This window comes from Pseudoalteromonas ardens (genome assembly GCF_030125445.1).
Taxonomy (GTDB): domain Bacteria; phylum Pseudomonadota; class Gammaproteobacteria; order Enterobacterales; family Alteromonadaceae; genus Pseudoalteromonas; species Pseudoalteromonas ardens.
The window spans coordinates 745,278-860,620 of sequence record NZ_JASJUV010000001.1 but is presented as its reverse complement, the minus strand read 5'-3'; the positions used below and the strand labels follow the sequence as shown (position 1 = coordinate 860,620).

Here is a 115,343-nt window from a genome sequence, read left to right as displayed (position 1 = left end):
GCAAACTCGGGGCACCCTCATCGCGGCGAGACGCAGCCTGCTCCTGCGCGGCATCATGTCCGGTATGACGGTAGTTGAGGATTGCGCTGAACAGCGGCGTATTACCGCTGATAGCACTGTGGCTTTGCGCTTCAGCCAGCGACACCTGCTCGTAAGGCAGCAATGCCTGCAGTGCGTCGTTAACTTCTCTCAGAGCAACCTGAGCACTTTGCTGTTCCAGCGAAACCCGCAGCGGCAAAGTATTGATCAACATGCCCATCATGTTTTCTATACCAGGCATACCATTCATGCGCCCTGACATCACAGTACCAAATACCACCTCATCACGGCCTGTGCTGGTGCTCAATACCTGTGCCCAGGCAAGGTGGAATAGCGCAGCCGGGCTGCATTGCAGGTGTCTCGATAATGCCCGGATCTGCTGCGACAACGCCATATCAAGCGTCGTGCTATATTCCGCTACCGCATTGCCGTCTCCGGTCACCTGGGACAAACCAAATGGCAAAGTTGGGGTATCAATGTCGCCGAGCTGCTCGGTGAAAAACGCCGCCGTATCCAGCTTAGTGCTTTGTGCCATTGAACGAGCGATAAATTCACGATAAGGCAGTGGTGCTGGTAATTCAGCCTTGTTTTGTGCACCCAGCTCTGAGAGCAAAATTTCCAAAGAGACGTGATCGGTGATCAGGTGATGGAACTTCAGCAATGCATAAATTCTGCCCTGCTCGTCCTGTGGTGAAACCATCAGTTGGATCAGCGGTGCAGATTCCAGCTCAAAGCCATGCGCAGCATTGGCCACATAGTCTTCAAACTGCGCTTTTATCTGTGTGCGCTCGAACGCTAGCTCAGAGACGGGCAGTTGTGCCTCACGCAGTACAACTTGCACTGCCTGCGCACGACCACGCCAGAAAATCGCGGTACGCAGCACATCATGGCGCTGGATCACAAAGTTCAGCTCAGCTTTGAGTTGTACCAGTTGCGACTCATCCGCCAGTTCAAACGCCATGGTACTGACATAAGGATCGTGCTGCTGGTTCAGCGTGTGCACAAACAGCACCCCTTCTTGCAGCGGTGCCAGTGGATACATATCCTGCACGTTTGCTGCGCCACCGGGCACCTGCGCAATCAGGCTGTCTATGCTGTCCTGTGTCAGTTCAATCAAAGGCAACATATCCGGGGTAATGGTGCTCGCCTGCTCGGGTATCAGGTTTTGAGGCACGCTGAATTCAAATTCAACCAGGGGTTGTGCGTCCAGATGCGCAGCCATCGCACTCAGGCTACCCGCCTTAAACAAGGCCTGCGCCTGGCACTGATAGCCCAGCTGTTTAACCCGGGACAGCAGCTGCATAACCAATAAAGAATGGCCACCCAGAGCAAAAAAGTTAGCATCACGGCTAATTTGCTCTACCGGCAGGTTCAGGACATCAGCCCAGATTGCTGCCAGCGTGCGCTCGGTATCGCTCTGTGGTGCCACATAATCACAGCTTAAATCCGCCTGTTCAGGCGCTGGCAGCGCCTTGCGGTCAATCTTACCGTTAGGGGTTTGTGGCCATTCGTCAATCAACACGAAACTGGCCGGGATCATATACTCAGCTAATGACTGACCCAGTGACTCAACAATCGACGCTATCAGCGTCTGCTGCGCCGCTTGCGCCTGCTCTGCAAGCGGTTTAACGTACGCAACCAAACGCTGGTTGCCCTGCGGATCTGACAACGCCATTACCAGTGCGGAATCAACTTCGTGATGCTCACCGATATGATATTCAATTTCACCCAGCTCAATGCGCAATCCGCGAATTTTTACCTGATGATCCATCCGGCCCATATATTCTATGGTGCCATCATCACGAAAACGCACCAGATCGCCGGTTTTATAGAGTCGCGAGCTTGGCAATGTATCCTCAAACGGATTATCAATAAACCGCTCGGCAGTCAGCTCGGAGCGGTTATGATAGCCGCGCGCCAAACCTTCACCACCAATATGCAACTCGCCGCAAGCACCTTGTGGCAGCAGGTTTAGGGCCTCATCCAGGATCACGAGCTGAATATTCTGGATTGGTTTCCCGATCGGCACGCTACTGCCGTGTGGCTGGCTGCAATCCCAGTAGCTGACATCAATGGCCGCTTCGGTCGGACCATATAAGTTGTGCAGTTGTGCCGAAGGTAAACTCGCTCTGAACTGTTCAACGTGGCTGATCTGCAGCGCTTCACCACTACAGAACACCTGATTAATAGACGTACAACGACCCAGGTCGCCGTGCTCCAGCATCACACCCAGCATAGAAGGAACAAAGTGTAGCTTGGTGATCCCCGCTGCAACGATCAGCTCGCTGAGGTATTCCGGTTCTTTATGACCGCCAGGTTTGGCAATCACCAGCTGCGCACCTTTGAGCATAGGCCAGACGAATTCCCATACAGATACATCGAAACTGTAAGGGGTCTTTTGCAAAATCCTGTCGTCCGGGCCACAGCCGTATTCGTTATCCATCCAGTCGATGCGGTTATGCAGCGCCTGATGCTCAACCAGCACACCTTTAGGTAGCCCGGTGGAGCCTGACGTGTAAATGGTATAGGCAAGATTGCGAGCATTCAGACCAATGTCACTCACAGCAATATTGGTATCCGGATAAGCGCTAAAATCGAACTCATCCAGTCGCGTAACGCTTGCTTCACCAAGGCTCACTCGCCCGGCAACCACTGCTGTGCTAAGTACCACAGCTGCATTGGCATCTTCAACCAGATAGCTAAGGCGTGCCGGAGGCAACTCGGGGTCCAGCGGCACATAGGCACCACCGGCTTTGAGAATACCCCAAATCCCAATCACCATTTCCAGCGAGCGCTCAACACACAAGCCCACTAACGAATCCGGTCCGATATTGTGCTCCGCGCGCAGATAGTGGGCCAATTGGTTGGCTCTGCTATTGAGCTCACCATAGCTCAGCGTCTGCTCACCAAAGCGCAGTGCAATCTGCTCCGGCATGGCAGCTGCCTGCTGTTCAAATAATTCGTGAATACACAGCTCACGGGGATAATCCAGCGCTGTGTCGTTCCAGTTATGCAGTTGTTGCGTACGCTCCGCATCATCCAGCACACACAAACTCTGCACCGCAGTGCTGCTCTGGCTGTCCAGTAAATCCAGCACCTGAGTCAGGGTCACTTGCAGATACTGTGCAATGCGTGCCGCCGGGGCGCGTTTGTCTACCTGAAGCTCAAACCCAAAACCATCGCCGAAATCATCTACCGAGAGGTTAAACGGATAGTTGGTGCGCTCTTCACTACTGATGACTCTAAATCCGGCATCCTGCTCCAGCTGAGACTCCTCTGTCGCCGAATGGCGGTAGTTCAGCATCGCGCTGAACAGGGGCAGCTGACCACTCACGCCGCTGCAACGCTGTGCCTCGGCCAGCGACACCTGCTCGTACGGCATCAAGGCACGCAGGTCATCATTAATGTGTGCCAGCAGGCTCATTGCATCCTGCTCACTCAGCGAGACTCGCAGTGGCAGGGTGTTGATCATCATCCCCATCAGCTGGCTGCTCAGGCCATCATCGCTCATACGACCGGATAAGACAGTACCGAACACCACCTCCGACTGACCGCTACACACCCCCAGCACTTTGGCCCAGACCAGATGGAACAGGGCAGCCGGACTGCTGTGATACTGACGAGTCAGGCGGCGAATACGCTGCGCCTGTGCGTCATCCAGCGTGACATGCACGGTTTCTATACCCGAGCCGTCGTTTAGTACGTCTGTCAGACCATAAGGCAATGTTGGTTCGCTGACATCCCCAAGCATCTGAGTGAAAAAGGCCTCAGTATCCAGACTCGCGGTGCGTGCCAGTGTGCGGCCGACAAATTCCCGGTATGGCACCGGCTCAGCCAGACTCGCTTCATTGCCCTGCAGCAGTGCCGTCAGCTCGTGCACCAGAATTTCCAGCGACACGTGATCTGAGATCAGGTGATGCTCACACAACAGCGCATAATGCTTGCCCTGCGCAGCGTCCTCACACACGCTCAGTTGCAGCAGCGGCGCGCTTTCCAGCTCAATCCACAGCGGCTGCTCAGCCACATGCGCACTGAACGCGGCCCGGACATCCGCTTCCTCGCTGAAGTCCAGCTCAGTCACGGGCAGCTCTACCTCACGCTGTACCACCTGAAGTGCAGTGGTGCGGTTGCGCCATAAAATGGCGGTGCGCAGCACATCGTGGCGGGCAATCAGCGTATTCAGTGCCCATTTAAAGCGCTCAAGAGACTCGCGGCTGTCGAACTCAAACGTGGTGCTGGTGACATACGGGTCCTGCCCTTCACTCATGGTGTGCACAAACAGCACACCTTCTTGCAGCGGTGCCAGCGGGTAGATGTCCTGAATGTTGGCCATGCCACCGGGGATAGTCTGTGCAATATCCGTGAGCTGTTGCTCATCCAGCTCAGTGAGCGTCACCATCTGTGGGGTGATTTTGCTGCAATCCGCCGGAATTAAATTGGCGGGCACACAACTTGATTCCTCACTCCCAAGTGCCCGAACCTGGCGTGCCATGTCCTGTAGCGTGTGTGCCCTGAACAAGGCCTGCACGTCCGCCTGATACTGACGTGCCCGCAGCTGACTGACCAGCTGCATAATCAGTAATGAGTGGCCCCCCAGCGCGAAGAAATTAGCATGGACACCCACCTTATCGACGTCCAGCGACAACAGCGACGCGACGATGTCGACCACCATTTTCTCGGCGTCGGTTTGCGGTGCCTGATAAGGCTGCTCCACCGTTTTAGCCGGCAGAGCCAGCAGTGCTCGCTTGTCCAGCTTGCCATTGGCCGTCAGCGGCCACTGACTGACAAAGCTGTAAGCCGACGGCACCATGTAATCCGGCAGGTTACCGCTCAGATGCTGTTGCAGTGCGTCAATTAAATCGTTGGTCTGCTCGCTCTCTGCCTTTACAAAAGCGCGAAGTACCTTGCCGCCTCTGTTCGTACCATCAAGAGTACCGGCCTCGGCCAGTACCACAGCCGACTCAACTCGTTCATAACTCATCAGCTGGGTTTCTATCTCACCCAGTTCAACCCGGAAACCACGGATCTTGACCTGATCGTCGCTGCGTCCGACAAACTCGATTTCACCGTCTGCGCCGATACGCACCAAATCACCGGTTTTATACAACCGCGCGCTCAGCGCCGGGTTGGCCGGATCAAAATACGGGTTATCAATAAAACGCTCGGCGGTGAGTTCGCTCTGATGCAGATAACCACTGGCCAGACACTGACCACTGACATACAGCTCGCCTACTACGCCCGGCGGGCATAACGTCAGTTGCTCGCTGAGTACCAGAGTCGCAGTATTGACGTTGGCGCGGCCAATGGGCACCGCACGCGGCTCATCGTACCCGCCGCTGATGGCATAGCCCGATGCGGTGACTGTGGTCTCGGTCGGACCATAGGTATTGAGCAGCACAAAGCCTGGTTTAAGCGAAGCCACCGACTGTTTGTCCAGCGCCTCACCGCCGACAATCACCAGTCGCAGTGCCAGAGATTCAAGCTCCGCTTCGTTCAGCGCCAGCATATGCCAGAACGCCGTGGGTAAGCTGGCCACGCTGATGGTATGGCTATCGCAGAAGGCGATAAAGGCCTCGCGGCTCAGCGACACGTCTTCATCGCGCAGCACCAGAGTAGCGCCCTGAGTCAGAGTCGCCAGCCATTCCTCGACGAAAATATCGAAGTTCATAGTCGAGAACTGCAACACATTGTCGGCTTCGGTGATTTCGTAGCGCTGCTCACAGTTCGCGGCAAAGTTAATCAGGTTATGATGACTTATCATCACGCCCTTCGGGTTACCGGTTGAGCCTGAGGTGTACATCACATAGGCCAGGTTATCCGGGCTCAGGGTCACATCCGGGTTGCTGACTGGATAGTTTGCAAACTGGCTGGCGTTATCCAGCAGCACAGCCGTGACGTTAAAGTCGTTCAGGATCCCGGCGACTTTTTGCTGGGTCAGCACCACAGACAAACCGGTGTCTTCGACCATGTACGCTAAACGTTCCTGCGGATAATCCGGGTCCAACGGCACATAGGCACCTCCGGCTTTAAGGATGGCCAGCACCGCCACCATCATTTCCAGCGAGCGGCCCACACACAGACCCACCAGGGTATCCGGGCCCACCTGATGCTCGGCGCGTAAATAATGCGCCAGCTGGTTAGCGCGTTCGTTCAACTGCTGATAACTCAGTGTGCCCTCATGGCTCTTGACGGCAATGCGCGCGTCGCTTTGTGCGGCGCGTGTTTCAATGAGCTGGTGTACCGGCACCGCAGACAAAGCCACGCTCGGCCCACATAAATCTGTCAGATAGGCCTGTTGCTCTTGTGTGTCCATCAATGTCAATTGAGCCAACGCCGTGCTGGCAAGGCTATTACTGAACAGATGAATTGCCCGGATCAGATGGCGATTCAGAGTTGCAATATAGTCGGCATCAAACAACGCCAGATCATAAGTCCAGCGCAGCACGTAACCTCCGTCCTGTGGGGTAATGTCGATATCTATGTCGTACTTCAGCGACACAATCTCGCGCTCGTATTGTCCAAAGCTCAGTCCGTCCAGTCCAACATCAGACTGATCGCTCACCCCAAAGTCACTGTCCATAGACAACATGATCTGAAACAGTGGATCGTGCGACAGGCTGCGCTCTACATTCAAACGCTCGACTAACTGCTCAAATGGTACATCCTGATTGTCCTGCGCGTCCCGGTGCACTTCACGCACGTGAGCAAAATAGTCACCGAGCGTAGCGTGTTGCGTTTGAGTTCTGAGTACCAGATTATTAACGAAAAAGCCGATCAGCGGCTCCAGTTCGCTTTGCAATCGGTTGGCAACCGGTGTGCCGATCAGAATATCCTGCTGATTACTGTGTTGTGCCAGCACCCAACTCAACGCACTGTGTACCAACATAAAGGGTGACATCTCATTACGCTGCGCCACGGTCGTGAGCTGCTGGCTTAGCGTACTGTTAAGACTGAAACTCTGACACCCGGCAGCACTTTGCTTTTCTTCCGGGCGCGGTTGTTTCAGCGGCAGGCTATGAACCGAGGGCGCGTCGGCTAATGTTTCCTGCCAGTACGATAACTGTGATTCCAGTACGTTTTCCTGCAACCAGGTTTGCTGCCACAGCGCATAATCAGCGTACTGAATCGCCAGCTCAGGTAAGGGGTTCTCTGCCCCTTGTGCAAACGCCCGATATAAAGTCAGAAACTCCTGACTGAGCAATTCAATTGACCAGCCATCAGACGCTATATGATGCATATTGAACAGCAACACCCCGTCTTGCTGCGCGCCCCCCGGATCCGCAAGCAAAATATAACGTGCCCGCATCATCACATCCTGCGTCAGATCAAACGGGGTATTCAGCTCCTCATCAATCAGGGCTTCGAGCTGCACCGCACGAGCACTTGCCTCCAGCGTGGTCAAATCGCTGTGGGCGATAGCAAACGTCACCTCGTCACGAATATGCTGCCGGGCGCCGTTTTCACCATCAACCACCACTGTGCGCAGTATTTCATGACGGCGGATAATGGCCTGACAGGCACGCTCAGCCACCGCCAGATCCAGCTCCCCGGTAACCGTCATCAGGGCAGGCATATTATATTGTGCCGAGCCCTGTTGCAGCTGGTCGATAAACCATAACCGGCGCTGTGAAAACGACAGCGGTGCTAAGGTCTGATATTGCTCAGCGCGCGGCGTAACGGCCTCACGCTTAGGTTGTGCTTCGCTGTCACTCAGATAAGCCAGCAATTGTGTTTTATTATCTCTGATCAGCTGCGCTATCTCTGCGGTGACTGCGCCCTTTTCAGCTTCGACTACGAGCGACCCGTCAGAGACACTCACCAAAATCAACTTGTCCTGAAGCAGACTTACTAACTGTTGCGGTTTCATTAAAACACAATCCTTTCTACATTATCTGATTGTTCTAACTTAGCTTTTAATGCTTTAGCGGCCAGCAGTTCATCGAGCTGCATGGCTTGCTCAGCCACCGAGGTGTACTTAAATAACTGTTTGATAGTCAGTGTGCAGTCAAACCGGCTTTCAATGTCTTTCATCAACTTAATCACCAGCAGAGACTGACCGCCCAGAGAGAAGAAGCTCGCCTGGGTACTGATTTGTCCTTCATCCAGGCCCAGCACCTGAGACCAGATGGCCACCAAAGCCAACTCAGTGTCGGTTTGTGGAGCAATGTACTCACCGCCCAATCCGGCATGCTCCGGGGCAGGTAACGCTTTGCGATCAATTTTGCCGTTTGGGGTTTGTGGCCATTCATCCAGCAATACAAAGCTGGTTGGGATCATATACTCAACCAGGGCGTCACCAAGTTGTGACTTGATAGCGTCGATCAGTACCTGCTGAGACGCTTCATCGCCCAGTGTATGCGGCTTCACATAGGCCACCAGGTGCTGATTACCCTGCGTGTCATCGAGCGCCATCACCAAGGCGGAGTCCACTTCACTGTGCTCACCGATGTGATACTCAATTTCACCCAGCTCGATACGCAACCCGCGGATCTTCACCTGATGGTCAATACGACCCATATACTCGATGACGCCGTCATTGCGATAACGCACCAGATCGCCCGTTTTGTAGAGTCGCTGGCTGCTACCCACTTCGCTGTCATCGTAGAATGGGTTAGCAATAAAGCGCTCTTCGGTCAGATCTGCGCGATTGTGGTAGCCACGCGCCAGACCCTCTCCGCCGATGTGTAATTCGCCGCATGCGCCCTGAGGTAACAGATTGAGTGCGTCATCCAGCACATAGAGTTGGATATTCTGAATTGGCTTACCAATGGGCACACTGCTGCCATAAGGCTGTGAACAATCCCAGTAGCTGACGTCGATGGCCGCTTCAGTTGGACCATAAAGATTGTGTAACTGCGCAGAAGGTAACACGGCCCGGAACTGCTCGACATGGCTTATCTGCAATGCTTCACCACTACAGAATACCTGTTTAATTGAAGTACAACGGCTCAGGTCACCATGCTCCAGCATCACGCCCAGCATAGAGGGCACAAAGTGCAGCTTAGTGATGCCTGTTTCGACGATCAGATCGCTCAGGTAATCCGGGTCTTTGTGGCCACCTGGCTTGGCAATCACCAATTCAGCCCCTTTGAGCATGGGCCAGACAAATTCCCATACCGACACATCAAAGCTGTAAGGCGTTTTTTGTAATATCTTGTCGTGGGGTCCACAGCCGTACTCTTTGTCCATCCAGTCGATGCGGTTATGCAGCGCCTGATGTTCTAGCAATACGCCTTTTGGCATGCCAGTGGAGCCTGAGGTGTAAATGGTATATGCCAGATTACTTGCACTGAGACCCATATCGCTCACCGCGATGTTTGTATCACTGTGGGCACCGAAGTCAAAGCCATCAAGCTCAACAACCTGCGCTTCGCCCAAAGCGACACGTGCAGCGACCTCCTGGGTACTCAGCACGACGCTGGCTCGGGCATCTTCCACTAGATATGCCAGTCTGGCACTGGGCAGCTCCGGATCCAGCGGCACATACGCACCGCCGGCTTTGAGAATACCCCAGATCCCGATGACCATTTCAAATGAGCGTTCCACACACAACCCGACCAGTGAATCCGCCCCCACGCCGTGTTCACTGCGCAAATAATGGGCCAGCTGATTGGCTTTGCTGTTGAGCGTTTCATAGCTCATTGTCTGTGTGCCAAAACGCAGTGCTGTCGCCTGAGGTGCGCGGGCAACTTGCTGCTCAAACAGCTCATGAACACACACCTCTCGGGTATAATCCCGGGCCGTGTCATTCCACTGCTGTAATTGCTCATAACGCTCCTGCTCTGACAACAGTGGCAGCGTATCCAGTGGATTGGCCAGCTGTGCCTGAGTGAGACGCGCCAGATACCTGAGTACGCCCTGGAGGTGTTTATCCAGCGCCACAATGTGCTGCTCGCTAAATAGTCCAGTGTCATACAACCAGTTAACGGTCAGTCCGGCATCATCCAGATCAATGTTAATTTCGATATCAAACTTGGTGGTACAGGCCTCTGGCAGCCTCGGGGTGAACTCCAGCCCAGCCAACTGTTGCCCAGAACTGTCTGCCAACGCAAATTCTGAATTGGTGGTCAGCATGATCTGAAACACCGGGCTATAGGCCGTAGAGCGTGGAATTTGTAAGGCATCTACCAGCTGTTCAAACGGCACATCCTGATGTGACTGGGCACCAATATGAGCCTCTTTGACGTGCTCAAGGTAATCGCCCAAATTATGATGACGAGTATTGACTCTCAGCACCAGGGTATTGGCAAAATAACCGATGAGGCCAGCCACTTCTGGTTGCGCACGATTCGCCACCGGTGTGCCAATCACAATATCGTGCTGATTACTGTGGCGCGACAACACATAAGCCAGTGCACTGTGCACCAGCATAAATGGCGTGATCCGGGCTGCTTCAGCAAAGCTTTTAAGTCCCTGGCTCAGCGTGCCTGGCAACAAGCTGGTGAAGCCTTTGGCACTGAACGCTTTTTCTTCCGGGCGCGGCTTATCCAGTTGCAGACCATGCACGGCCGGTGCATCGCTCAGGGTTTCGCGCCAGTAATTGAGTTGCGTTTCCAGTGCTTTGGCGCCGCCTTGCGCGTTATTCAGCCAGTCGCGCTGCCAGATTGCATAGTCGGCATATTGAATAGCCAAAGGTGGTAACGCAGCCTCAGTACCAGAGACAGCCGCTTCGTAGAGTGCCATAAACTCGTTAGACAGCAACTCCACCGACCACCCATCCGAAGCAATATGGTGCATATTAAAAGCCAGTACACCACGCTGAGGTTGGTTATGATCGGCATAATTAAGTAAGACATACTGAGCGCGTAGCATCAAATCGCTGTCCAGTTTAAACGGCGTCAGCGCGTCTTCGCTCAGCAGCTGGTTAAGCCGATCTGTTTTGGCGTGTTCGCTCAGCTCACTTAAATCCTGCAAAGTCAGGGTCAGCTCGCCGTGGCTGCGGATCAGCTGAACTGGCTCGGCGTCCTGCTCCAGATAGACCGTGCGCAACGCTTCATGGCGCGCCACCAGACTATTCAACGCAGCCTGGGCGGCATCCAGATCTAATACGCCATCCACATCAAAGGCCACCGGCATGTTGTACTCGGCACTGCTGCCATTGAGCTTGTCGATAAACCACAAACGTTGCTGAGCAAACGACAGTGACAGGTGTGCATTGTCTTCACGCGGCTGCGCCACAATAGGTGGTTGCACCACAACATCAGTTTGCTGTGCAACACGTTCAGCCTGCTGTGCAATGGTCGTTGCAGCAAAGATATCCTTAACACTCAGCTCGCATTCCAGCTGAGTTCGGATCCCGGCCAGCAGTTTCATCAGCAACAGAGAATGTCCGCCCAGCTCGAAGAAGTTGGCCTCTACGCTGACCTGACCATGCTCCAGTTTGAGTAATTCCGCCCAGATCCCAACCAGGGTGTATTCAGTGTCATTGCGCGGCGCAACGTACGTTTGCTCACCCAGTCCGGCGTCCGGCGCTGGCAGCGCACGTCTGTCGACTTTACCATTGGCTGTCAGTGGCCACTGAGTCACGGTAACAATAGCGCCTGGTAACATATAGGCAGGTAATTGCTCACCGAGCGCTGCTTTTAATTGGCTCAGCCAGGTATCATCGGTACTGGCTTCTGCGCCTTTTACATAGGCGACCAGTTGCAACGTGTCATCCGCCAGTGGCATAGCCTGCACCAACGCAGAGTCCACCATGGCCAGCTCAGCAATGCGATTTTCCACTTCGCCCAGCTCAATACGGTGACCGCGAATTTTAACCTGATCGTCCTGACGACCCAGATAATGTAGCTCGCCGTTTTCGTCATAACGGGCCAAATCGCCCGCACGATACAAACGCTCCCCAAGCCAGGGATAGCGCTGGATGTCGAATGGATTGTCAATAAATCGCTCGGCACTGAGTGCTTCGCGGTTAAGGTAGCCCAGGGCGAGACCTGCACCACCGACATAGATTTCGCCCGCGCACCCATCAGGTACCAGCTTAAGTGCATCATCGAGCAGTACGATATGCTGGTCGCGCAGCGGTCTGCCAATGTTGATCGGCGCATTTGGTTCTATACGTTTATAGGTCACATGCACCGTGGTTTCTGTGATCCCATACATGTTAATGAGCTCAGTCGGCTGCTGTGCAAAGTGCGTCCACCACTGGCTAACATGACTTGGCGTCAGTCCTTCACCACCAAATACGATGCTGCGCAATGAAGGTAAGGTCTGTTGTGCCGTCACCAGATATTCGGTGAGCTGTTTAAAGGCACTCGGCGTCTGATTGAGAATAGTCAGGGCGTTGCGCTGACATAAAGCCACAAACAATTGACTGTCCTTAACTTCATCCAGGCTTGGCATCAGCAGTTTGCCACCAAACAGCAGGGCTCCCCAGATCTCCCAGACACTGAAATCGAAGGCAAAAGAGTGGAACACACACCAGCAATCGTCTTCATTAAAGTTAAAATCGGGCTGAGTCACATCAAACAGACGACCGACATTGCGGTGCGTTTGCAACACCCCTTTTGGTTTACCCGTAGAACCCGAGGTGTAAATCACATAGGCCAGATTGTCCGATGTATGTGTCGCCAACTGCACGTTATCCGTGCTGTAACCCATCAATGCCAGCTGATTCAGGTCGATAATGGGCGTGTCTTGAAGTGCCAGCGCATCAGCCACCTGATCTTCGCTCAGCACCAGTGCCACGCCCGCATCCTGACAGATAAAGTCGAGGCGTTCTTGCGGATAGTTAGGATCAAGCGGAACGTACGCACCGCCGGCTTTAAGAATAGCCAGTATGCCCACAATCATGTTGACCCCGCGACCCACACAGAGGCCTACCAGCGTATCCGGGCGGATATCGTGTGCTTCGATTAGATAGTGTGCCAACGCATTGGCCCGTGCGTTCAATTCGCGATAAGTCAGCGACTCTTGCTGATACACCAGTGCAGTGCGCTCACCAAATTTGGCTGCCTGACTTTCAAACCGAGCCTGAATGCTGCTTGTTGTGTCTGTGTCGACGGCGTGTGATACGTTCGCGCGCATCAGCGCATCTTGTTGTGCCTCGTTCAGGACACTGAGTTTTGCCACCGGAGTGTCAGATTCGTCATTCAACGCACGCAGCAACTGTTCAATGGCGCACGTTACATACTCGTCTATTGCGTTTATGTCGACTGAGCTATCAACTTGCAGGTTGAAGGAAAACGCCTTGCCCCAGTCATCCACACATAAATTAAATGGATAGTTAGTACGCTCTTTAGCAGCGATGGCCTGTGCGCCCCCTTGCGCTGGCGCTTCTGCCAGGCGGGAGTGACGATAATTGAAAATGGCGCTAAATAAAGGCGTTTGTGCACTGACACCACTGCATGCCTGCGCTTCGGTTAGCGACGCCTGTTCATATGGCATCAGCCCGAGCAGGGCCTGATCGACCTGCTGCAATAAAGTATCCGCCGCTTCATCTGCCAGGTTAACACGCAGAGGCAGGGTATTAATCATCATCCCCATCATCTGCTCTATGCCTTGCTGGCCACTCATTCTGCCCGACAATACAGTACCAAATACCACATCCCGGCTCTGACTACAGGCCGACACCACCATGGCCCAGGCCAGATGGAAAAATGCCGCCGGACTCATACCACGCTGCTGCATCAGGGTGCGGATCTGCGAAGATTGTTGCTGACTCAGTTCACGGTGTAATTCATTGCAGTACAAATCATCAGCCCGGGTACTGTCCAGTCCAAACGGATGGCACGGTGTCTCAATATCACCCAGCTGATCGGTAAAGTACTTGCGACTATCCAGTTGCTCGGCATTGTGCAGCGTCTGAGCGATAAACTGTCGATAAGGCAAGGCATCAGGCAGCTGTGCAAAAGTTTGCTCATCCATGGCCAGCTCACCCATGATCATTTCAACAGAGATATGATCCAGCAAAATGTGATGCTCTTTGAGCACCCCGCAGTAGGTATCTGTGGCCGGATCATGAGCCAATTCCAGCTGCACTAAAGGTGCCAGCTCCAGATCCATACGATGTATGCCCTCGGCAACATAGGCATCGAGTTTTGCCCGAGCATCCGTCTGACCAGAGAACGACAACCAGGTTGGTAACAGCTCACAATGACGCAGTACCACCTGTAAAGGGGCTTGACACTCGCGCCAGGCCACCATAGTGCGCAGCACGTCGTAGCGTGCAATGATCTGATTAAAGCGCGCAACAAAACGGTCAATCTGAGTTTCGCTGTCAAACTCCAGCGTGATGGTGGTGACATAAGGGTCGGATTTTTCCGTCGCACTGTGAACCAGGAATATGCTTTCCTGTAAAGGTGCCAGCGGATAGATATCCGCAATATTAGCGGCCCCACCCGGAACACGCTCACTCAGTGTATCCAGCTCGTTCTGAGTCAAAGCGGTTAACGTCACCATATCTGGCGTGATCTGGGTGCATTGTGCCGGGATGCCATTTTGCGGTAATTCAGGCTCGCTGTGATGGGTGGCGTCTGTGATGGTTTTAGCCATCTCGCTCAACACTCGGGCGTTAAACAGTGCCTGTACGGACGTGCTCAGGCCTTGCTTTTTCAACCGACTGACCAGCTCCATCACCATCAGAGAGTGACCGCCCAATTCGAAGAAGTTGGCCGCCATGCTGACTTCGCCTGGTTCAAGATTTAACAGCTCAGCACATAGCGCTGCCAGGGCCAGCTCCTGCTCGGTAACCGGAGCCAGGTATTCAACTTCATAGCCCAAGCTTTGCGGTACCGGCAGTGCTTTACGGTCAATTTTGCCGTTTGGCGTTTGTGGCCATTCGTTAAGTACCACGAAACTTGATGGCACCATATAATCGGCCAGCGACTCACTCAGCTGATTTTGCACTGAGGCGGTCAGAGTCTGTTGTGCTTCATCCGTCAACTCACTGCTGGGCTTAACATAAGCCACCAGTCGCTGGTTACCTTTATCATCACTCAGTGCCATCACCTGCGCAGAATCAACCTGTTCATGCTCGCCAATGTGGTATTCGATTTCACCCAGCTCAATCCGCTGCCCCCGGATCTTGACCTGATGGTCCAGACGACCCATGTATTCGATGTTGCCATCTTCACGAAAACGCACCAGATCGCCGGTTTTATACAGGCGTTTACTGGCGCTTTGCGGATAAAACGGGTTATCAATAAAGCGCTCTTCGGTCAGCTCAGTACGATTGTGGTAACCTCTTGCCAAACCCTCACCGCCAATGTGCAACTCACCGCACGCGCCCTGTGGCAACAAATCAAGCGCATCGTCCAGTACGTATAACTGAATATTCTGGATAGGTTTGCCAATGGGGATGCTGCTGCCATGGGACATCGCGCAATCCCAGTAGCTAACGTCGATAGCCGCTTCTGTCGGGCCATAGAGATTATGCAACTGCGCGGTGGGTAATAGCGCCTTAAACTGCTCAACATGACTGATTTGTAAGGCTTCACCACTACAAAACACCTGTTCAATTGAACTGCATGTGGCCAGGTCACCATGTTCCAGCATCACGCCCAGCATGGAAGGCACAAAGTGCAGTTTGGTCACACCGGTTGCGACAATCAGCTCATTGAGGTAAGCCGGATCTTTGTGGCCACCCGGCTTGGCAATCACCAGCTCGGCGCCTTTAAGCATGGGCCAGACAAACTCCCATACCGAGACATCAAAGCTGTAGGGGGTTTTTTGTAAGATTTTATCCTGCGGCTTACATCCGTACTCATTGTCCATCCAGTCGATACGGTTATGCAACGCCTGATGTTCGAGTAACACGCCTTTGGGTTTACCCGTCGAGCCCGAGGTATAAATGGTGTACGCCAGATGCTTTGCCGTCAGGCCAATGTCGTTAACCGGAATATTCGAGCCCGAATAGGCTTCGAAGTCGAAGTTGTCCAGTGCAATGACCGCCGCATCGCCCAGCGATACTTGTTCAATGATCCCTTGTGTGCTCAGCACCACCCTGGCGCTGGCATCCTCCACCAAATAGTTCAACCGACCTGATGGCAATTCCGGATCCAGTGGCACGTAAGCGCCGCCGGCCTTGAGAATGCCCCAGATACCAATCACCATTTCAAATGATCGCTCTGTGCATAAGCCAACTAATGCGTCCGGGCCAATCGTATGCTCAGTGCGCAGATAGTGGGCTAACTGGTTGGCCTTAGTATTGAGCGTGTCATAACTCATGGTGCGCACGTCAAAGCGCAACGCGATGGCATCTGGCGTGGCTTTGGCCTGCTGCTCAAACAGTTCGTGCACACAGCGCTCGCGTGAGTAATCCAACGCTGTGTCGTTCCAATCCAGCAGTTGTTGTTGACGCTCAGTGTCAGACAGCAGTTTCAACGTATTGGGCTTGACTGATAACTCAGCTGGGGTCAATGCTGCCAGTTGCGAAAGTACGGTATTTAAGTGGTTAGCAATGGCGCTGACACGCTGCGCACTGAACAAAGCAGTGTCGTAAGTAATCTCTATCGCCACGCCCTGCTCGTTCAATGCCACTTCAATTTCTAAATCAAACTTAGTGGTAACACTGCTGGCCGGACGCTGCGCGATTTGCAGACCATCCAGCGCCAGTTGTTGTTCCCTGACACCATAATCCGTGTTTGTGGTCAGCATGATCTGAAACAGCGGTGCATGAGCGCCGCTGCGAGGTACATTGAGCTTTTCGACCAGCTGCTCAAAGGGCACATCCTGATTGGCCTGAGCGCCAAGGTGTACGGATTTTACATGGGCAAAGTAGTCTGTCAGGCTGGGCTGCTCTGTATTCAGCCGCAGCACCAGCGTATTGGCGAAGTAGCCAATCAAGCCTTCTAATTCTGCGTGGCCGCGGTTGGCGATGGGCGTGCCAATCACAATGTCATGGCTGTTGCTATGGCGTGACAGCACATAAGCCAGCGCACTGTGGATCAGCATAAAGGGGGTCAATTGCTGCTGGCGGGCTAAGTTTTGTAAAGCCTGCGCCTGACTCGCTGATAACTCGCTGCGTACCAGTGCACCATGCAGTTGCTTGGTTGCAGGACGCTCAAAGTCCGGGGTAATACCGTGAACAGCCGGGGCATCAGCCAATGTCTGTTGCCAGTAGGTAAGCTGCTCGGCAAGCGCCTCTTTAGTCAGGTGCTCACGCTGCCAGTGTGCATAATCGTTATATTGCAACGGCAATGGCGCAAGGCTTGCAACCTGTCCGGTGACTCTTGCCTGATAGGCCTGAACAAACTCACTGGTCAGTATTTCCATAGACCAGCCATCTGACACTATGTGATGCATATTCAGTAGTAATACGCCCTGCTGTGTGCCATCACTGTGTTTATGCGTACACAAATAGGTCACTCTGAACAACACATCAGCCGTCAGATCAAATGGTGTCAGGGTATCTCGCTCAATGTGTGCAGCCACGTCTGCCGCCAGATCGTCACTGTCACACAGGTCGATGCGGCGAATATTAAGCGCCGCATCATCTCGGATAGTCTGCCTTGGTCCATCCTCAGAATCATAGTATCCGGAGCGCAAAATAGTATGGCGCACCAAAATATCGTTGAATGCATCTTCTACGGCCGCCAAATCCACACGACCCTGCACATCCAGTGCAAGCGGGATATTGTACTCGGCCGAAGGCCCTCGTAGTTGCTCTAAAAACCACAATCGCGTCTGTGAGAAAGATAAAACGCTTTGTGTTAACCCCAGGGCAGGAATACTGCCTGTTGATTGGGTTAATGCATTTGCTTTTATCGCCTGCTGGCTCAACAGCTCAATAAGCTGAGTTTTGTTTTCCTTGAGTGCGCTTCTCAGCTCATCAGTCATACTGCCTTTTGCTGCTTTAAACTTGAGTTTGCCTTGCTCGACATACAGATGAACGCCCTGTGATATCGCTAACTCGAAAGCCTGATGTACATTCATTAAATCTCACCATCCTCAACTAAATCCTGATCGCAGATACTGTCTGCCGCCTGTGCATTGAGCTGTTGCATTCGCAGCAGATCGATGTGCTGGGCCAGCTGGGCCAGTGACTGCGCCGTAAAAATGTCCTGCATGTCTATCTGTTGTAGCTGTAATTCCGGGTCCGATGTGATCGCTCTGACCAGTTTACTGACCAGCAGAGAGTGACCACCCAGCGCAAAAAAGTTGGCTGAGGTGCTTATTTCACTTTCCTGCAAATGCAGTAATTGCGCCCAGATGTTAACCAGGCGTTGTTCGCTGTGTGTTTCAGGCGCAATATATTCACCTTCAACGGCGGCTAAATCTGGCTCCGGCAGTGCACGCTTATCAATTTTACCGTTACTGGTCAGTGGCCATTGAGATACCGGAACAAACATTCCGGGTACCATATAGTCTGGCAGTTTATCGGCCAGTTCCGTTTTGATGCGCTGGATAACCGCTTTATCATCATTAATATTTTCATGACCAGAGACACTATTTTTGGCATTTTTGTTGTTCAACTGAACATAGGCCACTAAGTGTTTGGCACCCGTTGCACTGGTCGCAACAGTCACCACTGCCGCATCGACATCAAGACACTCACTCAGCAAACCTTCAATTTCACTGATCTCAATCCTGAAGCCGCGGATCTTAACCTGTTGGTCGATCCGACCCAGATATTCCAGCTCCCCATCCGGCAGATAGCGAACCAGGTCACCTGTTTTATACAAGGTTTCGGTTACACATTTATTGTGCCCATCGAAATAAGGGTTAGAGACAAATCGCTCTGCGGTTTGCTCCGCTAACTGGTGATAACCACGTGCCAGCCCCACACCACTGATGTACAGCTCACCCACTACGCCCGGTGATAGCAAGGCCTGATTACTGTCCAGCACAAAGGCACTGGTGTTTTTCAACGGTTTACCTATGGTGACTTTCTGTCCGGGGCGTAACTCTGCCCAGGTCGCACAGATAGAGATCTCAGTCGGGCCGTAGGCGTTGACCATCCGATACGCACCGCCCCATTGCTCAACCACTTCCTGATCGCAGGCCTCTCCTCCTACTGCCAACGCTTTAAGCGCCAAATCGTCACGAAACTCCATCATGGCCAGGAAGGCCGGTGGCAATAACACATGGGTAATGGCTTCGCTATGCAACAGCTGACCTATGCTCTCCGGAGACAGACGCTGAACACTGTCGGCAATCACCAACGTAGCGCCGCTCAGCAGTGCCATTACGTACTCCCAGGTGCCAGCATCAAAACTCATAGATGCAAAGTGCAGTACTTTGCTTTGTCCGTCCACTTTCAGGTAATGGCGGTGGTTAAACGCGATATTCACTATCCCTTTGTGTTCAAGCAACACGCCCTTTGGCTTGCCGGTTGAACCCGAGGTGTAAATGGCATAGGCCAGGTTCGAAGATGTCAGGCCTGCTACCAGCTCACCTGGATTGTGAGTAGCATAATCAACAAATGTCTGCACCACTTGCTCATTACCCAGGCCATCAATGCAGATACTGTGGTAATCGGTTAAGTCCAGCTGCTCAATAATAAAATGTGTAGAGAGGATAATTTTAACGCCGGAGTTTTCCATCATGTAAGTTACGCGCTGACGCGGGTAAGCCGGATCCAACGGCACATAGGCTGCACCGGCTTTAAGAATGGCCAGTGTACCGATGATCATTTCCAGCGAGCGCTCAACACATAAGCCGATAAAGGTGTCCGGCGTTACCTGATATTCACGGATCAGGAAGTGTGCCAGCTGGTTGGCACGCTCATTCAGTTCGCGATAGGTCAGCTGTTTGTTGCCGAACTTAACGGCAAGCTTATCTGGGGTTTGCAGCGCTTGTTCTTCAAACACCTGATGAATGCACTTATCGACCGGATAATCCGCCGCATTGTTATTCAGGCCGTCGATCAAATAGGATTCCAGCTTGTCGCCCAGAATAGACAGTCGATTTAATGGTAAAGTACGACGCACCTGCGGCGACATATCCGCCAGTCCGATCAAGGCATTATTAAAGTGCTCACTGAGCTGCTCAACAAATTCAGCATCGAACAGGGCCACATCATAGTTCCAGATAGTCTCAATCTGGTTGTCGCTAATATTCAGCGCAATTTCCAGATCAAATTTAATCGCCGGATGGCTGCCTTCCAGCGGCGACAGACTCAAGTCAGGCAGTGCCATCAGGGCCGACTCATCGTTGCCGTCAGTAAACTTATCATTGGTGGTCAGCATGATCTGCACCAAAGGTGTGTATGATGAAGTGCGTGGCAAATTCAGTGCATCAATTAACTGCTCAAAAGGCACATCCTGATTCACCTGCGCGTTCATATGCACCTGACGAACATGGTTAAGATAGCCCTCCAATGTGCCATGGCGGGTATTCAGGCGCAAAGCCAGCGTATTGACGAAACACCCAATCAGCGGGCTGAGCGCCTCATCGGCACGGTTTGCCACCGGCGTGCCAATGACAATATCTGACTGGTTACTATGACGGCTAAGTACCACACCCAGGACTGCGTGCATCAACATAAACGGGCTTAACTGGGCCTGTCTGGCCACCTCGCCTAATTGCTGAGCCACATACGCAGGCAACGTGGCCGTGACATGTGCCCCCTGGGTCTGTTTTACTTCCGGGCGATGATGCTGGGTTGGCAGGCTGTGTGTCAGCGGTGCATCTTCCAGTGTCTGCTGCCAGAATGTCAGCTGTTTCTCAAACTCGCCGCCCTGCATTCTGTCTTTTTGCCAGACGGCAAAGTCAGCGTACTGTAGCTCCAGCTCAGGCAACGGGTTGACCTGATCGGCAGCAAAAGCCCGGTACAAGGTCACAAACTCATTGATCAGCACGTCCATTGACCAACCATCAGAAGCTATGTGATGCAGCGTTAGCAATAGCACGCCGCGCTGATCATGACCGGTTCCCTGCAGCTTCAGGTACTGTCCACGGATGGACAGCTGCTGAGTCAGATCAAATGGGCGCTGTGCTTCTTCAAGCAGACACTGAGACAATTGCGCCTGCTGCTGTTCACCCTCACTGTCACTGAGGTCAACAAACCCCAGCGAAAAATCGTACTCAGGCAAAACATGCTGGCGTACTTCATCGTCCTGTTCGCGATAGACAGTGCGCAAAATCTGATGACGCGACACTATGGTGCTCAGCACCTTTTCAACCAAAGTCAGCTCCAGTGCGCCTTCTACATTCAGCGCAACCGGCATGTTGTACTGACTCTGCCCGGATTGCATTTGTTCCAGCAACCAGAAACGCTGCTGAGTATAAGAGAGCACACAGCCATCCGGATACTGTCCGGGTTGTGGCCTATGCGCATTGCCAGACGTCCCTTCTGCATGAGACAGAAATGCAATGATCTCTGCCTTATTTGCGATGATGTCCTGCTTCAGTGTGGCCGGAAATTCGCTCACCGTCAGGTCAAAATGTAGCGCGCCCTCTTTGGCATACAGATAAACCCCTTGATCTGCTGCCGATTTAACTAATTGTGCAATCATTATAGTGTTCCACTCATCATTACCGATTCATTGGCTTTTTTGTCTTCGAGATATTTTTGTGCCTGCTTGCTCTCAATTACCTTCGAAAGGACCGCTAATTCTGCAGCGTCGTAAATTTCCCGTAATGTCAGCTCGATTTCGAACTGGGTTTTAATTGCACCCGCCAGTTTGATCAGATAGAGCGAATGACCGCCCAACTCGAAGAAGTTGGCACTGGTACTGATCTGCTCGCTGTTAAGGTCGAGTAGTTCCGCCCAAATTGCCACCAGGGCATGCTCTGTCTCACTTTGCGGTGCAATGTATTCCTGACCTGCCAACATACCTAGCGGTGCTGGCAGGGCTTTTTTATCTATTTTTCCGTTTGGCGTCAGCGGCCACTCGTCTATCAACACGAACTGGCCTGGGATCATGTGCGCCGGCAAGTCGCCTTCCAGCGCGCTTTTCACGTCGCTTAACCAGGCTTGTTGCCGTGTCACATTATCAATTTCCTCTCTTGTCTCACATGTGAGACAAGGCTGTAGGTAGGCCACCAGATAATGCCCCCCATCGCTGTGCTCGCGTGCCATCACCAGAGATGTCGCAACATCCGGGTGGGTGTTAAGGCGGTGCTCAATTTCACCCAGCTCAATCCTGAAGCCCCGGATCTTAACCTGGTCATCTATTCGTCCAATAAATTCAAAATGACCATCTTCGCGGTAACGTACCAAATCGCCAGTGCGATACAAACGCTTGCTGTTATTGACTCCCTCCGCTTCGTAGTAAGGGTTATCAATAAAACGTTCGGCCGTCAGCTCAGGGCGATTTAAATAACCCCGTGCAACACCGGCACCACCCAGATAGAGCTCACCCACACTGCCGGTCGGTAACAGCTCCTGAGCACTCCCCAGCACATACGCCTGGCTGTTGGCGATGACCCGGCCAATATCCGGCACCTGGTTCAATGCGGTGGTAAAACGTGCCGCAGTTGAATAAGTGGTGTCTTCCGACGGACCATATAAGTTGCATACCGCCACACCCGGACAAGCCTCTAAAATCTGATTCACCTGCTGTGCAGTCAGCGGCTCACCTGCGAGGTTAATGACTTTCACCCCGTCAGGTACCGCGCCCACTTCCAGCAATGCCTTCATCGCCGATGGCACGGTATTAATCATGCTGATGTCTAACTGCTGCTCAGCGAGCGCCATGGCATTTTGTACAATCACGCTCTGATAGCCAAAACACAGCGGCAAGAACAACTCGTAAATCGACAAGTCAAAGTTCAGTGACGTCGAGGCCAGCACTTTGCCCAGTTCAGCGTCGCTATAGGCTTGTTTCGCCCACTGCAACATTGCCACGGTATTGCCATGTTCAATCATCACGCCCTTCGGCTTGCCGGTCGACCCTGACGTGTAAATCAGGTAAGCCAGACTCTGAGCCGACACGCCGGTTTCTGCCCGCGTTAAATTGTGCGCAGGATAAGCTGAAAATATGTCGTGATTATGTGACTCTGGTGTGTCCAGTAAAACGACGTTAGCATACCCCAGTGTTATCCCTTCTGCAACATTCTGTTGACTTAACACCACTTCTAAACGTGCATCCTCAACCAGGTAAGCCAGACGCGATTGCGGGTAGTTGGGATCCAGCGGCACATAGGCACCACCGGCTTTAAGAATACCCCAAATCCCAATCACCATTTCCAGCGAGCGCTCAACACACAAGCCCACTAACGAATCCGGTCCGATATTGTGCTCCGCGCGCAGATAGTGGGCCAATTGGTTGGCTCTGCTATTGAGCTCACCATAGCTCAGCGTCTGCTCACCAAAGCGCAGTGCAATCTGCTCCGGCATGGCAGCTGCCTGCTGTTCAAATAATTCGTGAATACACAGCTCACGGGGATAATCCAGCGCTGTGTCGTTCCAGTTATGCAGTTGTTGCGTACGCTCCGCATTATCCAGCACACACAAACCCTGTACCGCAGTGCTGCTCTGGCTGTCCAGTAAATCCAGCACCTGAGTCAGGGTCACTTGCAGATACTGTGCAATGCGTGCCGCCGGGGCGCGTTTATCCACCTGAAGCTCAAACCCAAAACCATCGCCGAAATCATCCACCGAGAGATTAAACGGATAGTTGGTCCGCTCCTCGGTGGCCAGCACTTTAAACCCGGCATCCTGCTCCAGCTGTGAATCCGCTACCGCCGAGTGACGATAGTTCAGCATCGCGCTGAACAGGGGCAGTTGGCCACTCACTCCACTGCAACGCTGCGCCTCGGCCAGTGACACCTGCTCGTACGGCATCAAGGCACGCAGGTCATCATTAATGTGTGCCAGCAGGCTCATTGCATCCTGCTCACTCAGCGAGACTCGCAGTGGCAGGGTGTTGATCATCATCCCCATCAGCTGGCTGCTCAGGCCATCATCGCTCATACGACCGGATAAGACAGTACCGAACACCACCTCCGACTGACCGCTACACACCCCCAGCACTTTGGCCCAAACCAGATGGAACAGTGCCGCCGGGCTGCTGTGATACTGACGAGTCAGGCGGCGAATGCGCTGCGCCTGCGCGTCATCCAGCGTGACATGCACAGTTTCTATACCCGAGCCGTCGTTCAGCACATCCGTCAGACCATAAGGCAATGTTGGTTCGCTGACCTCACCCAGCATCTGAGTGAAAAAGGCCTCAGTATCCAGACTCGCGGTGCGTGCCAGTGTGCGACCGACAAATTCCCGGTAGGGCACCGGCTCTGCCAGACTCGCTTCATTGCCCTGCAGCAGTGCCGTCAGCTCGTGCACCAGAATTTCCAGCGACACGTGATCTGAGATCAGATGATGCTCACACAACAGCGCATAATGCTTGCCCTGCGCGGCGTCCTCACACACGCTCAGTTGCAGCAGCGGCGCATTTTCCAGCTCAATCCACAGCGGCTGTTCAGCCACATGTGCACTGAACGCGGCCCGGACATCCTCTTCCCCGCTGAAGTCCAGCTCAGTCACGGGCAGCTCTACCTCACGCTGTACCACCTGAAGTGCAGTGTTGCGGTTGCGCCATAGGATGGCGGTGCGCAGCACATCGTGGCGGGCAATCAGGGTATTCAGAGCCCATTTAAAGCGCTCAAGAGACTCGCGGCTGTCGAACTCAAACGTGGTGCTGGTGACATACGGGTCCTGCCCTTCACTCATGGTGTGTACAAACAGCACGCCTTCTTGCAGCGGTGCCAACGGGTAGATGTCCTGAATGTTGGCCATGCCACCGGGGATAGTCTGTGCAATATCCGTGAGCTGTTGCTCATCCAGCTCAGTGAGCGTCACCATCTGTGGGGTGATTTTGCTGCAATCCGCCGGAATTAAATTGGCGGGCACACAACTTGATTCCTCACTCCCAAGTGCCCGAACCTGGCGCGCCATGTCCTGTAGCGTGTGTGCCCTGAACAAGGCCTGCACATCAGCCTGATACTGACGTGCCCGCAGCTGACTGACCAGCTGCATAATCAGCAATGAGTGGCCCCCCAGCGCGAAGAAATTAGCATGGACACCCACCTTATCGACGTCCAGCGACAACAGCGATGCGACGATGTCGACCACCATTTTCTCGGCGTCGGTTTGCGGTGCCTGATAAGGCTGCTCCACCGTTTTAGCCGGCAGAGCCAGCAGTGCTCGCTTGTCCAGCTTGCCATTGGCCGTCAGCGGCCACTGATTAACGAAACTGTAAGCCGACGGCACCATGTAATCCGGCAGGTTGCCGCTCAGATGCTGTTGCAGTGCGTCAATCAGGCTGCTGTCTTGCTCACTTTGAATGAAAGCACGCAGCACCTTACCACCTTGCTTACCGGCCTCGGCCAGTACCACCGCAGACTCCACCTCAGCATGACTCATCAGCTGGGTTTCTATCTCACCCAGTTCAACCCGGAAACCTCGGATCTTGACCTGATCATCGCTGCGTCCGACAAACTCGATTTCACCGTCTGCGCCGATACGCACTAAGTCACCGGTTTTGTATAACCGCGCGCTCAGTGCCGGGTTGGCCGGATCAAAATACGGGTTTTCAATAAAACGCTCGGCGGTGAGTTCGCTCTGATGCAGATAACCACTGGCCAGACACTGACCACTGACATACAGCTCGCCCACTACGCCCGGCGGGCATAACGTCAGCTGCTCGCTGAGCACCAGAGTCGCAGTATTGACGTTGGCGCGGCCAATGGGCACCGCACGTGGCTCATCGTAACCACCGCTGATGGCATAGCCAGATGCGGTGACTGTGGTCTCGGTCGGACCGTAGGTATTAAGCAGCTCAAAGCCCGGTTTAAGAGAAGCCACCGACTGTTTGTCCAGTGCTTCACCGCCGACAATCACCAGTCGCAGCGCCAGAGATTCAAGCTCCGCTTCGCTCAGCGCCAGCATATGCCAGAACGCCGTGGGTAGACTGGCCACGCTGATGGCATGGCTGTCGCAGAAGGCGATAAAGGCCTCGCGGCTCAGCGACACGTCTTCGTCGCGCAGCACCAGGGTGGCGCCCTGAGTCAGAGTCGCCAGCCATTCCTCGACGAAAATATCGAAGTTCATAGTTGAGAACTGCAACACGTTGTCGGCTTCGGTGATTTCGTAGCGCTGCTCACAGTTAGCGGCAAAGTTAATCAGGTTATGATGACTTATCATCACGCCCTTAGGATTACCGGTTGAGCCTGACGTGTACATCACATAGGCCAGATTATCCGGGCTCTGGGTCACATCCGGGTTACTTACTGGATAGCTTGCAAACTGGCTGGCGTTATCCAGCAGCACAGCCGTGACGTTAAAGTCGTTCAGGATCCCGGCGACTTTTTGCTGGGTCAGCACCACAGATAAGCCGGTATCTTCGACCATGTACGCTAAACGTTCCTGCGGATAATCCGGGTCCAGCGGCACATAGGCACCACCGGCTTTAAGGATGGCCAGCACCGCCACCATCATTTCCAGCGAGCGGCCCACACACAGACCCACCAGAGTATCCGGGCCCACCTGATGCTCAGCGCGTAAATAATGCGCCAGCTGATTGGCGCGTTCGTTGAGCAGATGATAGGTCAGGAAATCATCGTCATAACTGACGGCAACACGACCCATAGTTTTAGCGGCCTGTTGCTCAAACAGCTGGTGTACCGAAGCTTGCGGTAAGGCCACAACCGGTCCTTGCTGTGCACTCAGTAACACCTGGCGCTGCTCGGCAGAGTAGGCTGTCCATTGAGCCGGTGATTCTTCGGAATCACGCATTGCGTGGTGCAATAAGTTATCGATGGCAGTATTCATCAAGTCAGCCACCAGCGCCAAAGGAACGCGTGCATCAGCCTGGAAGTCGAGGGTGAACTCATCACCGAAATCATTGACCGACAGATCCAGCGGATAGTTGCTGCGTTCACGTACCGCAGCAATGTCGTAAAGGCTGCTTTGTTGCTCATCGAGGTTTTCAGAGTGGCGGAAATTCAGCGTAGTGCTGAACAAAGGCGAACTGGCATCAACCTGCGAGTGACGCTGCGCCTCGGCCAGTGCCACCTGCTCGTAAGGGATCAGCCCCTGCAGCTGATCATGTACCTGAATCAGCAAGGCCCTGGCATCTAGATTGGCCAGCTGGACACGCACCGGCAAGGTGTTGATGAGCATACCCAACATACGTTCTACGCCCGCTTCACCGCTCATACGCCCGGACAATACAGTACCAAATACCACATCCTGCATATTACAGCAGTGACTCAGCACCTGTGCCCAGGCAGCATGGAACAACACCGCCGGACCCATTTGTAACTGCCGCGACAGCTGACGAATACGTTCACCCTGCTCTGGTGCCAGCGCATAGCTGAGTTCCTGCGAATTCGACCCATCGCCCAGCGTATCTGCCAGACCAAAAGGTAGAGTTGGCGTATCAACATCTCCCAGGCGCGCCGAGAAAAACGCTGCGCTATCAAGGGTATTGGCAATGTGCTGTGATTTGGCAACGAACTCACGATACGGTACCTGAGGCGGCAAACTGGCCTGCTCGCCCGCCACACACATAGCCAGCTCTTCGAGGATCAATTCAACCGACACATGGTCAGTGATCAGGTGATGATGCTTAAACAAAGCATGCACTTTGCCACTCGTCTCATCCCGAACAACCTGCATGCGCACCAGCGGTGCCTGCTCTACATCGATTTTGTGATTACCATGCTCAACAAACTCATTAAATGCTGCCAGCACATCTTGTTCAGCACCAAAGTCCAGCCACTCAACCAGGCTGCCCACCTCGCGTTGTACCACCTGCACCGCCTGTTCACGGCCGCGCCAGAGGATCACGCTGCGCAAAATATCATGACGGGCAACGACCTGCTCCAGGGCCGCAACGAAAGTCTCAAACTTACCCTCATCTGCAAAGGTCAGTGCCGCGGAAATCACGTACGGGTCAAACTCCTGCTGCAAGGAGTGCGCAAATAAAATGCCTTCCTGTAACGGTGCCAGCGGATAAATATCCTGAATGTTTGCCATGCCACCCGGCACCTGCTCAGACAAGGTATTGATATCGCTTTGGCTCAGGCTGATCAGAGGTAACATCTCTGGAGTAATGGATGTCGTGTCAGCCGGTATTCCATTTGCGGGCACTTGCCAGCTGTGCTGTGCGTCAAGCGTGCTCACCGTTGCGGCCATCTCGGCCAGCGTCTGGGCTTTAAAGATAGCCGCCGCTTCTGCCGTATAGCCAGCTTGTTTAAGGCGGGCATGGATCTTCATCACCAACAAGGAGTGGCCGCCCAGCTCAAAGAAGTTCGCTGTACGGCTTACTTTGCTCATTTCGACACCGAGTAGCTGTGACCAAATCTCACTCAGCAGACATTCAATATCGCCCTGTGGCGCCTCGTACTGACCCTGTCCAGCGGACATATCTGGCTCAGGCAGCGCACGCTTATCAATTTTACCATTCGCATTCAAAGGCCACTGCGTCATTGCTACAAACGCGCCAGGGACCATGTACGGCGGTAAACTATCACCCAGCGCTTCACTTAACCAGTGACTAAGCGTCTGACCTTCAGGCACCTGAACCGCAGGCTCAACATACGCCACTATCATGGCATTATTACTGAGGTCTTTGCGGGCAACGACCAGCGCCTGCTCAACCTGTTCCAGCGCATTGAGTTTGTGCTCGATTTCACCCAGCTCTACCCGGAAACCGCGGATCTTTATCTGGTCATCCACCCGTCCGACGTACACAATCCGGCCCTGTTCGTCATATCGCACCAAGTCGCCGGTTCGATACAAGATCGAAGACGGGTCCGGTTCAGTGGAAAATGGATTTGGGATGAATTTTTCAGTCGTCAAATCTGGACGATTCAGATAACCCAATGCCAACCCCGCACCACCGACATACAATTCACCTACGGCACCAACGGGCAAAAGCTGCTGTTGCTGCGAGAGAATAAAGCACTGATCGCCACAGATGCCGGTTCCTATCGGTAATACGCCACTCGCCAGATCTTCACTGGTAAACGCGTTACAGGCAGTGAACGTGGTGTTTTCAGTCGGTCCATAGCCATTTACAAAAGTACAATGAGGGTTGGTCGCCATGGCGCGCTTAAGGCCATTTAGTCGGGCCGCCTCACCACCGGAGATCACGCATCTTAATGATGGTTGCTCAACTTGCGAGCGACTCCATTCATCAAACAGCCCGGTAGTCAGAAACATATCCGTGATCTGTTGCTCGGCGATCACGTCGTCCAAACGAGACACAGTTAAAAACTCGTCAGGGAACAGCACACAACGACCGCCATTGAGCAGTGGTCCCCATATTTCTATGGTCGCAGCATCAAATGCGATGTTGGCACACTGTAAGAAAGCAGTCTCATCACCAAGCTGGATAAAGTCAGGATTATCCACCAAACGCACCACTGCACGGTGTGGCGTCATTACCCCTTTAGGGTTACCGGTTGAGCCTGAGGTATAAATAATATAAGCAAGCGACTCAGGTGACTGAGTACCCGCAGCCACAGGATTGTCCGTCCCATAGTGCGCAAACCGGGCACTATCATTATCTACGGCCAGCAAATGAGCATTGCTGAAAGCAAGTCGCTCACAGAGTGCCGATTCAGTCAGTACTATCTGAGCGCCACTGTCTGCCAGCATATATTCGAGACGGGTTTGCGGGTAATTTGGCTCCAGAGGCAGGTAAGCACCACCAGCTTTGAGAATAGCCAAAGTCGCGACAACCATGTGAACTGAGCGACCGATACACAAGCTTACTAAAGTGCCATCAGTCACACTATGTTGCTCGCGTAAGTAATGTGCCAGCTGGTTTGCCTGTGCATTCAGCTCGCCATAGCTAAGTGTCTGCTCATTGAGTTGCAGCGCAATGGCGTCCGGCGTCGCTGCGGCTTGTGCTTCAAACAACTGTTGGATCTGCATGTTACTGCGATACCAGGGCGCATTCGCCTGCCATTGCTCCAGCTGATGTTGTTGCGCTTGCTCAGGCAGCACACTGTAAGAGACTGGCTGATCAGGTGTTTCTGTTAATGCAGTCACCAGTTGTGTCAGCGCGTTAGTCAGATAAGCTGCAACCTGCTGTACATCGATTTGCTGATCGATTTGATATTCAAGCGAGAAACCTTGTCCCAGGTCATTTACTGACAAGCCGAACGGATAGTTAGTACGCTCCTTGGCACTCAGCAAAGTCCACGCAGCATTGTCCTGCAGTACCTCAGTCACATCATCCTGCGTGGCAGAGTGACGGTAGTTTAGCATGGCGCTGAACAGCGTTGCGCCGCTGGCAAGACCACTGTATTTTTGTGCTTCGGCCAGCGATACCTGCTCATAGGGCAGCAATGCTTTGAGGCTTTGATCAACCCGCTTAAGTTGCGCCAGGACCGGTGCATCATCCAAAGAAACGCGCAATGGCAGGGTGTTGATCATCATCCCCATCATACTCTCAATGCCCGCCATGCCATTCATCCGACCTGACATAACACTGCCAAACACCACATCTTGCGTGCCACAACAGGCCGCTATCACCTGTGCCCAGGCCAGATGGAACAGCGCTGCCGGACTCAGTCTTTCACGCCGCGCCAGGGCACGAATGGCCTCACTCAGCTCAGCCGGTAGTGTGTCATGGTGATCAAGGATAGTCTCACCACTGCCCGTCACTTCACTCAGATCAAAGGGTAAGATGGGGGTTTCAATGTCGCCCAGTTGCGCCGAGAAGAATCCGGCAACGTCCAGATTGCGATTGTGCTCCAGGGTATGGGCAATAAAGGCGCGATAAGGCAGAGGCGCAGGCAGTGCACTATCTGGCTCATCACATAATTGCTGTAACTGAGAAACTAAAATATCCAGCGATACGTGGTCGGTTGTCAAGTGGTGGAAGGTCAGCAGTGCATAGTGTTTGCCCTGTTCGTCGGCCTCCGTGATTGCCAGCTTGATCAAAGGCGCCGCTTCCAGATCTAAGGTGTGCGGATGCTCCGCCACGTAGGCTTCAAAAGCCGCTTTAACCGGTTGCTCAGTATCAAACACCAAGTGTGACACACTTAACTGTGCCTCACGCAGCACCACCTGCAGCGCCGTTTCGCGCTCGCGCCACATCACCGCCGTGCGCAGCACATCGTGAGTCGCAACCATTTGTTGCAGTGCCTGCTGGAAATTCGCTAACTGCGCAGCCCCCTGAAACTCAAACGCCGCAGTCGTGACATAAGGGTCTGCATGGGTATTCAGGGTATGCACAAATAACACCCCTTCCTGAAGGGGCGCTAAAGGATAAATGTCAGCAATATTGCGATGCTCGCCCGGGATCTTTGCCGCTATTTCATCAATTTCCTGCTGATTCAGCTCAACCAGATTGAGCATCTCAGGCGTCACCCGTGCACAGTCTGCCGGGATACCATTAACAGGCACACTAAAGGTTTGTGATTGTTTGCCTTGCTTATCGAGCAGCTCTGCCATCTCCCGAAGCGACACGGTGGCGAATAAATCGTGCACCCGTGCCTGCCAGCCCAGACCCTGAAGTTGACTGGCCAGCTGCATCAGCAACAGTGAATGACCCCCAAGCTGGAAGAAGTTGGCCGTCGCGCTCACCTCTTCCACTTTGAGTAACTCAGACCACAAAGCAGCCAGCGCAACTTCCGTGTCAGTTTGCGGTGCGAGATATTCTCCCTGCAAAGCAATGGTTGTGCTGGCCAGCAGGGCTTTCTTATCAATTTTGCCGTTCGGCGTCAGTGGCCACTGAGTCAGTAACGTGAAGTGCCCTGGCACCATATGCGCGGGCAACTCCTGCTCAAGCGCTCGTTGCAAGGCAAAAACATACTCAGCCTCATCCGAATCTGTCACTGGCTGCTCCGGGATCACACAGGCCAGCAGCTGATTGGTGCCGCCCTGACGCTTCGCCAGAACCACACAAGAATGTACCGCCGGCAGTTTATTCAGGCCATGCTCAATCTCGCCCAGTTCGACACGAAAACCTCGCACCTTCACCTGATCATCGGCGCGGCCAACAAACTCCAGCTCACCATTGGGTAAGTAACGCACCAGATCGCCACTGCGATACAAACGCGCTCCCGTCTGGGGATTTTGTTGATAATAAGGGTTGACGACAAACTTATCCTGGCTCAACTCAGGACGATTCAGATAGCCCTGTGCCAGCCCGGCGCCACCGATGTACAACTCACCAATAGAGCCAATCGGCAGCATTTTTTGATATTCATCCAGGACAAACAAAGACACATTGTCGAGCGCCTTACCGATGCGGATCGCATTGCCCGGCGACAGCTGGCACACCGTGGCACAAACCGACGCCTCGGACGGGCCATACGCATTGTAGAAACCATAACGCGCAGACCATAAGTCCATCAGTTCCTGCTCGCACGCCTCACCCGCCACAATCAGACATTGCAGCGCATAGTCGTCGCGGCATTCCATAGTCGCCAGAAATGCCGGTGGTAAAGTCACATGGGTGATCTGCTGCTGGACAAATAAATCGGCCACTTTTTCCGGCTCCAGACGCGCTTCATCGCTGCTGATCACTAAAGTCGCACCGTTTAGCAGTGCCATCACCCAGTCCCAGGTGCCCGCATCAAAACTGATTGAAGCGTAATGTAAGACTCGGCTTTGAGCTGTGATAGCGAATCTGTCTTGCTGATTTTGCGCCAGATTAACGATACCCTGATGAGTACACATCACGCCTTTTGGTTTACCCGTCGAACCCGAAGTATAAATCAGGTAGGCCAGTTCATCGCTGTGTTGCTGTATCTCTGTGCTGAGGTTGCTCTCGCTAAACTGTGCCCATTCGCAGGTCTTTGGTTCAACAGCCAGATTATCCAGCAAGATCACTTTATCAGCAGCAAATGCCACCGATTCGCTGCAACGGGTATTGGTGAGGATCACGCTCACCGCAGAGTCTTCCATCATATAGGCAAGACGGTCTGCGGGATAGTTGGGGTCCAGTGGCACATACACCCCGCCCGCTTTCAACGTGGCAAGGATGGCTATCATCATCTCAAGTGAGCGATTAATGCAAACACCCACATAGCTGCCCGGCATCACTCCTTGTTGCACCAGATAATGAGCCAGCTGATTGGCCCGTTCATTGAGCGCCTGATAGCTCAGTGAGGTTTCTCCAAACACCAGGGCCGGCTGCTCGGGAGCCGCCGCAACTTGTTGCTCGAATACTTGCTGAATAGTGAGCTGGGAAGCGTAGTCGGTCTGATTGCCGTTCCAATCAAACAGCTGCTGCTCGATTTCCTGCTCGCTCGCCAGCGTATAATCACCAATCAGCATGGTTGGATTCGATACCACGTCTGCAATCATAGTCGTCAGGCGGCTGACATGGCTATCTATTTCATCGTCATTAAAGAAGTTGCGATCAAAGTTAAACTCGACATGAACGTTATTAATATTATCATGGCTGCGCACATAAATAGACAAAGGATATGAGCCGAATCCGCTGTTCAGTATCACCTTCCGGCTAGACACTTCACCAAACTGGGTATCCGAAGGGTGTTCTTCTACAGATAACTGAATATCGAACAGCTGGCCTTCGCCGTCATTCAACGGTCTGAGATCGCGAATGATTTCGTGCAGCGGGTACTTTTGATATTTGTAGCTGCGTTTAAGCTCGGCCGCAACGGACTTGAAGGTATCAGCAAAGCTATCGGTACGAGAAAATGCCACACCTACGGGGATCACTGAGGCCATCATGCCGATAGTCTGACGCAGCTTGGCTGAGCTGCGGTTGTGCACCGGCATACCGATGTGAACCAGGTCGCGCTTGTCGTTCATTTGTGAAAAATAGACGGCGATCAGAGTCGTGAAAAAGTGCGTTGCCGAGCAGCCATATCGTGCGGCAACTGCCCCTATCTGATTGTACTGTTGCTGCGTAAATTCGTATTCACGACGGGCGAATGGCTGATCATCAAACTGATTGGTTTTCTTCAGCAGCAGAGGATCCGGTAAGGTTGTAAACTTCTCCAGCCAAAAAGCCTGATCTTTTTCGAACCGGCTGCTCTGGCGGTAGGCCAGATCTTTTTCAATAAACTCGCTGTATGAAGGACGTTCAGGGACCTCTTTAAAAAAGCGACCTTGTCCATCCATTGCCAGATAGGTTTCGCTAAGGTATTCAAGGAATAAGCTGCCCGCTATGCCATCCACTATCAAATGATGGAACACCATACACATGGCACTTTCCTGCTCAGAGATTTTTAACCAGTGAATACGCCATAAGCAGGGACCATGGATATCAAAGGCCGTAGACATTTGATTCTGACAGTAGTCAGCCGCACGCTGGTGCGCATCCGGGTAGTCACTCAGGTCAATACACTTCCAGTCCAGTTCCAGGTCATCATTGATAATTTGCCACGGCTGTGTGTCTTCCATTACCAAATTGATCCGATAGGCGTCGGTGTGTGCCACGACGTGATCCAGTGCATGTTTAAAACGTACCGGGTCCAGTGCCCCCGTTAACACAAACCGACCCCCAACGTTATACAGCGGGGACTCACTTTTGAATACTTGTTCCATCCAGACCGGTTGCTGGGATGATGTCAGGGGATAACGTCTATTACTCATGATTGGTCTATCCATACTCACTGGTCCCGGTGTGCGGGAACCTTGATAATACTCTGGCCGTAAGGCTGTACCTTACGGCCTCGCCCGGAGGCAACGAAACGTGGCGGACCACAAGCCCGCCTGTCAGACGATTAAGCCAGGGCCGCTGGCTCGCGCTCGGTCATTGGCGCTGTCGCTGAGAATGACGTCGTTACGTCTTCCATCTGACCGGCTTCAAATTTGAGGATCCGATCTGACAGTGAGAAGTAATGCTCGTCGTGGCTAATCACAAACACGGTTTTACCCAGCGATTTCAGCTCAGGTAACAATTCGCGATAGAAGAAGTTTCTGAAGTAAGGGTCCTGATCGGCCGCCCATTCATCAAAGATATACAGCGGCGTATCTTCCATATAAGACAACAGCAGACCCAGGCGCTTTTTCTGACCCTGAGACAGCTCAGTCGTCGACAAAATGCCCTTTTCTACCGTCACTTTCTGATCCAGTTTCAGCTTGCTCAGGTACTGACGAATTTTGTCGTCATCTGCCAGCATACCGTTGGCATCGATCACCTGATCAAACAGGTAAAAGTCGGAAAAAATAGTGCTGAAGTGACAGCGGTACCAATCCATTGAATGCGCAGCATCGCGGCCATCGAGGCGAATGCTGCCCTGAGTTGGCGTATATAAACCACACAGCACTTTAGCGAAGGTTGATTTACCACAGCCATTACCGCCGATCAGAAAGACAATTTCACCACGTTGGATCTGCGTACTGATTGGCCCGATTGAAAAGTGATAATCGTCGCTGTCATCCCGGCGGTATTCATATTCAATGGCTTCAATGTCAAGGGTTTGCCAGTTATGCTCCGGGTGCAGGGTGTTATCCAGTTGATCGGTCAGGATCTCCTCGGACAGCTGTAGCTTTTCAATTTTCTGGCTCGACACTATGCCTTCGGCAACCACAGAATAGGTGTTAATTAACACCGTCAGCGGCCCTATCACATACACCAGTGTCAGAACAAAGCTCACCACCACAGCCGTGGCGATACCACTTAGAAATAACTGTGACATAAAGACCACAGATCCCAGCGCCAGGAACAAGATTAAATTGGTCCAGTTGCTCAGAATGATAAAGACAATGTGCGCCGAAATCGTCGACTTTTTAATTTCCTGAATGTTTGGCGTCACCACATCCTTATAAAAAAAGCGCTTACGATTAAAGTTGATATTCAGCTCTTTGCCGCCGTCGATCAGCGCGCGAAAGTTCTTAAATAAGCTGTCATCGAGTTCCCGCACTGCCTGGAAACGTTGTATTCCTAATCCCATCAACAGCTGGGCAACCACCATGGCCAGCAACAAAACGCCACCCACAAACAAAAACAGCTGCCAGGACTGGTACGCCATATAAGCAAAACACAGCAGTACCGTTGCCAGATTATAAGCGACGTGTGGCACAGCACTCAGTGTGGCGGTGAGTGACTCAATGTCTTTAGTCAGAGTCGCGAAAATACGGTGACCGCCAACGCGCTCAATCTGCTCATAACTGGTCGATAAAACCCGCTGTACCAGATTCTCCCGAATACTCACCATGATTTGAACAGACAACTTCGTCAGTATGTACTGAGAAATGACGCTGAAGGTTAAAAACCCCGCCAACGCAGCGAAAAAGATGGTCAGCCCCCGGATCACATCCGAGTCGGGATTAGACACATTTTCTATCTCAGCATTAACCAGTGAGATGATGCCAATGCCAGATAATGCACTGACCACACTCAACAAAGTGGCAAGGATGAGGAGTTTCTTATGAGATAAAACTAGCCGATATAACATAAAACAGCCTTGTAATGGTTACTTAAAACTAAAATGGGTATTACTCAGGCTGAGACGCTGTTGTCTCAGCCTGCCTGTTTGGGTCAAAGACCCTGTTTTTTGGTGCTGTTAACTCATGCCAGTAGCGTCATGAGTTTGTCTGCCAGACCACTAACATAAGGACTTTTCACCATAGTGACGTGTTTACCCTGAGTGTTGATGGTCGTGATTTGTGTACTTACATGTGCCTGCAACTGTGCCTGCTTTTGCGCCCAATATTCGTCTCCCAGCTCAGGCGTATTGATCATGCTGACCGCGCCGTTGAGGCTCGTCTTAGGCTGGTAGCGCCGTGACCAGTCAACCTGCTGGAAATAGACATTGAACAACCGCTGTGTCATGGCCAGACTCAGCCAGGAAAGTAGCTGCTCCTCGCTGTCTTCGGGTTTCAACTCTCTGGCATACGACAACATAAGTTCCTGCTTTTCGGCATCGCTGATTTCGAACTGTGCCTGATCATCGGTTGCCACTAAACACTCACACAGTAGCAGTTGTGTTTGACACCCTAATGACTCCAGTCTGAGTGCCGTTGCAAAGGCCACTGCGCCACCTGAACTATGGCCCATCAACACCGCTGGCTCATTTTGCGCACCACGCGCTGTGCGCTCGTTGATAATGGCATCGGCGTAGCAATGAATGAGTGCCTCCCAGCTGTCGATATCCGGGTCCTGCTCGCTCATTCCCACCGGCTCCAGACTCATGATCTGAACCTGAGGTAATGCCCGTGCCAGATCCATATAACCACCACTGGTCATGCCCGCACCGGGTGCCAGATAAATCGTTGCAGCCGGATCAAAGTCCAGTGATAACACAGGGCGAATAGCCTGCCATTCGTGGTCATTGTGATCTTCGATTAACTGCGCCATGGCGCTGAGTATGGGTCGCTCAACCACTTTATTAATAGCAATGCCGTGGGTTTTGAAGATTTGGTCAATGTTCTGCACCAGCTTCATCACCAGCAGTGAATGACCACCCAGCGCAAAGAAATTAGCATCGCGACTGATCTGCTCGGCCGGCAACTTGAGCACATCGGCCCAGACCTGAGCGAGCATCACTTCGGTGTCACCCTGTGGCGCTTCATAGCCACCAGCCAGGCCCGTCAATTCGGGCGCGGGTAAGGCCTTGCGGTCAATTTTTCCGTTTGGTGTTTGCGGCCACTGACTGACAAACATAAAGCTATCGGGCACCATATACTCGGCCAGCGCATCGCTGAGTTGTGTTTTGATGGCTGCAATTAATGCCTGCTCATCACACACCCGTAAAGGCTTCACATACGCCACCAGCCGCTGATTACCATGTTCATCCGTCAAAGCCATGACCAGCGCAGAGTCTACGTCGCTGTGCTCACCGATATAAAACTCAATTTCGCCCAGCTCAATACGCAAGCCACGGATCTTCACCTGATGGTCCATCCGGCCCATGTATTCAATGTTGCCATCCTCACGGTAGCGCACTAAATCACCGGTTTTGTAGAGGCGCGGGCTGCTGTTCGCTGCACTGGCATCGAAAAATGGGTTCGTAATGAAACGTTCTTCGGTCAGCTCGGGGCGATTCAGATAGCCACGTGCCAGGCCTTCCCCGCCAATATGCAACTCGCCACAAGCTCCCTGAGGCAACAAATTCAGCGCTTCATCAAGCACCAGAAGCTGGATATTCTGTATCGGCTTACCAATAGGCACGCTGCTGCCATGGGGTTGCGCACAATCCCAATAGCTGACATCGATGGCTGCTTCCGTTGGCCCGTACAGGTTGTGCAGCTGTGCCGTTGGCAAACACGCCCTAAATTGTTCAACATGGCTTATCTGCAATGCCTCACCGCTACAGAACACCTGCTGTATTGAGGTGCAACGGCTCAGATCGCCGTGCTCCAGCATCACGCCCAACATCGAGGGCACAAAGTGCAGTTTAGTCACGCCTGTAGCTGCGATCAGCTCGCTCAGATAAGTGGGGTCTTTGTGCCCACCCGGTTTGGCAATCACCAGCTCCGCACCTTTGAGCATCGGCCAGACAAACTCCCAGACCGAGACATCAAAGCTGTAGGGCGTTTTTTGCAGGATTTTGTCTGAAGTATCACAGCCATATTCCTTGTCCATCCAGTCGATGCGGTTATGCAGCGCCTGGTGCTCCAGCAGCACACCTTTGGGTTTGCCTGTTGAGCCTGAGGTATAGATCATATAGGCCAGATGCTGCGCGCTAAGGCCGATGTCGCTCACCGGGATATTGCGTTCGTCATAGGCATCAAAATCAAACCCATCCAGTGCCACAACCTCGGCCTCTCCCAGTACAACACGATTAGCTACTGCGCGGGTGCTAAGCACCACATCGGCATTGGCATTCTCAACCAGATAGTTGAGTCGTGCCGCCGGTAGCTCAGGGTCCAGCGGTACATAAGCACCACCCGCCTTGAGAATACCCCAAATGCCAATCACCATTTCAAAGGAGCGCTCCACGCATAAGCCAACCAGTGAATCCGGCCCGACGCCATGGGTGTCTCGCAAATAATGCGCTAGCTGATTGGCCTTGCTATTCAGCGCGGTGTAAGTGAGGGTCTGAGCTTCAAAGCGCAATGCAATGTTGCCCGGTGTCGCTGCAACCTGCTGTTCGAATAGCTGATGCACACACGCCTCGCGCGCATAGTTTTGCTCTGTATCATTCCACTCACTCAGATAACGATGCTGCTCGTCATCTGGCAATACTGGCAGGGTGGCAACCGACTGCGGTGAGTCACATTCAAGCATCTCCAGCAACTGACCCAGTGCCGTGACCAGGTAGTCATTAATACGTTTGCCTTGAACGCTGCTGTCCACTTGCAGTGTCAGGGAAAAGTCGCTGCCAAGATCATCGACCGACATCACACACGGGTAGTTAGTGCGCTCTTTCACACCCAACAGTTTCAGCTCAGCCTGCTCATCTGGCGCACTGACGTCGTGAGAGTGGCGATAGTTGAGTACTGCGCTGAACAGCGGCATATTGCCTTCCACGCCCGAAGCCTGCATGGCCTCAGAGAGCGGTGCCTGCTCATGCGGCAGCAACGCCTGAAGGGCAGCATGCACGTCATGCTGGACCTCCCGCGCGGTGCGCTGATCCAGCGTCACACGGATCGGCAAAGTATTAATCATCATACCCAGCATCTGTGCCATCTCAGGACCACCTTGCATCCGCCCCGATAACACAGTGCCAAACACCACATCTTGCTGACCCGCGCAGGCAGCAACCACCCGGCCCCAGGCCAGATGAAATAACGCCGCCGGGCTCATAGCCTGGCTTTTTGCATAATGCCTGATCCGGCGTGCCAGCTCAGCCGGGATACGCTGTTTAAATTCATCAATGTGCGCACCATCCCCGTTGACCTCACTGAGCCCAAACGGATAAGCTGGCTGGTCAAAATCTCCCAGCTGTGCGTTGAAATACTGCTGGCTGTCGTGATGCTGCTGGTCATGCAGCACCCGGGCAATAAAGTGGCGATACGGCGTGACAGCAGACAGACTGGCAGCGCCCTCGCTTTCAATCTGGGCCAGCTCTGCCATTAGAATGTCCAGCGATACATGGTCAATCAATAGGTGATGCACCTTAAGCACCGCATAAATTTGCTGCGTGTGCTTATCCTCCATGGCCTGCAACTGCATCATAGGGGCTGATTCAAGCTCAAGGCGATGCGCCCCCTGTGCGACGTAGTTCTCGAATACCGTTTGCACGTCCTGCCCGGCTTTCACTGGCAGCCATTGCGCCGCAATTTGCGCAGCTCTCAGTACCACCTGAACCGGCTCTGTACGGCCGCGCCATAAAATCGCGGTACGTAATACGTCGTGACGGGCAATCAGGGTATTAAGCTGTGCTTCCAGTAGTGATAATAATTCTGGCTGTGAGAAAGAAAAAGCCATGGTCGTCACGTAAGGGTCGCGACCATCGCTCAGGGTATGCATTGCCAGGATCCCCTGCTGCAGCGGCGCAAGCGGATATACATCCTGGATGTTCGCGGCCCCGCCCGGCACTTGTGCCGTGATCTCATCTATCTCATCTTGCGCCAATGTGATCAGATTCAGCAACTCAGGCGTCAATTCCGTGCAGTCCGGTTTGATCGGATTCTCGGGTACCACAAACCCCTGCCCGGTGTCTGCTGCGAGTAAGCTCGCCATCTCGGCCAGGCTACTACTAGTGAATAACGCCTGACTGTCAACCTGATAACCGCGTGCTTTGAGCTGCGCTATCAGCTGGATCACCAACAGCGAATGGCCACCCAGCGCAAAAAAGTTAGCCGAAGTACTGAGCTGCGCCGGGTCGCGCTCAAGCAACTCAGCACATACTTCCACCATAACCTGCTCAGCGGCACTGACAGGCGCTGTATACCCAGCTTGCGCATCAATGACGTCGGGCTCAGGCAGTGCACGGCGGTCTATTTTACCGTTGCCAGTCAATGGCCAGTGTGTCACCAGCACCAGCGCGTCCGGGACCATATAGCCAGGTAAAATGCGTACCAGAGTCTGACTTAACTGAATGCTGTCAGTCCTGCCATCCTCGCGCGCAGCGGCCGTCAACTCTGCATAAGCCACAAGCCGCTTGTGGGTGTCTCCTTTGACAACCACCAACGCACTGGCGACCTCATCAAGCTGTGAGATGTGCTGCTCGATTTCGCCCAGCTCAACCCGAAAACCCCGGATCTTAACCTGATCGTCTGTACGGCCAATGTATTCAACCACTCCATCGCCACGCATACGCACTAAATCGCCGGTGCGATAAAGACGCTGATATGCCGCTGGCTGGGCCTCGTCGTAAAACGGGTTAGCGGTAAACTTCTCTTCGCTCAGCGTTGCTAAATTCAAGTAGCCCAGCGCCAGTCCGGGACCACTGACACACAGCTCCCCGACACAGCCCTGCGGCACCAATTCATTGCCGTTCAGCACCATCACACTGTCACCCTGTAGTGCCCGGCCGATCGGTACGGCAGTTGTCGGGTCAAAGTCGGCAGGTACCGGATAGCAGCAGGTAAAAGTGGTGTTTTCCGTCGGTCCGTAACCATTGACCACTTGCACGTCAGGTAATGCCTTCTGCACCCGGGCCACCGCCTGAGGCTCCAGCACATCGCCCCCGGCCAGCACCGTGCGCAAAGCACGCAAGCGCTCAGGCGCGTCACCACATGTTTTGCTCCACTCACTAAATAGCCCGGCAGTCAGCCACATGGCATTGACCTGCTGAGTTTCAATAACCTGATCCAGCGTCTCCAGTGTGATGTGCGCTTCTGGATAAAGCACGCAACGGCCGCCATTGAGCAGCGGGCCCCAGATCTCCAATGTGGCCGCATCGAAGGCCACGTTTGCGGCTTGTAAAAAGACCGTATCCTGATCCAATGTCATAAAGTTCGGCGACATCACCAGACGGCTGATAGCCCGATGCGGCACCACAACGCCTTTAGGCAGGCCCGTCGAGCCTGAGGTATAAATCACATAAGCAGCGCTTTGTGGTTCGGGCTGAGATGCTGTAACGGGGGCAGAACCAAAACGCGCAAATTCATCACACCCGGCAATCGTCAGCTCAGGTGTCAATTCCAGCGCCTGCACCGAACTGCCACTGACTAAATCACGGTGCGCTTCACAGGTGATCACGTGTTGCAGCTTAGCATCAGCCATGATGTGATCAATACGGGACTGCGGGTAATCCGGGTTCAGCGGCACATAGGTTGCGCCACTTTTTAATACCGCCAGCATGGCCACGACCATCTCAATGCCGCGCGGTAACAATAATCCGATATGTGCCTGGCGACCTTGCGCGACCAGATAGCGCGCCAGCCGGTTAGAAGCCAGATCGAGGTCAGCATAACTCAGCTGCTGCTCACCACAAACCAGCGCCACATGCTGCGCTGCGCGGTTTACACTTTGGCTAAACAGCTCGGTCACGGTTAATTGCGCCGCCTCAACCAGCTCGCCTGGTGCCATCAGCGCTTTTTGCTGTGCCACTTCCTCCGAGTGCAGTACGTTGATTTCATTCAGCAACGGATTGCCGCCACGCTTCGCGGCATCGGCCAGGCGTTCGATGATCGCTATCAGCTGCGCGTTAAACCGTGCAATCAATTCAGGGCTGAACAGAGCTTTGTCGTATAACCAGTTAATCGTGACGCCCGACTCATCCAGGCTCAGGTTAAGCTCTATATCAAACTTACAAATGGGCTCATCGCTCATCAGCGGCGTCATACTCAGCTTGGGCAATGCCACGCCGGAGGCCTGCTCGGCGGCAACGCCATAGTCTGAATTGGTGGTCAGTACTATCTGAAATAAAGGCGTATGAGCACTGTCACGCTCAAGGTTCAGTGCCTCAACCACCTGGTCAAACGGTACGTCCTGATGGGACTGTGCCTGCTGATTGACGCTGCGAATGTGCGCCAAAAAGTCTGCCAGTGTATCATGATCTGTACTTGCTCTGAGCACTAAGGAGTTCACGAAAAAGCCAATTAACTCCCTGAGCTGTGCATCACTACGATTGGCAACCGGCGTGCCTATGACAATATCTGAGCTGCCACTAAAACGCGCCAGAGTCAGTGCCAGCGCTCCGTGCATCAGCATAAAGGGACTGAGCTGATGTTGCTCGCTAAGCTGACCAAGCGCACTGGCAACGGTCGCATCCAGTGAGGCATCATACTTGCCTCCCAGATAGCCCTTATGAGCAGGTCTTGAGTAGCTCAGTGGCAAGCCATGTAATGCAGGGATATCAGCCAGAGTGCGACGCCAGAAGTCCAGCCCGGAGGCGAGCACTTCATCATTTAGCCAGGCGCGCTGCCATTGTGCGTAGTCTTTGTATTGCAATGTCAGAGTTGGCAGAGGGCAGCTTTTGCCCTGTGCCAGGCTGGCGTACAGTGCAAAAAACTCCTGGCTGAGCACCGCCATCGACCAGCCATCCGACGCAATGTGATGCATGTTGAGCAACAGGTAACCCTGTGCCTGTGTCTGATCTGCGGATAACCCCAGATCTACCCAGGTTGCCCGTATCATCAGGTCCTGACTCAAATCAAAAGGCGTCCGGGCGTCGTCCTGGATCAAAGAGTCCAGTGCCTGTTGCGCTGCCTGCTCGTCATGCTCACTCAAGTCGACACAGGTTAATGTAAAGGCCACATCATCGCGAACAACCTGAATGGCTTGTCCCTGTTGCGACTGATACACCGTGCGCAGCACTTCATGACGCTCAACGATCCGCGCCAATGCCTGTTCAACCAGCACCGGCTCCAGCTGGCCTTCAACCTGATAGATCTGTGGCATGTTGTAATGCGCGCTGCCACCATGCAGTTCGTTTAACATCCACAAGCGCTGCTGGGCAAAAGACAAGGGGGCACTGTTGCCGGCCGTTTTAGTCAACACCGGGCGCTTATGGCTACGGGCATAGAGCTGATGTAAAAACGCTTTGAGTGCGTCTTTGTTCTCTGCCAGCTGGCGCTTCAGCTGGCTGTCCATCTCCTTGGGCAGCTTCAGGGTGATTTTTTCATCCTGAGATTGAAAAATAACACCCGCCTGTTGTAGTTGTTGAAAAAGCAACTCAACACTCATAGCTCAAAATCCTCAAATTCATCGTTGTCTTCGCACTGCGGCTCAGCCTGGTTATGGATGGCCTGCACCGAGCCTATAAACCCGGCAATTTGCTGAATGTTTTCGCAGCGATATAAATCGGCAATTTGCAGCTCAATCTCAAGTCGCTGATTCAGCTGCTGAAGTAACTTCATGACCAATAATGAATGGCCACCCAGTTCGAAAAAGTTAGCGCCCGTACTGATCTGCTCAGGAGGCAGGTTCAGTAGCTCAGACCAGATGGCCACCAGCTGATCTTCCAGCTCATTGGCCGGTGCAACATAGTCGGCCTGCATCAGGCTAAAATCGGGCTCTGGCAGTGCCTGTCTGTCAATTTTACCATTGCGGGTTAATGGCCACTCCTGCACTAACACAAACGCCGCAGGGATCATGTACGCGGGCAATTGTGCGGCCAAGGCCGTTGCCAGTGCCTGGGTTTGGCCACGAGGGTCAACCTGCTCACAACCAGCGTTCAATTCAATATACGCAACCAGTTGTTTGTCACCTTCACTGCGCGCTCTGATAGTTAGCAGAGCCTGAGTGACATCATCCAGAGCTTCCAGCTGACGTTCGATTTCACCCAGCTCAACCCTGAAACCCCGGATCTTGATTTGATCATCCAGGCGACCTGCATAAGTGATCAACCCACCATCATTACAACGCACCAGATCACCCGTGCGATACAGCAATTCGGGTTGCCCGGTTTCGTTAGCGTACGGGTTGTGAATAAAGCGCTCTTTACTCAGCGCGGGCTGATTCAGATAACCCAGTGCCAGGCCATCTCCCCCCACACACAGCTCACCGACCACCCCTTGCGGCACCCGGCGACCTTGCGGTGTTAAAATCAGTAATTTATCGCCCTGAACACCCTGACCAATTGGCACACCAGCGCTGATGTCGCTATCTCGTGGGACTGGATAACAGCAAGTAAAAGTGGTGTTTTCCGTCGGGCCATAGCCATTGATCACCGTGACCTCGGGCAGGGCCTGCTGCACGGCACTAACCGCTTGTGGATTCAGGACATCGCCCCCGGCTAGTACACTTTGTAACGCAAGCCTGTCAGTATCTAGCTCACCACAAACCTTACTCCATTCTGTAAACAGACCAGAGGTCAGCCACAACGCCGTGATCCCCTGTGTACTCAATACGGCATTCAGTCCCTCCAGGGTGGTCAGGCTATCCGGATACAAGACACAGCGCCCACCATTTAATAGTGGTCCCCAGATCTCCAGCGTTGCGGCATCAAAGGCAATATTAGCGCTTTGCAAAAACACAGTGTCTGCGTTCAGCGTCATAAAATTCGGCGCGTGAACCAGACGGTTAACAGCACGATGAGGTGTCATAACACCCTTTGGTGTGCCTGTGGAGCCTGAAGTATAAATCACGTATGCCAGCGATTGCGGTGTCAGCCCGACAGCGCGTGACAAATCTCCATCGCTCAGTATTGACCAGGCGCGGTGTGCATCATCCAGCACAACTTTGCTTAGCGGACTGAAAGCCAGCGTCTGTTGCTGTGCCTGCTCAGTCAATATCACCGTCAGCTGCGTGTCCTCTAACATATACGCCAGTCGCGACTGCGGATAGTTCGGGTCCAGCGGAACGTAGGCACCGCCCGCTTTGAGTATGGCTAAGCTGGCAACTAGCATGTCGACCGAACGGCCAATGCACAATCCGACCAGGGTACCTGCGCTCACCTGATGTGCTTCACGCAGATAACGCGCCAGCTGGTTGGCTTTGGCGTTCAGCTGTGCATAACTGAGCGTTTCACTGTCCAGTTGCACGGCAATACTATCCGGTGTGGCTTTGGTATGCAGCTCAAACACTTCATGAATACAAGCACTACGCGGATAATCGGCATCATGACTTTGCCAGCTATCCAGCATAGTCAGTTCAGGCTTGCTCAATACAGCCAGGGTTGCGACGGCTTGCTCAGAGTGTTCATCCAGTGCCGTGAGCAGTGCATTCAGCGCCGTCTCCATCAGTGCTGCTATCCGTGTTGCCGGTACACTTTGCTCAATCTGATAATCAAGACTGAAACTGTCTCCCTCACCCAGGTCATTCACCGACAAATCAAACGGATAATTGGTGCGCTCACGGGTGCTGAGCAAGGCAATGCCCGGGTCGGCTTGTTCCTGTGCTTGTTCAGGAGCTCCATGAGTCGCTGAATGACGATAATTCAGAATCGCGCTGAACAGAGGCGTATTACCGTCAATCCCGCTGTAACTTTGTGCTTCGGCCAGCGAAACCTGCTCATAAGGCAGTAGTGCACGCAACGCATCATTGACTTGTTTCAGTGCCACATGGGCAGCCTGCTGACCCAAAGACACGCGAATTGGCAAGGTGTTGATCAGCATGCCCATCATCCGCTCGATGCCAGCCATACCATTCATCCGGCCTGACATCACAGTGCCAAACACCACTTCGTCGCGGCCACAACAGGCACTTAACACCTGCGCCCAGGCGAGATGAAACACAGCCGCCGGGCTGCACTGGTGACGCTTACTTAAGGTGCGGATCTGCTCAGACTGTGCTGCAGTTAATGACTGGCTGTATTCAACCACCGCATTGCCATCGCCTGCCACCTGAGCCAGTTCAAATGGCAGAGTTGGGGTGTCGATGTCGCCCAGTAATTCAGTAAAAAACTCGGCCGTATCAAGCAGCGCGCTTTGCGCCATAGAGCGGGCGATAAATTCTCGATACGGTAAAGGCGCAGGCAGTGTCTGCACATCATCGGCTTCGAGTTCATTCATCAGGATCTCTAAAGAAACATGATCCGTAATCAAATGATGGAACTTGAGCATGGCAAAGGTACGCCCCTGCTCGTCTTGCGGGCTGGTGACTAGCTGGATCAGCGGTGCTGATTCCAGGTCAAAGCCATGTGGTCCGCTTGCCACATAGTGGGCAAACTGTGCTTTAAGATCGTCGCCGCTCAGTGCCAGCTCAGTCACAGGTAATGTCACCTCACGCAGCACCACCTGCATCGCCTGCTCCCGGCCTCGCCAGAACACTGCGGTGCGCAGCACATCATGACGCTGCACTAGCCAATTCAGCTGCGTCACAAACCCGGCCAGCTTGTCTGCTGAGGCAAACTCAAAACTAGCGGTGGTGACATACGGGTCATGCTCTGGATTGAGAGTATGTACAAACAGCACCCCTTCCTGAAGCGGTGCTAATGGATAGATATCCTGAATATTGCGCATCCCGCCAGGCACAGTGGCTGCAATGGCCTCTATTTCGGGTTGCTCCAGTGTTGCCAGCGTCAGCATCTCAGGTGTGATGGCCTCACAGTGCACCGGAATGCGATTGTCAGGAATGGCAAACGCATCATCAGCCTCGTCAATAACGGCGGCCATCGCGGCCAGGTCCTTAGCCTGGAATAGCTGTTGCGCGCTGCTATTAAGGTTGTGCTGCTGGAGTTTGGCCAGCAGTTGCATAATCAACAGTGAATGCCCACCCAGTTCAAAGAAGTTGGCGGTAGCACTGATCTGCTCCTGTTCCAGCCCCAGCAGTTCAGCCCATAAACCTGCCAGCAAGCAGGCCAGCTCTGTTTCTGGCGCAACGTATTGGGCGCTGCTTTGTTGCAGTGCATCGGGCGCGGGCAGAGCTTTTTTATCAATTTTGCCGTTTGGTGTCAGTGGCCACTGTGGCATCACCACAAACAAGCCTGGCACCATATGGGCTGGCAGTTGTTGCCCCAGGCGCGTTTTAATATCGGCTATCCAGCTTGCCTGCTGCGTCTCATCCTGCGCTGTCTCACATGTGAGACAAGGCTGTACATAGGCCACCAGTTGCTGCTGACCATCAGCCAGCGTGCGCGCCAGGACCTGAGACAGCGCAATGTCTTCAAGCTGATTAAGTCGATGCTCAATCTCACCCAGCTCAATACGAAAACCTCGGATCTTGACCTGATCATCGCTGCGTCCAATAAACTCCAGCCGCCCGTCCTGGCGATAACGCACTAAGTCCCCTGTGCGATACAAGCGTGGGCTGTTATCGTGCTCGCCTGCCTGATAATAAGGATTGGCGAGGAAGCGCTCCTCGGTCAGATCGGGTCGGTTCAGATAGCCCCGCGCGACGCCTGCGCCACCCAGATAAAGCTCTCCAACACACCCAACTGGCAATAACTCCATCGCACTGCCTAACACATAGGCCTGGCTGTTCGCTATCACCTGACCAATGTCCGGAACGGACGTTAATTGCCCGGTAAAACGCGCACAGGTTGAATAGGTGGTGTCTTCCGATGGGCCATACAGGTTGCACACTTCAGCATCTGGCAAAGCCGCAAAAATCTGATTCACCTGCTGCGCGGTTAACGGCTCTCCGGCCAGGTTGACGGTCGTCAGGCTGTCGGGTAATGCACCAACATCGAGTAACGCCTTCATCGCAGACGGTACGGTGTTGATCAAACTGATGTCCAGCTGCTCATCCGCCAGCGCCAGGGCATTTTTAACTACCACGACTTCAAAACCAAAGCTCAGCGGCAGGAAGATTTCGTAGACAGACAAGTCAAAGTTCAGCGAGGTCGAAGCCAGCACCCGGCGCAGCGCCTCATCGTTAAAAGCGGCCCGGGCCCAGTACAGCATGGCCACCGTGTTTCGGTGCTCAATCATCACCCCTTTGGGTTTACCGGTAGAGCCTGAGGTATAAATCAGATAAGCCAGATGTTGCGCCGTCACACCGCTTTCATTGCGACCAATGTTCGCGGTGGAGTAATGAGTGAAAGCACTGCCTTGGGCAATCAAATCGTCCAGCATCACCGCTTGTGCACCCGGCAGCGCCACCGTGTTAGTCAGACTTTGCTGGGTCAGAACGACACTCAGGCTGGCATCTTCAATCAAATACGCCAGTCGCTCTGACGGATACGCCGGGTCAAGCGGCACATAGGCACCACCGGCCTTGAGAATAGCCAGCATTGCGACGACCATGTCTACGCCACGCTCCAGACAAACGCCCACCGGACAATCCGGACTGATATGATGTTCAAATCTCAGGTAATGCGCCAGCTGGTTTGCCCGGGCATTGAGTTCACCATAGCTCAGCGACGTCGCGCCATGTTGTACGGCGCGGCGCTCGGGGTTTTGCTCCGCCTGAGCCTCAAACAGCTCATGAATACAAAGCCCTTGCGGATAATCAATGGCGTTATTATTAAACTGACTGAGCTGCTCAATCTCCGGCTCAGTCAACATGGTAATAGCTGAAATATTGGCCGCCCTGTCGCTATCCAGTTCCGCCAGGAACATCAGCGTGTTATCCAGGTGCCTCGCCAGGGTTTCGATGCGTTCACGAGTAAACAGGGTCACATCATAGGTCCATTCAATGACGCCGCCTTCATCACTCATTGAGGCATTGATATCCAGATCAAACTTGGTTGTCGCACCACTGCTGGTCATTGGGGAAATAGATAACCCTGCCAACTCTGTGGTGTCGGAATGCGGTTCATTCACGCCATAATCTGAATTGGTGGTCAGCATGATCTGAAACAGTGGACTGTGCGCGGTACTGCGAGGGACTTTCAGTACCTCAACCAATTTTTCGAATGGCAGATCCTGATGCGACTGAGCATCTAAGTGCACTTGTCTCAATTGTGCCAGATAGTCCGTTAGTGGCTGGTCCTGCGTGTCCACCCTCAGGATCAGGGTATTGACAAAAAAGCCAATCAAAGATTCCAGCTCAACCTGACGACGGTTGGCCACCGGTGTGCCAATCACAATATCATGGTGATTACTGTTACGGGACAAGACCAGCGCCAGCGCACCATGGATCAGCATAAACGGAGTCAATTCATAACGCCGGGCAAGCGCTGCCAGCTTGTGACACAGCTCGGCACCAAGCGGCTGTGACACCACTTCTCCCTGATAAGCTTTGACATCCGGCCTTGGAAAATCGAGTGGCAGTGCATGCACCCGGGGTAACTGAGCCAGCTGTTGCTGCCAATAATTGAGCTGAGTTTGCAGCACCTCCCCCTGGAGCCAGTCACGCTGCCACTGGGCATAATCGGCGTATTGAATCGTTAATTCAGGAAGCGGGTTTGGCTGGCCATAGCCATAAGCATGGTAAAGTGCGAAGAATTCCCGGATCAGTATGTCCATGGACCAGCCGTCGGTGGCGATATGGTGCATGTTAATAAACAACACTCCGGCATCATCCGCATTCAAGGCTAAAAAGCGCACCCGCAGCATAAAGTCCTGTGCCAGATTAAAAGGTTGTCCGGCCGCATCATTAATAAACTGTTCAATCCCGGTCGCGTCATCCTGTGTCGTCACGGCCTCTTTCATCACACAAAAGTCTTGCGGGTCGAGCAATAACTGCTGCACGCCTTGTTCAGACTGGCGAAACACCGCTCTGAGTACGTCATGACGTGTCACTATCTCGCGGAACACACGCTCTATCAGCGCAACATCAATCTGTCCTGTGAGCCTGAACACCATCGGCATGTGGTATTCGCTGGAGCCGCCCTGAATTTGATCCAGCGTATGCAGACGCTGCTGTGCAAACGATAGCGGGTAACTGCTGAGATCTTCACGACGCGCCACCGGGCTCACGACTGAAGCTTCAGTGTATTGAGACAACGCGTCAATAATGGCACTTTTATGTTGTTTGATCTGCTTTGCGATATCGACCGTGATGGCCCCTTTTTTGGCTTTGGACTTTAATGCCCCATCCTGCAAAAATAACCGGATCCCCGCCTGCTCGAGCTCAACGAGTAGCTGTTTGATATTTTCCATAATGGCTGACTAACTCATATCTGTGTTTAACTGCAAAAGCGCTGTGCCCGTAACCAGAGAGCCACTCAGATACCTGAATCGCGCCCATACACCGGCTTAGCCTCTACGACTTAAAACCAGCCTGAGTCGTCAGGCTGGCAGATTATTTACTTTGTGTCTTTACGTGTGCTTGTATCTCAGGCCTGTGGCCTGACTAACCTTGTCCTGTTACCAGTCCATTTCCTCCAGCTCAGCATCATCCTCTGCCAGCGGGTCACTCTGGCGGCTGAGCAGGTAATCTATGTGCAAAGCCTGCTCCTTAAGCTGCGGCTGTGCAAACAGCTCTTTAATAGAAAACTCAACAGCGAAGCGGTGACGGATCTGAGTTTCCAGCCGGGTCACCAAAATGGAGTTGCCGCCTTGCTCAAAAAAGCGCGCATGGCTGCTAATCTCGCTGGCCGCGATACCTAACAAGGCTGACCAGACTTCTGCCAGCGACTGCTCGGTCGCCGTTTGGGGTGCAACATAAGGCTGCTCACTGTCTGCGCCAGACACGTCTGGCAACGCTTTTTTATCTATTTTTCCATTCGGAGTAAGTGGCCACTGCTCAACCACCACAAAACGGCTCGGCACCATATATTCCGGCAACTGAGCATGCAAATGCTGCTCAACGTCCTGTATCACGGAGGTCTGGTCCTGCGCTTCATTGCGCGGCTGAATATACGCGATGAGCATATCCGTGCCATTACTAGCCTGTTTCACCAACACCACGGCTGAGTCGAGTACCGCACAGCGGTTCAGTTGCGCCTCCACTTCGCTCAGCTCAATGCGGAAGCCGCGAATTTTGACCTGGGCATCGAGGCGACCTACAAACTCAATACTGCCATCGGGCAATATTTTGGCCAGATCGCCCGTTTTGTACAAACGGGTACTGTCACGGTGCGCCGGATAATAATAAAATGGATTTTCAACAAACTTTTCAGCACTCAGTTCAGGGCGCTTATGATAACCACGCGCCAGCCCGTCACCACCTATGTGCAGCTCACCAATCACCCCCGGAGGCACCAGCGCCATGTGGTTATCCAGGACATACAGACTCACATTGTTCAGTGGTTTACCTATGGTGATCGGGGTGCCCGGGTACAAACGCTGATAAGACGCACATACTGAGGCTTCCGTAGGACCATAGGCATTAAAGAAGGGATAATGTGCCGACCACTGATTGACCAGCTCCGGCTCACAGGCTTCACCTGCCACAATCAATGCCTGCAACGACAGCGAGGTGTCGAGTGGCATCATGGCCAAAAATGCCGGAGGTAAAGTCACATGGCTGATCTGCTGTTGTGCAAGCAGTACAGTAATGTCGTCAGGGGAGCGTCTTTGTTCGCTGCTGGCTATGACCAGTGTGGCGCCATTGAGTAGTGCCATGGCATATTCCCAGGTGCCCGCATCAAAGCTCATTGAGGCGAAATGCAGTATCTTACTGCGCGGCGTAATGGCGAAGGCGCGGCGCTGGTTATCCGCCAGATTGACTATGCCCTGATGCTCCAGCAACACTCCTTTTGGCTGACCCGTCGAGCCTGAGGTATAAATCTCGTAGGCCAGACTGGTGGGTAGCAGCCCCAGCGCTTTATGATCCAGATTTTCTGCGCTGCAATGACTGAACGGCCCCAAATGGGTATCATCGAGCAAGCCATCCACCGGAATAAGCGCGTAATCGGTGAGAGAAACAGCATCGCTGATGGCCTGACTGCTGATGATGGTCCTGATCCCGGCGTCTTCGAGCATATAACTCAATCGTGCGGGTGGATAGGCCGGATCCAGTGGCACATAAGCACCACCGGCTTTAAGCACCGCCAGGGTCGCGATGATCATTTCCAGCGAGCGATCTAGCGCTATCCCTATCAAGGTATCCGACGTGATGGTGCCCTGCTCTCGCAAATAGTGTGCAAGCTGGTTAGCCTTGCTATTCAGCTGCGCATAACTCAACTGCTGATCAGCAAAGATAAGTGCAATATGATCCGGGTTGCGCTCAACCTGCTGCTCAAAGGCCTGATGAATACACAAGGTCCGATCATACTCATGATAGTTATCATTGAGGGCATTAACCAGATACTGGCTTTGTTCGTTCGCCAGCACACTCAGCTGCCCGGGCGGGTTGTTCAGACTGTGGGTCATCTCTGTTTGTACGAGGCGCTCCAGCAACAACATCAGGTGCTCACTCAGGTGCGTGATATGGGTCTGTGAAAATAACGAAGTGTCATAAATCCAGTTAACCTGAAGTGCCGCCTCACCCAGTGAGAACTCCACTTCGAGGTCGAATTTTGCCACGCAACCGGCCTGCATCAATGGCGTGAGCGTCAGCCCGTCGAGCGCATTTTGCTCAGACCCGGACGGTGTTTGCGCGCTATTGAAAGACGTCATGATCTGACACAGCGGTGCATGGGCATCGCCCCGCGGGATCTGCAATGCATCCACCAGTTGCTCAAACGGCAGATCCTGATGACTTTGCGCGTCCAGGTGCACATCTCTGACATGTTGCAGATACGCATCCAACGATGACTGCTCTGTGTTCACCCGCAGTGCTAGAATATTGACAAAGAAGCCAATCAGCGGCTCCACTTCAGCCTGAAGTCGGTTCGCCACCGGCGTACCAATCACCACATCCACATTGTTACTGTATCGGCTGATGGTCAGTGCCAGCACCGCATGCAGTAACATAAACGGGGTCATCTGGTAATGTGCGGCCATATCACGTAGCTGGGCAGCCAGCTGTGCAGAGGCTTTACCCGATACCATAGCGCCTTCATAGCTTTTTTCAGCAGGCCTTGGATAATCCAGTGGAATACCGTGTACGCCCGGTGCATCACTCAGCTGAGATTGCCAGGAGTCGAGTTGTTGTTGCAGCACATCTCCCTGTAACCAGTTGCGTTGCCACTGGGCAAAGTCGGCATACTGAATACTGAGCGGTGCAAGGGGGTTGTCCTGACCGCTTCGTAGTGCGGCATATAAAGAGAAAAACTCGCGGCTGAACACGTTCAGTGACCAACCGTCTGAGGCGATGTGATGCATATTGAGCAGCAATACACCACGAGTCGGGTTGAGGCTGATGAAGCTGGCGCGCAGCATCAGATCAGTGGCCAGATCAAATGGCGCCTGGGCATCTTCAGCCAACAGCTGGTCGAGCTGTTGTTGCGCCTCAGTTCCCGCCAGATGGTGTAGCTCAATATGACGGATAATCACAGGTTGAGGCGTAAGGATGACCTGCACTGGCCCAGCCTCACCTTCCTGATACACAGTCCGTAGCACTTCATGCCGGGCCACTATCGCGCTCAGTGCCTGTTGCGCCACAGTCAGGTCAAACAGGCCGTCGACTTCAAAGGCCAATGGCATGTTGTACTGGGCAGAGCTGCCCTGGAACTGATCGATAAACCACAGTCGCTGCTGAGCATAAGATAATTCAAAGCTGTCTGTATCACGCGGCAACGCCTCGATCGCAGGTCGTGATACTTTGCTGCTTTGCTCAATCAGCGCAGCCAGATCAGCCAAAGTACTGGCTGAGAAAACCTGTTTGACGGCAACTTCGACTTCAAACTCAGAGCGGATCAAGGATACCAGCCGTACCGATAACAACGAATGCCCACCGAGCGCAAAGAAATCTGCTTCACGGGTCAATTGTTCAGCCTCGCACGAAAGCAAGGTCGCCCAAATCCCGGCCAGAGTTTGTTCTGTCTGAGTTTGCGGCGCTTCGCCCTTGTTCTGTGCCAAATCTGCTTTAACCACAGGCAAGGCACGTCGGTCGATTTTACCATTGGCGGTGAGTGGCCATTGCTCAACTAAAGCAATAGCAGTCGGTACCATGTAAGCAGGCAAAACGGACCTGAGCGCCGTCAACAGTGTGTTGGTCAAGTGTTGCTGTGCATCGTTTGTCTCACACGTGATACAAGGACGTACATAGGCAACAAGTTGTTTGCTGGCTGCTTCACCCATTGCCAGCACCAATGCAGACTCAACCTCATCAAAAGATTCCAGAACGGCACTTACCTCACCAGGTTCAATCCGGAATCCTCGAATTTTTATTTGTTCATCGCTTCGGCCCAGGTATTGTAGGTTACCTTGCGGTGTGACACGAACCAAATCGCCGGTTTTATAAAGTCGCGATTGACTGGTAGGTAACGCCTGCACACGGGCGGCATCAATAAAGCGCTCTTCAGTCAGCTCAGTATTGTTGTAGTAGCCCAGCGCAACACCGGGGCCTGCAACATACAGTTCGCCCACACAACCTGTTGGTACGGGGGCTAAATCTGCATCTAAAATCAGACACTGGGTATTGGCAATTGCCCGGCCAATACTGGCTTCTTCCTGATCATATTGTGTGACATGGCAAGTTGTGGCGACATGGGTTTCAGTAGGACCATAATGATTATATAAATCACAAGACGGATGTTGTCCCATAAATTGACGAATGCTGGGGGTGAGTTTCAGCACGTCTCCGGCAACACATACCTGTCTGAGCCCTGTCATATCAATGGCCGGGTTTTGATTTGCCTGCTCTGCCATTAAATCAAAGACAGCAGGTGGCACAAACAATCGCGCTATCCCCTGTGCAGCAACCAGGCTTGCCAGATCCTGCAACTGGTCTTTTTGCTGCTGTGACATCAACACCAGACATGCGCCCGTATACCAGCTGGTGGCCAGTTCCTGAGCCGAAACATCAAAAGTCAGCGGGGTAAATTGCAAAGTCCGGTAGGGCTGGGTGATACCGTCAATCTCAGCCTGATGAACACTCAGATTCACCAAGGTGCTATGACGCTGGTTGACGCCTTTTGGCCGGCCAGTTGAGCCGGAAGTATAGAGAATATATGCACTATGATCGCCGCCAATGTGTGGCAGGTCATGCGCTTGTGCTACTGGCTGCCATATATCCGGGTTGTCCAGCCGCACACACGGTAATCCAGCGAAGGTGTCTTGTGTCTGTGATAACACCAGCGAGAGTGACAGCTCGCCGATAATGTAATTTAGTCGTTCTTCAGGGGCTTCGGGGTCCAAAGGCACATAGGTTGCGCCCGCTTTGAGCAGCGCGGCTACCGCACACACAGTGGTAATGCTGCGCTGCGCCACAATCGCAACAGGTTGACCCACAGTGACACCATGTTCCGTGATTAAGCGCATCGCCAGCGCATCGGCACGGGTATTCAGTTCTGCATACGTCAGCTCAGTCCCGTGATCTTGAAGCGCAATGGCGTTCGGGTTATGCCGGGCCTGATATTCCAGTAACTGATGAACGGCCTGCCATTCAGAAGATACCTGCTTGCCGCTTGTTAACGTCAGCGCTTGCTGCTGTTCTTGCTCACTCACCATAGAGAGTGCGGTCAGGCTGGTCAACCCGTTATCTGTGTGAGTCAGCTCGGACATTGCATTCAGCACATTACCCAAGTGCTGATCCAACTGGCTGATATGCGCTCGTTCAAACAAGCTGACGTCGTAGGTCCAGCCAATCGAGACGCCTGCCTCATTCAGTGACATATGAATGTCCAGGTCAAATTTAGTGGTTAGGCTAACATCCTGCATCGCCTGTAATGACGCCTCACCCAGCTGGATTTGCTCCGCTTGCTCTGCGGCAGAACTAAATTGGTTGTCTGTTGTCAGTAAGATCTGAAATAACGGACTGTAGGCGTTATTGCGTGGTACGTTTAATACTTCGACCAGCTGCTCAAATGGCACATCCTGATTGCTCTGTGCCGCCAGATGGACCTCTCTGACGTGTGCCAGATAATCACGTAAGGTGTCGTGGGCTGTGCTGACTCGCAACACCAGGGTATTGACAAAAAACCCGATCAGCGGTGCCAGTGATGGATCCTGACGGTTGGCCACCGGGCTACCAATGACAATGTCCTTGCTATTACTGTGACGACTCAGTACCAGCGCCAGTGCCCCATGCAGCAGCATAAATGGCGTCAGTTGTAATTCTTTGGCCAAGGTAAGCAACCTGGTCGCGACCTGGCTGCTCAGTTGTGAGGTGACCAGTTCACCGCGATACTGCTTTTCAGCAGGACGGCTGGCATCTAATGGCAACTGATGGAGTGCCGGCACTTGTTGCAGCTGTTGCTGCCAGTATTCCAGCTGCTCTTTAAGCCCTGCTTGTGCAAAGCTGCGTTGCTGCCAGTGTGCAAAGTCGCTGTACTGAATGGTAAGGGGATCAAGTGGACTCGGTGTGCCTTGTTCGAGTGAATGGTAAATCGCAAAGAACTCATTAGTCAGCACATCCATTGACCAGCCATCCGACGCAATATGATGCATATTAAAGCTCAACAGCGCCTGACAGCGTTCTGAATCATCATGCGTCAATTGCAAATAGCTGGCTCTTATCATCAGATCCTGGCTGAGATCAAAGGGGCGGCTTGCTTCGCGCTCTAAATGAGCCCTGGCAGCTTGATGCGGGTCGGCCTGGTCACTCAAATCTAACACTGTGATATGCAATCTGGCATCGTCTAACACGCGCAGACACGGCGCACCATCACACTCATAAAAAACCGTTCTTAACACCTCATGGCGCTGCACTATGGTATTCAGGGCTTGCTCCACCTTGGCTACATCCAGGTGTCCATGCACCTCGAAAGCCATCGGCATATTGTACTCGCTGGAGCCGCGATTCAGTTGGTCAATAAACCACAAACGGCGCTGAGAAAAAGACAATACCGGCGGCTCGCCAGGCTGAGCTTTGGCAACCGCAATGGGCGATTCAGTAACACCACTTTGGCGCTGTCCAATCGCTTGTATGATCTGTTGTTTGTTGTTCTTTAGAAAGTCTTTCTCATCTGCTGTCAAAGCCTTGAGCTTACCTCTGACCAGTAACTTACCCTGTTCATCGACAGTAAGTTTGATCCCTTTCTCGCTGAGCTGTAAAAAGAACTGTTTCATATTTTCGCTTTTGCAATCAAATTGATGATAAAGAAAAAACACCGGCATCAGATTCCCTAAAGTAGGGACTCTGTGATATCACCACCAGTGATACATAAGTCCAATCAGTCTTAATCTTTTTGCCATATTGAATGAAAAGTCCAGCGCACACTGTACTTGTTCAAAGCTCCCATTTGATGAACATAAGCTCATATCTGGGTTGTCATATTGTCGCGACACTTTTTCGCTACAAAATAGCGTACACAATTAAGTGAATTGGCATCATAGAGTCCAGCATGCAAATGCGATCGACTCTTTGGTTTTATGTTGCTGTTGTTGCCCGCTGACGTGCCGAAATGTCAGTCAACGGGACTAAGGTATGTATAAATTCATAGCCTGACTTATGCGTCAAGCTCGCAGCCACCTAATGAACGCAGTGACGAAGCCGGGCAAACGTATACACCGCTACGCCCGTCTTTGTAACCAAAGTCATAGGCTAATTTGAAGATATGATGGAGCAGCTGTACATCTACAGCCTCTGAATTCATATTGTGGATATTCAGATTGATGCCCAGTTCTGTCAGTGCGTCATTTTTCATCTTATCAGTCCATGTTAAAAAGTATTGCAAAGTGTTAAATTTTCACGCAAACGCATTATTATGTAATCTGCATCTTTTTTCTACACTTTTATTTCTCAAAATTATAAATTTCATAAACCAAATCAATAAACCTTTATTTTTATTGGCTTAATTGAGTTTTCCATTTCTTTTTACTTGATCTGCAAAACTTACCGAAAACAGGTATAAATCAAAGCAACATTTAAACAACTTCATTAACAATCCTGTACCAAAGCCCTTTCTGTGGCGCAATACCCAGTCCACAGCTCAATGCAGACCGATACTATTTACGCTTTTCGAACCTGGCCAATGTGCTTCATTGGGGACATTTATACCCCATACATCGGGACAATAACATGACGGTTTAGGGAATTAATTGTTTCAAAATGGTGCGAAAGCGCTACAGAGCACCCAGCCAGTCGTTCAGGTTAACCGTGTTTATGACGTTTACAGACTTGATTAATTTATAGATTTTATTTTCATGGATGACGCAATAAAAACGCCATAAAAAAGTGACTTTTTGCTGTCATATTCTCAAATTCGTGCGGTTTGTTGGCACAAATGCAAAACTGGCATCAATGCCCTGATCACAAATAACCGCCTGCTTAAACCCCGGCACAGACTGCACAGCTTACCCAAAATGAACACCAAACTGAGCGCAGCAAATCCAGACGCAAGCGCATGCATAGCAGTGTTCCGGTGTCTACTTAATGAACAAATTTCATTGCAAGGAAATAGAAAAATCGTATAAAACGCAACAAAAGGGCGTGCCTTGGCGGCCCCAAGATACCGCCATTATGTCGCTATTTACACTGATACAATTCTAAGAGGGTAACGCACGTCAGGTTTGTTGCTGTGTCTACTCTTGTTCCAGATGGGCAATCACCTGCGCCAGCGCGGTTGACACGGCTTTTTTATCCTGCCAGTCAAGTGCTGACCAGTCGACGCCGCATGCCAGCTGCGTCACATCCTGTGTCAGCAATTTTTGCAGTGCGCCGGGCGAGTCAAACGATGTGGTGACAAACGGGGCTTTATTTTTCTCAGGTCGCTTTTTGATCCCCTGCAATTGCTGCACAATGAGGTCAGAGATGGCGCGTTTATCCACCGCATTTAAGGTAGACTTGTCGTGCTGCGCCTTATACTGCGACTCCACAGACAAAACAAGTCGCTTCATTTTGACAAAAGAATAACTGCACCCGGATTCATAGGCTGACATAACCACCGGATAACGTGATAGCACGTTGTAGTTATCGTATGCGCCCATTGAAATGCCAAGTTTGGGGACTATGGTCCTGACCGTGAGCCGCGACATGCCAGATTGCAGGCGCGCCTTATTCAGCTGTTCAATCTCTGTCATGGCATTAGAAAACGCCTGTAACTTACCATACTGAGGCAGATCCTCACGACTGGCATTTTCCTGAAACTGTTTAACCTTAGTCAGCAGGGGCTTATTATCGTAAACCTTAAACTGCGCTGCCGCACCATATCCTTTGGCATATACCAGTGCAAAAAATCGGCGGTGGCCCGTAAGGATTTGAAAGCAACCATCTTCAAGGGGATATAAAGTGGGTACCTGGATCATTTCAGACACAGAAATGTTGTTACCCAGCTCAATGATGGAATCTATGGTCTGCGAAGCCCGTTTCCAGTCTTCCGTATCGCGTTTCAAACAGTTAATGATGATCGATTTACCGATCAGAACGTGGTTTTCTCCCTGATAAAGCTTGGTGAGCTGTGCTTTACTCAGTTTACGCGCAACAAACAGACGAGCGTCTTCATCACTTACGAAAATTGATGGTAAAAATCGACCGTTGGAGGGATCCGGAACAACTGAGCTCAAAAAAATGCTCTTATATTCGAAAGACTCATCGCTGAGTTCATTCTTATTGTTCAGGTTGCTCAGTAGCATTTGCTCTAACATAATTTGTACTCTTAATCAGGCTGACATACGCGCTCAGCCGGGCGCCGTGGAACTTTGCCACAAACAACTCAAAGGTGATTACACCTAAAAAAGAGCAACGGCTCTGCCTTCAAGTTTAACGAAAATTTCATCGGGTGCCTACCGCCTTGCAATCCCTTTGCTATCCCTCACGGGTCAAATGGCACACAAAGTTAAAGTCACTTTCTTGCACAGGTCAAGGCAGATTTATTATTTTGTGCGTTACAGCGCGTCTATCAGACTATTGATGGCCTGCTGCTGCGATACCTGACCGACCATATACGGCTGCCAATATTGCGTCAGTTTAGCAAGCGGGTCCGGGCGATTTTTATATAACCCCTTCCAGTGAGCATAAGGTACAAAGTTATGCCCCTGTGCGGAGAGCATCTGCCGGGTTACCTCACCGACAATATAAAACAACATGGGATGCCACAATGATTTAAACGCAGCTTGCTTACCTTGTTGTTTCGCCCGGCTTTCCAGCGCCTGATACAAAGGAGAATCCGGGAAACTGGTGTGTGCCACCTCATGAAACAACATTTCGAGCGCAAACCAGTCATTAAAACCCGCCTGATAGGTATTGATAAACGTCATCAAGTTCCTGCCAGATGTAAAAGCACCAGCATGTGTAAACGGTCGGGCAACGGTTAAAACGCGATGCTGCTGCGCCACAATCACATCTGTTCCAAATATATCACTCAGTCGCGAACAAACCTGTTCGCCATATTCATCGAGCAATGCAATGCTCTGCTCCATCCAGGCCTGATTCTGAGCCTGATGTTGTGGCCATATCTCGTCCCGATAGCTGCTCATCACCGAAAAGTAGCCGCGCGTCAGGTCGTTTACTGGTAAGTCGGTCACCGCACTGTTGGTATCAAACAGGTGTTCCGTCAGCTCACTCAATGCCGAGTCACTAAACAAAGGGTGAAACCTGGGCTGACTTGTATGTAACCGATACTGCTCGATGGCAGCATGCCATTTTCGCCTGTCCTGAGCGTTTAATTTGCTTGGTAACGCGCTGGGGTTGCGCGCCAAAAAGCTCAGATAGGCATGTAAGTTATCTTCAGCTCTGTTATTAAACACCAGTGTCTGCTCATTGCATTGCCAGCGGGGCTCAGATGTCTGTGCAGCAACAGGGGCTTGCAAAATAAAACTCACTATAGCACCAAGTAATCCGATTTTATTCATTGTGCTTTCCTTAATTGGGTCTGTCACTGTTGGTTGCGACTAAGTGTACCTTATAATTATACGCCGCCAGTATCTTTTCGGTAAACTGAGCGACTCCTGAACGGTAAAGATTCTATTAAATCGAACGAAACCTTCAATATTTGCAAATTTCATTCTCACACTGCCATTGCTAAAGTGATCACATCAGGCAGACACAGCGCATTGGACTAACTTTAACTGATGGCGCAGGCAACGAGGTTTTTATGCAGATTATTCGTATCAATAAAGCACACGCTACGCAGGATGGCGCGGGCGTAAACATCAGTCGCATTGCGGGCTTTGATGGCAAGAGTTTAGATCCCTTTTTGATGATCGATGAACTTAAATCAGACAACAGCAGCGACTATATGGCGGGTTTTCCGCCTCACCCACATCGCGGTATTGAAACCTTTACCTATATTCGTAAGGGCGGCTTTGAGCATCAGGACCAGATGGGCAATAAAAAGACCATTCGTGCGGGTGATGTGCAATGGATGAGCACAGGGCGCGGCGTCATTCACTCTGAAATGCCTCTTAGTGACGCTGAGCAGGGCATGCATGGTTTCCAAATCTGGCTCAATATGCCAGCCAAAGACAAAATGCGTGCGCCCCGCTATCAGGACACCACTGAGCACAAGGCGCCTGTAATTATCACCGACTCCGGCGCAGAGCTCAAAGCACTGGCAGGTAACTGGCAACTGGGTGACCAAACGGTTCGCTCGCCACTGAATGATTTAGCAGGCAATGGCGCCATTGCGGATGTGATTTTACCACCCAACCAGCAAGTGACACTGGATATGTCGGGCTATGGCAAAGTCCTTATCTATATTCATACCGGCACACTGGCAGACACGCAATTCAGTGCCACTTATCAGCTGGAACTGGACCCGGCGCACCCGGTTGAACTGAGCAGCGGTCCGGAAGGTGCGGGGATGCTGGTGCTGGCCGGCCACCCTATTGGTGAGAAAATTGCCCACATGGGCCCGTTTGTCATGAACACCCAGGCAGAGCTGCATCAGGCAGTACGTGATTATCAGACCGGAAAATTCGGCAGCATTTAACACCCGGCACAGTAAAGCATTTAGCAAATTAAGAGGACAATACAATGGGACGATTAATTGAAGGTAAGTGGCATGACGTCTGGTACGATACCAAGAGCAATCAGGGCAAGTTTAAACGCGAAGACGCGCAATTGCGCAACTGGATAACGGCTGATGGCAGCGCCGGACCAACGGGCGACAGTGGCTTCAAAGCCGAGTCTGGCCGCTACCATTTATATGTGTCGCTGGCATGTCCGTGGGCCCACAGAACGCTGATCTTCAGACGCTTAAAACAGCTTGAAGCGCACATTGATGTCTCTGTGGTCAGTCCTGATATGCTGGAACAGGGCTGGACCTTTGACAAGGCAACCGGCAGCAGTGGTGATACCCTGTTTGCTCAGGACTACATGCACCAGCTGTATACACGCAATAAGGCGGACTATTCAGGTCGTGTGACAGTACCCGTGTTGTGGGATAAGCACACTCAGCGCATTGTCAGTAATGAGTCGAGCGAGATTATTCGTATGTTCAATTCGGCCTTTAACGAGCTGACAGGCAACACTGATGACTACTACCCTGAAGCACTGCGCCCGGACATCGACGACATTAACGATTTTGTTTACCACAAAATCAATAATGGGGTATACAAAGCTGGCTTTGCCACCGAGCAGGCAGCCTATGAAGAAGCGTTACAGGCCTTATTTGAGGCGCTTGAGCAACTGGAGCAAAAACTGAGCAAGCAACGCTACCTGGTTGGTGATACCCTCACAGAAGCCGACTGGCGTTTATTCACCACCCTGATCCGTTTCGACAGTGTTTACCATGGTCACTTTAAATGTAACCTCAAGCAAATTGAAAACTATCCAAACCTGGCCGGTTACATCCGCGAGCTATATCAATGGCCTAATGTCGCCGAGACGGTGGATTTTTACCATATCAAGCGCCACTACTATTTTAGCCACACCATGATCAACCCGACTCAGGTTGTACCGGTTGGCCCGGATATCGATTACTCGCAGCCACACCACCGCGGCTAAGCACCTTATACAGCCACTGTAAACCCCGTTTACAGTGGCTTTCACTTGCCCGCTAACTGCCAATCCAGCCTAACTCGAAAACGCCACGTTGCTATTTTTTCATTCCCCCTATATTGAAATAAATGGCATCAGGTGTCATTTGGTGCTAAATTAGCCACTGTCTAACGTGACTTTAAAGGAGTGAAATCATGAAGACAGATAAACAAAACCGTAAAAAGATAGCCAGCAAAATTGGCGTCAGTATGGCCACCGGATTGGCTGTTGGTACTGCCATAGGTGTCTCTTTTGAGAATATTGTCAATGGCGTAACGCTTGGTATAGCGATCGGTGTGGCAGTCGGTATGCTGCTGGATATCAACAGTTAATGCCCGAGTCAATTCGCATGCTTCGAGTCGCAAAAACAACGTCCGCCCGAGTGATGAATACAATATGTGCGCATTATTCGTTTACTCGATACTGGGCATACCTCTTTATTGTGTCTGCGCTGAGCTACTTCAGCCACCCTTTAGAGCAATTTTTTAGCTTTGTAACGCTTAATCTCATGCTGGGATTGTTCAACCTGACCCAGATGAACAACTACCAACTAGGATTTCCTATGTATATAGGACCGCCCGAGCACACCCTGCCAAATAAGCCTGAGTTTCAGCCGTTGCGTCGAACGTGGTATGCCGGTTACACGGTGGTTTTTTGGTTCGGTATTGTTATTCAGGTATCCGTGATCCTGATTCACTCACTGAGATAACACAGCTAACTCTTTAACAAAGCTAAAGGGCGGGCGCACCACTTGCTCATCAATCACTGATCACGTCTGCAGCAATGGCAAACACTTTTTCAAGGTTGCTGCGCCCGTCCTGCTCTGACAATTTATAGCGCCTGGGGCTATCAATGTGAAAAGCCTGATGCTCTTCAAGCATTTTGATCCTTAGCATCTCACGCTCTTTCGCACTCAGATGATTCTCATGTAATGTATCCAGCTCACCGGTATCAAGCCAGATGCCACCACAGCCAGGGCACTCGTCAATTTCAACCACACGTAACGGACTAAAATAACGACGCATCATGACGATATCAGGACATTTTGGGCACTTGACCCGGGCGCTTTCATCACCAAGCGGAGCAGAGAACTGGCGCAAGTGTTTTGCCAGCACCTCTGCTCGCAATTCAGATGGATTAGTGAAATTAGATAACACCTGGTTGTCAAAAAAGACACCACCACTGTGCTCGGATATATACACTTTAATACCACCCACTTTCACTGGCTTAAGCGGGTGTGACGTTCTGGGACACTGCATGTCACTACTCCAATCGTCTGCACTGGTTTACTAATCGCAGTATACTGATTGCGCTAAAGATTGGAAGCCGCCTTACACGAGCACAGGTTTAGGTTCTTACAGCCCGGCTTCCCTGGGTTTATCAAACAAATACCCCTGTGCATAATCAACCCCTAACTCCCGGGCAATAGCTAACTGCTGCTGTGTTTCTATGCCTTCAGCCAGCACCTTGCCACCATATAGGTGGACCGTATCAACCACTTGTCTGATCTCATCGATGATCTCAGCGCCATAATCCAGGCGGCTGATAATGGTGATACACAGCTTCACCACATCGGGTTTCACCGCATTGATCAAAGTCAGCTCAAAGAATCCGCAACCAACATCGTCTAGCCAGAAGGTGTAACCTAGCTGGCGCAATTCAGCCATCTTTGCTTTGATGGGTGCCCAGTCATCGACTGGCAGATGTTCTGTCAGCTCGATACAGAGCAAGTGTGCATAAGGATAATCGAGCAATGCGCCCGACACGTCCGCGTCAAAAAGTAAAGCGGGTGAGAGATTAACCGTTAATCTTACCGTGCTTTGTTGCTCACATTGACCCTGATGCGTTGCTAAATGGGTGGTCAGTGCCAGCTTTTCCATATCAAACTGTCGCCCCTGTGCCATGGCAGCACCAAAGAGCTTGTCCGCCCGATGCAAGGATGACGCCTTCGGACCTCGGATCAAGGCTTCATATCCAAATACGCCGCTGCTTTGAACCAGCTGGATTGACTGCCAGTAAGGCAATAAATTTTTGTTGGCAAACACCCGCAACAAATCTTCTTTGCTATCAGGATAAAGCTCGTTCAGTGCACAGGCTGCACCAGCCCGGATAGTTTGTTCTTGTGAAGTTTGCTCTGTCACCTGCGCTGAGCTCACCTGGATCTCGGCTTCATGCACCAGCTGACAATCCAGCTCGTGAAGCAGGTGCTGCGCCACACGCTGGCTCAGTGCTCTTTCCGCCTGCGCGAGAGAATCAAACTGGTCGGTTTCGAACCAGAGCTCGCCCAGCTCGAATATGTCCTGCTTCAACCCAGATTGGCCATTTTGCGACAGTAACGCCACTAACGCATGCCATACTTTATGTGCTGTAGGCTGGCCAAGACGCTCGACAATATCGGACCACCCCGACAGAGAAACTAAGGTTAAAGTAAGCAAAGGACCTCCGGCTGATTCACACTGTATTCGCTTGCAGTATAGCAGGGCAAATCAAAAGCAGCCTCACGCAATGCAATCAGCACACCTCACACTTAATCAAATAAAGGTGATATAAATCAGGGCATTAAAATCAGTGTTCTCAAAAATAGAATACTTTATCCGGATCTTTGTGGCATTCATTCACATCACGAGCTGTTACCATCCGTGGCAGTAACCAATCATTATCCGGAGCAACCCTGTGAGCATCAAAAATACCTCACGAGACTATGGCACCATTGCAAAATGGCTACACTGGGGCACAGCCCTGTTATTTCTGGCAGCCTATGTCAGCGTCTATTATCGTCAGTGGTTTACTGAAGCCAAAACACCGGAAAACTGGACCGCATTGCAGCTCCATTTGTCATTCGGTGTTTCAATTGCGGTGATTGTCGCACTCAGACTCATCTGGCGATGGCTAAATACCGCCCCCTCAGCAGAACCTGGCACCCGCATCGAGCATCTGGCCGCCCATCTTGGCCACTACGCTTTGTATGCCGTGATGATCATCGCACCATTAACCGGCTATGTTGGCACAGGCGTGGACACCGAGTTTTTCTTTTTGTTTGATATTCCTAAATTTGAAAGCACAGCGCTGTTTAACGCACTCATCGAGCAGGGGATGGGACTGTCATTCGCCGAGTTTGAAAAACCCATCGACTTTATCCATAAGGAGATTCTCGGCGCCTGGCTTGTCTGGCTGCTGATCCTGGGTCATGCCGCTGCAGCCTTGTACCATCATTTGGTTAAACGCGACCGGACTTTACTGAAAATGACGCGCGGTGGCGAGCGCTAGCCATCGGTCAGGTAACACGTTGATCCCTTTATTTTTGCATTAAAAAAGCAGCCGAAGCTGCTTTTTTACTTCATTGCTTAATTAAGTGGGCTATTTTGAGGCAAGAAAATAGGCCAGGTATTAAGTCAAATTGGTACTACTTAATTGCTTAGCGTGTACAACTTGTGTCCTGACCAAGCAATCTCCATACGCCCCAGGTACCCGATTCACTTGGCACATCGCCACGCGTCCACCAGCGTGCTTCATACTTAAAGCCCTGATAAGTCACCTGATCTGGCTTATTATAAACCTTGCTCGCATCCCAGTTGCCAGGACAGTTCGTATCACCACCAGATGTGACCGTTGCCGTGGCTTTGGCGCTGTAGTTCACCTGGCTTTCTTCCAGGGCAAAGTTGACAGCAACACCGGCTGAGCCACTGCGGCTGGCACCAAATTCAACCCCCACCTGACAGCTCTGATTTGCAGCAAGCGTGCTCGCGCTACATGTATCAACCGGCTTAACCAGACCAGAAGTGACACCGCTGGCGGTTACATTTAAGGTCTTAAAGGTGAATGGCGTATTGCCTGAGTTAGTGATGGTGAATGTATGTGCTTTGGTTTCGCCAACCTTGAAACCCGTCAGCGTATCGTTTGCTTTGAACGACACAGATACCGGCTCAGCACCACCTTTTACACTGTCGATCCAGCTGCGCAGTGCCGCGACATCTGAGTACACACCATATTTTGCAGGACGTGCACAGCCAATCCCCCAGCTGACGATCCCCAGCTGTACCACCTGGCCACCTGAGTTTGCTACGATTGGGCCACCGCTGTCACCGCTACAAGAGTCTTTCTGACCCTCAGGATAGCCGGCACAAAATGCCACACTGCCTACATTCTGATAAGAGCCGCCAGACTGGCGACATACCTGATCAGAGACCAGTGGTACATCTACCTCATAAAGATTAGTGGGACGGCTGCCGCCTTCGCTCAAACGGCCAAGACCTGCAACAGAAATTAAATCGCCAACGCGCACATATTGCTCAACATTGCCCTGTGCCAGCGTAACGCTCGACCCCTGAGTTGGAGTACGAACCAGCTTCAGCAGTGCAATATCATGGTTTAACGTGCTGCTGTTATACTGTGGATGAACATATTTTTCGGCCACAGCAATGCGGTCGCCGTCATTGCCACCAAGGATAAAGCCCGCCACTTTAACATTGAGCCCGCTTGCCGATCTGCCACTCACACAGTGTGCAGCAGTCAGTACATAACCATCACCGACATAGCTACCACCACAAAATGCCGTGGTGCCATTCGAGCTTAAAATTTGTGTATAGAACGGCCAGTCTGAGGTATTGGCCGGATTACCGCCAACAATTTCAGGCTCATAATATTCAGTACTTATACTATCAAGTAAGTGCTCACCGACATTAGCCGGTTGCGCAATCGCTGCGGCACTCAGACCCAGCCCCAGCGAAACAGACAACGCTGTCATTGAAAGTGTTTTTTTAACCTTTAACATGTGTATACCTTTGTGTTTCCTTTATTGGGAACCAAAAAATATAAACACTAAATTTACACTTGTAAATAAAAAAGATTAAAAAAGCATCCAATGTACAGTTGAATTGCTCTTGTCATTAATACAGAAAAAGGCTGAGTAAGCTGACGAAAATGACCTGGAAGAAGTGGACTTGACAATATATTGGGGCATCACAGTGACGCCCCTAAAACTGCCAGCTTTGTGCGCTGGTAGCTATACAACGGCTTAGTATTTTTCACTGATGCCGATCAAAGCGTTCTCTGACTCACCATCATAACAACGGGTATTGCCGCCATCGCGATTCTCAATAACCAGGTTGTAGACTGTGCGTGAGTCCTGACCTGCTTCAATGGCTTTCAGTACCGGGCCAAGCAGATAAGTGTGCGTGCTATAGATGATTACCGGCTCCATCTGATTACCAGTGCGCTCACTGTTGTATCTGACTTCAAAATTACCATTGTGAGAAGCAACGCTGGTCACAACTCCTGAACAGGTAAAGATGGTTGCTTGTGCAGCAAATGCGCTGCCTGCCATACATACGCCAATAGCGGCGCGTAACAAATGTGTTCTCATTATTCTTCCTTAAGTTGATTAGTGCCAATACTGGCAACACACAGACTAAGCCCGAAGGGTGAATAAAAAGACACCAAAAAGTTAATTTTTTATTTCAGTTGAAGTGATAGCTAAATATCAATCGCCAATTTACTTGTCGTCAGCCTTCGTAATGCGGAAACAGCAAGCGTACCCGCGCGCCCTGGCCGTCCGGGTTATTGTCGAGCTTAATACTGCCGCCATGTGCAAACATGATCTGCCGACACAGAGCCAGGCCAATCCCGTTGCCCTGTGCTTTGGTTGTGTAAAAGGGCACAAAAACATTATCCGGGTTTGCGATCCCACCGCCATTATCCACCATGGTCAGAACCAGCTGGCCCAGTGAAGTCGCAGAAGACAAAGTGATTTCGACCTGCTGGCCGGGCATGACGGCTTCCTGCGCGTTCTTGGTGAGGTTGAGTAATACCTGTTCAAACTGCTGTTGGTCAACCAGCACAAAGGCAGACTGATCCAACTCAAACTGCCAGTGTATGTCAGGGTAGAGGGTTGTGAGTGTGCTGATCACCCGGTCCAGTTTTACCGGAACTTTATTGGGTTGAGGTAAGTGCGTCAGACGAGTATAGCCTTCTAAAAAAGCACGCAAAGAGCTGGCGCGTTCACTGATAATGCCTATGCCCTGACACAAACTGTCGGCTGATGGCTGATTTTCTGGCTGTGATAAACGCTTGTTGAGCTGCTGCGCTATGGTGCTAATGGGCGTCAGTGTGTTGTTCACTTCATGACTCAATACCCGCAACAAACCCTGCCAGGCCGTGCGTTCTTTTTCCATCAGCAAGCGCTCAGCATTACTGATAATTAAAAACTGATGTGCTTTGCCTTCACTGATAAAGCGCTCTCGTAATACCAGATACTCACCACTGATCTGGCCGTCGTCCAGCATCACTATTTTACCGTCGCAAGCCATCAGTTGACGACCCACAGCGCTGCTGGCAAGCGCGAGTGGCTGCTCTGTGCTGGGTATGCCAGTAAGCAACACTGTCTGGGCGGGCTGATTAGCCATAATAACCCGCTCCTGGTCATCCAGCACCAGTACCATGGCATCCATCTGATTAATAAACTTATTAAGCATCAGGCGCGACTCCACCGCCTGGGTTTTATGATGGCTGAGGCTATCTGCCAGCAGATTAACCTGACTGAGTAAATCAGACATGGCTTTATCGCCGCTCACCCGTCCCCGCATCGAATAATCCCCCACAGTCATGGCTTCAATCAGGTTCGTTAAGGTATGCAGCTGATGCGCCACCATGGCCTTGCTCGCCACCACCAGACAGATCAGCAATAGGGCAAACACAGTCGCAATAAACACCACCAAATAGCCATTCCAGCTGGCCATATACAAGCCTGTCACCATCAACAGATAACAAGGCAGACATACCGCGATAATCAGGCGCTGCAAGTGCGTTAAGGCAAAACCAGAGACCTTGCGCATTGCTACTCAGCCATCCCAAACTTGGCCAGCCTGCGATAATAGCCGCTGCGGCTCAGCCCCAAAGAGCGGGCTGTTTCACTGGCATTGCCCTGATGATGGCGCAGCCTCTGACGCAGCACCGCTTGTTCGATTTCATCCAGCGTCAAGCTAGGGTCGTCCACATTAGCCTCCGCAGGCTGCCCAGTTGTGATAGCCAAATCGTCCGGGGTGATCTGAGCCGTACGACATACAAACAGCGCCCGCTCCAGGACATGGCGCAACTCGCGAATATTGCCGGGCCAGTCGTACTGACAAAGCGCGGTGAGGGCTTGCTCACTCAGTTGCGGAACCGGTTTGTTGTACTTTGCTGCAAACTGTGTCAAAAAGTGCTCGCTCAGCGGGCCAATGTCGGCCACTCTTTCTCTGAGCGAGGGTACTCTGAGTTCCACCGTATTCAGCCGATAGTAAAGATCCTGACGAAAGCCACCAGATTGGATCTGCGCTGGCAAATCACCATTGGTGGCCGAGATAACCCGGACATCAGCAACCTGTGACTGACTGCTGCCAACAGCCTCAAACCGGCGCTCTTCAAGTACGCTGAGTAGCTTAGCCTGCTGAGACAACGGTATATTGGCAATCTCATCCAGAAACAAGGTGCCATGGCGCGCCATTTCAAAACGGCCCGCTCTGGCGGCTTTGGCATCGGTAAAGGCCCCTTTGACATGGCCGAACATCTCACTCTCAAACAAGCTTTCGACTATCGCCCCCATGTTGGCCGTGACAAACGCCTGCTCAGCGCGCGCCGAACAACGGTGCACATAGGCCGCCAGCATGCTTTTACCGGTGCCGTTGTCGCCAGTCAGCAAGATGCTCATATCGCTTTGAGCCAGTTGTTCAAGCTGGGTCAGCAACTGTTGCATCGGCTGTGAACAGGCCACAATCTCGCTGCGTTCCTGAGGATAGGCGGCTTGCTGTAGCAACTGGTTTTGCTGTTTCAGCCGCTCATTTAACCCCTGTGTTTGTGCAAGCGTAATATGGGTTTGCAGCGTATGCAGCAAACGCTCGTTGTCCCAAGGTTTTTGCACAAAATCCTGAGCACCACTGCGCATCGCATCTACCGCCAGTTCAATGGTCGCCCAGCCAGTCATCATCACTATTGGCAGGCGACTGTCGAGCTGCCTGAGTTCAGCTATCAGGGCAAGCCCTTCTTGTCCTGAGGTAGTGTCTTTGCCAAAGTTCATGTCCAGCAAAGCGCAGTCAAACGACTGCACTTTGACTTTTTCCAGCGCGGCCTGAGCCGTGGTAACACAACTCACCTCATAGCCTTCGTCTTGCAACAAAAAAGACAGACCTGCAATGACGTTCATATCGTCATCGGCGACCAGAATATGTTGTTTTGTGCTCATGCCAGTTTTTATACTTCCTTCACTTTTATGGGGTTATTCATAACGCAGCGCTGCGATCGGTTCAAGCTCAATCGCCCGCTTGATAGGCATATACACCGCCAGCAATACCACAGCGCTTAGCGCAGCACTCACCGCCGTAGCCAAAGCATAATAGGCGCCAACGGGGAACAGCCCCTCGGTAAACTTCTGAAAACCCATCGCTAACAAAGCAAACAGCAGCAATGCCAGCCCAAGGCCAATTACCAGCTGAACCGCCCCCTGGCGCATAAACAATCCCACAATAACACTGTCACGTGCGCCGACGGCACGACGAATACCAATTTCATGCGTGCGTTGTGCCACAGCATTGGCTGTCAGGCCATAAATACCAATCACCGCGAGCACCAATGCAAAGCCGCCGGTTGCAAAGGTTAATTGAGAAATAAACTTCATTGACTCACGCATTTTATCGCGGTTTTTAATGGCCGGCATCACAGTTTGCGTGACCTCCAGGTTAGGCGCAATTTTGTACATTGCCTGGTAGAAAATTTCATCGGCATTGCGCGTGCCGGGCAAAATGCGATACGACAGCTTTTGCAGGGTTTGCACGAACTGACTGCCACTGATGTAAATTTCATCGGCTGAGTCCAGCTTGCCAAACAGAGATTTCGGGTTCATCAGGTTCGAGACTACACCCACCACAAACACTTGCTGCTTTTTGCCCTCAAGCTCCATGGTAAAGTGCTGCTCCAGCGCGGATTCACCCGGCCAGTAGCGTTGTGCCATAGAATCACTGATGATCACCACCCTGCGCTTGTCCATGGTGTCGCCAAGGTTGAATAAACGCCCTTCGAGTAGTTTAACTCCGGTAGCCTGGAAATCCCCCAACATGGAAATCGTGTCAATCTCAGTGCCCGTTTGCTCATCCCCATAGGCTTTGTCGGCAAAAAAGACATTGCTTGGGCCTAACCACTGTGCCACCGATACATGTGTGACTGCGTTGTGATTTTGCACCTCATTCATCAGTGCATAGGTCAGGTTAAGGCGCTGTTGAGGGCTGGGATAATCTTGTTCCGGGGTACTGTAACGCGTGCTCATCACGTTTTGATAATCATCGCCCAGATCAATATTGACGAATTTATTGGCAATAAGCGCAGATATGGAGCCAATCAGCATTAATATGGCGACTAAAAAGACCTGAATGGTTACCAGGATACGAGACAGGCGACCGGCTTTGCGGCTTTGTGCCCCACGGGTGCCATCTCTGAGCGTGGCATTGATATCCTGCCGCGTACTGCGCCAGGCAGGTAAAAAGACTGCCAGCAACACGGTGCTCAGCATATAAGCCAGCGCCATCAACAGGGTTGCCCCATCAAGCCCATATTGCCACCAAAACAGACCAGCCCCAGGCAACCAGGAACGCAGCGCCACATTAACATAATCCAGAAGTGCGCCAACCAGGCAAACACTCAAAAATGTCCCCAGCAGGGTGATTAACACGCCTTCCCACATTAACTGGCTGATCAGGCGCCCGGAGCTTGCCCCCAGCGCGTTACGAATAGCGGTCTCTTTTTGCTTTTCGAGAATTCTGGCCAGCAACAGGTTGCCCACATTGATACAGGCCAGCAGTAGTACTACCCAGGAAACCGCACTCAAAAAGAAAAACACCGTGGCGCCTTCTCCGCCGGTTTGGGTCATCTGAAAGGTAAGGATGCGTGCCTGTTTTTGTACCGGCTCCATGCCATAGCTCTGCTGATTTTGCAGTTGCAGGGTACGCAGTATTTGCGTCATTTCGCGCTCAGCCGTGGCTATTTCAACATCATCTTTGAGGCGAATATACGCATTAAACTGCTCGCTCACCGGAGCTTGTGCGTCGAGTACCTTGTCGGGCAGAGGTAACCAGATACGCGCAATGTGTGGAAAACGATACCCCTTCGGCATGATCCCCACCACTTCGGTCTGCACCCCATTGAGCTCAATGGCCTGACCCAGCATTTGCGGATCCCGGTTAAACTCATCCTCCCAGACCTCTTCACTGATCACCGCCACAGCAGGGGCGCCTGGCAGGCTGTCCTGAGCATTAAGCGTGCGCCCTGTCAGGGGTTTTATACGGCTGAATTCAAAAAAGCCTCCCTGAACCGCAGCACCAAAAAAGTTACGGCCTGCTTCGCCTTTACTCATCCGCACGTCCTGATCGCGAAAGATCCCCAATTCAGAGAAGGCCTGTGCACCTTGTATCAGAGCCTGAAACTCGTTGGCAGTGGGCATATCGAATTCGCCATCGTTATAAACTACCAGGCGTTTTGCTGACTCGCCATCTGGCAAAGGCAGCGCCTTGTAGATAGTCGAATACAAGAATGAAAACGTGAACAAGGCTATCGACAGGCCACCAAGCAGCACCCCCAGCGTCATCACGGTAAACTTGGGCGACTTATAAAGCTGACGCAATGCGTATTTTAGGTCCAGCAACATGGCCATCATAACGCCTCCAGATCCAACGCGTTGTGCGCCACTGGCTGTGAAGCCTGTGTATTACGGGTGTCTCCTACCAGGCGGCCATCGAACATTTCCAGGCTGCGCTGCGCGCGCAATGCCGATGCAGGGTCATGGGTTACCATGCAAATGGTTGCGCCTTCACTATGCAGCTTGTCGAACAACGTCAGCACCGCCATGGCGTTTTTAGAATCCAGGTTACCTGTGGGCTCATCGGCCAGAATGATAGCAGGGTCATTCACTAATGCCCTGGCAACGGCAACACGTTGCTGTTGACCACCGGATAGCTGGGATGGAAAATGCGCAGTACGATGGCTCATTTCGACTTTCTCGAGCACTTCCTGCGCCTTCGCCTGCATTTCTTTGCGGCTAATCCCGGACTGATAGCTCAAAGGCAACATGACGTTTTCTGCTACGGTGAGGTCAGAAATGAGATTGAACGACTGAAACACAAAGCCAATTTGCTTACTGCGGATGGCTGCACGCTGATCGCGCGACAGCCCGGATACATCCTGATTGCTCAGTATATAATGCCCCTGTGTGGGTGCATCCAGCAATCCCAGCAAAGACAACAGGGTTGACTTACCACACCCGGATTGCCCGGTCAGGGCCACGTATTCACCCTCTGTGATACTCAGGTTAATGCCGTGCAATGCCTGAGTTTCTATTTCATCGGTGTAAAAGCTTTTACTGATATTTTCTAATCTTATGAGTGCGCTCATGAATGACTCCATTTCAGAGCCAACAGGGTGCAGCAAACAGCCTCTGTTGGCAAGGTTAAGGCGTAACAGCCTGCTTGTTTCTTGAGTAGAAACGCATTAATTCAGTTTGATTTCGGCATGATCCTGCCAGTCACTGCTGTCAGATATAATGACTTCATCCCCAGCGCTCAGCCCCGAGACTATCTGCACCCGATTGACAGAAACCTGACCCAGCGCCACTGCCGTTTTATGGGCAAAACGTCCGGCATGGTCGAGCTTATAGAGCTGGATTTGACTGGATTTGGGTGCATAGGTTGGACGGCGGACATACAAAGCATTGCTCAGATGGCTGACCTGAACCTGTGCGTCTACCGTCAGCTCAGGACGGGCATCCGCAGGCAAACTGTCAGGTAACGCGACATCGACCAGTACCATGCCATTTTCCACTGCCGGGTCTATGCGTGTGACCGTGCCAGTGATTTCATTGTTTCGGGTATCCAGCGTCACGCTCTGGCCAATCTGAATATCCTGAACCCTGACTTCCGGTACTTGCAGCTCGGCGTATAAATTCTGTTGTGATGCCAGCAATGCAATGCTGCCGCCCAGGCTCACCTGCTCACCCAGCTCCAGCGAAATTTGCTGTACGACACCACTTTTATCTGCACGTACCTGCAAAGCATCGACCTGTTCCTGCATACGCCTGAGATTATTCTCCAGCAGGCCAAAGCGGGCAGTTTGTGCGGCTTTGGTAGCTTCAATTTCAGCGCGCATTTTGAGCGCTTTTTGCTTCGCGGCCTGCCACTTTTGTTGCTCACGCTTTACCGCCAGCTGGCTTTTTTGATAATCCAGTTGAGACACAGTGGCATTGCCTTGCTCAATCAGCAGGGTTTCGGCGTCGAGTTTTAGCTTTTCTGCCTGATAACCCAGATCTGCCGAGACCACCTGATTGTCGAGTTCGACCAGTTGAGATTCCAGCGCAACTATGGTGGCGTTATTTTCAGCTTTGGCGGCTTCTTGCTCCCAGCGCGCCTGTTCAAGTTCTCGTTGCAACTGCGGATTAGATAACTTGAGCAGCAATTGCCCAACTTCGACCTCAGCACCCGCTTTCACTAGCACCTGTTCTACCCGACCGGATACCTGCGCTGCCACCCAACGGATCTCTGCGGGCTTGAGTACACCGGTAGCCCGCACGTTAACCTGAAAATCGCCCTGCTCCACCTTTGCCGTGACCACAGTTTCCCGATCCACGAAATAAGACGCATCACCGGTAAACTCCTGAATTGCGAAGTAACCCAAAGCCAGCGCGACAACCGGTAGCAAATAACCCAGTTTTTTCCAGCGCACTGGCTGTGTAAGATCTCTTTGTATATCCATCTGCTTTTCCCTTCTGTTATTGGGTCTGGTTTGCAGAAGGTGTTACAAGGGATATGCCAGATCTAAAACCACTGTATACAACTGTTTTAATTGATGTTTATTTCTTCCCTGAAAAAGGGGGTCTGAAGGTGTGTCGGTTTTGAGACAGGTGAAACAGGCCAGTGTGTCGAATTTGACACAGGTGTTTAATTGACGAAGTCGATGGAGGTAAGGGTTACGAAAACACTGTGCAAAACAATATACGAGATAGCATGACGACTAAAGGTGCCTGACACTACACAGGCTTTAACATAACCAAAGAATGATTTGTCTCTTTATAATAAGGGCAGGCAAAAACTCATCGTATCAGGGTGAAAAATCACAGGCACTGGCTTTGCCGTTGAAATAGCATTAATGTGATTCGCGTAGCTTGCCTCTGCATGTGCTAGAACAATACCGCGATTCTGTAACCTGGCAACTGATCCGAACAACTTAGGTTTTATTCAAGCTAGTCACATGATGTACTGAGATTATGATTTATCTGCATGATAAATCGCGGGAAGCCAGTGTCTGTTTTATAACTAAATCATCGACTATTTTTAGCGTGCCAAACTCAACTTTTAACTCGTTCTCAAACTGGCCTACCAAAACTGAATATTCTCTCATGACCGAAGCTATCAGCTGATCATCATGTTGCTCATCTTCTTTCTGTAAATACCGTGACTTGATAATTTCATAATCAGGCTTATAGGCTTCTATTAGGCCATAAACCAAGTTAGTTATGTCTTCTGGGGTATTACACTCTTCCTTAAACTATTCATCTGACCTTCAAGCACAACGGTCACCTTGAGCATCCACTTAAGGTATCAAAAAACTGGGCACTTACTGACAACACCATTACTAAAAATATACGGTCACTAAGAATTATGACATTGATATTAAGCTCATTAATTTGACTCTCGCCAGACTTCAATGACAGTAGCCAAGTCAAACTCAGTTCTGAAATTGGATTTTCTGCGAGCATAAGCGCCGGGGTTAAAAGCGATACTTTTGGCCAACTCTACGATAAACCCACGCCCAAAACTCCTGTATGAAGCTATTTCGGTTTGAGTGAGCTGAATATCAACGTTAAACATCGCGACACCACCGCAAAGAACAGATAAATACATGTCATTTTGATGCTGGAATAATAGCCATGACCAGTTTTCTTCATCTACAACAAACATATCACCTCTGATGTTCATCACACTTTCACAAGCTAACCATATCAACCAGATGTTGCGCATGGGCCAAATAAAAATACCAAGCGGCGAATTGTCCGCCGATTTTAATGCACTTAACTAATGCCTAGTCCGATATGCCATGCAACATTTCACCTTTATCCAGGGCATAACCTATCGCAGCTAAAAACTTGTGCAATAAGTGTCTTTCCCCATCAGACAAGTCACCAATAAGCAGTACACCTAATTCAGTTCTGGCGTGACGCAGCTCAACAATAGAAAACGAGCTATCGCTAAACTGATCACACATCCTTCTCAGAAAGAAGTTATCTGACTTCTTCAGCAAAGCGCATATTAACGGATACTCACTGAAACAAATCGAGGCCACAATGACAGGAGCGTCCTTAACATATTTACTTTTTCCAACTGCCAGATCGTACGCCATGACTTAGTTTTCCTGTCTTACTGATGAATGAAAAAAAGGACAGCCACCTGAAATCAATACAGCCACTTTATTGCCCTTTCTTTAAGCCAGTCCTCACTCAAACTTGAAAGTAACATCAATATACGCGTTTTGATGTGCATCAATGCAAGCAGAATACAACTATTGCCTCACTATTCAGTCATTTCCGGCAAGCCATAACCAGGAGGTCTGATTTAGCTGGCGAACAAAAGCAGCATAGTACTTAAACTAATTCATTTATATACTCAACTACCGTGAACGCCACCCCTGATAAGTCGTACTCTACAATTTACTAGTTTGTGAAAATACCAATAAAGTTTGCTCCGCCACACTCATTGTTTGAATAATTGTGTATTCTGATCTTCTTCCCACTCATTGCCGCGGCAAGGGCAATTGAAAAGGCTTGGTTGTAAGACTGCTCTGATTGAGATTGACTTGCAGGAAACTCAACAGATCCGTTTGCACATGGACCTGTGCCTCCACTTAACTTAACGAAAAACACATCTTTATTACCACTGGAACTAGCAACTTCAGTAATGACAGCATTCCTTACCAACTCCCCTGCTCCACTGAAGAAAGATGACAAAAGCAAAGTCGCACAAATTAAACTTCTCATACATTTTCCTTTAAAACTAACATATTCATCAACGACGAATGCCCGAAGGACTTTTTTACCGCGAAGCAACTAGCGAAAAATAGGCCAGAGAGCAGACCATCGTTTTGACTACATTTGTTATTTACTATTAATTCAAAACCATTTTAAAACTACACCTTGCTTTAATCATTATAAACTTACAACAAGCTTATAATCCACTCACCATGTAGAAATAACTTATTCCAAACCCTTATCGTTCATCTTAATAATCAAGACATCAATATTCCATACGAAAAGTAGCACCACTTACCTTCAAACCGACAGAGCTTTCTTCACTTAAAGTAAAAGATGAAACTAGCTATATAAACGTTTAAATCGGCAACTTATGTCTTCACACACTGCTCTTATTGCTTCTTTGCTGTAGCGCGCTATGTCTTTGGGAAAATCAATTTCCACGTTCGTCATCGCGAACACACTGAGTACACCAACTTGATTATCAAAAGTGGCAGACAAATCCACATCGATTGAATTTAATACCCAAAGGTATAATGCTGATGTAACTCATCATGCTAGCTGACAAAAGAATAGAAGTAACTACTTACAATCAAGGTAAATTCGAGGCGTTAAGGGCTCTTGCATACTCCTTGCCTTTAGTGGCTAATCCAAGATATAACTCTGAATGCTCATACATAGCAATTAAACCAATATAGAAACAAGGAATTCAGCTGTGAAAGCTAAACAAAAAGAACTGTACAAAGCAATAGCCTTGATACTATGGCATGACTGGGATCCAATCGGTGTTAACGATGGTGAAAATGAGTGGGATGATGAATACGACAGCTATGTGCCTCATTTATTCCAACTTGTGTTAAAAGATAAGGATGCATCTAACATTGCGCAATACCTTTCCTCTTCTATCAAGCAAAATATGGGGCGCTCTGTATCCGAGCAACATAACTTAGAAATAGCACACAAAATAGTGGGCGCTAAAAAGCATATTTTGGGCTAGCCTATAAAAACCTTGTCATGCGAACATCACCATAAGCCACTATTTTAACTGAGGCATAACAACATGACTTACTTTTTTTGAACCTCCAAAAGTAGCTTAAATAATCGAAATAGGGTTGCATAACTCACTCGGAAAACGGCACAGCTATAAAGCAAATAAATTAAAACACTAGAAACAACATTAAAAGCAAAGTATACAACCCAAAGTTAAAGCTCAATCATATTACTGCACAGTCACGTATTTTACGTAGGCATCGGCCTGACAGTAGTAAAATCCATATACCACAGTTTCCCAATATGGCTGACACTGAACCCGGTTATTGTGTGATCCCTTATTCCACCAGTCGAAATCACCAAACTTGGCTTTGGCCTTTTTATTCCACTCGTTTATCGCGCTGCCGCGGAGTTGAGCTATCGCAGCATCAAGTTGGTTTTTCCAGATAATACGAGAAGCGGTTCCTGTGAAGTACTCTCTGTTTTCAGAAGAATAAATATCAGAACCAAAACGATAAGCTTCATTTTCATCACCTGAAACCAGGCCAATTGAAGTAGTTTTATTCTGCACCTTCAGGACATTATTAGTTACGTCAGACTGAAGGCCATAACCACTCATGTTTCCACTCATAGATTCGATAACCACAGCTGACCAAGGGCCTTGTATCTCCGACTTTAGTGAACACTGATTATGTTCAGTCGAGCTACATGACAGTATTTCAGAATGAACAATATCGCCGTCCTTGTTGTGGAAACTCACATCAAAATCACCATATTCCGTGCCTTCTGAATGGGCAGTAACATGCAGCTCAAGGCCACTAACCTGTGATACTTCCGTTGCCATAACACTCCATGCACTTGAAGCGGAGAGCAATGCAGATAGCAATATCGATTTTTTATACATTTTAAAACCTCAATTATTTTTAAGTTAAACAATGTCGTATGGCAAAACCAATAAGTTAAGCTTATGGTTACCCGCGTAACCTTTCGCCTCCCCATCTGGTGATAATTGAGCAATGACAACAAATAAATTAATATTTATTATTTAATTTATTACAACATTAAACCCATCTATTAATCCCAGTACCTTTAAAACAAAACCTGAAAAAATTAAAAGTCAGGCTGGCTTTTATCGCTAGGTGTAACTAATCAGAAGAAAAAATAAATAAGTATCAAAGTAAAGATATTCCCATTACAAAAAGGCCCAGTCACCAACCGGTGATGTTCCACCGAAACAGTCCTAACAAAATTGAGTTCACACGCTATTTTCTCGACAATTCAACCCTGTAAAAGATGCAAGCCTCATGATAAAAAGTCACAAAAGTCTCGCGCTACGAATGCGGTAGGCTATTCTGAGTAATGTTTAAAGGATGAAAAGGTGGCCTATGCAACAAATACTTAAGCTCTTACTGTCCATGGTAATCGTGATCGTTACCTTTATCGCTTCAGCGACGCTGGCTGGCATGCTGGCCGAATACGCAGGTTGGTGGAAAAAGCCAGTGATAGGTGGCGTTGCCGCGGCCTGTGTGGTGGTTTCTGGTTATGTGAGTGCGCCCGGGCATAAACTGTATTATGCAGCCGCATGGCTGGGAATTGGTGCTGTAACAGCCTGGGTGATGTCTAACGCATTTATGTATGCGGAGGATGCAAACACGTCTGCACCTTTGTACATCACCTATGCCTGTGGTTTATTTGCCCTGATACTTTGCTGGATGTGGGAACGCAATCAGTATACAACTCACCGATAAAGCCACAGCCAAAAATGCGCACCGTTGTGCTGTTACGGTGACTGAGTACCAAGCGACTATCGAATCTTTGACAAACAAATTGGCGCATATCATTTTTTAGGAGTGGTCACCATCTGACATCTAAGCCCCATTGCTCTGCTGAAACTCATCATGGCAAGTCTACTAACCCGGCTCACCAGCAGTCATCATGTCCCTAATTCCATAGCCTTGAGTTAATTTATTGTATAAAGTATACAATAAGAAAGTTCACTGGATGGATCGGTCAATTTTTATAAGGAACAAACATGATACTGCCTTCATTAAGCTCATTACGAACATTCATAACTGCAGCACAGTTAGAAAGCTTTTCAGCTACGGCGAAAGCGCTGCATATCACTCCCTCTGCTGTCAGCCATCAGATAAAACAGCTCGAGGAACGCCTTAATTGCCGGCTATTTGAGCGAGTAGACAATAAGGTCTATCTCAGTGAAGATGGCCAGCGCTACTATCAACAAGTTAACAGTGCACTTGAACTTATAGAACAAAGCTCTCAGTCACTCTTCGATAAGAGCCAGCAAAAGCAAATTTCACTGTCATGCGTTCCTTTATTTGCCACCCGATGGCTGATCCCCAAATTGTCCCATTTCAATCAAAGCCATCCCGGTTGGCAGCTTAATATTCATACCAGTACACAGGCGCTTGATCTGGACTCAGCCAAGATTGATGTGGCAATACGACGCGGTGCCGGGAGCTGGAAAGGGCTGGACTCCGTGCTACTCTATCAGGAAAATCTGACCCCTGTCTGTCACCCTGAGTTCGTCACCAGTGCGCTGAGCTTAGACAACCTTAGCAGCGCAGTATTGTTGCACAACGAAAACGTATTGTCGGAATGGGAAGAGTGGTTTTTATCAGTCACAAAGAAAAGGTACAGCCTGGATGTCATATTTCAATTTCAAAACACATCCCAGATCATAGAAGCCTGCTTAGAAGGCGCCGGATTTGCCCTCATTGACCCACTGTTTGTTAAGGAGCTACTGCAAACCGGCAAGTTGTGCACGCCTTTTACCATATCAGCGCCCAGCAAACGTGATTATTATTTAGTGTACGAAGCCAAAAAGACCCAAGATGACAAAGTCTCATTGTTCAGAAGCTGGATCTTGGCTCAGCTACCCACCAGCTGAGCCATGGGGCTATGCTTTGCTTTATTCAGCAGACACAAAATGACCTTTATTGTCTTCGAACAAGGTTTCATCATTGGAATTATAGGTTTTTAGCAACCAACGCGTTTTATGCGCTTCCAGATCTGTGATTTCTATCACCTCTCGACCATGGATGCACAGGTTGTTGTTTATACATAACAGATCTCCGGGCTCAAAGTAAAAACGCTGCTTATGCAGATGAATAAGCTCGGCGAGTTTATCCAGGATAGCCTGATCTTCTGGTTCAATCGCTTCCGTTCTACCTTCAAAGAACGACAACTTCGCTGCTCTTTGTGGATAATAAACTGGATGCGCAGGCATATAGGCACTCGTGCGCTCTCCCTTCAATGCGAGTACTTCCGTTTTGGTCCTAAACGCAGTACGGGAGAGGCGCGCCTTTTCTTGTTCAGTAAGCCCGTCCAAAATTGCCTGGTCCAGTGCAAAGCTGGTCGATACCTTGTTGCAACTGGGGTTACGTAAACACAGAAGGTTGGCAAAATCAGGCCGAACCTTGAAAAACCCCATGTCGTAATGAAACCCGATGGACACCATAGACTTTTGCGATGCCGAGTCACGTAGTGCATCTTTAAGGTAGACATCATGGAACAGATCACCATCATTGATGGACGCGAACCCAAACGGGTAGCTTTTCATCAAAATACCAATAAAACAAAGAATCCCTTCTGCCACAAATGTCTTCTTGAGTTTGTGTTTGGCTGCAACGGGGTCATGAAAATCAAATATGGGTAGAGCGTCATCTATCGGCACATTTTTAAACAGCACAACGGGCTGCTGCAGATAATGCAGCTCATTGAGTTGCTTAATAATGTGCTCGCTCAGCTCCGTCATTTCGCTGACTAATCCTTCAACTTCATGATAGAAAGCAGCGTAATCCTGATAGGGGTTCGACTTAAGCAGGTTCAGCATGAAGCCCAATGAGGCGGTTTGCTGGTGATTAAACTCGATCTTTGCGACTGACATAGTGACTTTCCTTAGATTTAAACAGCTTGGTCGATAATGTGGGCGAGTTACCGGAGTTGAGATAAATTCCCAGCACAATCAAAGCGAGGGCAATAAAGTGATACAAACGAAGCGCTTCCTGAAGAAACAGCACGGCAAGAAAGGCACTGAACACCGGAATGAGGTTTGCGAACAATCCTGTTTTAACAGGCCCCATTATCTGAACCGCTTTATTCCAGCACAGAAAAGCTAAAACAGCTGCAAATACAGCGATATAGGCTGTCGCCAAAACATTGCTGACGCTCAGTTCAAACACCCCGACATACATCACCTGATAAAACATAAATGGGCTCAGTAAACACACACCTAAGCCCGATATTAAGAACAAAAACAAAGTTGCAGGCAGTTTGGGTGCCTTGCTCAATAACACGGTATACAAAGACCATATCAATGCAGCCAGCAACATAATGATGTCTCCGGGGACAAATGCTAAATCAAAGATCTGTAATGGCGAGCCTTTGCAGATAACGATGGTCACACCCAGAATAGAAAGTCCGGTACCGATAAGTCCCTGCACTGTCAGTTGCTTGGCTAAAATAAAGTAAGCCAGAATTGGAACAAATACAGGTACAGCTGAGTTGACCAGCGTCGCATTGATGGAGCCTGTGCTTTGCAGAGCGATGTAAACCAGGCAGTGATAAAGCGCGATACCGGTGCATGCAAGCGCCAGTAAACTACGGAAAGACTGTCTGATAACGGCGCTGTTTTCCCGCCACTTTCCATAAGTAAAAGGTAATAAAATCAAAGCTGCGATTGACCAGCGCCAGAAGTTTAATTCTATCGCACTCATTGATTCATTAACGGCTCTGCCAACGATAAAATTACCGGCCCACATTAACGTTGCCAGTGTGGCAAAGACATAACTTAATCTCATTCAGGAACTCCAGGGGAGGTGAACCCTCCCAATTTGCACTAAGACAGGATCAACGCTTCCCCACTTGGCGTATACTGAATCGCCGAAGTCGCACTTTCTTGTGCCAGTAGCTTTTGATAGAGCGAGTCCCAATAGGCTTTACTGGTGTTCAGGCGAACATAACAGCCAAAGATAATATCTTGCTTTGCTTCGGGGTATTTGGTGATCAACGGTAAAATAACGTTATTCAGCCAGCCGTCTCCGTGAATGGTGTCAACGGAAATATGCTCTTCATAGTACTGCAACAACTGTGAATTATCGCCAAGGCCGACTCGTTTACAACCGGCGACAAAGCGCTCATATTGTTGTGGATCGGCAAGTTCAGTGATTGCCAGAGAACCCAGAGACTTAAAGTAATTTTTGCGATTGATAACGTGACGCATCAAAAGGTTGTATCCTTCCAGCGCCTGCCAGTTCAGCTCATCGCTGAGCATTGACTCATCGAGTGATAACCCCAGCTCATCAAAGATATTTTTGTACAAACGTACATGCGTATGTGCAGGGTTCCCCTTGCCAACTTCATCCCAGAAGTTTTCTGCAACCTCTGGCCTGACTTCCTCATCAATGCCAATCAGTGAATAGACAATCAAATCGTAAAAACGAATGTTCAACATGTAATCGTTTTTAAAGTAAGTATTGAACTGCGCTCGATTCGCTTTGTGCTCCATAAAGTGGAAGATTTCGTGCTCAGGCGTACTGTTACTTTTCCATATTTCCTTGATATGGTTAAGAAAGTCCTGACCGTCTAAATGTTCGACATCGAACTTCTCAACTTGTTTGGACTCCTGCTGCTCAACATAGCCCTCCAGTGTATTGCGTACACTCATTAGAAAAGCGCTGCTGTGATTGTCATCCTGACCAGGGCGAGGCTCTCGAATATTCATGTTATACAATTCAAACAAGCTTCGGTGTAGCTCATACAACGAATGCTCGTTGCCACTGATGATGGCGTCTGCCGCTACTGATTTGCTTTTATTGATCAGCGCATTGAAGAGCGCCGGGTTCTCAGTAAAAAACAACTCCAGATCCGCCGCATTAATCAGATATCTGACACAGTCTGCCAGACCTGTGTTGTTGACGACATAGCTAACATTGTCTTGACTTAATTTGTTTCTCATTCTCATATCCTATTGAGTTTCTACATTGATTGTTATTGGTCTGCTGTCGCGCTGGTTAGCACAACAGGCAAATAATCGACGGGCATTGACTGAAAGCACACAGGCCGCATAAAACGCTCAATGGCACGACTTCCGACTGAGGTGGTTGCCGCCATTGTGCTACTGGGGTAAGGGCCACCATGTTGCATCGCAGGGCTGATTTCGACTCCTGTGGCAAATCCATTGAACACCAGTCGGCCCACTTTCAGGGAGAGCGCATCCACTAATTGCGCTACCTGCTGACGGTCCTCTGTATCAGGCTCTGAAAAAACAGAGCTGGCGAGATGCCCCCGAAGGCTCTTGGCCACCTCTAGCTGCTCGGCAAAATCCTGGCATATCACAATCAGGGTGGATGGCCCGAACACCTCATGTTCCAGTTCGGGGTTACTCAGGTAGTCTTGTGCTGAAACGCTAAACAGAGCAATGTGTGCCTGACTTTGCGCGTTTTCGGCCACCCTTCCAACGGCCAATGTATTCAGCTCACTGCGAGACTGACGTTGTTTGGTCGCTCTGCGATATGCTGAACAAATATGAGGAGTGAGCATTGTCTGCTTCGCCTGTGAGGGAATAGCAGCGGCTAAGCTGGTTAGCAAAGTATCTAGGTGCTCGCTCTTTTGTAGTACCAGGATCCCCGGGCTGGTACAAAACTGCCCGGCTCCTTGCGTCATTGAACTTAAAAATGCCTGAGCAAAAGCATCAACCCCATTGGCAAATGTGCTGTCAAAAACAAACACCGGATTGGTAGACCCCAGCTCTCCAAAGAAAGGGATCGGTTCTGGCCGCTGGCTGACGATATCGAATAAAGCCCGGCCCCCTTGAATTGACCCGGTAAACCCAACGGCTTTAACGGCCGGATTTGTCACCAGCGCAACCCCTGCTTCATGGTCTTTTGACTGTAATAGAGAAAAAACACAGGGCGGAATATCCAGGTGCTTTAACGCGCTTAAAATACAGTCAGCAACCATTTCCGACGTGCCCGGATGAGCCGGATGGGCCTTTACGATTACGCTACACCCTGCTGCCAATGCGGATGCTGTGTCTCCACCTGCTACAGAAAAGGCCAGAGGAAAATTGCTGGCACTGAATACTACAACAGGACCCAATGGCACCGAGCTTAGTTGTAAATCAGGATGTGAGGTGACATCCGAAGATGCTGAACACGCTCGTCGCCAGTTCCCCTCCATGAGCAAGCTGGCAAAGTGCAAAAGTTGCTTTTTCGTGCGATCAATCTCTCCATTTACCCTGGCGGTTGGCAACCCCGTTTCTCGTACACAGCGAGCAACTAAGGGTGTCCGGATGTATTCCAGCTGTTGCGCAATATTTGTCAGCAGTTCACTACGACGATGGTCGCTCAGCTGTCGTATCACCTCAAAGCCCCGCTCCGCAGCTTGAACTGCCAGATTAACTTCTGCCGCCTCAGCAGAGTGAAATTGTGGGGATATAAATTCATCCATTTGCGGCGCATAGGCCGAAAAACTTTCGCAGCTCTGTGCGCACCATTGCCCGTCGATCAAATGCTTGCCGGTTAACACTGACATTCTTCTATCCTGTATTTGTTTGTTCGCTGTCAAATACTCTAGGCAGAATACAGCCGTGCTGATAGTGATAGATATTTACAGGGCCAGTGAGCCAATCCTCATGCCTCGGGAAAGCCACAAGAGACGGGAGTTCGCCCCTCTTTCAGGTAAGGAAAATAAAATCAGACCGGTTTTAAGGGTAAGCATAAACTCATCGCTTACTCTTGCGTATTGGCATGCCCCTCATAGCCATAATTGGCGAAACCAGTTTTGGATAGTATTAATATCCAATAATTTGAACACGTCATCCATTGGAGTGCTGAATCTGTCGATAACGGTGCTAAGAATGCACATAAGGCTGTGCAACTCTGTTATACAGAGTGATATAAGTTCGAACCTTGCAGGCAATATGGTGATAGGAAAGCAATGACGTACTTGTGGTGCTTTACAAAAGAGAGTGCTCAAAAGCACCTTAAACCGACCTAAAATTTAACCTAAATACGCGCTCCATGTTTGTAATGATAATGCGCCTGGCTTGCGGTTGTGAACCCGCCAATGAAATCCGGCTGATTACTTTTTTCTATGGTTTTCTCAGGCTTGATATTGTGCATTTCATTGTCAATCGCTCAGTCAAAGACCCCCTGTTCAAGTGGATACTGAGTTAAAACACCCGACAGGCTGTTATTTTTTATCCACGCTTCAGCTCAACCAATTTCGCTGAATATACCATCAAGAAAACCAGAGTTACGCTTGTTGAATACCCAAACTGAACTCGTTTCTTTTGCCCGAAGTCAAAATCACATAATAACAGCATGAGTTAAGCGCAGCCGTTTGCCAGAGATAGTATGAATAACTATAAGGTATTGTGCATCAGCCCCTATTTTAGATATCCATAAATTATCAATCATACATAAGGTGCGGACACGCAACTCTGAGTGCCCGCCTCTGAGCACTTTACTGTGCAATCACTTCTTTAATGAGCGGATACCCATGTGTTGGCTGACACCCGTCAACATATATTTTTATTGGTTGACCCGTAGCATAGGCAGACAACAACAGAGAATATGTTTCTTTGAATAAGTTTTCATCTGCACTTAAAAATAAGTTCGTTCCCCTTGTACAACCACCCGAAACCATATGCTCATGAGTAAAGTAAATCCCATTTCTAGTTGGCTTTGGGTACACTTTTGTGACTTTTCCTGCCTGATTCCATTCTCCAGCCATCGAGCTAAAAGACGAAAAAGCCATTAATACCGTTGCTATTATTCTTTTCATTTTCAATGCTTCCTATCATTTTTTATGGTCATATATAAATAGAGCGGGTGCCAAAAATAGGTGAGTTATTCTGATGGAAATTTAACTAAAAGTAACGCACCTTCATAACACCAAAGTCAGTGCTGAAACCAGTAAACAGTTTGTGTCAGACTCTTTTTTGACACAAGGCTCTCATTTTGAGAGTGGTTAATATATCAATAAACAGACTATGCAAGTGAGCGTTTATTGTATGCTAAGCGGTTTATGTAGCAAGCACTTAAGTGCTTGTTTTTCCATTAAATCATGACCGTGAACTGATTGTATTGAAAAGCCAGGGAGCACAAACAGTATCACCAGCGTTAATCTAACCAAATAGGGTGATACCGTGCTTTTACACAAGCGCCCGGCTTTTGCTTGCTTTGATTGAATACAACATGGGCACTTGCTGACCTTGAATTAGCTTTTGATACCCCTGCTCTGGCACAAACTCCAACCCCTCAAAGCAATCATATGGGCTATACGGGTGCTCAGTAAGCGACTCGATATTCAAACCAGCTCCAATCAGAGCGTTAACCACATCACTGACCGAATGAGTCCAGGTCACGGTCGTGGCTTTGGTGCCATCGCAGTTTTCTGTGTAGGTTCCCTCTTCTTCAATATCAGGCGCACCATGAGGAAAATAAGCATAGCCAGCCAGCAGATCATTAAAGGGATGAAACTCAACCAGATGGAACACTCCGCCTGCCTTGAGTGCGCCAGCCACAGTCTTTGCCCATGCGGTTAAATCGGGCAACCAACACAGTACGCCGTAGGAGGTGAACACGATATCAAACTGACGTGTATTGCTTTGTCCAAAGTGGATCACATCACTTTCGATAAACTCTGCGTCGATATCAAGCGCATCTTTGAGGGCATTCGCCTGAGCGATGGCACTTTCTGACAGGTCCACACCTGTCACATTAGCCCCCAGACGCGCCCAGGATAATGTATCCTGACCAAAGTGACATTGCAGATGCAGTAAAGACTTGCCCTTTACTGGGCCCACCTGCGCCAGTTCAACCGGGTTCAGTGAACATTGCCCGGCCTTAAATCCGGCCACATCATAAAATTCAGATGCTACGTGTACCTGGGTTCTTTTATCCCAGGCTGACTTATTAATGCTTAAATAATCCATCGTCTTTCCATGCTTTTTTATGTACTTTCAGTTCAACTGACAGAGCACTGTAACTTGATGTGAAGCCAGAGACAAACCAGGCATGATAGCCACTACGCAGTTGCTCACGTCAGCACTACCACAGAGTTAACCTTGATAGTCGTTAACTAACAAATGAATACTTCTTATTGACAGGGCTACAAATTATGATAATTCTACACTAAGAATCTTTTTCAACCAGAAATTACCATGAAATACAGATGTTTACATGCCATGTTGTTGATGTTCTGTATGTCAGTAACCTGTGCGAGTGAGATACAAAGACCTGTTAACCTAAAACAGTTGCACCAGATCATTGAGCAGGCAGACAGGTTAGTAGTAAAAGATCCAATAAACGCACTGGTGCAATTTGAGTCCGAAAAAAGAGAAGACTTATCAGCTTTGAAAAACAGCCTGGTAATTGAACGCCCCGAAACAGAGCGACTCTGTTTATGCGTTGGTAACCCCGTAATCTATTTCTACAAAGGTGATAAAGAGCTAGGAGCTTTATCATATATTAACGGTGCCTATATTCGCTTCTCACACTGGAGCAGTGATGCTTCTGTAGTCGATACAGATAAATTGCTGACCTGGTTTGATGATCGCGGCATGCCGTGGCCACGACAGATGTTTGATACGCAAAGGAAAGAGCAAGTACAAAACCAGAAAAACGAGCAGCGCTGGCTTGCAGCAATGCCCTCGTCAATAAGAGCAGTCTGGACAGAGACCCTAACCCCTCATGGCACAAGAGATACACAGCGATTGATAGCTCCATTCACCGCGGCAATACCAGATAAACGCCTACAGGTCCTGACTTTACTAGAATGGTATGGTTCCGGCGCTGGACCTTGGTCAGGTTATCCATCCTATGAGGATGTTGCAAGGAAAATGCTGTTTGAATACTCAACGGCTAACATCATCTCAATCATTAACTCAACCCAGCTAAGTACAGCACAGACAGAAGGAGCTGCCAGGTTTTTTGGAGGTTGGGACTTTTCGCAAAAACGACCTGATGACCTGGAAAAAGTGCCTGATACACTCAAGGAACAATTATGGGAGCACGTATCATCAACAATGGATAAAGATAAACTTGCCAGGGCAAGGCGCACATTTAAAAAATGACAGTAACTCCTGTACGTTCACGTTCCTTGCAAAGATACTCATAGTATCGCCAAAGCCAGCTGAAAAATCTTTGCACTGGTGTCTGTTACTTACATTCTGATGCTAATTTGACCTACAACCCCAACCTGTTACAACGAGCTGATGTGACATGTAAGTTAGCTATTATATCGGCGAGGTTTTCACCAACCGTCAGGTCAATAATAATTTTATCCCCAGCGTCTAAGTATTTCTTTAGTACATCGTTCGAACAGACAAAGTTCAGCGTCTTTACTTTGTACTGGTTTTTCTTTTCTTCAAATAATGCGTCACTTCGGCTAAAGCCTTCAACGCCAATTTCTAATGAAGTCACGTCAGTTGATTCATAAAAAGAGAGTAACTTGGCTTTGTCTCCATCTTTAAGGAGCAATTTAGAAACATCCTCTTCAAGTCTGACATGTTCATTTTCACTCGTCGTTGCTTTGTATATTATTGAAAAAATCAGTCCCAATGCCACGACAAACACATGTAACAACTGTCTGCTTTTTTGCTTCAAAACATATCTCCAGAAAACCTGTTAATGATCATTTATCACCATCGCGTCTTAAATAAAACAGCGTACTTGTCAGTGACTGAGCACACCTCACTCACTGCTTGACCAAATATTAGCCATAAAACTAGTCAGAACCGACCTCGTGCGTCTAACGAAACATCCCCAATAAAAACACTTTACCAGAATCATCCATTCAATCTGTAGAAAAGATGTCCATTAATCACAAACAAAAAATATACCAAAACCAAATCAAATTCAGGACACATTCCCTGCCCCTTTGCACAATTGAGCCACATTGTGCACATTTCAAAAATTGAGCATAAATCATTAAATTTTAAGGACTTCATAATGAGTGAGAACAAAATTCAAACAGCCTTTTGGCCTTAATTCAGGTGAAATGTGCAAATAATGTGAAAGTTGCAGTGTGGGCTTTGTGATTATTGCAATTTTGGGCTACCTTCCTCAGACAGGCTTAAAATAGCAAACCTTTCGAAAGGGAGGGACGCAAAGCTTCCGGTCTAAGGTGCGTACTAAGATAGCGGGGTTGCTGAATGCCAATGAGTATAAATGAAGCGTAATGTGCATACTGTTGTTTTGTATGCGCATTGCGAAGCATATTGGTATTCACGCCAATGGCATGAGCTGTCATACCGCCCTCTTTTGGTCTCTCCTCATACCTGAACTTGCTCTTGCTATTGCAGCCTGTTAGCTCTGGTCAACGCCTAACCCGCGAAGAGCAGCAGGGAATTAACATGTCAAATGGCAATGTTTCGGGGAACTTTCATGAGACAACGTAAATACAACACCAGGCAGCACCGGTTTTTAAAAACCAGTCTCTGCTTACTGGCTTTGGGGCACTCCATACACGGCTTGGCTGCGCAATGCGAGTTCAAAGTGAAGAACGAATGGCAAAGCGGTTATACCGCAGAAGTCACCGTGTATAACAACACCGATGTCGCTATTGATGGCTGGTCAGTCGGATTAGAGTTTAATCAGGGTGAGTCCATCAATAACGCATGGCGCGCTCAACTAGGCGGTAGCAACCCCTATCAATTTGAGAACCTCAGCTGGAATCGCAAGATTAATCCAAATTCATCCAAGACTTTTGGCTTCAACGTACAGAAAAGTGCCGGGCAAAGCGCAGTTACACCTAGCTTATCCGGCATTTGTGAGAGCGGCGGGCAGGATGACAATAACGAAATTAGTGTTGCCATTACGGCGTCTGACACTCAGGCCACGGCACCTGCAACTATCCAGTTCAGCAGTGAAATAGCCAACTCGACATCAGACAACGTGAGCTATCTGTGGGACTTTGGTAACGGCCAAAACTCAGATGAAATGAACCCACAACATACTTTTGAGCAGCCGGGTGATTACCAGGTGTCATTAACCATCAACGACGGCACCAATGACTACCAGGCGACACCAATCACACTCTCAATTGAAGAAGCTCAGCCAGAATCAGCACACTGTCTGTTCGAAGTGGAACAAGAGTGGATCTCCGGCTTTCGCGGCAAGGTCACTATCACCAATACGGAGAGCGTAGCCATTTCAGGCTGGAAAGTGCTGATGGAATTTGCCGACAACACTAAACTGTCTGGCGTCTGGCATGGCAATCACAGCGGCAATAATCCGTATGAGATTGTGAACGAGAACTACAACGGCACCATCAACCCGGGTCAGAGTTTAAACTTTGGTTTCAATGCCCAAAAGGCACAAGAAAATGACGCGCCAACAACGCCTTCACTGGGCGGTTTATGTTCGGTAGACGGCAATATTAATCGTGCCCCCTCGGCCATTGCATCAGCGTCAGTAACAAGCGGCCAGCGCCCTTTAACGGTGAACTTTGATGGCAGTGACTCGTCCGATCCAGACGGGGATGCCTTAACGTACAGCTGGGATTTTGGTAACGGTAATACATCAAGCGAGCCAAACCCTGCTTATGTTTTCGATCAAACAGGCACATTTACGGTCAAACTATCGGTCAATGACGGGGTCAATACCACGGTCAGCCAGCCCATCAGCATTCAGGTCGCAGAGCCGGATGTGGCACCCATCACCGGACCATTTGAGTTAAACCCACAAAGCTCCAGCCTCTACTTTGTCTCCACCAAAAAGCAGCATGTGGTTGAAGCACACACCTTTGAAAACCTCAGCGGCAGTATTTCTACGCAAGGGGCTGCAAGGCTCACTTTGGATCTGACCAGCGTCAATACGGGTAACGATACCCGGGATGGCAGAATGAAGGAACACCTATTCGATACCAGCTTGTTCCCTGAAGCCGAAGTGCTGCTTGCGGTTGATTATGCAGCCCTGGCCGCCATGCCTATCGGTAGCACCGAGAAACAGACCGTCACCGCCACAGTAAACCTTACAGGCGTGATAGCCGAAGTTACTGCAGACGTGGCAGTTCGCCGCCTTACGCACACTAAAGTCATGGTGCAAAGCCTTAAGCCGGTTGTACTGGACGCCACAGACTTTGGCCTGGATCCAGGCATAGAAACACTGAGAACACTGGCGAATTTATCTGTGATCAGTTACGCGGTTCCCGTGAGCTTTAACTTAGTGTTTGAAGCGCAGGAATAGGAGGGAAAGAAGATGATATTTAATAACTTAACACGATTCTCTACCTTTACTCGTGCCTGCTCAACGGCGCCAGCTATCGCTAAGTTTGCCGTTTGCATGAGTTTAATCGCGAGTGCGCAGTTTGCTCAGGCAGCACAGTGTTCATTTACCATTCCGGATAACTGGAACAATGGGTTTAAAACCGAGATAGTCATTGCAAATGACTCAGATCAGAGCATTAACGACTGGTCCCTCGAACTCACCTGGAACCCGGGCATATCCCTGCAAAATGGCTGGAATGGCAATTTCGACTGTAACGACACTGGGTGTACCATCACCACGCAGGGTCATACCGTCCATGCAAATCAGTCATTTGGGCTGGGCTTTGTTGCCAGTAAAAATGGCCTGAGCGAAGACGTTGCCATCACCCTTAATGGCGATGTATGTAGCAACTCAGGCCCGACTACGCCCCCGGATGCTGTTACAGAAACGGGCTTGTGGGCGCTGGACAGTACTGAGTCTTCACTAAGCTATGTATCGGTCAAAAAAGACCATATAGCAGAGCTGAACCAGTTTGTATCGCAAGATAATGCAACCCCTGCGTTGTCGGGCAGTATTGATGCCGATGGGCGCGTACTCCTGGCAGTCGATTTGAATAGCGTGTCTACCGGTGTGGATATCAGAAACAGCCGAGTCATGGACTTACTGTTTGAAACAGAATTACTGCCAACGGCGTACTTCAATACTCAGATTGACCCTGCGCTATTGAGCACGCTGGAAGTGGGCAATCCGACGGTTCAAACCGTTACAGGTGAGATGAGCCTGCATGGCGTAAACCAAGAGATGAGCCTGGATGTGTTAGTCGTGAAGCTGGCAACTGGCCATGTTAACGTCAGTACGCTTACGCCGATGATCATCGACAGTAAAGCCTTTGATATGGACTATGGTATTGAGGCGTTGCGAGTAGTCGCCAACCTGAGTGGCATTGGTGAGACCGTACCGGTTTACTTTAACCTGACGTTTTTATCAGCCGAGCAAAACGGTTTTGAGCCTGTTGATATGGCCGCTAAACCGGCTGCACCTTCGGAGCTGAGCGCCAGTGTCCTATCGGCCGAAGCTCAGGCGCAATTAAGCTGGTACGACAACAGCAATAACGAAACCAATTATCTGGTGCGTTTAAAATCGCTTGATGGCCGCTGGCACACCACCGCAACGCTTGCCTCTAACGCCAGTTATTACGAGTCGGGTTTACCGGAATCAGGCGAGTTTGATTACAAGGTGATTGCGCTGAACAACTCAGTGCCCTCCCAGCCGAGTAATATTGCACGCGTCACAGTCACAGAAACCGACCCCATTGCCCGCGGCATGGAACTGTACAAAACCAACTGTGCCGGTTGTCATGGTTCTGAAGGCGGCGGTCTGGGTTCATTCCCTGCGCTTAATACCGAACGTGATGTACAGGCCATGATTGATGTGATCACCGCGACTATGCCTTATGGCGCGCCGGGCGCCTGTGATGAGCAATGTGCCACGGATATCGCGGATTACCTGCAAACCCTGTGGCCTGCGCCATTAACCTGTGATGTGGGTGTCGCGCCTGTGGCATACGGTGCTAGACAACTGAAAATACTGACCCAAACCGAATATCAAAACACAGTGGAAGACTTACTGGGTGTTGATTTCGCAGTATCAGACGGCTTATCGCCGGATTCTCAGGTGGGCTTTTTCATCAACAATACCCATGCCACTGTGCAGCCTTCTAACTACAGCAACTACCTGCTGGTCGCTGAAGAAGTCGCACAATGGGTGGCTGAGAATGGCTACTCGCCTGCTTTAAGTTGTGCAGCCATTAATGAAGACTGTGCCAACCGTTTGATTGATGAGTTAGCACCGCAGATATTCCGCCGTCCGCTAACACAGGATGAGGCAGACAGTTACCGACTGATCGCAACAGGCTTTTTCAACAATAACGACGTTGAAGCGGGCATGCAGTTAGCGCTGGAAGGCTTGCTGTCTTCGCCGCAGTTTATCTACCGCCATGAATTAGGTGAAGCGAACCCGGATAACTCAGAGCTGGATTACGATGCCTTTGAACTGACCTCATGGGAAATGGCCACCTTCCTGTCTTATACCTTTACCGGATCAACGCCAGATCAGCTTCTGTGGCAAGCCGCTGAACGTGATGAGCTGCGTGATGAAGCTCATATCATTGCCCATGCAAACCGCCTGGCAGAACAAGCCAAGCCGGTATTGGGTGACTTTGTAGGCAGCTGGTTAGGCACGGGCAGTTTAGAGGTCGCCAGTAAAGATCAGGACCACTATCCGGGCTTTGCCAATCTGGTACCTGCCATGAAGGCGGAGATCAACGAAACCTTCTCCTACATCATGACTCAGCCGGACGAAAAATTTGGCTCGCTATATACCGCCAACTTCACGTTCGTCAATCAGTTGCTGGCCAACCACTACAATATTCCTGGCGTATCGGGTGATGACCTGCAAAAAGTAGAGACCACACAGCGTGGTGGCATCTTGGCTAATGGTGCGTTTATGTCGCGCTGGGCAGAAGTAGACGAGTCGCACCCTATCTTACGCTCGGTCAGAGTGCGCCGTCGTATGTTATGTCAGGAGCAGCCCGATCCGCCAGCGGGTACCTTTGAAGCCAGAGAGCAAAGGCTTGCCGAGCTGTCTGACTTGTTACAAGACCCGACGACCACCAACCGACTCAAGTACCACAGCTTAACGGAAGGTCAGCCTTGTTCAAGTTGCCACGAAAAGTACATCAACCCGATGGGCTTTGGTATGGAAGACTTTGATGCCGTGGGCAATATCCGCAATCAAGACAATAACGGTAATGTGATCGACGCATCGGGCACTCTTTATGCTCCTGAGAAGTATGCGCAGGTCAGTGACTTTGTGCCATTCAACGGTACTAAACAATTAGGTGCTGTGATAGCCGACCTTTCTTCTGCGCAAAGCTGCTTACCACAGCAAATGTTCCGCTACGTGATAGGTGTGGGTCATGACTCTATCGACCCGTCTAATGAAGAAGACAAGCGCCTGTCTCAGACAGAGCAGGTCGGTTATATGTGTGAAATCGACACACTGACCAACACCATGATGCAGGAAAGCCCGAGAGCCATGCTGGAGAAATTTGGTTCACTCAAGTCGGTGCGTTATCGCAAAGCCTGGTCCAGAAGCGAGTAATGCGGGTCACAACATTAAGAGGTTAGTAACATGAAAAAAGAGCATTTAAATAACATGGCGATATCGCGCCGCAGCTTATTAAAAATGTTTATGGCGTCGGGTATTTCGACTGCCCTGATCCGCACATCACCGCTGGTATCAGGACTGCTTTACGCACGACATGCCGATGCGATGGACGCCGGGCTGCCCAATAAAACCGTGTCCATTTATATCCCGGGCGGGTCTATCTCCTCGCTTTGGAACCCCACCGGCAGTGGTGAATCCATGCAGCTGGGCGTTATGTCGGCAGGCTACGAGCCAGTCAAAACCGAATGTAACTTTATGGTCAATATGGCCCACTCCAATGCAGGTCATGGCCGTATGCCAGTGCTGCTCGCCCAAAACTGGGGCGGTGACAGTTACGATGTAACTATGGGTAATGCACTGGGCCCGAACCTGCCATTTCGCTATCTGAACTTAGGCGTTCACAGTAATGGTCAGGGCCATTTAACCAAAGACAACCGTAATCATTTGCCGTTCCAGGAAAACCCCTTCACCGTATATAAAATGGTGTTTGGCGGCGCCCAGGGCAGCAACAGTAAAACGCCTATCATGAATGCGCATATGTCGGCAGCCAATGCGATTAAGAACAGGCTCGCAGGCTACGAAATACAGCGCATGAATGATCACCTGGATGCCATTGCAGACACCCAGCGACGTTTGGATGAGCTCTCTGGCGGCACCTCCTGTGGCATTGCCCCCGATGACACAGAGTTCCCATTGACCTTTGATACCTTCAGCCAGCAGGCACGACTGCAAGCAGACATTGCCGTGGCAGCTTTGCAGTGTAACCTGACCAGCTCAGTATCACTGGCCTTTGGTAACCACCAGTCAGAGTTCCGTATTCCTGAACTAAACTTCCAGGGGCACTATCACAACGCCATTCACGGTGGCAGTAACGGCCAGCCAAACTACCCGTACTACACCGAAATGCGCAGCCACCTGGGCAGCCTGAGCGCCTATTTGATCCAAAAACTCAAAGCAGCCGGCATCTTAGACAGCACAGTGGTACTAGAAACCACCGACATGGGCCATGCAGACAAACACTCTGCCAACCCCTGTGCCTATCTAATCGCCGGCGGCGGCGCCCGTATCAACCGAGGCGTAGTCAGCGACATCGGTTCTGGCTACAACCAGCACGATGTGCTGCACACCGCAGCCAAGGCGTGTGGCGTAGACCTTGGATTTGGTAAGGAAATTCCGGGGGTGATTGTTTAGGTGATTGTTTTGGTTTTTGTTTTGATAACTGCTATTTAGTGAGTAGTTTTGGTTTATAGATAATCAGGACAGCAAAGCCCCTTTTTAGGGGCTTTTTTTGTGGGTATTGATACCGAAGTGTGGCAAACCACCATCGCTTTATACCAATTTGCTTAATTAAGTGTTCTATTTTGAGGCGAGAAAATAGGTTCGATAACTAGGCAAAAATTTTGCTATTTAGTTGTTCTAAATGAGAAATCTTTAACGCCGTTAGCGTCTTATTTGCTCCTTCAAATAGAACAGGCATTAAGTGAAATTGGTATTGCTCACACTACATTCTCGTCGCTCCGGACAGTCGACTATAAGGCATGTCGTGGTAAACAGACACTAGTTCCTTAAATAAAGATGACAAGGCTCCTGCATCAAGGTCAGCTTGTTTGCTAGACACTATGATCTTGAGATATCGGGGCTCCTCATTTTCATTCTGTGGCTTGAGGATATCTTCATAGAGTAATACTAGCTTTGCATTGTCTTTGTACTTCATAAATTTAAATCGAGACTTAGATGTTTTAGACCCTAGTTCACTGTTTTTGAAAATCCCTCGGGAATAATAAGAGCCATCGACAGTTAGCGATTTATTTAGCAAACTGTCTATCGAAGATAGTTGCAGTCCTTGTAAATCAGATAAATTAAGGCGGCTTCCTCGACTTGCTTGTTCATATTCATAGCTCATTTCATAGCCAGCTACATCAATTGCATCATCCTCATAGCTGATCTCAACCCGTAACTCTGTGTTTTGAGAGCCAAATCTTAACAACCCTTTCTCATTTTTCTTGAAGTCACCTGCCAGATAATAAACATATTGCCCCATTGGAGTAACTTCCCAAAAAAGGCCATCATAAACAGCAACCTCTTTGTCATGTGGTTTAAAGTCACCGTAAACCGGAATTTTACCCAGTGACGTGATATAACTGACAGGCTTAATATCGTGAAAACTCAGGCTTGCCAGATGCTCTGTCGGTTTAACACCAACTTTTACAAAACTCGCTTTTGAGCTGTGTTCCGTGGAATTGCACGCGGAGAGAAATAAGATGAACGAAAAAATAGTTATTAAACGCAAAGTATATATCCTGTAGATTTCCTGACGATGCACGTACTAAAGTAAACACACTCCTAGAGACTGGAATTAGAACAATCATGCGTCGACTAGATTTTATTTATTAACAGCAGGAATTTATCACTATATCAATATGGGAACAAGCCTCCTTTAATCACGTTCAGAGCCTGTGGTATATGACTTTTTGGAGTACCCCGCACCTAAAGACGACCTGAATAAGAGTAGGTACAACTTGAGTTAATATCCACGCTGCTCCCAAATGCCGAACTTAGCTATTGACACCATAGCCTCTTGTTAGTCGCCCGACGATTAAAGCCTGTTTGTGTCATTAATTCGTGAAGACCAGAAGCCAGTAAAACTCTCTTTTAGTGGCTCAGGGTTACCTTGCCCTCATCAAATGACGAACGTTTAACATCGTTTTTCAGATCATTGATATATTCCATGTTTTCTTGGTCTGGTTTTGCCAGTACAAATAGCCACCCGAGGCATCGTCAGGCCAGCAAACGCTGGCTACTACCCATCAATTAGCTCTCTTTCTGTTGTTTTGCCAGCACGTTACTGCAATATGGAATGACTTAAATGCTCCGCATTTTTGGACGAAAGAAGCAAATTAACTGTTTCGACAAGGCTATTGTAAAATAACTACTGCATCTCCCGATTCACGGCGAGTAATGATGATTGTGTAATCATCTAACGACATCGTCTAAAACCGCTTTGAGACTATTTCTGGCTCCTGTAAAAGATACGACTCTCACAAAGATCCCACATGTACAGTTAATGGAACAATTGAAATCTCGCGACTGTAACTTGTATAGGTAACTTGACATGTGGGATTGGTGGTGGAGCTAACGGCTCCATCAGCCACTTCTGAGTGTGGTCGGCTGGATTTACTTGTCACAGGTCAGATTTTAATTCAGACAGTTACTTTTTTACTGATAACGAACTGGCCGACACTCACCCCAAATTAGTGTGCAGAAGAAGCGATAGGTTCAACCTAGACGCACACCAGTTTTAGGTGGATGTCAACATAACTATGGCTAAAAACCATTCAATTCTGGCCACCCCCGCTAATCAGCGTAAGCACTACCAAAATGCGATTGATATCTGTTAATAGGCACAGACTGGCTAGGCTATTCAAATAGCCAATATTATTCATGGCATTAGGTTGCAGCAAGGTATAGGGGAGCAAAATTGACCTCTGATAAAAAGGGACGTAAATTATGCCGACCAACGCTACCAAGAACCGACACACACTATGGCACGTGATGACAACAAGACAGTCTTAGAAGGCCAGGCCGCAATTGACCTTTGGCGCAAAGGCCCTGACGTCTGGAATACTTGGGTAGACGAGAACCCAATTGCTGATGTGGATTTTCATTGTGTGGATTTTACTATGTACAGTGCGGTTTCGTTTGAACATTATAAGTTTCCTATAGGAGTCGTTGATTTCTCCTATTCTCGATTTGGCAAGGGGGATATTAGCTTCCATAGTGTTCAATTTGATGAGGGTAAAGTTGACTTCTCCAACACTAATTTTGAAGACGGTAATGTTGACTTCTCACATTCGCACTTTGGAAAAGGTAATGTTGACTTCTATGGTGCGCGATTTGGAGAAGGTAACGTTTATTTCCTATGTGTCAATTTCGGTGAAGGTAACACAGATTTTTCCAAAGCTCGATTTGGAAAGGGTGACCTCGACTTCTATCATGCACAATTTGGAAATGGTGATGTAACCTTCTCGGCTACCCACTTTAATGACGGTACAGTTGACTTCAGTGGTGTACATTTTGAACGAGGGGACGTTAGCTTCAATGGTACCCAGTTTGGAGAGGGTGACATTTTCTTTTGCGACTCCAAATTTGGAGAGGGTTACGTTGATTACTGTGGTGTCCAATTTGGAAAAGGTATAGTTGATTTCAGTGGTGTCCAATTTGGAAACGGTTATGTTAACTTCTCACACACAAAATTTGGACAGGGTAACGTTGATTTTAGCAGTGCCTTATTTGGAAAAGGCCATGTCGATTTCTACGGCGCGCAATTTGCGGAGGGGGACGTTAGCTTCTACAACGTCCAATTTGGTGACGGTGACGTCAACTTTTCTGATACTCAATATGGTGTAGGAAATGTTTATTTCCGTTACACACTATTTGGTAAGGGGGTGGTTAACTTCAGCGCAATAAATACATCAGGGCAGTTCCATTTTTCCGATGTTAGAGGCGCTACACTAATAAAGTCCCTATCCTTCAAATTTACAACTTTTGATGGTCCCGTCAGTCTAGATAATAATAACTTCGACTGTATCCCTGATTTCACAAATACCAAGCTCTCACACCAACTTAGCTTGAGCCACTTTATTGTTAAACCCAAAATGATCAGCAAGGGGAAGATCTTATCCAAACTCATGTTGCGCGTTCAAAAGGTTTGGTTTGGCTCACAGTTCACTTACTCAAGAAAAAAGCGAACGCTAAAATTATCCAAAAAGTTGCCCTGGCTATGTAAAGTCGCAGCCGCAGACAAGCAAGACATAGATCGCATTCGACGTTTGAAGGAACTAGCGGAAACAAATAAACACCATAAACTCGCTTTAGATTTACATGTCGAGGAAATGAAATGTAGTAGATGGATTGAAACCACGTCCAAAAGAGCTCTATTCGTTGAGTTCCTTTTCGATAAATTCGGCGACTACGGGCGCAGCATACAAAGACCCTTCACAGGGTTAGCTATGATAGGTGCTCTGTGCTCACCGATTTACTATTTTAGCCGCACCGAAGAAGCAGCAACAATAACAGACGCACTATACTACTCTTTCGCACAAATGTTACATTTGATACCCAGCTCAAGGGCTAGCCGGACAGAATTTGTGAGTCGCCTTTTTGAAAGTACAGACAAAATTCCCGATCATGTTTTTTTACTTTCATGGTTTCAGTCGCTTACATCAATAGCATTGGTCTTTCTGATTGGCTTGGCATTACGCAATAGATTCAGGATATAGGGATACCGAGTTTTTGAAGGAGACCAGGCAACGTTCATTTCCTGATACGGCTTAGCACTTGGGTACGCGCATCCTCGTTTGACACGCCAAGACCTAAAGCCAACTGGGCCTCAGCTGCAAGCATTTCTTCCAGTAGTTCAATTTTCTCTTGTATTGCTTCGTACTCAGCTACATCAAGCACAACGGCAACACCTATACCGCGCTGTGTGATTAACAGTGGACGACGCGTCTCGTTGATTTGCTTGATATAGGATGCAACACCAGCACGAAACTCAGAAAGCGGCTGAATATCTTTATCCAGATGAATACGATTCATAACGAACCTTAAAAAGTACAAAATAACGTACAAATAATATAATAGCTCATCTAATGATGATGAGTAAGAAGTTGGGTGTGTTGTAACTTTTGGGTGGATGTCTACATAACTTCGAACTTATTGGTCATTTGCAGAAAAGCAATTGTATTTTCAGGTAAGTAGCTTCAGCCTCATACTTAGTGCCTTAGAAGGGGCTAGGCTAGCTCATCCATTGACTCTGCTTAACTTCTGCACGAAACTGAACTCGTTGTATTTTGGTGATTAAAAGTAACCAGGCTAAGGATCGTGATGGCAAGTTATATAGAATTAAACCGAAAGTTTTCTGCGGTTGTTGAAAAAGAAGGTGATAATGAACAGGGCTTCTTGAGTTGGGCTTTGGGAGACTCAAGTCATCAAACATGGAAGGATGTTCTTAGAAAGTACCGTTGTGTGCTGCTTGCTGAAGCAGGTGCAGGTAAGTCAGAAGAGTTTGAGCAGCAAGCATCCATCCTTGATAAAAAAGGGCTCCCTGCATTTTTTATTCGTATTGAGGACATTGACAGCGAATTTGAAGATGCGTTCGAAGTGGGCACCTCTGAACAATTTAATGATTGGCTTGAAAGTGAGGAAGAAGCTTGGTTCTTTTTAGACTCGGTAGATGAAGCAAGGCTGGCTAGTCCTGCGGCTTTTAGAAAGGCCATTACAAAATTTGCTAGGCGGATAACTTGTGCAAAGCACAGAGCTCATGTGTTTATTTCAAGTAGGCCTTATTCATGGCAGCCAGTCGAAGACCGTAAGTTGATGGACAAGCATTTATTTTTACCAGAGGCTAAAGATACAGACTCGGAAGAAGAAAGCACAGAGAACAAAGGCACATTGGAAGTGCTGATATTAAGACCGCTGGATGTCGAACAGGTAGAGACATACTGTCATTCCCGTAATGTGGAAAATGTTGGTGAGCTAATAAATGAAATACAAAGGCTAGGCTTATGGAGCCTAGCTGAAAGGCCTTTTGATCTTGAAACCATAATAGGTAAATGGAAAGACGATAATGAACTGGGTAGTCGTTTAGAGTTACTCAGGCACAACATTAAAGAAAAACTCACTGATAAACACTCTACCGACAGATCAACCGTACAAGTTTTAGACTTAAAACGAGCGCAAGAAGGCGCTCGCAGTCTCGCCGCTGCCGCAGTACTAACGGGCAAAGCGGGAATGCTGATTCCCGGGGCTTCATCTAGTTCAAAGGGGGTCTGTGCAAAAGAGGTGCTTAATGACTGGCCGCCTTCTGATGTTCAATCGCTACTAGAGCTTGGCATATTTAACGATGTAGTTTACGAAACAGTTAGGTTCCGGCACAGAGACATCAAAGAGTTGTTAGCAGCTGAATGGTTTGAAACTTTGTTGCAATCAGGGGCGAATAAATACTCGGTTGAGGGTCTATTTTTCAAAGAGTTGTACGGTGAAAAAATCATCACCCCGAGGCTTCGTCCTGTTTTGACTTGGTTGCTGCTCTTTGACGATGGTTTTCGTCAGCAAGCTGAGTCTATAGCTCCAGAAGTAGCTGTTGAAGGTGGTGATCCAGCGATATTGCCATTACCTATAAGAGTGCGGCTACTCCGTAGTATCGTACAAAAAATTGTAGATGATGAATATGACCGCGGTGCAAGAGATAACACTGCTATAGCTCGTATAGCGACACCAGATCTATCCCCTGTAGCAATTGAACTTATACAACAATACAAAGAAAACGACGATGCTATTTTCTACTTAGGCCGTCTAGCTTGGCAGGGAAAAATGGTCAAAACACTAAGCTTGCTTGAAGGCATTGTGCTTAACAGTCATCGTGGGATCTACGCAAGAAGAGCTGCTCTAAGGGCTATTATTACCTTAGGCAAACCAAGCTTTTATTTGAACATCTGGGAACGACTAAACCAAGGGGAAGAAGACTTTCCGCAACAGTTACTGTTAGAGTTTTTGGAACACCTCTCAGCTAATGCTATTGATGAACAACAATTGCTAACTTCATTGGAGAAGCTTGAAGACTGTAAGAAAAAGTACATGTATTTAAGTGTTCGCCGGGCTTTGACCAATTTCATAAAAATACTATCTGTTCAAGATGACTTAAATACTATTTGTTACTTATTAGAAGGTTTAATTAGACTGATAACTCAAGAACCTTATGAGACACAGCATGATTCTAAACTTTCACAAAAGTACTCTTGGTTAGCCAGCAACACGGCACAGTTAATAGCAAAAGTTATAACAGCACGTAACCCAGTCGCTTTGAGTAATAATGTTGTATCCACACTTATCATGCTGCCAACTGCGAAATATTCTAGGCAAGCTGATTTCAATGACTATAAAGAAAATTTGCGGAATATCGTACCTGAATGGCCAGAGCTTAATGACACTTTGTACTGGGCAAGTGTTGATCAGGCTCGAACAAAGCTAAAAGCAAAAAATGAATCACTAAAAGATGACTGGGAGATCAGATGGAATACTCGCTTTTGGTTCTTTGATCATACCTCATACAAGCGATTGATACCTGCCATTAATGCATCAGAAATTGAGGATAACCAGTTAGTTGCACTTAGTACGGTAATTCATGTCTATCAGGATGGTGATAAGCCGCAAAGTATTTTGAACGACTTAAAAATGGCAGTGACAGGTAATGACTTGTTACAAGGGGTGTTGCAACGGAAACTCGGTCCCACTGCTTCCCCCAAAAGTAAGCACCAAATACGCCGTGAAGAAACTGAAAAACGAGAGCGAAAAGTGGATGAGTTTGAAAGAAAACAAAGACAAGGGTGGATAAAGGCGTTACAGGCTAACCCTAGTAGGGTTAACAGCGTCGAAGGAAAGCTCACTGATGACGTATTGGATCTTTTTCGGGAACTTCAAGATGATAATTATAGCTTCGATATTTCGTGTGGTGCTCAATGGAAAGGTCTAATTCCTGAGTTTGGCGAATCTGTTGCTACTGAGTATAAACGAGCCATTTTGGCATTCTGGAGACACTATGATGTTGCTCTACAGTCAGAAAGCAATGAGTATGATAGCACAAGACCAGCTGCGCTGAGCGTCGCCATGGCAGGCTTAGAGGTTGAATATCGTGAGGTATCATCATTTCCTCTTAACCTTTCATCAACTGAGCTAGAACAAGCTCTCAGGTACTTGGCGAAAGAGTTACATGGGTTTTCGGCTTGGTTTGAATCGTTGTACAAGGCTTTTCCAACAGATACGCTAGAAGCTGTAATTACAGAACTTAAATGGGAACTGGAATACACTGGAGCTAGAGAGTCCGTACATTATATCCTGTATAACTTACTGCACTACGCTCCTTGGATTCACAAGGCACTGACGCCATTTGTATTTGACTGGCTCATGGACAACCCAGATAAGGTTAGCAAGTTCCCTGAGTACTGTGTACAGATAATTATCCGAGGTCAGATAGGAGCCGAGTGTCTAATAGAGCTCGCTCAGCGAGAGATTGGTAGAGAGCTCTCGATTGAGCTTAAAGCAAGATGGTTTGCCTTATGGGTAGATTGTCATTCTAAGGAAGCAATACCCGCTTTTAAAGAATGGCTGGGACGCTTAGCCAAAGAGAGTGCTAAAAGTGCAGCTGAAGTTTTTGTTGTTGAGTTAGTCGGTGGTCTTGGCTGCTGTGAGTCATATAAGACTCCGGAATATCTAAAAAACTTGTATATCTTGATTCATAAGTATGTTCATTCGGCAGATGACATTGATAGAACAGATGGTGGCGTGTACAGCCCGGCCTTACGTGACGATGCGCAAGATGCCCGCAGCCGCTTGTTTAGTTTATTAGCTGAAATACCTGGTAAAGCTGCATACGTGGCTTTAAGGGAGCTGGAAAGTGAACACCCAGAGCCGGGATATCGCCCTTGGATGGCAAAAATGGCTTATAAACGAGCTGAGTCTGATGCGGATATTGCCCCGTGGAATGCTGAACAAGTGGTTCTGTTTGAACACAAACAATTAATAACACCCAAGACCCATAGACAATTATTTGAGTTAGGTGTCCAACAATTGAATAGTTTAAAAGCTTGGCTAGAAAATGGGAATGATAGTCCTTGGGAGACATGGCAAAAAGCCAAAGTTGAGAATGAGTTGCGAAATCTCATTGCTGGCTGGCTAAATCAAAATAGTCAAAGACAATATTCTGTACCGCAAGAATTTGAGCTGGCCAACGGGCAACGAATGGATATTGGATTTCAAAGTAACTATATAAGCTTCCCTGTACCCATTGAGCTCAAGCTGTTAGATAAGAGGTGGTCAGGCAATGACTTATGTGAAAGGCTGAGAAATCAGCTGGTTGGTGATTATCTACGAGCCGATGGTGCATCATGTGGGATCATGTTGCTTGTTGCGGCAGATACTTACAAAAAGTGGATAATTAATGGTAAGTCAACAACGCTTCAAGATTTGCGAGGTGCATTGAAAGGTTACTGGGATAAAATAGCGTGCAATTACCCCGACGTTGACGCCGTGGAGGTGATAGTTATTGACCTATCCATAAGAGGTAAGGTCAGTGACTCTTAGTAAATTTAAATACTGCAACAGGAGTCAATGAGCTTGCTTGGCAGTTAAGTGATACGAAGGCCTTGTAGTTGCCCAGAAAACAAGTGACACGCCCCCAACATTGACTGCCCTAGGATACTGCGATTTCATAGCTTAATGGATCCCGGCTCGCAAGTGTCCGGGATGACAGAGATGGGCACCAGCTTTAAAGGCACCGAATTCGAAAGAGAAGTTCGGCCGTGTCAGCTTTGACCGCCAGGCTGGTGCTCATTCAAACACTGTTTCGCTTTGATTTTCGTCCTACCTAATAAAGACGCACTAAACCTTTACGCACCATCATGCCCCAAATCCCAATTGCGTTACTTTGCTCAAAACCTGCTGATAGCGAATGTCTGCGCAGCTGCCAAACCCGGCGCGTTGTCTGAATTTGGAAGAGGTTGCTAAAGGCGAGGTCATGCCGGTTAGGAATCGGGTCAGTATTGCGGAGCTTGGTGTAATGCCAATTTGCATCAAATGCTGTTTTAACGCTGTTAAGTCGCTTCGTAATGTGTCGTCCGACGGAAATTCGGCCTGTTTTGACTGGGCTAATTGTGCAATCTGGCCTCGGCATGCTGAGCAGTGCCCGCATTGTTGACACGTTTAACTTGAATGTACACCCACTTTTAGAAGGGTGGCAGGTGCCTCACGTGACTGTGAGTTTGTAAGTTCAACTGCAAAAGGGTACCACGGTGCCTTAAGTCAGAAGAGAAACAAGCCCTACTCAATTAGTACATTAACCCTGCGTAATACAATGTAATAACTCCCCGCTCTGTTTATTCATATATTGGACTGTAATTCTGAGCGCAAGCAAGGGCTGGTGTACTTGATAAATCAGCTTTGCTTTGAGCGCTCCCTCCACCTGTAAAATGAACCGAGGGAAATAAAATGAACATACAAAATTCGAAACTTTCGTTACCAACCATCGAGTCTTTAACAGCTGAAAATACGTTAAACCTTCCAAATACAGAGTGGAATTATCAAGTCAGCGACACTACTGGCAACATGAGCATGATTAACAATGATCAACATATCTACATTGGTGCCAACGGCTGTATTTATAAATTAGATGCCGAAACGGGGAGCTTACTCGAAACTAACAACCTGCCAGCCCCCCATAATGATAACGTTATGATGGCTATTTCTGAGAATGGAAAGTCACTCTACGCAGGCACCGCAGGCTACGTTATTGGTATTGATACTGATAACTTTGGTCAGTCAATGTGGCACAAGAGAATTGAGAAAAGCAACAAAAATGTATCGCTAGTATGCCACGGTGACAGAGTATATGCGGCCTGCCATGGATATGCCTATCTGTTGGATGCCACTACCGGGAATAATATCTCAACCAACAAGCTCAAGGGCGCAGGCTTCCACGACTGTTGCTTAGCCTTAAGTGAAGATGGTGACACACTTTATGTGGGCACTGATGGCTACGTCTATCGTATCGCCACTAATCACTTCTCAAAACAGACCTGGCGCAAAACAGTTAACAGCTCATCTGATATCGTTAGCCTATTACTGAAAAATGAAATTCTATATGCCGCCTGTCACAATCATGCGTATAAATTAAATGCGAATACGGGCGATGAACTGAGCCACCTAAATATTTCAGATGCGCACAGCAAACCGCTCAGCTTAGCGATTACACCTGATGGCAAACGGCTATTTATCGGCGTGAGTGGCGATGTTATCAGCGTTCAAACTGATACATTTTCAACCATTGACTGGCGTACCAGCCTGACCTCAGAACAAGAGGCAGTCTCATTTTTGGTAGATGGTGACATAGTGAATACAGGCTGTATCGGCTATCTATTGCAACTCGATATCAAGACTGGCCAGATCATATTCAAAAGGAACTTCCCAGGCATAGGTAAACACGCTGTGGCAATGACTAAAAATGAAGCAGCAAGTCACCTTTACTTTGCTTCAGGGGGCTATGTGATTGCAATGAATCCTATTCAGTTGCTCAACGCGGGTTGGGATTTCATCTTGGCTGAAAAGCTCATACCAATGAACAAACAACTTCGAGCACTCTATGATGCGCAAAAGCTTCCACATCAGCTGGCTGGTGTTGAACTGGGCTGCCCTCAGGTAACAACTGCGGACACTCATAACCAGCAGCAACTGACTTTTTCAATTTCCGTCAAAGGCACGATTAAAAAACTATTTACCATTCATGGCAGCATTACTGCATCCATTGATTTAAACCAGGTAAAAGCAGAGCTAATCAATCAAAGCGACAATGAACACACGCTACAAATCAACTTTGCTGACCAAGTAATCAGTGACATTGATTTATCTCAGCTGGACGTTAAGTTCTTAGAAAAACCAATCGATATTGAACAGCAGCATAATCATATTACTGAGCTGCTCAACCAAGCCATAGGGCAACTCGGTTCTATTGAGTTTCCACTCAATATAGCTCTGCCTGTAAGCTCAGAACAGAGCAAGGTCGGCCTGGCCTATGTCTATAATCGAGCGCATAAAGAAGACAGCTTCGTAGCCCTAATGATCGGCGATGATGATACCGAGCCCAAAAGCCCATTATCGGTAAATAACATCCCCCAGGCCTCAGCGTGTGAAGTTTCGATTATCATTTCAAATCTAACCATTATGAAATATATAGAAAAATCACTGTACCAAGTATTGGAGCAACAAGAGTTATTCGTTGGTAGTCATTTTATGAGCTTAGATACTCATGTTTATCCCGCACTGGTGAGTAACAACGAAACTTCAAAAGAGTCCGAATATGCCTGTGGCGCAGCTGTAAAAATCGAAAAAGGTCAACTAAACAGCCAATTCTCACCCAATGGCCAATTAGTTACCCATTTAAACTTACGCTACAAAGAAATCATTATAAAGGTCAGCCACACTTATCACATTACCCTCAAGATTGGTTTTAGTGAACAAAATGGTGAGCTACACCTTTCTTTTGACAATAGTTATGACAGCTGTAGTGGCGGTACAACTTGCAGCTACATAAAAGATGCGGTGAAAAAAGCATTGAATGAATTTCACGACTTATTCAGCGACGGATTCAACATCACGGTACCGGCGATTGAGGTTCAAGAAGTGCAATCACCAGGCTATATCCAGATTTCAGGCACATTCAAAGGCGCATAACTTAAACCCACAGCGGTGAACTGTGAGCACTCGCAAACAGGCATAAAAGGTTGATAATTAAGCGAGTGCTCGTACCATTTTTACGTCAATTGAGAATGGGTGTCGTCGTAATTTTTCTGGGGCCTTTCACAGCGCGGTAGGCCAAAAGCATGCATTGACGGATAACTGTGAGCATCTGCACAAAAGACGGCGAGTGAGCCAGGTCCTGTGTGATCGATTACAAGGTTAAACCCACTCTTTGTTATCAAGCGCTTTGCCTGGAAACCCAGCAAAAATTCGCATAGCAATGACGCGACAGGTTATAATTTTTGATAGGTTCCCACAAAGGGGAGTCGAGTCTAGCTTAAATACAGGAAAGCACTATTTTGAAATACGTTCGAACACTTATTTGTTTCTTGCTAACAGCAATGTCGTCGGTAGCTATCGCATCAGAATCACCGGAAAAGCTTGTTGAAAGATACACTGATTACGTTGCATCTAATACCATATGGAAAGCCTGCAAACTATACAGAGATAAAGACCTTCATACTTTTAAAGAAGGACTCATGCCGGTATTTCTGGCTGAATCTAACTCAGGGAAGCAAGAAGCAAGAGTCCTTTACTTTGGCGAAAAGAGCTCCTTAGATAGTATTAATAAAATGTCGGAGATCCAGTTTTGTGAGAACGTATTACAAGTCAGTACTCAACTCGCTGCTTCCCCGGAATCATATGAAATGCTTAAGCTGGCAATTATCGGAAAAGTGATGGAAGGAGAGCATACTGCGCATGTAGTGGTGCGTTACTTTATTGAGCAAACCGATATTTCGTTCCAAAATGTTGAAGTGGAAACTGTATTTAAAGAAGGCAACACATGGAAAATGACAATGCCTGAAGCAATGGCTAGTATGGGTGAGCTTTTCCAAAAAGCTATGACTCAGTCGTAATAGCAACCACTTTGCCCGGATACCCGCTCCACATTTTGGTCACTCTCTCCTAAAGCTGAAACCAACCTGTTACGAGCTTGTAATCACAAACTAACAAAAATTATCCATAATGAGTCAGAAGTTTGTAAGCTTGCTCTGTGGCACGCAGTTACAAGCTGACATAAAAGCACAGTCATGCACGCTCGTCGCCAACGATACAAAGTACTTTGTATCGTTAGCGAAAATACTAAACACTAAAGGAAGGTCTATGAAAGCGTTATTAACAGCTCTACTTATTTTGTTCCCTGTATTGGCAAATGCGGCGGATATCAACTGCAAAGGCAAAGTCACTTGGGTGATGGATTATCCTCAACAATGTAGTGGCAACACTGCATTCAAGACAAGCGGCTCTAATGGGAAGTGGATTTGTCCGCCGTCGGACAAAAGTAACGCGATTGTTTTAGCTGCCCTCGCAGCGGATAAAAGCGTGGAAGTTTACATTGATGATAAAAATGGCTCCATTAGCTGTTCGACACTTCCTCACTATGTCAGCGCCAGATACGTAATCATTAACCCCTAAATTCTGAGTCAATACGCGGTGTCCGGGATGACAGTGGGGTTTGTGTGTTCAACTGCAACGGAAGCCACTGTATCGAATTTTGGTAGATCCCGGCTCGCAAGCGTCCGGGATGACAGAGATGGGCGCCAGCTTTAAAGGCACCAATTTTGAAAGAGAAGTTCGGCCGGATCAGCTTTGACTGCCAGGCCGGTGCTCATTCAAACACTGTCTCGCTTTGATTTTTATAATACCTAGTAAAGACGCACTAAGCCTTTACGCACTGTTCTGCTCAAAGCCTAATTGCTTTACTTTATTCAAAACCTGCTGATAGCGAATGTCTGCGCAGCTGCCAAACCCGGCGCGTTGTCTGAATTTGGAAGACGTTGCCAATGGCGAGGTCATGCCGGTTAGGAATCGGGTCAGTATTGCGGAGCTTGGCGTAACGCCAATTTGCATCAAATGCTGTTTTAACGCATTTAGGTCGCTTCGTAATGTGTCGTCCGACGGAAGCTCTGTCTGCTTAGACTGGGCTAATTGTGCAACCTGGCCTCGGCACGCTGAACAGTGTCCGCATTGTTGTGGCGCATTTTCATCGTCAAAATAACGCGCTAAGTTATAACTTAAACATGTGTTTAACTCAAAAAAGCGCAGCATGGCCCCAATACGTTTAACCTCGGCTTGCTCCTTATCTAAAAAGTAATCCGCAAGTTCTTTGGCCAAATCTGGCTCTGCCAACTTAATTTCATCAACCTGATACACCTGCATCATGCGCTTTGATTCAAGCTCGATATGCCCTTGCTCATGCAGGTAATCCAGTGCTGCTACAATTCGATTTCTGTCGTGTCCTTGTTGCACTAAGGCCTGAATATCAACGGTGCCCCACACCTTCTTAAATTGCGTATTGGCAATTATCTGCTGAATAAATTGCTGCCGGTTCGCATCGAACACATTTATGACTTCCTGCTCTGTGCGTAACCACTTGAATCTAAAGTCGGCGTAAAACGCGTACTTGGCCTCAATTACGCCTTTGAGTTCGAGCTGCACCAGCAAGGTTTTTAAAGCCAGCAATCGAATATTGCTGACTTTGGAGGCGCTGAGTTCCTGCATTTCCCATAAGCCCTGCTGTTGCTGCGATTGAATTTCATCAATCAGCGCCTGAATGCTGGCTTGCTCCGGAGTGTCGGCGTAAACAAAGTTCTCAAGCGTCGCAACACCATCTAAGTTAGCCAGGGTAATACATTCAGAAAATTGCCCGTCGCGCCCTGCGCGGCCTATCTCCTGGCTGTAATTCTCTATCGATTTTGGCAGGTCGTAGTGCACCACAAAGCGAATATCGGATTTGTCTATGCCCATACCAAAGGCAATCGTGGCAACAATCACTTGTTTGTGATTGTTCATAAAATCGGTTTGGATACTCTGACGAAGGCTGTCATCCAGCCCGGCATGATAGGCTGCGGCATTTACACCCGCCGCCTGCAATTGCTTAGCTACTTGCTCTGCCTGTTGTTGCAGCGTGACATACACAATACCTGCGCCAGCTTGTTGTTTTAAATAGCCAATCAATGCCTGCACTTTTTGCTCTTCCGGATAGGCATATACGCTTAAATCGAGGTTGGCACGATAAAAGCCCGTCTGCACGATATGCTCGGGTTTTATATCAAACCGGTTGGCCATGTCGCGCTTTACTTTTTTGGTCGCCGTGGCGGTAAGCAATAGCACCAATGGGATATTTAACTCATTACGATAGTCGGGTAACTTAAGATAATCGGGTCTGAAATTGTGACCCCACTCAGAGATACAGTGCGCTTCATCAACCACCAGCATAGAGACAGGCACTTGTTTGATGAATTCTCTGAAGCGCTCGTTCTTAAAACGCTCAACCGAGATCATCAGCACTTTAATACTGCCATTTCTGACATTTTGCATCACTGACTGACTTTGCTCCCGGGTCAACGTTGAATCTAAACTGGCCGCATTGATGTTTTTGCTATGTAAAAACTCCAGCTGATCTTTCATAAGCGCCAGCAAAGGCGAGATAACTAAGGTTAAATTGGGCAGCTGTAAGGCCGTCAGCTGATAACACAAGGACTTACCTGAACCGGTTGGGAAAATTGCGAGGCTAGAGTGGCCGTTGACCAGCTGGGTGACTGTTTGTTCCTGGCCAGGCCTGAATGCTGAAAAGCCAAAACGTTGCGATAAGGTTTGGTGGATCATCGATTCGTTCATGGTGCAAAATTCCGTGTTAACAACTGCCGTGTAAGATAACACAATACTGATTCCCAGTAATACCTAACCAGTTTGACGAGTCGCAGGCAATCGGATGGGGGTTGGTTGGGTTCGTGACTAGAAGGAACCACCGTATTGCAGGTTAATAGATCCCAGCTCGCACGCGTCCGGGATGACCGAGGGGTTGGTTGGGTTCGCGACCAGAAGGAGTTACGATATTGCAGGTTAATAGATCCCGGCTCGCAAGCGTCCGGGATGACTGAGAGTGGCTTTGCCTGGACATACTCTATAAACTCTCAGATAAATCGTGGTGCAGTTTCAACCAAAGCCCATACACGTGGTCTGGACTTTTCCAGCAAGGCAGGTAAGCAAAAATAGTACGGTCACATCAGTGGAAAAGCTCGACTTTAGAGTGCCGCTACTTTTAATTTAACTGCGCTTTGATTTGTTTAATTTTCTCTTTTGCATTGCTATTTTCCGGGTTCAATTGAGTCGATTTTTTATAGGCGTCTAGTGCTAACTTATATTCTTTTTCATACCAATATGCCTCGCCCAAGCTGTCCCATGCGTTATAAGACTCTGGATAATACTCAGTATTCAACTTAAAAAAGTCAATCGCGGCTGCACTGTTGGTCGGAAACTGGTTGTCATACAACCTGTTATAACCAAAAAAATTCACTAAGCCCTCTCTGGGCATGAGCTTTACACCTAATTTATCCGAAATACTTTCAAAATGCGCTTTTAACTCTGCCGCAGGTCTAAATCTGATAGCATCATCAATCATGAAGCCACTAAAAATACTTTTCAAACCTAGGTAAAAGCTCATTATTTGCATTGTATGGTGGTTTTGATCTGTACCAAAAACCTCCGAATGGACGTTTAAGCCTTTAACAGGCGATGTCTCCAGTTTGCGGATGAACTCAATAACATAGTTTTCTTTAGGATATAATGAAGGCACCCGGTCAGATGTCGATACAAACAGCTGGCGTTTGCTAAGTTCTTTTTTTGAAAATTCGCTATAACGCTTGAGCATTATTTGATTATCCCACCAAAGGCTTGGATCAATGGCTATATAGGCATTAAAAAACTCCGGTGTTTGGTACAGTGAATGGATCACCGTTAAACCTGTGAAGGAGTAGCCTGCCAAAACCCTGTAATCCGCGGTGTGATAATTCTGCTCTACGTGGGGTACTAATTCTGTTTGTAAGAACTTTAAAAAGTTATCCGCGCCTCCTGTCGTTTCCAGCGCCTTTGTCGCTGTCCCGCCCCATTGCACAAGTGAATTAGTAGGAGCGCTATCGCGGACACGATTCTGACTGACAATTCCAACCACTATCATTTCAGGAATTTGGGGGCTGGCATCGGCGCTCATTTGTTTTGCGATGCCAGAGAAAGTATGAAAAAAGCTATTTAAGTTTGCATCAGTGAAATACAGAACCGGGTATTTTTTATGGCTATTCTTTCTATAAGAACTAGGTAAAGATACCCAGTATTCTCTGTTTTCATTTAAAACCTTCGACTCTAATTGGTACTTTTTACCGATAACAATATCTTCAGCATAAGCACTCAGTG

53 protein-coding genes, 3 pseudogenes and 1 riboswitch (2 of these 57 cut by a window edge) are annotated in these 115,343 nt (G+C 49.6%); of the genes and pseudogenes, 17 read left to right on the top strand and 39 right to left on the bottom strand.

Going from position 1 to position 115,343, the window contains the following annotated elements:
* From QNM19_RS03245 to QNM19_RS03195, 11 genes are all read right to left on the bottom strand, one after another.
* Nucleotides 1-7,906 carry the 5' portion of a non-ribosomal peptide synthetase gene (locus QNM19_RS03245; RefSeq protein ID WP_284026316.1) on the bottom strand. Its footprint begins 2,105 nt before the window's first position, so only the first 7,906 of its 10,011 coding nucleotides appear in the window; its start codon is at nucleotides 7,904-7,906; the stop codon falls past the left edge of the window.
* Nucleotides 7,906-17,913, bottom strand: a complete 10,008-nt coding sequence (locus QNM19_RS03240) for a non-ribosomal peptide synthetase (RefSeq protein ID WP_284026315.1) — start codon at nucleotides 17,911-17,913, stop codon at nucleotides 7,906-7,908. Before QNM19_RS03240 ends, QNM19_RS03245 begins: the two co-directional genes overlap by 1 nt.
* Nucleotides 17,913-21,437 carry a non-ribosomal peptide synthetase gene (locus tag QNM19_RS03235; RefSeq protein ID WP_284026314.1) on the bottom strand — a complete coding sequence of 1,175 codons (3,525 nt, stop codon included), beginning with the start codon at nucleotides 21,435-21,437 and terminating at the stop codon, nucleotides 17,913-17,915. Before QNM19_RS03235 ends, QNM19_RS03240 begins: the two co-directional genes overlap by 1 nt.
* The gene (locus tag QNM19_RS03230) at nucleotides 21,437-34,453 is read right to left on the bottom strand and encodes a non-ribosomal peptide synthetase (protein ID WP_284026313.1); all 13,017 of its coding nucleotides are present in this window, start codon (nucleotides 34,451-34,453) and stop codon (nucleotides 21,437-21,439) included. The genes QNM19_RS03235 and QNM19_RS03230 overlap by 1 nt, the downstream gene beginning before the upstream one ends.
* Before the next feature lie 131 nt (nucleotides 34,454-34,584).
* Nucleotides 34,585-36,261: a cyclic peptide export ABC transporter gene (locus QNM19_RS03225; protein WP_284026312.1), complete on the bottom strand. Its 1,677-nt coding sequence runs from the start codon at nucleotides 36,259-36,261 to the stop codon at nucleotides 34,585-34,587.
* A gap of 113 nt (nucleotides 36,262-36,374) precedes the next feature.
* A complete protein-coding gene (locus QNM19_RS03220) occupies nucleotides 36,375-43,826 on the bottom strand; it encodes a non-ribosomal peptide synthetase (protein WP_284026311.1) in 7,452 nt (2,483 codons plus the stop codon).
* Nucleotides 43,823-50,569, bottom strand: coding sequence for a non-ribosomal peptide synthetase (locus QNM19_RS03215; RefSeq protein ID WP_284026310.1), 6,747 nt, complete (start codon nucleotides 50,567-50,569; stop codon nucleotides 43,823-43,825). The genes QNM19_RS03220 and QNM19_RS03215 overlap by 4 nt, the downstream gene beginning before the upstream one ends.
* Before the next feature lie 207 nt (nucleotides 50,570-50,776).
* Nucleotides 50,777-57,469: a non-ribosomal peptide synthetase gene (locus QNM19_RS03210; protein WP_284026309.1), complete on the bottom strand. Its 6,693-nt coding sequence runs from the start codon at nucleotides 57,467-57,469 to the stop codon at nucleotides 50,777-50,779.
* Between the two features lie 380 nt (nucleotides 57,470-57,849).
* Nucleotides 57,850-58,047 (bottom strand): hypothetical protein, encoded by a 198-nt coding sequence (locus QNM19_RS03205; RefSeq protein WP_049863315.1) that lies wholly within the window; start codon nucleotides 58,045-58,047, stop codon nucleotides 57,850-57,852.
* A gap of 877 nt (nucleotides 58,048-58,924) precedes the next feature.
* The gene (locus QNM19_RS03200; protein WP_049863314.1) at nucleotides 58,925-59,986 is read right to left on the bottom strand and encodes a NanQ anomerase/TabA/YiaL family protein; all 1,062 of its coding nucleotides are present in this window, start codon (nucleotides 59,984-59,986) and stop codon (nucleotides 58,925-58,927) included.
* A 240-nt stretch (nucleotides 59,987-60,226) separates the two neighbouring features.
* Nucleotides 60,227-61,192 carry a hypothetical protein gene (locus QNM19_RS03195; protein WP_049863313.1) on the bottom strand — a complete coding sequence of 322 codons (966 nt, stop codon included), beginning with the start codon at nucleotides 61,190-61,192 and terminating at the stop codon, nucleotides 60,227-60,229.
* Between the two features lie 242 nt (nucleotides 61,193-61,434).
* Between QNM19_RS03195 and QNM19_RS03190 the strand changes: the two genes are divergently transcribed.
* The 4 genes from QNM19_RS03190 (at nucleotide 61,435) to QNM19_RS03175 (ending at nucleotide 64,029) form a co-directional block, all read left to right on the top strand.
* The gene (locus QNM19_RS03190) at nucleotides 61,435-62,271 is read left to right on the top strand and encodes a pirin family protein (RefSeq protein WP_049863312.1); all 837 of its coding nucleotides are present in this window, start codon (nucleotides 61,435-61,437) and stop codon (nucleotides 62,269-62,271) included.
* Between the two features lie 44 nt (nucleotides 62,272-62,315).
* Complete coding sequence (locus tag QNM19_RS03185; RefSeq protein ID WP_049863311.1) at nucleotides 62,316-63,287, top strand: glutathione S-transferase family protein; 972 nt, start codon at nucleotides 62,316-62,318, stop codon at nucleotides 63,285-63,287.
* 188 nt (nucleotides 63,288-63,475) lie between these two features.
* Nucleotides 63,476-63,652, top strand: a complete 177-nt coding sequence (locus QNM19_RS03180; protein WP_156202164.1) for a glycine zipper domain-containing protein — start codon at nucleotides 63,476-63,478, stop codon at nucleotides 63,650-63,652.
* Between the two features lie 50 nt (nucleotides 63,653-63,702).
* Nucleotides 63,703-64,029, top strand: coding sequence for a hypothetical protein (locus QNM19_RS03175; protein WP_284026308.1), 327 nt, complete (start codon nucleotides 63,703-63,705; stop codon nucleotides 64,027-64,029).
* 49 nt (nucleotides 64,030-64,078) lie between these two features.
* Here QNM19_RS03175 and QNM19_RS03170 read toward each other — a convergent pair whose 3' ends face one another.
* Together QNM19_RS03170 and QNM19_RS03165 are read right to left on the bottom strand one after the other, a co-directional pair.
* Nucleotides 64,079-64,579, bottom strand: coding sequence for a zf-TFIIB domain-containing protein (locus QNM19_RS03170; RefSeq protein WP_049863309.1), 501 nt, complete (start codon nucleotides 64,577-64,579; stop codon nucleotides 64,079-64,081).
* A gap of 96 nt (nucleotides 64,580-64,675) precedes the next feature.
* Nucleotides 64,676-65,755, bottom strand: a complete 1,080-nt coding sequence (locus tag QNM19_RS03165) for an EAL domain-containing protein (protein ID WP_284026307.1) — start codon at nucleotides 65,753-65,755, stop codon at nucleotides 64,676-64,678.
* A gap of 238 nt (nucleotides 65,756-65,993) precedes the next feature.
* On the opposite strand from QNM19_RS03165, the gene QNM19_RS03160 reads away from it, so the two are divergent.
* Nucleotides 65,994-66,587: a cytochrome b gene (locus QNM19_RS03160; protein WP_049863308.1), complete on the top strand. Its 594-nt coding sequence runs from the start codon at nucleotides 65,994-65,996 to the stop codon at nucleotides 66,585-66,587.
* A 148-nt stretch (nucleotides 66,588-66,735) separates the two neighbouring features.
* On the opposite strand, the gene QNM19_RS03155 is transcribed toward QNM19_RS03160, so the two are convergent.
* The 10 genes from QNM19_RS03155 to QNM19_RS03110 all read right to left on the bottom strand — a co-directional run bounded on the left by QNM19_RS03155 (nucleotide 66,736) and on the right by QNM19_RS03110 (nucleotide 78,360).
* Nucleotides 66,736-68,091, bottom strand: a complete 1,356-nt coding sequence (locus QNM19_RS03155; protein WP_049863307.1) for a trypsin-like serine protease — start codon at nucleotides 68,089-68,091, stop codon at nucleotides 66,736-66,738.
* Between the two features lie 243 nt (nucleotides 68,092-68,334).
* Complete coding sequence (locus tag QNM19_RS03150; RefSeq protein WP_049863306.1) at nucleotides 68,335-68,682, bottom strand: hypothetical protein; 348 nt, start codon at nucleotides 68,680-68,682, stop codon at nucleotides 68,335-68,337.
* Between the two features lie 139 nt (nucleotides 68,683-68,821).
* Nucleotides 68,822-70,150: a sensor histidine kinase gene (locus QNM19_RS03145; protein ID WP_049863305.1), complete on the bottom strand. Its 1,329-nt coding sequence runs from the start codon at nucleotides 70,148-70,150 to the stop codon at nucleotides 68,822-68,824.
* A gap of 2 nt (nucleotides 70,151-70,152) precedes the next feature.
* The gene (locus QNM19_RS03140; RefSeq protein WP_284026306.1) at nucleotides 70,153-71,535 is read right to left on the bottom strand and encodes a sigma-54-dependent transcriptional regulator; all 1,383 of its coding nucleotides are present in this window, start codon (nucleotides 71,533-71,535) and stop codon (nucleotides 70,153-70,155) included.
* A 33-nt stretch (nucleotides 71,536-71,568) separates the two neighbouring features.
* On the bottom strand, nucleotides 71,569-73,995 hold the full coding sequence (locus tag QNM19_RS03135; protein WP_284026305.1) for an ABC transporter permease: 2,427 nt from the start codon (nucleotides 73,993-73,995) through the stop codon (nucleotides 71,569-71,571).
* Nucleotides 73,992-74,729 carry an ABC transporter ATP-binding protein gene (locus QNM19_RS03130; RefSeq protein ID WP_049863304.1) on the bottom strand — a complete coding sequence of 246 codons (738 nt, stop codon included), beginning with the start codon at nucleotides 74,727-74,729 and terminating at the stop codon, nucleotides 73,992-73,994. Before QNM19_RS03130 ends, QNM19_RS03135 begins: the two co-directional genes overlap by 4 nt.
* Nucleotides 74,730-74,825: 96 nt before the next feature.
* Nucleotides 74,826-76,082 (bottom strand): efflux RND transporter periplasmic adaptor subunit, encoded by a 1,257-nt coding sequence (locus QNM19_RS03125; RefSeq protein WP_049863303.1) that lies wholly within the window; start codon nucleotides 76,080-76,082, stop codon nucleotides 74,826-74,828.
* Nucleotides 76,083-77,008: 926 nt separating this feature from the next.
* Entirely contained in the window at nucleotides 77,009-77,287 is a 279-nt protein-coding gene (locus QNM19_RS03120) for a hypothetical protein (RefSeq protein WP_284026304.1), read from the bottom strand.
* Between the two features lie 121 nt (nucleotides 77,288-77,408).
* Complete coding sequence (locus QNM19_RS03115) at nucleotides 77,409-77,726, bottom strand: hypothetical protein (protein ID WP_049863300.1); 318 nt, start codon at nucleotides 77,724-77,726, stop codon at nucleotides 77,409-77,411.
* Nucleotides 77,727-78,036: 310 nt separating this feature from the next.
* Nucleotides 78,037-78,360 carry a DUF5992 family protein gene (locus tag QNM19_RS03110; protein WP_049863299.1) on the bottom strand — a complete coding sequence of 108 codons (324 nt, stop codon included), beginning with the start codon at nucleotides 78,358-78,360 and terminating at the stop codon, nucleotides 78,037-78,039.
* A gap of 706 nt (nucleotides 78,361-79,066) precedes the next feature.
* On the opposite strand from QNM19_RS03110, the gene QNM19_RS03105 reads away from it, so the two are divergent.
* Nucleotides 79,067-79,348 (top strand): hypothetical protein, encoded by a 282-nt coding sequence (locus QNM19_RS03105; RefSeq protein ID WP_049863298.1) that lies wholly within the window; start codon nucleotides 79,067-79,069, stop codon nucleotides 79,346-79,348.
* A gap of 222 nt (nucleotides 79,349-79,570) precedes the next feature.
* On the opposite strand, the gene QNM19_RS03100 is transcribed toward QNM19_RS03105, so the two are convergent.
* The gene (locus tag QNM19_RS03100) at nucleotides 79,571-80,245 is read right to left on the bottom strand and encodes a hypothetical protein (RefSeq protein WP_156202163.1); all 675 of its coding nucleotides are present in this window, start codon (nucleotides 80,243-80,245) and stop codon (nucleotides 79,571-79,573) included.
* Between the two features lie 481 nt (nucleotides 80,246-80,726).
* Between QNM19_RS03100 and QNM19_RS03095 the strand changes: the two genes are divergently transcribed.
* Both QNM19_RS03095 and QNM19_RS03090 read left to right on the top strand, forming a co-directional pair.
* Entirely contained in the window at nucleotides 80,727-81,089 is a 363-nt protein-coding gene (locus QNM19_RS03095; RefSeq protein ID WP_049863296.1) for a hypothetical protein, read from the top strand.
* Nucleotides 81,090-81,373: 284 nt separating this feature from the next.
* The gene (locus QNM19_RS03090) at nucleotides 81,374-82,249 is read left to right on the top strand and encodes a LysR substrate-binding domain-containing protein (protein ID WP_049863295.1); all 876 of its coding nucleotides are present in this window, start codon (nucleotides 81,374-81,376) and stop codon (nucleotides 82,247-82,249) included.
* 21 nt (nucleotides 82,250-82,270) lie between these two features.
* On the opposite strand, the gene QNM19_RS03085 is transcribed toward QNM19_RS03090, so the two are convergent.
* The 7 genes and pseudogenes from QNM19_RS03085 to QNM19_RS03060 all read right to left on the bottom strand — a co-directional run bounded on the left by QNM19_RS03085 (nucleotide 82,271) and on the right by QNM19_RS03060 (nucleotide 89,302).
* Nucleotides 82,271-83,248 (bottom strand): TauD/TfdA family dioxygenase, encoded by a 978-nt coding sequence (locus tag QNM19_RS03085; protein WP_049863294.1) that lies wholly within the window; start codon nucleotides 83,246-83,248, stop codon nucleotides 82,271-82,273.
* The gene (locus tag QNM19_RS03080; protein WP_049863293.1) at nucleotides 83,223-84,161 is read right to left on the bottom strand and encodes a DMT family transporter; all 939 of its coding nucleotides are present in this window, start codon (nucleotides 84,159-84,161) and stop codon (nucleotides 83,223-83,225) included. Before QNM19_RS03080 ends, QNM19_RS03085 begins: the two co-directional genes overlap by 26 nt.
* A gap of 38 nt (nucleotides 84,162-84,199) precedes the next feature.
* On the bottom strand, nucleotides 84,200-85,318 hold the full coding sequence (locus QNM19_RS03075; protein WP_049863292.1) for an iron-containing redox enzyme family protein: 1,119 nt from the start codon (nucleotides 85,316-85,318) through the stop codon (nucleotides 84,200-84,202).
* Between the two features lie 32 nt (nucleotides 85,319-85,350).
* Nucleotides 85,351-86,895 (bottom strand): aldehyde dehydrogenase (NADP(+)), encoded by a 1,545-nt coding sequence (locus QNM19_RS03070; RefSeq protein ID WP_284026303.1) that lies wholly within the window; start codon nucleotides 86,893-86,895, stop codon nucleotides 85,351-85,353.
* 473 nt (nucleotides 86,896-87,368) lie between these two features.
* Nucleotides 87,369-87,566: pseudogene (locus QNM19_RS24470) on the bottom strand (DUF7710 domain-containing protein).
* Nucleotides 87,567-87,828: 262 nt separating this feature from the next.
* Entirely contained in the window at nucleotides 87,829-88,149 is a 321-nt protein-coding gene (locus QNM19_RS03065; RefSeq protein ID WP_049863289.1) for a hypothetical protein, read from the bottom strand.
* 370 nt (nucleotides 88,150-88,519) lie between these two features.
* Nucleotides 88,520-89,302 (bottom strand): class I SAM-dependent methyltransferase, encoded by a 783-nt coding sequence (locus QNM19_RS03060; RefSeq protein ID WP_049863288.1) that lies wholly within the window; start codon nucleotides 89,300-89,302, stop codon nucleotides 88,520-88,522.
* Nucleotides 89,303-89,623: 321 nt separating this feature from the next.
* On the opposite strand from QNM19_RS03060, the gene QNM19_RS03055 reads away from it, so the two are divergent.
* Nucleotides 89,624-90,442, top strand: a complete 819-nt coding sequence (locus QNM19_RS03055) for a hypothetical protein (protein WP_284026302.1) — start codon at nucleotides 89,624-89,626, stop codon at nucleotides 90,440-90,442.
* Nucleotides 90,443-90,554: 112 nt separating this feature from the next.
* Here the strand turns inward: QNM19_RS03055 and QNM19_RS03050 are convergent, their stop codons facing one another.
* Complete coding sequence (locus tag QNM19_RS03050; RefSeq protein WP_049863285.1) at nucleotides 90,555-90,974, bottom strand: hypothetical protein; 420 nt, start codon at nucleotides 90,972-90,974, stop codon at nucleotides 90,555-90,557.
* Between the two features lie 466 nt (nucleotides 90,975-91,440).
* Nucleotides 91,441-91,523: riboswitch (cyclic di-GMP riboswitch) on the top strand.
* Nucleotides 91,524-91,754: 231 nt separating this feature from the next.
* On the opposite strand from QNM19_RS03050, the gene QNM19_RS03045 reads away from it, so the two are divergent.
* From QNM19_RS03045 to QNM19_RS03035, 3 genes are read left to right on the top strand one after another with little or no spacing between them, the layout of a single operon-like run.
* The gene (locus QNM19_RS03045; RefSeq protein ID WP_049863284.1) at nucleotides 91,755-93,557 is read left to right on the top strand and encodes a cellulose binding domain-containing protein; all 1,803 of its coding nucleotides are present in this window, start codon (nucleotides 91,755-91,757) and stop codon (nucleotides 93,555-93,557) included.
* A 12-nt stretch (nucleotides 93,558-93,569) separates the two neighbouring features.
* Nucleotides 93,570-96,740 (top strand): DUF1592 domain-containing protein, encoded by a 3,171-nt coding sequence (locus QNM19_RS03040; RefSeq protein ID WP_284026301.1) that lies wholly within the window; start codon nucleotides 93,570-93,572, stop codon nucleotides 96,738-96,740.
* A 30-nt stretch (nucleotides 96,741-96,770) separates the two neighbouring features.
* Complete coding sequence (locus QNM19_RS03035) at nucleotides 96,771-97,997, top strand: DUF1552 domain-containing protein (protein ID WP_049864554.1); 1,227 nt, start codon at nucleotides 96,771-96,773, stop codon at nucleotides 97,995-97,997.
* Nucleotides 97,998-98,307: 310 nt separating this feature from the next.
* Here the strand turns inward: QNM19_RS03035 and QNM19_RS03030 are convergent, their stop codons facing one another.
* From QNM19_RS03030 to QNM19_RS03025, 3 genes and pseudogenes are all read right to left on the bottom strand, one after another.
* Nucleotides 98,308-99,096 (bottom strand): hypothetical protein, encoded by a 789-nt coding sequence (locus tag QNM19_RS03030; protein ID WP_049864555.1) that lies wholly within the window; start codon nucleotides 99,094-99,096, stop codon nucleotides 98,308-98,310.
* Nucleotides 99,097-99,402: 306 nt separating this feature from the next.
* A pseudogene (locus QNM19_RS24455) lies at nucleotides 99,403-99,565 on the bottom strand (type II toxin-antitoxin system YoeB family toxin).
* An 83-nt stretch (nucleotides 99,566-99,648) separates the two neighbouring features.
* Nucleotides 99,649-99,848: pseudogene (locus tag QNM19_RS03025) on the bottom strand (type II toxin-antitoxin system Phd/YefM family antitoxin).
* A 500-nt stretch (nucleotides 99,849-100,348) separates the two neighbouring features.
* On the opposite strand from QNM19_RS03025, the gene QNM19_RS03020 reads away from it, so the two are divergent.
* Nucleotides 100,349-102,085, top strand: a complete 1,737-nt coding sequence (locus QNM19_RS03020) for a pentapeptide repeat-containing protein (protein WP_049864556.1) — start codon at nucleotides 100,349-100,351, stop codon at nucleotides 102,083-102,085.
* A gap of 34 nt (nucleotides 102,086-102,119) precedes the next feature.
* Here the strand turns inward: QNM19_RS03020 and QNM19_RS03015 are convergent, their stop codons facing one another.
* Nucleotides 102,120-102,401, bottom strand: coding sequence for a type II toxin-antitoxin system Phd/YefM family antitoxin (locus QNM19_RS03015; protein ID WP_049864557.1), 282 nt, complete (start codon nucleotides 102,399-102,401; stop codon nucleotides 102,120-102,122).
* 288 nt (nucleotides 102,402-102,689) lie between these two features.
* On the opposite strand from QNM19_RS03015, the gene QNM19_RS03010 reads away from it, so the two are divergent.
* The gene (locus QNM19_RS03010) at nucleotides 102,690-106,943 is read left to right on the top strand and encodes an NACHT domain-containing protein (protein ID WP_049864558.1); all 4,254 of its coding nucleotides are present in this window, start codon (nucleotides 102,690-102,692) and stop codon (nucleotides 106,941-106,943) included.
* 315 nt (nucleotides 106,944-107,258) lie between these two features.
* On the opposite strand, the gene QNM19_RS03005 is transcribed toward QNM19_RS03010, so the two are convergent.
* Nucleotides 107,259-107,432, bottom strand: a complete 174-nt coding sequence (locus QNM19_RS03005) for a hypothetical protein (protein ID WP_197094290.1) — start codon at nucleotides 107,430-107,432, stop codon at nucleotides 107,259-107,261.
* 414 nt (nucleotides 107,433-107,846) lie between these two features.
* On the opposite strand from QNM19_RS03005, the gene QNM19_RS03000 reads away from it, so the two are divergent.
* The 3 genes from QNM19_RS03000 (at nucleotide 107,847) to QNM19_RS02990 (ending at nucleotide 111,566) form a co-directional block, all read left to right on the top strand.
* Complete coding sequence (locus QNM19_RS03000) at nucleotides 107,847-110,084, top strand: outer membrane protein assembly factor BamB family protein (RefSeq protein ID WP_049864559.1); 2,238 nt, start codon at nucleotides 107,847-107,849, stop codon at nucleotides 110,082-110,084.
* Between the two features lie 365 nt (nucleotides 110,085-110,449).
* A complete protein-coding gene (locus QNM19_RS02995) occupies nucleotides 110,450-111,007 on the top strand; it encodes a hypothetical protein (protein ID WP_049864560.1) in 558 nt (185 codons plus the stop codon).
* Between the two features lie 247 nt (nucleotides 111,008-111,254).
* Nucleotides 111,255-111,566, top strand: coding sequence for a hypothetical protein (locus QNM19_RS02990; protein WP_049864561.1), 312 nt, complete (start codon nucleotides 111,255-111,257; stop codon nucleotides 111,564-111,566).
* Nucleotides 111,567-111,818: 252 nt separating this feature from the next.
* Here the strand turns inward: QNM19_RS02990 and QNM19_RS02985 are convergent, their stop codons facing one another.
* Together QNM19_RS02985 and QNM19_RS02980 are read right to left on the bottom strand one after the other, a co-directional pair.
* Nucleotides 111,819-113,771, bottom strand: a complete 1,953-nt coding sequence (locus tag QNM19_RS02985) for a RecQ family ATP-dependent DNA helicase (protein WP_049864562.1) — start codon at nucleotides 113,769-113,771, stop codon at nucleotides 111,819-111,821.
* A 424-nt stretch (nucleotides 113,772-114,195) separates the two neighbouring features.
* Nucleotides 114,196-115,343: the 3' portion of an alpha/beta hydrolase-fold protein gene (locus QNM19_RS02980; RefSeq protein ID WP_284026300.1), read on the bottom strand. Its footprint extends 37 nt past the window's final position; the window shows 1,148 of its 1,185 coding nt (coding positions 38-1,185); its start codon lies beyond the right edge, outside the window; the stop codon is at nucleotides 114,196-114,198.

Coding starts and splice junctions, on each gene's coding strand:
- QNM19_RS03240 (WP_284026315.1), bottom strand. CDS start 17,913: ATGAATGTACATCAGGCTTTCGAGTTAGCGATATCACAGGGCGTTCAT.
- QNM19_RS03235 (WP_284026314.1), bottom strand. CDS start 21,437: ATGATTGCACAATTAGTTAAATCGGCAGCAGATCAAGGGGTTTATCTG.
- QNM19_RS03230 (WP_284026313.1), bottom strand. CDS start 34,453: ATGAGTAATAGACGTTATCCCCTGACATCATCCCAGCAACCGGTCTGG.
- QNM19_RS03225 (WP_284026312.1), bottom strand. CDS start 36,261: ATGTTATATCGGCTAGTTTTATCTCATAAGAAACTCCTCATCCTTGCC.
- QNM19_RS03220 (WP_284026311.1), bottom strand. CDS start 43,826: ATGAGTGTTGAGTTGCTTTTTCAACAACTACAACAGGCGGGTGTTATT.
- QNM19_RS03215 (WP_284026310.1), bottom strand. CDS start 50,569: ATGGAAAATATCAAACAGCTACTCGTTGAGCTCGAGCAGGCGGGGATC.
- QNM19_RS03210 (WP_284026309.1), bottom strand. CDS start 57,469: ATGAAACAGTTCTTTTTACAGCTCAGCGAGAAAGGGATCAAACTTACT.
- QNM19_RS03205 (WP_049863315.1), bottom strand. CDS start 58,047: ATGAAAAATGACGCACTGACAGAACTGGGCATCAATCTGAATATCCAC.
- QNM19_RS03200 (WP_049863314.1), bottom strand. CDS start 59,986: ATGTTAGAGCAAATGCTACTGAGCAACCTGAACAATAAGAATGAACTC.
- QNM19_RS03195 (WP_049863313.1), bottom strand. CDS start 61,192: ATGAATAAAATCGGATTACTTGGTGCTATAGTGAGTTTTATTTTGCAA.
- QNM19_RS03190 (WP_049863312.1), top strand. CDS start 61,435: ATGCAGATTATTCGTATCAATAAAGCACACGCTACGCAGGATGGCGCG.
- QNM19_RS03185 (WP_049863311.1), top strand. CDS start 62,316: ATGGGACGATTAATTGAAGGTAAGTGGCATGACGTCTGGTACGATACC.
- QNM19_RS03180 (WP_156202164.1), top strand. CDS start 63,476: ATGAAGACAGATAAACAAAACCGTAAAAAGATAGCCAGCAAAATTGGC.
- QNM19_RS03170 (WP_049863309.1), bottom strand. CDS start 64,579: ATGCAGTGTCCCAGAACGTCACACCCGCTTAAGCCAGTGAAAGTGGGT.
- QNM19_RS03155 (WP_049863307.1), bottom strand. CDS start 68,091: ATGTTAAAGGTTAAAAAAACACTTTCAATGACAGCGTTGTCTGTTTCG.
- QNM19_RS03150 (WP_049863306.1), bottom strand. CDS start 68,682: ATGAGAACACATTTGTTACGCGCCGCTATTGGCGTATGTATGGCAGGC.
- QNM19_RS03145 (WP_049863305.1), bottom strand. CDS start 70,150: ATGCGCAAGGTCTCTGGTTTTGCCTTAACGCACTTGCAGCGCCTGATT.
- QNM19_RS03140 (WP_284026306.1), bottom strand. CDS start 71,535: ATGAGCACAAAACAACATATTCTGGTCGCCGATGACGATATGAACGTC.
- QNM19_RS03135 (WP_284026305.1), bottom strand. CDS start 73,995: ATGATGGCCATGTTGCTGGACCTAAAATACGCATTGCGTCAGCTTTAT.
- QNM19_RS03130 (WP_049863304.1), bottom strand. CDS start 74,729: ATGAGCGCACTCATAAGATTAGAAAATATCAGTAAAAGCTTTTACACC.
- QNM19_RS03125 (WP_049863303.1), bottom strand. CDS start 76,082: ATGGATATACAAAGAGATCTTACACAGCCAGTGCGCTGGAAAAAACTG.
- QNM19_RS03120 (WP_284026304.1), bottom strand. CDS start 77,287: ATGTTTGTTGTAGATGAAGAAAACTGGTCATGGCTATTATTCCAGCAT.
- QNM19_RS03115 (WP_049863300.1), bottom strand. CDS start 77,726: ATGGCGTACGATCTGGCAGTTGGAAAAAGTAAATATGTTAAGGACGCT.
- QNM19_RS03110 (WP_049863299.1), bottom strand. CDS start 78,360: ATGAGAAGTTTAATTTGTGCGACTTTGCTTTTGTCATCTTTCTTCAGT.
- QNM19_RS03100 (WP_156202163.1), bottom strand. CDS start 80,245: ATGTATAAAAAATCGATATTGCTATCTGCATTGCTCTCCGCTTCAAGT.
- QNM19_RS03095 (WP_049863296.1), top strand. CDS start 80,727: ATGCAACAAATACTTAAGCTCTTACTGTCCATGGTAATCGTGATCGTT.
- QNM19_RS03090 (WP_049863295.1), top strand. CDS start 81,374: ATGATACTGCCTTCATTAAGCTCATTACGAACATTCATAACTGCAGCA.
- QNM19_RS03085 (WP_049863294.1), bottom strand. CDS start 83,248: ATGTCAGTCGCAAAGATCGAGTTTAATCACCAGCAAACCGCCTCATTG.
- QNM19_RS03080 (WP_049863293.1), bottom strand. CDS start 84,161: ATGAGATTAAGTTATGTCTTTGCCACACTGGCAACGTTAATGTGGGCC.
- QNM19_RS03075 (WP_049863292.1), bottom strand. CDS start 85,318: ATGAGAAACAAATTAAGTCAAGACAATGTTAGCTATGTCGTCAACAAC.
- QNM19_RS03070 (WP_284026303.1), bottom strand. CDS start 86,895: ATGTCAGTGTTAACCGGCAAGCATTTGATCGACGGGCAATGGTGCGCA.
- QNM19_RS03065 (WP_049863289.1), bottom strand. CDS start 88,149: ATGAAAAGAATAATAGCAACGGTATTAATGGCTTTTTCGTCTTTTAGC.
- QNM19_RS03060 (WP_049863288.1), bottom strand. CDS start 89,302: ATGGATTATTTAAGCATTAATAAGTCAGCCTGGGATAAAAGAACCCAG.
- QNM19_RS03045 (WP_049863284.1), top strand. CDS start 91,755: ATGAGACAACGTAAATACAACACCAGGCAGCACCGGTTTTTAAAAACC.
- QNM19_RS03040 (WP_284026301.1), top strand. CDS start 93,570: ATGATATTTAATAACTTAACACGATTCTCTACCTTTACTCGTGCCTGC.
- QNM19_RS03035 (WP_049864554.1), top strand. CDS start 96,771: ATGAAAAAAGAGCATTTAAATAACATGGCGATATCGCGCCGCAGCTTA.
- QNM19_RS03020 (WP_049864556.1), top strand. CDS start 100,349: ATGGCACGTGATGACAACAAGACAGTCTTAGAAGGCCAGGCCGCAATT.
- QNM19_RS03015 (WP_049864557.1), bottom strand. CDS start 102,401: ATGAATCGTATTCATCTGGATAAAGATATTCAGCCGCTTTCTGAGTTT.
- QNM19_RS03010 (WP_049864558.1), top strand. CDS start 102,690: ATGGCAAGTTATATAGAATTAAACCGAAAGTTTTCTGCGGTTGTTGAA.
- QNM19_RS03005 (WP_197094290.1), bottom strand. CDS start 107,432: ATGCAAATTGGCATTACACCAAGCTCCGCAATACTGACCCGATTCCTA.
- QNM19_RS03000 (WP_049864559.1), top strand. CDS start 107,847: ATGAACATACAAAATTCGAAACTTTCGTTACCAACCATCGAGTCTTTA.
- QNM19_RS02990 (WP_049864561.1), top strand. CDS start 111,255: ATGAAAGCGTTATTAACAGCTCTACTTATTTTGTTCCCTGTATTGGCA.
- QNM19_RS02985 (WP_049864562.1), bottom strand. CDS start 113,771: ATGAACGAATCGATGATCCACCAAACCTTATCGCAACGTTTTGGCTTT.